The 115,343-nt window shown below is 37.7% G+C and carries 106 protein-coding genes (1 of these 106 cut by a window edge); 94 read left to right on the forward strand and 12 right to left on the reverse strand.

The window, feature by feature from the left end; all coding sequences use genetic code 11:
• Positions 1-93: 93 nt before the first annotated feature.
• Together ACQKNZ_RS03240 and ACQKNZ_RS03245 are read left to right on the forward strand one after the other, a co-directional pair.
• Positions 94-447 (forward strand): DUF5412 domain-containing protein, encoded by a 354-nt coding sequence (locus ACQKNZ_RS03240; RefSeq protein WP_342578648.1) that lies wholly within the window; start codon positions 94-96, stop codon positions 445-447.
• Positions 448-692: 245 nt separating this feature from the next.
• Positions 693-941, forward strand: a complete 249-nt coding sequence (locus tag ACQKNZ_RS03245; protein WP_427658116.1) for a hypothetical protein — start codon at positions 693-695, stop codon at positions 939-941.
• 54 nt (positions 942-995) lie between these two features.
• On the opposite strand, the gene nhaC is transcribed toward ACQKNZ_RS03245, so the two are convergent.
• Positions 996-2,381 (reverse strand): Na+/H+ antiporter NhaC, encoded by a 1,386-nt coding sequence (gene nhaC / locus ACQKNZ_RS03250; RefSeq protein WP_427658118.1) that lies wholly within the window; start codon positions 2,379-2,381, stop codon positions 996-998.
• 569 nt (positions 2,382-2,950) lie between these two features.
• Between nhaC and ACQKNZ_RS03255 the strand changes: the two genes are divergently transcribed.
• The 28 genes from ACQKNZ_RS03255 to ACQKNZ_RS03390 all read left to right on the forward strand — a co-directional run bounded on the left by ACQKNZ_RS03255 (position 2,951) and on the right by ACQKNZ_RS03390 (position 26,210).
• On the forward strand, positions 2,951-3,424 hold the full coding sequence (locus tag ACQKNZ_RS03255) for a GNAT family N-acetyltransferase (protein ID WP_151111305.1): 474 nt from the start codon (positions 2,951-2,953) through the stop codon (positions 3,422-3,424).
• Between the two features lie 436 nt (positions 3,425-3,860).
• Entirely contained in the window at positions 3,861-4,367 is a 507-nt protein-coding gene (locus tag ACQKNZ_RS03260) for a manganese efflux pump (protein WP_151111303.1), read from the forward strand.
• Positions 4,368-4,409: 42 nt separating this feature from the next.
• Positions 4,410-4,850, forward strand: a complete 441-nt coding sequence (locus tag ACQKNZ_RS03265; RefSeq protein WP_427658121.1) for a low molecular weight protein arginine phosphatase — start codon at positions 4,410-4,412, stop codon at positions 4,848-4,850.
• Positions 4,851-4,861: 11 nt separating this feature from the next.
• A complete protein-coding gene (locus ACQKNZ_RS03270) occupies positions 4,862-6,172 on the forward strand; it encodes a methyl-accepting chemotaxis protein (RefSeq protein ID WP_154311448.1) in 1,311 nt (436 codons plus the stop codon).
• Between the two features lie 118 nt (positions 6,173-6,290).
• Positions 6,291-6,728 carry a ribose 5-phosphate isomerase B gene (gene rpiB / locus ACQKNZ_RS03275; RefSeq protein WP_144540527.1) on the forward strand — a complete coding sequence of 146 codons (438 nt, stop codon included), beginning with the start codon at positions 6,291-6,293 and terminating at the stop codon, positions 6,726-6,728.
• A gap of 21 nt (positions 6,729-6,749) precedes the next feature.
• Entirely contained in the window at positions 6,750-7,295 is a 546-nt protein-coding gene (locus ACQKNZ_RS03280; protein ID WP_427658123.1) for a TIGR01440 family protein, read from the forward strand.
• A gap of 20 nt (positions 7,296-7,315) precedes the next feature.
• Positions 7,316-8,551 (forward strand): serine hydroxymethyltransferase, encoded by a 1,236-nt coding sequence (glyA, locus tag ACQKNZ_RS03285; RefSeq protein WP_427658125.1) that lies wholly within the window; start codon positions 7,316-7,318, stop codon positions 8,549-8,551.
• 255 nt (positions 8,552-8,806) lie between these two features.
• Complete coding sequence (gene upp / locus ACQKNZ_RS03290) at positions 8,807-9,436, forward strand: uracil phosphoribosyltransferase (RefSeq protein WP_144540517.1); 630 nt, start codon at positions 8,807-8,809, stop codon at positions 9,434-9,436.
• 601 nt (positions 9,437-10,037) lie between these two features.
• Positions 10,038-10,409 carry an ATP synthase subunit I gene (locus tag ACQKNZ_RS03295; protein WP_144540515.1) on the forward strand — a complete coding sequence of 124 codons (372 nt, stop codon included), beginning with the start codon at positions 10,038-10,040 and terminating at the stop codon, positions 10,407-10,409.
• 26 nt (positions 10,410-10,435) lie between these two features.
• Entirely contained in the window at positions 10,436-11,149 is a 714-nt protein-coding gene (gene atpB, locus ACQKNZ_RS03300) for a F0F1 ATP synthase subunit A (RefSeq protein ID WP_144540513.1), read from the forward strand.
• A gap of 63 nt (positions 11,150-11,212) precedes the next feature.
• Complete coding sequence (atpE, locus tag ACQKNZ_RS03305; protein ID WP_144540512.1) at positions 11,213-11,437, forward strand: F0F1 ATP synthase subunit C; 225 nt, start codon at positions 11,213-11,215, stop codon at positions 11,435-11,437.
• Positions 11,438-11,581: 144 nt separating this feature from the next.
• On the forward strand, positions 11,582-12,109 hold the full coding sequence (gene atpF / locus ACQKNZ_RS03310) for a F0F1 ATP synthase subunit B (protein ID WP_144540509.1): 528 nt from the start codon (positions 11,582-11,584) through the stop codon (positions 12,107-12,109).
• A complete protein-coding gene (locus ACQKNZ_RS03315) occupies positions 12,106-12,642 on the forward strand; it encodes a F0F1 ATP synthase subunit delta (protein ID WP_154311446.1) in 537 nt (178 codons plus the stop codon). Before atpF ends, ACQKNZ_RS03315 begins: the two co-directional genes overlap by 4 nt.
• A gap of 27 nt (positions 12,643-12,669) precedes the next feature.
• The gene (atpA, locus tag ACQKNZ_RS03320) at positions 12,670-14,178 is read left to right on the forward strand and encodes a F0F1 ATP synthase subunit alpha (protein WP_144540505.1); all 1,509 of its coding nucleotides are present in this window, start codon (positions 12,670-12,672) and stop codon (positions 14,176-14,178) included.
• 44 nt (positions 14,179-14,222) lie between these two features.
• Positions 14,223-15,086, forward strand: coding sequence for a F0F1 ATP synthase subunit gamma (locus ACQKNZ_RS03325; RefSeq protein ID WP_144540502.1), 864 nt, complete (start codon positions 14,223-14,225; stop codon positions 15,084-15,086).
• Positions 15,087-15,120: 34 nt separating this feature from the next.
• Positions 15,121-16,536, forward strand: coding sequence for a F0F1 ATP synthase subunit beta (atpD, locus tag ACQKNZ_RS03330; protein ID WP_144540500.1), 1,416 nt, complete (start codon positions 15,121-15,123; stop codon positions 16,534-16,536).
• Positions 16,537-16,560: 24 nt separating this feature from the next.
• Entirely contained in the window at positions 16,561-16,965 is a 405-nt protein-coding gene (locus ACQKNZ_RS03335; protein ID WP_144540498.1) for a F0F1 ATP synthase subunit epsilon, read from the forward strand.
• A gap of 283 nt (positions 16,966-17,248) precedes the next feature.
• Entirely contained in the window at positions 17,249-17,482 is a 234-nt protein-coding gene (locus ACQKNZ_RS03340) for a DUF1146 family protein (protein ID WP_144540496.1), read from the forward strand.
• Positions 17,483-17,809: 327 nt separating this feature from the next.
• Positions 17,810-19,105, forward strand: coding sequence for a UDP-N-acetylglucosamine 1-carboxyvinyltransferase (murA, locus tag ACQKNZ_RS03345; protein WP_144540493.1), 1,296 nt, complete (start codon positions 17,810-17,812; stop codon positions 19,103-19,105).
• 418 nt (positions 19,106-19,523) lie between these two features.
• Entirely contained in the window at positions 19,524-20,423 is a 900-nt protein-coding gene (gene spoIID / locus ACQKNZ_RS03350) for a stage II sporulation protein D (protein WP_191696650.1), read from the forward strand.
• 1 nt (position 20,424) lies between these two features.
• A complete protein-coding gene (locus ACQKNZ_RS03355; protein ID WP_313955916.1) occupies positions 20,425-21,114 on the forward strand; it encodes a M23 family metallopeptidase in 690 nt (229 codons plus the stop codon).
• A gap of 68 nt (positions 21,115-21,182) precedes the next feature.
• Positions 21,183-21,443 carry a sporulation transcriptional regulator SpoIIID gene (locus ACQKNZ_RS03360; protein WP_144540588.1) on the forward strand — a complete coding sequence of 87 codons (261 nt, stop codon included), beginning with the start codon at positions 21,183-21,185 and terminating at the stop codon, positions 21,441-21,443.
• Positions 21,444-22,235: 792 nt separating this feature from the next.
• Positions 22,236-23,228: a rod shape-determining protein gene (locus ACQKNZ_RS03365; RefSeq protein WP_151113772.1), complete on the forward strand. Its 993-nt coding sequence runs from the start codon at positions 22,236-22,238 to the stop codon at positions 23,226-23,228.
• Between the two features lie 16 nt (positions 23,229-23,244).
• On the forward strand, positions 23,245-24,084 hold the full coding sequence (locus ACQKNZ_RS03370) for a flagellar hook-basal body protein (RefSeq protein ID WP_427658132.1): 840 nt from the start codon (positions 23,245-23,247) through the stop codon (positions 24,082-24,084).
• Between the two features lie 21 nt (positions 24,085-24,105).
• Positions 24,106-24,945 carry a flagellar hook-basal body protein gene (locus ACQKNZ_RS03375; RefSeq protein WP_144540487.1) on the forward strand — a complete coding sequence of 280 codons (840 nt, stop codon included), beginning with the start codon at positions 24,106-24,108 and terminating at the stop codon, positions 24,943-24,945.
• A gap of 15 nt (positions 24,946-24,960) precedes the next feature.
• Positions 24,961-25,239 carry a DNA-directed RNA polymerase subunit beta gene (locus tag ACQKNZ_RS03380; RefSeq protein ID WP_427658134.1) on the forward strand — a complete coding sequence of 93 codons (279 nt, stop codon included), beginning with the start codon at positions 24,961-24,963 and terminating at the stop codon, positions 25,237-25,239.
• 15 nt (positions 25,240-25,254) lie between these two features.
• Positions 25,255-25,695, forward strand: coding sequence for a 3-hydroxyacyl-ACP dehydratase FabZ (gene fabZ, locus ACQKNZ_RS03385; protein WP_154311442.1), 441 nt, complete (start codon positions 25,255-25,257; stop codon positions 25,693-25,695).
• Between the two features lie 158 nt (positions 25,696-25,853).
• Positions 25,854-26,210 (forward strand): hypothetical protein, encoded by a 357-nt coding sequence (locus tag ACQKNZ_RS03390; protein ID WP_151111287.1) that lies wholly within the window; start codon positions 25,854-25,856, stop codon positions 26,208-26,210.
• A gap of 125 nt (positions 26,211-26,335) precedes the next feature.
• On the opposite strand, the gene ACQKNZ_RS03395 is transcribed toward ACQKNZ_RS03390, so the two are convergent.
• Positions 26,336-26,770, reverse strand: a complete 435-nt coding sequence (locus ACQKNZ_RS03395) for a YwpF family protein (protein ID WP_144540478.1) — start codon at positions 26,768-26,770, stop codon at positions 26,336-26,338.
• 250 nt (positions 26,771-27,020) lie between these two features.
• On the opposite strand from ACQKNZ_RS03395, the gene ACQKNZ_RS03400 reads away from it, so the two are divergent.
• Positions 27,021-27,419, forward strand: coding sequence for a single-stranded DNA-binding protein (locus ACQKNZ_RS03400; RefSeq protein ID WP_144540476.1), 399 nt, complete (start codon positions 27,021-27,023; stop codon positions 27,417-27,419).
• 88 nt (positions 27,420-27,507) lie between these two features.
• Here the strand turns inward: ACQKNZ_RS03400 and ACQKNZ_RS03405 are convergent, their stop codons facing one another.
• The 3 genes from ACQKNZ_RS03405 to ACQKNZ_RS03415 all read right to left on the reverse strand — a co-directional run bounded on the left by ACQKNZ_RS03405 (position 27,508) and on the right by ACQKNZ_RS03415 (position 32,327).
• Positions 27,508-30,219 (reverse strand): DEAD/DEAH box helicase, encoded by a 2,712-nt coding sequence (locus ACQKNZ_RS03405; protein WP_427658138.1) that lies wholly within the window; start codon positions 30,217-30,219, stop codon positions 27,508-27,510.
• Positions 30,216-31,796: a hypothetical protein gene (locus tag ACQKNZ_RS03410; protein ID WP_427658140.1), complete on the reverse strand. Its 1,581-nt coding sequence runs from the start codon at positions 31,794-31,796 to the stop codon at positions 30,216-30,218. Before ACQKNZ_RS03410 ends, ACQKNZ_RS03405 begins: the two co-directional genes overlap by 4 nt.
• Before the next feature lie 132 nt (positions 31,797-31,928).
• Positions 31,929-32,327, reverse strand: a complete 399-nt coding sequence (locus ACQKNZ_RS03415) for a helix-turn-helix domain-containing protein (protein WP_151111281.1) — start codon at positions 32,325-32,327, stop codon at positions 31,929-31,931.
• A 267-nt stretch (positions 32,328-32,594) separates the two neighbouring features.
• On the opposite strand from ACQKNZ_RS03415, the gene ACQKNZ_RS03420 reads away from it, so the two are divergent.
• From ACQKNZ_RS03420 to ACQKNZ_RS03570, 31 genes are all read left to right on the forward strand, one after another.
• Positions 32,595-32,849 (forward strand): hypothetical protein, encoded by a 255-nt coding sequence (locus ACQKNZ_RS03420; protein ID WP_427658142.1) that lies wholly within the window; start codon positions 32,595-32,597, stop codon positions 32,847-32,849.
• A 331-nt stretch (positions 32,850-33,180) separates the two neighbouring features.
• A complete protein-coding gene (locus tag ACQKNZ_RS03425) occupies positions 33,181-33,645 on the forward strand; it encodes a transcriptional regulator (protein WP_144540466.1) in 465 nt (154 codons plus the stop codon).
• Positions 33,646-33,998: 353 nt separating this feature from the next.
• Positions 33,999-34,814, forward strand: a complete 816-nt coding sequence (locus ACQKNZ_RS03430; protein ID WP_340844156.1) for a flagellin — start codon at positions 33,999-34,001, stop codon at positions 34,812-34,814.
• Positions 34,815-34,992: 178 nt separating this feature from the next.
• Positions 34,993-36,372 (forward strand): S41 family peptidase, encoded by a 1,380-nt coding sequence (locus ACQKNZ_RS03435; protein WP_427658145.1) that lies wholly within the window; start codon positions 34,993-34,995, stop codon positions 36,370-36,372.
• A 14-nt stretch (positions 36,373-36,386) separates the two neighbouring features.
• Entirely contained in the window at positions 36,387-37,064 is a 678-nt protein-coding gene (locus ACQKNZ_RS03440) for a hypothetical protein (protein WP_144540459.1), read from the forward strand.
• Entirely contained in the window at positions 37,061-38,317 is a 1,257-nt protein-coding gene (locus ACQKNZ_RS03445; RefSeq protein ID WP_191696643.1) for a hypothetical protein, read from the forward strand. The genes ACQKNZ_RS03440 and ACQKNZ_RS03445 overlap by 4 nt, the downstream gene beginning before the upstream one ends.
• A gap of 363 nt (positions 38,318-38,680) precedes the next feature.
• Positions 38,681-39,094: a DUF4262 domain-containing protein gene (locus ACQKNZ_RS03450; RefSeq protein WP_427658147.1), complete on the forward strand. Its 414-nt coding sequence runs from the start codon at positions 38,681-38,683 to the stop codon at positions 39,092-39,094.
• A gap of 247 nt (positions 39,095-39,341) precedes the next feature.
• Positions 39,342-40,256, forward strand: a complete 915-nt coding sequence (locus ACQKNZ_RS03455; RefSeq protein WP_151111272.1) for a DMT family transporter — start codon at positions 39,342-39,344, stop codon at positions 40,254-40,256.
• Positions 40,257-40,452: 196 nt separating this feature from the next.
• On the forward strand, positions 40,453-41,436 hold the full coding sequence (locus ACQKNZ_RS03460; RefSeq protein ID WP_427658149.1) for a hypothetical protein: 984 nt from the start codon (positions 40,453-40,455) through the stop codon (positions 41,434-41,436).
• Positions 41,437-41,522: 86 nt separating this feature from the next.
• Positions 41,523-42,272, forward strand: coding sequence for an RNA polymerase sigma-I factor (sigI, locus tag ACQKNZ_RS03465; RefSeq protein ID WP_191696640.1), 750 nt, complete (start codon positions 41,523-41,525; stop codon positions 42,270-42,272).
• A complete protein-coding gene (locus tag ACQKNZ_RS03470) occupies positions 42,272-43,369 on the forward strand; it encodes an anti-sigma factor domain-containing protein (RefSeq protein WP_427658152.1) in 1,098 nt (365 codons plus the stop codon). The genes sigI and ACQKNZ_RS03470 overlap by 1 nt, the downstream gene beginning before the upstream one ends.
• A gap of 575 nt (positions 43,370-43,944) precedes the next feature.
• Positions 43,945-44,901, forward strand: coding sequence for an NAD-dependent epimerase/dehydratase family protein (locus ACQKNZ_RS03475; RefSeq protein WP_191696638.1), 957 nt, complete (start codon positions 43,945-43,947; stop codon positions 44,899-44,901).
• A gap of 263 nt (positions 44,902-45,164) precedes the next feature.
• On the forward strand, positions 45,165-46,199 hold the full coding sequence (gene argC / locus ACQKNZ_RS03480) for an N-acetyl-gamma-glutamyl-phosphate reductase (RefSeq protein ID WP_427658154.1): 1,035 nt from the start codon (positions 45,165-45,167) through the stop codon (positions 46,197-46,199).
• Between the two features lie 14 nt (positions 46,200-46,213).
• Entirely contained in the window at positions 46,214-47,440 is a 1,227-nt protein-coding gene (argJ, locus tag ACQKNZ_RS03485; protein WP_427658156.1) for a bifunctional glutamate N-acetyltransferase/amino-acid acetyltransferase ArgJ, read from the forward strand.
• Entirely contained in the window at positions 47,403-48,182 is a 780-nt protein-coding gene (gene argB / locus ACQKNZ_RS03490) for an acetylglutamate kinase (protein WP_427658158.1), read from the forward strand. Before argJ ends, argB begins: the two co-directional genes overlap by 38 nt.
• Positions 48,179-49,303 (forward strand): acetylornithine transaminase, encoded by a 1,125-nt coding sequence (locus tag ACQKNZ_RS03495; RefSeq protein ID WP_427658160.1) that lies wholly within the window; start codon positions 48,179-48,181, stop codon positions 49,301-49,303. The genes argB and ACQKNZ_RS03495 overlap by 4 nt, the downstream gene beginning before the upstream one ends.
• Before the next feature lie 625 nt (positions 49,304-49,928).
• A complete protein-coding gene (locus ACQKNZ_RS03500; protein ID WP_427658162.1) occupies positions 49,929-50,084 on the forward strand; it encodes a hypothetical protein in 156 nt (51 codons plus the stop codon).
• A gap of 365 nt (positions 50,085-50,449) precedes the next feature.
• A complete protein-coding gene (locus ACQKNZ_RS03505; protein WP_427658164.1) occupies positions 50,450-52,672 on the forward strand; it encodes a hypothetical protein in 2,223 nt (740 codons plus the stop codon).
• Positions 52,673-53,298: 626 nt separating this feature from the next.
• Entirely contained in the window at positions 53,299-55,524 is a 2,226-nt protein-coding gene (locus ACQKNZ_RS03510; protein ID WP_427658166.1) for a hypothetical protein, read from the forward strand.
• Positions 55,525-55,689: 165 nt separating this feature from the next.
• Positions 55,690-57,255, forward strand: coding sequence for an ABC transporter substrate-binding protein (locus tag ACQKNZ_RS03515; protein ID WP_427658168.1), 1,566 nt, complete (start codon positions 55,690-55,692; stop codon positions 57,253-57,255).
• A 34-nt stretch (positions 57,256-57,289) separates the two neighbouring features.
• On the forward strand, positions 57,290-58,210 hold the full coding sequence (locus tag ACQKNZ_RS03520) for an ABC transporter permease (protein ID WP_144540431.1): 921 nt from the start codon (positions 57,290-57,292) through the stop codon (positions 58,208-58,210).
• A 68-nt stretch (positions 58,211-58,278) separates the two neighbouring features.
• The gene (locus tag ACQKNZ_RS03525; protein WP_427658905.1) at positions 58,279-59,121 is read left to right on the forward strand and encodes an ABC transporter permease; all 843 of its coding nucleotides are present in this window, start codon (positions 58,279-58,281) and stop codon (positions 59,119-59,121) included.
• Positions 59,122-59,144: 23 nt separating this feature from the next.
• Positions 59,145-60,038, forward strand: coding sequence for a serine hydrolase (locus ACQKNZ_RS03530; RefSeq protein ID WP_191696628.1), 894 nt, complete (start codon positions 59,145-59,147; stop codon positions 60,036-60,038).
• An 11-nt stretch (positions 60,039-60,049) separates the two neighbouring features.
• Positions 60,050-61,036 (forward strand): ABC transporter ATP-binding protein, encoded by a 987-nt coding sequence (locus ACQKNZ_RS03535; RefSeq protein WP_427658907.1) that lies wholly within the window; start codon positions 60,050-60,052, stop codon positions 61,034-61,036.
• Positions 61,033-62,025: an ABC transporter ATP-binding protein gene (locus tag ACQKNZ_RS03540; RefSeq protein ID WP_427658171.1), complete on the forward strand. Its 993-nt coding sequence runs from the start codon at positions 61,033-61,035 to the stop codon at positions 62,023-62,025. Before ACQKNZ_RS03535 ends, ACQKNZ_RS03540 begins: the two co-directional genes overlap by 4 nt.
• Positions 62,026-62,825: 800 nt before the next feature.
• A complete protein-coding gene (locus tag ACQKNZ_RS03545) occupies positions 62,826-68,126 on the forward strand; it encodes a S8 family serine peptidase (RefSeq protein ID WP_427658173.1) in 5,301 nt (1,766 codons plus the stop codon).
• A 522-nt stretch (positions 68,127-68,648) separates the two neighbouring features.
• The gene (locus ACQKNZ_RS03550) at positions 68,649-69,890 is read left to right on the forward strand and encodes an Nramp family divalent metal transporter (RefSeq protein ID WP_427658175.1); all 1,242 of its coding nucleotides are present in this window, start codon (positions 68,649-68,651) and stop codon (positions 69,888-69,890) included.
• A 16-nt stretch (positions 69,891-69,906) separates the two neighbouring features.
• Positions 69,907-70,923 (forward strand): NAD-dependent epimerase/dehydratase family protein, encoded by a 1,017-nt coding sequence (locus tag ACQKNZ_RS03555; RefSeq protein WP_427658177.1) that lies wholly within the window; start codon positions 69,907-69,909, stop codon positions 70,921-70,923.
• The gene (locus ACQKNZ_RS03560) at positions 70,924-71,994 is read left to right on the forward strand and encodes a dihydrodipicolinate synthase family protein (RefSeq protein WP_427658179.1); all 1,071 of its coding nucleotides are present in this window, start codon (positions 70,924-70,926) and stop codon (positions 71,992-71,994) included. It abuts the gene before it with no gap.
• A gap of 103 nt (positions 71,995-72,097) precedes the next feature.
• A complete protein-coding gene (locus ACQKNZ_RS03565) occupies positions 72,098-73,408 on the forward strand; it encodes a hypothetical protein (protein ID WP_151111234.1) in 1,311 nt (436 codons plus the stop codon).
• Positions 73,409-73,418: 10 nt separating this feature from the next.
• On the forward strand, positions 73,419-74,279 hold the full coding sequence (locus ACQKNZ_RS03570; protein ID WP_154311415.1) for a Gfo/Idh/MocA family oxidoreductase: 861 nt from the start codon (positions 73,419-73,421) through the stop codon (positions 74,277-74,279).
• A 119-nt stretch (positions 74,280-74,398) separates the two neighbouring features.
• Here ACQKNZ_RS03570 and ACQKNZ_RS03575 read toward each other — a convergent pair whose 3' ends face one another.
• From ACQKNZ_RS03575 to ACQKNZ_RS03585, 3 genes are all read right to left on the reverse strand, one after another.
• A complete protein-coding gene (locus tag ACQKNZ_RS03575) occupies positions 74,399-75,571 on the reverse strand; it encodes an iron-containing alcohol dehydrogenase (protein WP_144540415.1) in 1,173 nt (390 codons plus the stop codon).
• Positions 75,572-75,583: 12 nt separating this feature from the next.
• A complete protein-coding gene (locus ACQKNZ_RS03580) occupies positions 75,584-77,005 on the reverse strand; it encodes an aldehyde dehydrogenase family protein (RefSeq protein ID WP_427658182.1) in 1,422 nt (473 codons plus the stop codon).
• A 232-nt stretch (positions 77,006-77,237) separates the two neighbouring features.
• Positions 77,238-78,242 carry a LacI family DNA-binding transcriptional regulator gene (locus ACQKNZ_RS03585; RefSeq protein ID WP_144540412.1) on the reverse strand — a complete coding sequence of 335 codons (1,005 nt, stop codon included), beginning with the start codon at positions 78,240-78,242 and terminating at the stop codon, positions 77,238-77,240.
• Between the two features lie 373 nt (positions 78,243-78,615).
• Between ACQKNZ_RS03585 and ACQKNZ_RS03590 the strand changes: the two genes are divergently transcribed.
• The 9 genes from ACQKNZ_RS03590 to ACQKNZ_RS03630 are packed head-to-tail and all read left to right on the forward strand — an operon-like array spanning position 78,616 to position 86,370.
• A complete protein-coding gene (locus ACQKNZ_RS03590) occupies positions 78,616-79,392 on the forward strand; it encodes an enoyl-CoA hydratase/isomerase family protein (RefSeq protein ID WP_427658184.1) in 777 nt (258 codons plus the stop codon).
• Between the two features lie 29 nt (positions 79,393-79,421).
• Positions 79,422-80,720, forward strand: a complete 1,299-nt coding sequence (locus tag ACQKNZ_RS03595) for a GntP family permease (RefSeq protein WP_144540408.1) — start codon at positions 79,422-79,424, stop codon at positions 80,718-80,720.
• 32 nt (positions 80,721-80,752) lie between these two features.
• Entirely contained in the window at positions 80,753-81,928 is a 1,176-nt protein-coding gene (locus ACQKNZ_RS03600; RefSeq protein WP_427658186.1) for a thiolase family protein, read from the forward strand.
• A gap of 24 nt (positions 81,929-81,952) precedes the next feature.
• A complete protein-coding gene (locus tag ACQKNZ_RS03605) occupies positions 81,953-82,798 on the forward strand; it encodes a 3-hydroxyacyl-CoA dehydrogenase family protein (RefSeq protein WP_144540404.1) in 846 nt (281 codons plus the stop codon).
• The gene (locus ACQKNZ_RS03610) at positions 82,799-83,170 is read left to right on the forward strand and encodes a hypothetical protein (protein ID WP_144540402.1); all 372 of its coding nucleotides are present in this window, start codon (positions 82,799-82,801) and stop codon (positions 83,168-83,170) included.
• Entirely contained in the window at positions 83,167-83,547 is a 381-nt protein-coding gene (locus tag ACQKNZ_RS03615) for a hypothetical protein (RefSeq protein WP_144540400.1), read from the forward strand. Before ACQKNZ_RS03610 ends, ACQKNZ_RS03615 begins: the two co-directional genes overlap by 4 nt.
• 16 nt (positions 83,548-83,563) lie before the next feature.
• Positions 83,564-83,962: an acyl-CoA thioesterase gene (locus tag ACQKNZ_RS03620; protein ID WP_144540398.1), complete on the forward strand. Its 399-nt coding sequence runs from the start codon at positions 83,564-83,566 to the stop codon at positions 83,960-83,962.
• A gap of 17 nt (positions 83,963-83,979) precedes the next feature.
• Positions 83,980-84,759 carry an enoyl-CoA hydratase/isomerase family protein gene (locus ACQKNZ_RS03625; protein WP_427658190.1) on the forward strand — a complete coding sequence of 260 codons (780 nt, stop codon included), beginning with the start codon at positions 83,980-83,982 and terminating at the stop codon, positions 84,757-84,759.
• Positions 84,760-84,768: 9 nt separating this feature from the next.
• Positions 84,769-86,370, forward strand: a complete 1,602-nt coding sequence (locus ACQKNZ_RS03630; RefSeq protein WP_427658191.1) for a class I adenylate-forming enzyme family protein — start codon at positions 84,769-84,771, stop codon at positions 86,368-86,370.
• Positions 86,371-86,554: 184 nt separating this feature from the next.
• Here the strand turns inward: ACQKNZ_RS03630 and ACQKNZ_RS03635 are convergent, their stop codons facing one another.
• Positions 86,555-86,692, reverse strand: coding sequence for a hypothetical protein (locus ACQKNZ_RS03635; protein WP_427658193.1), 138 nt, complete (start codon positions 86,690-86,692; stop codon positions 86,555-86,557).
• Positions 86,693-87,793: 1,101 nt separating this feature from the next.
• Here ACQKNZ_RS03635 and ACQKNZ_RS03640 point away from each other — a divergent pair.
• From ACQKNZ_RS03640 to ACQKNZ_RS03665, 6 genes are all read left to right on the forward strand, one after another.
• Positions 87,794-88,462 (forward strand): response regulator transcription factor, encoded by a 669-nt coding sequence (locus tag ACQKNZ_RS03640; RefSeq protein WP_154311408.1) that lies wholly within the window; start codon positions 87,794-87,796, stop codon positions 88,460-88,462.
• Between the two features lie 32 nt (positions 88,463-88,494).
• Positions 88,495-89,826, forward strand: a complete 1,332-nt coding sequence (locus tag ACQKNZ_RS03645; protein ID WP_427658195.1) for a sensor histidine kinase — start codon at positions 88,495-88,497, stop codon at positions 89,824-89,826.
• A 113-nt stretch (positions 89,827-89,939) separates the two neighbouring features.
• Positions 89,940-90,851: an ABC transporter ATP-binding protein gene (locus tag ACQKNZ_RS03650; protein WP_151111210.1), complete on the forward strand. Its 912-nt coding sequence runs from the start codon at positions 89,940-89,942 to the stop codon at positions 90,849-90,851.
• Positions 90,848-91,558 (forward strand): ABC transporter permease, encoded by a 711-nt coding sequence (locus ACQKNZ_RS03655; protein WP_427658198.1) that lies wholly within the window; start codon positions 90,848-90,850, stop codon positions 91,556-91,558. The genes ACQKNZ_RS03650 and ACQKNZ_RS03655 overlap by 4 nt, the downstream gene beginning before the upstream one ends.
• Entirely contained in the window at positions 91,559-92,290 is a 732-nt protein-coding gene (locus tag ACQKNZ_RS03660) for an ABC transporter permease (protein ID WP_144540384.1), read from the forward strand.
• A gap of 53 nt (positions 92,291-92,343) precedes the next feature.
• Positions 92,344-93,570: an erythromycin esterase family protein gene (locus ACQKNZ_RS03665; protein WP_427658200.1), complete on the forward strand. Its 1,227-nt coding sequence runs from the start codon at positions 92,344-92,346 to the stop codon at positions 93,568-93,570.
• A 430-nt stretch (positions 93,571-94,000) separates the two neighbouring features.
• Here the strand turns inward: ACQKNZ_RS03665 and ACQKNZ_RS03670 are convergent, their stop codons facing one another.
• The 3 genes from ACQKNZ_RS03670 to ACQKNZ_RS03680 form a co-directional block, all read right to left on the reverse strand.
• Positions 94,001-94,453: a hypothetical protein gene (locus ACQKNZ_RS03670; protein ID WP_144540382.1), complete on the reverse strand. Its 453-nt coding sequence runs from the start codon at positions 94,451-94,453 to the stop codon at positions 94,001-94,003.
• A 55-nt stretch (positions 94,454-94,508) separates the two neighbouring features.
• Positions 94,509-94,748, reverse strand: a complete 240-nt coding sequence (locus ACQKNZ_RS03675; protein ID WP_144540380.1) for a hypothetical protein — start codon at positions 94,746-94,748, stop codon at positions 94,509-94,511.
• A gap of 163 nt (positions 94,749-94,911) precedes the next feature.
• Positions 94,912-96,477: an NlpC/P60 family protein gene (locus ACQKNZ_RS03680; RefSeq protein WP_427658203.1), complete on the reverse strand. Its 1,566-nt coding sequence runs from the start codon at positions 96,475-96,477 to the stop codon at positions 94,912-94,914.
• Between the two features lie 382 nt (positions 96,478-96,859).
• Between ACQKNZ_RS03680 and ACQKNZ_RS03685 the strand changes: the two genes are divergently transcribed.
• From ACQKNZ_RS03685 to ACQKNZ_RS03765, 17 genes are all read left to right on the forward strand, one after another.
• Positions 96,860-98,002, forward strand: coding sequence for a hypothetical protein (locus tag ACQKNZ_RS03685; protein ID WP_144540375.1), 1,143 nt, complete (start codon positions 96,860-96,862; stop codon positions 98,000-98,002).
• A gap of 127 nt (positions 98,003-98,129) precedes the next feature.
• Positions 98,130-98,810, forward strand: coding sequence for a hypothetical protein (locus ACQKNZ_RS03690; RefSeq protein ID WP_144540373.1), 681 nt, complete (start codon positions 98,130-98,132; stop codon positions 98,808-98,810).
• A gap of 147 nt (positions 98,811-98,957) precedes the next feature.
• Complete coding sequence (locus tag ACQKNZ_RS03695) at positions 98,958-99,686, forward strand: YveK family protein (RefSeq protein WP_144540371.1); 729 nt, start codon at positions 98,958-98,960, stop codon at positions 99,684-99,686.
• Position 99,687: 1 nt separating this feature from the next.
• Positions 99,688-100,398 (forward strand): CpsD/CapB family tyrosine-protein kinase, encoded by a 711-nt coding sequence (locus ACQKNZ_RS03700; protein WP_144540369.1) that lies wholly within the window; start codon positions 99,688-99,690, stop codon positions 100,396-100,398.
• 55 nt (positions 100,399-100,453) lie between these two features.
• Positions 100,454-101,221 (forward strand): tyrosine-protein phosphatase, encoded by a 768-nt coding sequence (locus ACQKNZ_RS03705; RefSeq protein ID WP_427658206.1) that lies wholly within the window; start codon positions 100,454-100,456, stop codon positions 101,219-101,221.
• Positions 101,222-101,741: 520 nt separating this feature from the next.
• Positions 101,742-103,574 (forward strand): polysaccharide biosynthesis protein, encoded by a 1,833-nt coding sequence (locus ACQKNZ_RS03710; RefSeq protein WP_427658208.1) that lies wholly within the window; start codon positions 101,742-101,744, stop codon positions 103,572-103,574.
• A 109-nt stretch (positions 103,575-103,683) separates the two neighbouring features.
• Entirely contained in the window at positions 103,684-104,799 is a 1,116-nt protein-coding gene (locus tag ACQKNZ_RS03715; RefSeq protein WP_186318241.1) for a DegT/DnrJ/EryC1/StrS family aminotransferase, read from the forward strand.
• Between the two features lie 3 nt (positions 104,800-104,802).
• Complete coding sequence (locus tag ACQKNZ_RS03720; RefSeq protein WP_225215886.1) at positions 104,803-105,438, forward strand: sugar transferase; 636 nt, start codon at positions 104,803-104,805, stop codon at positions 105,436-105,438.
• A gap of 26 nt (positions 105,439-105,464) precedes the next feature.
• Positions 105,465-106,097, forward strand: coding sequence for an acetyltransferase (locus ACQKNZ_RS03725; RefSeq protein ID WP_427658211.1), 633 nt, complete (start codon positions 105,465-105,467; stop codon positions 106,095-106,097).
• A 35-nt stretch (positions 106,098-106,132) separates the two neighbouring features.
• Positions 106,133-107,422: a phenylacetate--CoA ligase family protein gene (locus ACQKNZ_RS03730; RefSeq protein ID WP_151111186.1), complete on the forward strand. Its 1,290-nt coding sequence runs from the start codon at positions 106,133-106,135 to the stop codon at positions 107,420-107,422.
• Between the two features lie 27 nt (positions 107,423-107,449).
• Entirely contained in the window at positions 107,450-108,688 is a 1,239-nt protein-coding gene (locus tag ACQKNZ_RS03735) for a glycosyltransferase family 4 protein (protein WP_144540359.1), read from the forward strand.
• A 46-nt stretch (positions 108,689-108,734) separates the two neighbouring features.
• On the forward strand, positions 108,735-109,859 hold the full coding sequence (locus ACQKNZ_RS03740; protein ID WP_154311397.1) for a glycosyltransferase family 4 protein: 1,125 nt from the start codon (positions 108,735-108,737) through the stop codon (positions 109,857-109,859).
• A gap of 18 nt (positions 109,860-109,877) precedes the next feature.
• Positions 109,878-111,062: an O-antigen ligase family protein gene (locus tag ACQKNZ_RS03745; RefSeq protein WP_427658214.1), complete on the forward strand. Its 1,185-nt coding sequence runs from the start codon at positions 109,878-109,880 to the stop codon at positions 111,060-111,062.
• Positions 111,059-112,279, forward strand: coding sequence for a lipopolysaccharide biosynthesis protein (locus ACQKNZ_RS03750; protein ID WP_154311396.1), 1,221 nt, complete (start codon positions 111,059-111,061; stop codon positions 112,277-112,279). Before ACQKNZ_RS03745 ends, ACQKNZ_RS03750 begins: the two co-directional genes overlap by 4 nt.
• An 86-nt stretch (positions 112,280-112,365) precedes the next feature.
• Positions 112,366-113,679, forward strand: a complete 1,314-nt coding sequence (locus ACQKNZ_RS03755; RefSeq protein ID WP_144540351.1) for a nucleotide sugar dehydrogenase — start codon at positions 112,366-112,368, stop codon at positions 113,677-113,679.
• A 297-nt stretch (positions 113,680-113,976) separates the two neighbouring features.
• A complete protein-coding gene (locus ACQKNZ_RS03760; RefSeq protein ID WP_340862681.1) occupies positions 113,977-114,540 on the forward strand; it encodes an acyltransferase in 564 nt (187 codons plus the stop codon).
• 177 nt (positions 114,541-114,717) lie between these two features.
• On the forward strand, positions 114,718-115,343 hold the 5' portion of the coding sequence (locus ACQKNZ_RS03765) for a DegT/DnrJ/EryC1/StrS family aminotransferase (protein ID WP_144540347.1). Its footprint extends 502 nt past the window's final position; 626 of the gene's 1,128 nt are visible here — the first part of the coding sequence; it begins with the start codon at positions 114,718-114,720; the stop codon falls past the right edge of the window.

Consider the following 115,343-nt stretch of genomic DNA (forward strand, 5'->3'; position numbering starts at 1 on the left):
AGTTTAAATTTTTAGGTAATTAAAACGAAAAGGAGGGTGGCTTTGGAGCATAATAAATCAAATGTTGAGTATAAGAAAAAGAAACTTAATAAATTGTTAAAGATATTCATAATGATTGGTTTGTTAATTGTTGGACTTATCGGATATGGAGTTTATTGGGCTTTCTTTGATATGAATAGGTTGCCGACAGGAGAATATCTAACTGAAGAGATATCACCTGATGGAAAGTATACATTAAAAGCATATGTCATCAATGGTGGGGCAACAACATCATATTCTGTTCGTGGTGAGTTGGTATTTAATATTAAAGATAAAAAAACTAAAAATATCTATTGGAACAATCAAGAAGACACCGCCACTATTTCTTGGAAGGACAATAACACAGTAGAAATTAATGGACATACGTTAGATGTGAAAAGGGATAAATTTGATTTTAGGAATCAATAATAATTTCCTTTCTTATTCAACTAACGAGGGCTTTAGTTAACCTTGCCTTCAGTTGCAAAAACAGTAAAAGAGTTTCTTTATCTACACAATGAAGAGTATCCTGACTGGAAATGTGAGTACTTCTTTAACTAACGGGTGCTTTCGTATAAATCGTTGGGTAGCTAAGGGAACTCTTTTTTCTTCTTGAACTACGCGGCAGGTTAGCTTAAATGTCTACATAAGAATTTAATTAAGGGAAGTAAACAATGACTGATAACAATAATAGATTACTCTTCTTATATGAGAAGTCTATAAAAAAAGAATATGGTCTTATAAAATTTCAAAGTAGAATGCGAACAGCTAACTTCCCAGAACATTTAAGTGGTTTTCAAGATGAAATTATCAATCATTTAGAAATTATTAAGTTTACCGAGCAATCGAAAAATATTATAGGTAATAGAGGAATTAAAAAAACAACTACTAAAATGGACGGTCTTACCCATCTATATTTATAGTAAAAGCCTCATTACTAAAGAAAATTAGTAATGAGGCTTTAAGCTTAAAAAATACTATTTTTCTTCGATATAAGTCAGTGTTTTTCCAGTCAGTCCAAATAATATAGTCAAGATCGGACTAAGCAAGCAGAAAAATGCGAATGGTAAGTAGTCGAGTGTTGTAACAGCCAATACATTCGTAATGAAAATTCCACATACACTCCATGGTACAAGAGGGTTTACAACCGTACCAGCATCTTCCATTACGCGTGCTAAGTTTTTATTCGCTAAACCAACTTTTTTAAATTGTGCTTGGAATGCTTCTCCAGTCAATAAAATTGATAAGTACTGCTCTCCGATAAGTGTATTCACCCCAATTGCGGTAAAAGCAGTTGCTGCAATAACAGAACTAACTTTCTTTAGCGAACTTTCCACTTTCATCAGTAAGCTTTGAACTATGCCGAGTGTAAACAAAAGTCCACCCATACTTAAGGCAAGAAGAACAAGCCCAATCGTAAACATCATGCTATTAATGCCTCCCCTAGAAAGTAAGGAGTCTATTGCTTCAATACCTGTGCTAGATGTAAAACCATAAAATAGTATATTCAATACTTCACCAAAACTAATAAAGTGATGGAAATAGGAAATAAGTATAGCAACAACTGATGTTAAAGCTAAAGATAATATAGCAGGCACTTTCTTAATGGAAAGTATAACGAGTAAAACAAGGGGGATTAATGTATACCAATGAATCATACCTGTTTGGAGTAGTCCTGCTTGAAATTCATTTAGTTGCTCGAGCTCTTGAAATTCTTTGTTTGGCGATAAAATTCCATATCCAATTAGCGAAATAATGAATGCTGGGATCGTTGTCCATCCCATATTCCGAATATGTTCAAATAAATCTACCTGAACGATAGCAGATGCAAGATTTGTAGTATCTGACAGTGGAGACATTTTGTCTCCGAAAAAAGCTCCTGAAACAATGGCTCCAGCTGTAATAGCTAAAGAGATATCCATAGCGCTAGCCATTCCAATAAAAGCAACACCTATTGTAGCTACTGTTGTTAGGGAACTTCCTATCGATAAACCAACGATACAAGTTACTAGAAATACAATAGCATAAAAAAAGTGTGGCGTAATAAATTGAAAGCCTAAGTGAATAAGTGTTGGAATCGTACCACCCATCATTAAGCTACTTACTAATATACCAATAAAGAAAAAGATGAAAATTGCGCCAAGGCCCGCTTTGGCACCATCTACTAGTCCTTCTTCTAGTTTTTTGTAAGGTACTTTCTTCATAAGACCATAAGTTATAAGTAATAGAACTGCCAGTAAGATAGGCATATGAGGAACTGAATCAAATTTTATGATACAAAGCGCCATTATAGCGATAATCATAGTACTAAGTAGTGCCGCCTCCGCAAATGAGGGGGAGATTGTGGAACGAATACGAAACATTGTAAATCCTCCTAATAATAGTTTTTAGGAATGAAAAAAAACCTTCCAATCCCTATAGCTAGGGACGAAGGAAATCTCCGCGGTACCACCCTATTTGTCGAACAATTTGTATGTTCAACCACTTCATTAAAAACGAGTTTACTTGATTGTTGTAATTCATCTATCATGTTTACCTGAACTTTCACCAACCGTTCAGTCTCTTTGTGCTGGGTACATGCAGATTACTAGGACAATCACTCGTACATATTATGCTTTCGCGATTCAACGCTTTCAATCACTAAAGTAATTAGAATTTTATCATGTTTTACCGCACTGTCAAGAGGTATTATTTAAAATGTAGTGAGTTTCCTAGCTAACTGGAAAAAGGAAGTTGTTTTAGTTTTTATACTTATATGTTAATAACGGTTGTAAACTATTTTATTGTTTATCAACTGAAAATGGCTTTTTTTCTCCGACTTTTATTTTTTGGAATGGTCTATTAGCTGCCTTTGCGTATGATTTTTTGTTATCGTATTTTAAAATAGATAAAGTAATCTTATATTAAATATTAAGAGAATGGGGGAATTCAATTGAGTATTAAAGAAATAACGATAGTAAATAGAGAAAAGGTTGTTTCATTTTTTAAGGAGCATTGGGGAAGCACTGAAATGGTAATTTCAACAGGTGTTTATCAATGTGATACATTGGATGGTTTCATTTTTGAGGGAACTAATCAGATTATTGGTTTGGTTACTTATGTCATTAAAGATAATGAAATGGAGATTATTTCGTTAGATAGTCTCCAAGAAGGGAAAGGTATTGGATCTTCATTAATGAAAAGTGTTGAATACATAGCAAAGCAGAAAAAAATACAAGTAGTAAGTTTAGTAACAACAAATGATAATTTGAACGCTTTAAAATTTTATCAAAAAAGAGGTTACAGAATAACGTCTGTTATTCCTAACGGTGTAATCAAGGCACGAAGCTTAAAACCTTCAATACCTTTAATAGGACATGAAGGGATTCCATTAAATGATGAATTAATATTAAAGAAAATATTGTAGTTACATAAAAATTATTGAGGATTGCTTATTTATGGGATTTCTTCTTTGACTAACGGAGCTTTAGTAAAAAAGGGACATTGGAGAAAAATGAGCTTGTAGATTCATTTTCCTGCTCATTTTTTATATGTATTTATAAATAACCTATGCATCCATACATAAATTACTTATGATTACAGCGACAGGTGGCGACTCCAGTGGGATAAGTGAGTCAGATAAGACAACACAAACGACGCGCAAGCGGCGGTGGTCGCTTATCGCTAACCCCACGGAAAGCGTCCATCCAAAGCGGAAATCTGCCATCTATTGTCCATATTTTTACGTAAAACAATTATATAGATAGAAATATATCCTTCTTTAAAAAAGGTTGTCTATAATTTGTATTCTCTTCCCTTTTTTTGCATACATTTAATTATGCAAATAGACGGGAGAGATTTTTTTGTGGACAGAAATAATAGCAGGACTCTTAATGTCGGTCGATGTACTTATCTTATTTTCTCTTGTATCATATAGAAAACAGGTTTTGACTCTTGCGGCTTGGGTGGCATCATTACATATGCTCTTCCCCTTAATAGGATATTATGCAGGTGTTTTAGTACAAACCTACTTACAGCAGGCAAGTCCTTATTTGTCAGGGGTTCTTCTTTCGTTGGTTGGACTTCAAATGGTACTATCCAAATCACCAAAAGAAACTCCGATCATGCCCCCCTTCGTATTAGCGATAGTGGCAAGTCTAGATACCTTTTCTGTGAGTATTTCATTTGGTATGCTTCAAGTGGAAAAGCTAATCTTTATACTAAGCTCTGGATTCTTCGCATTTGTCGGCGTTATAATTGCTCAGAAGATTATATTTAAAAAGACAGTTATGAACAGAGGAATCATTATGAAGCTTGCAGGTGTAGTTCTATTAACAATGGGCCTATTAACACTTCAAAACATACAATAATATCAAAATATATTCGTAATCCATATATAATAGAGACGAGGAATGATCGCAGTGAATATTTTATTTGTTTGTACTGGTAATACATGTAGAAGTCCCATGGCAGAAGCTATTTTAAAATCTAAAAATCTAAAAAACATACAAGTTCAATCCGCAGGTATTTATGCTTCGGACGGCGAGAATATGTCCGTTAACAGCCGTAAAGTACTAGAAAGTAAAGGGGTTCCTTTTGCTCATAAGTCTTCCTCTTTACAGCCGTCTACTGTTGAGTGGGCAGATCTTATATTAACGATGACTGCTGCGCATAAGCAAGCTATTATTTATGCCTTTCCAGAAGCAATTTCTAAGGTTTATATGTATAAAGAATTTGCAACTCCGGACGATATACAGGATGTAATGGATCCTTTTGGTGGGAATGTAGGTATATATGAACAAACATTTGAAGAACTAAATGTATTAACAGAGGAACTAGTGAAGAGACTATAGGGGGAAAAGGGATGAAAGAAAAGAGAAAGAGGAACGCTTTTGGCATTCAAAAGAAAATTGTTCTATTTGTAACGGTACTTGCTTTAATTACTTACTCTACAAGTGCATTCTTTATTAATTATGTACAGCCTTATTTGCAATCCTTAGACATTAATATTGGAACAATTCAATTTGAAATTCTTACATATGCGTTAGGAATTTTTTGGTCAGGCCTTTTAGCTTATTTTTTCAGTGGACTTATTATCAAACCCTTATTTAATCTAGAAAAGGTTGCCACTCTTGCTTCAGAAGGAAAAATAGGAGTCGACGTGGAAGTACCAAACTCAAAAGATGAAATACAATCAGTTGCTATAGCTTTTCAAACGATGCTAGAAAACCTGCGAGAAATGGTTCAAAGTATCGAAAAGAATTTTGATAAAACAAACAAAAGTGTGCAAAAGCTTTCTGAGGAATCGTCAGTTGCCTCTGAACAAGCGGAGGCCATTGCCTCCACTATTGCTCAAATTTCAGAGGGAGCAGAGCAATCGGCAATAGCAGTCCAAGAAACTGCAGAGTCTGTCGAGGATGTTCGAGTGCTAGCTTCCGAGGTAAACAAGCGTGCAGAAAAATCTTCTATACATTCAAAAGAAATGATCACAGAGCTTTCGGAGACAACAGAAGTCATACAATCACTTGTCAGTGGAATCCAAAAGATTGCAACAGGAAGTGAGTCAGCTTTAGGTAATGTCCACCAGCTGGAAGAGAATGCTGGGAAGGTGGAAAGTATTATTCAATTAGTTGGGGATATAGCAGCCCAAACTAATCTACTTGCTTTAAATGCTTCTATTGAAGCTGCTCGTGCAGGTGAGCATGGTAAGGGCTTCGCTGTAGTAGCAGAGGAAGTTCGTAAGCTAGCCGATGAGAGTGCGAAGGCTGTTCAAGGAATTTCAGAACTAATATTAGCAATCCAAACGGATGTTAAAACGGTCGTACAGCAAATGACTAACCAAGTTAGCTTTGCTGTTAGTGAAGCAAAACGAGTATCTGAGACAAACGCAGCAGTCGAAGGAATGTCTATAAAAATTCATGAAATGGCTGAGTCAGTAGTCGAGATTTCATCATTAGTTGAAAAACAGCTGACTAATATTGAAAGCACTGCTCGCCAATCACAGGATGTTGCAGCTATTGCGGAGGAGACATCAGCTGGTGCTGAGGAAGTAAGAAGTGCTACAGATGAACAAGCCCGTTCTATAGAAGAAATTGATATTTTAGCAGCTGACTTGAAGCATCAATCGGAAGATTTATTCAAGGTAATCTCTCAATTTGACCGCTCTTCCAAATAATTCATATCAAAAAGGTATGTTAAAAAAACAGATACAACTCATACTATATGAGTTGTATTTTTTTGCTCAAAAAGATGTTATGATTGGGTTGAGTACTAAACAGAAAAGAGGGAACAAGATGAAAATTGCAATTTCTTCTGATCACGGAGGGAATAATCTTCGGAAAGAAATTATTCAGCAGCTTGAAGAACTCGGTCTTTCCTATAAGGACTTTGGTCCACAAACGAATGATTCTGTTGACTATCCAGATTATGCGGCACCAGTAACAGAGGGTGTAGCTAGTGGGGAATATGATCGCGGAATTTTAATTTGTGGAACAGGTATTGGGATGTCCATTGCTGCTAATAAAATGAAGGGCATTCGCTGTGCATTAGTGCATGATGTTTTTTCTGCTAAAGCTACACGATGCCATAACGACTCAAATGTTCTCGCGATGGGAGAACGAGTGATTGGTCCAGGACTTGCCAGAGAAATCGTAGCTACTTGGTTAGCTCAAGAATTTGAAGGTGGCCGTCACGAACGACGTATTGAAAAAATTTCAGCATTAGAAAAATAAGCTTGAATAGAGGGATTTCAGATGGAAGCAAAAAATTTGTGGCAACAACAAATGGAACAGCTTCTCCTGGAAGTAGAGCAGCAAATTACTTTTTCTAAGGATGATTTGTTTGTCGTTGGCTGCTCTACCTCTGAAGTCATTGGGGAAAAGATAGGAACTGCTGGCGGTTTAGAAGTGGCTGAGGTTTTATATGAACCAATTAAGGCTTTTGCTGAACGAAATAAAATCCATCTTGCCTTTCAAGGCTGTGAGCACATCAACCGTGCTCTAACGATGGAAAGAAAAACGCAGCAGCTCTATAGACTGCCAGAGGTTTCTGTTATCCCAGTAGTTCGCGCAGGGGGTTCCATGTCTGCATATGCTTACACACAGCTTGAAGAGCCTGTAGTAGTAGAAAGCGTTCAAGCCAAGGCAGGGATTGATATTGGTCAAACTATGATTGGTATGCAGCTACAACCCGTTGCTGTACCAATACGTGTATCTATCAAGAAGGTTGGAGAAGCGATTATTACCATTGCAACAACCCGTCCAAAGCTAATTGGTGGGGCAAGGGCATTTTACGGATGATATTAGAGGAGGAACTAGTAGTGGAAAAAATTCAATCACAAGATCCAGCGGTATTTGAGGCAATGTTAGCGGAGAAAAAACGTCAACAATCAAATATTGAACTAATTGCGTCAGAAAATTTTGTTTCAGAGGCTGTAATGGAAGCTCAGGGCTCTGTTCTTACAAATAAATATGCAGAGGGCTATCCGGGCAAACGTTATTACGGTGGCTGTGAGCATGTAGATGTAGTAGAAGATATTGCTCGTGATCGTTTGAAAGAAATTTTTGGGGCAGAGCATGCAAATGTACAACCACATTCTGGTTCCCAAGCGAACATGGCGGTTTATATGACTGCTCTTCAACCAGGTGACACTATTCTAGGTATGAACTTATCTCATGGTGGACATTTAACACATGGCTCTCCTGTTAACTTTAGTGGTATTCAATATAACTTTATTGAATATGGAGTAAATAAAGAAACCGAAATGATAGATTATGAGGAAGTTCGCTCAATAGCTTTAGAGAATAAGCCTAAAATGATTGTTGCTGGGGCAAGTGCTTACTCACGTACAATCGATTTCGCTAAATTCCGTGAAATTGCAGACGAGATTGGAGCTTATTTATTCGTAGATATGGCTCATATCGCAGGTCTAGTTGCCGCTGGTCTTCATCCAAATCCAGTGCCACACGCACACTTTGTAACTTCTACAACACATAAAACTTTACGTGGCCCACGTGGTGGTATGATTTTAACTACAGAAGAATTTGCGAAGAAAGTTGATAAAACAATTTTCCCTGGTATCCAAGGCGGACCGCTAATGCACGTAATCGCTGCAAAAGCAGTTGCCTTTGGAGAAGCTCTTCAACCGGAATTCAAAGAATACCAAAAGCAAGTTGTAGCTAATGCTAAAACTCTAGCAGATAGTTTAACAGAAGAAGGTCTACGTATTGTATCTGGTGGTACAGACAACCATGTAATGCTATTAGATGTATCTGCTTTAGGACTAACTGGTAAAGTAGCAGAACATGTACTAGACGAGGTTGGTATTACTGCAAACAAAAATACTATTCCTTTTGATACTTCTAGCCCATTCATCACTTCTGGAGTACGTATTGGTACACCAGCTGTAACTTCAAGAGGTTTTGCTGAGCAAGAAATGAAGGAAATCGCTTCTATTATTGCTAAACTATTAAAAAATCACGAGGATGCTTCAGTAATTGCTGAAGCAAAAGAAAGAGTGCAAGCTCTAACTGATAAATTCCCTCTATATAATTAATTGATAATAGGGAGGCTTATGACAACATCATAAGTCTCCTTTAACTATGATTAAATAGGTTGCGCATAAGATTGTTTGATTTTATCCCAAAAGCAAATATATTCCTGCTAATCGCTTGAACCAAAGGACAACCTAAGGCTGTTGTTTCTATAAATGAAATAGACGAAATATTAAGTCCCTAGGATTAGTGGTATGATGTGTATCGTTTTTGGTATAATGACAAAGATGTAAAAACAACAAAAGGAGAGATGTTAAATGGCTAAAGTATACGTATTTGATCATCCACTGATTCAACATAAACTTACATATATCCGTGATGTGAAAACTGGTACAAAAGAATTTCGTGAGCTTGTAGATGAGGTTGCTACATTGATGGCCTTTGAAATTACTCGTGACCTTCCTTTAGAGGAAGTAGAAGTAGAGACTCCTGTTCAACTTACGAAATCTAAAGTAATTGCAGGAAAGAAATTGGGACTAGTTCCAATCCTTCGTGCAGGTATTGGAATGATTGATGGCATGTTAAATCTTATTCCAGCTGCAAAAGTAGGTCACATCGGACTTTATCGTGATCCAGAAACATTGAAGCCAGTCGAATACTACGTTAAGCTTCCTGCAGATGTTGCTGATCGTGACTTTATCTTAGTAGACCCAATGTTAGCAACTGGAGGCTCTGCAATAGAAGCAGTTAACTCTCTGAAAAAACGCGGTGCAATGAGCATTAAGTTCATGTGTCTTATTGCTGCTCCAGAAGGCGTAAAAGCACTTCAAGATGCTCACCCAGATGTTGATATTTATATTGCAGCACTAGATGAGAAACTTAATGATCATGGCTATATCGTGCCTGGTCTTGGAGACGCAGGAGATCGCTTGTTTGGAACAAAGTAAAATTGAATCTTTCTAAAAGATATTCGGTTGTTTAAGCAAAGGTAGCAATCAGCTGACTTTTCCTTTTTATAAGGGCATGTCAACTTATTATACAGATGGAAGATAAGACTGTGAAAATGTGTCTAAACGGATGATAAGTTTTAAAATTAATGAATGAAATTAATTATGAAGAATAAGTTTCTACAATATTCTTTAAAATTTGTCGATAAATTGTCAATCTAATCATCTACGTGAAGTTTTTCACTGATAGCAATTGACATCAAATAGCCCCTATTGTATGCTTACTTAGGATAATCATGATAGGGGTTTCATGCGTGGAACACTTGATGTATCAACTTTCTACTAGATTCACAGTTTTTACTTATTTCAAGGAAAACGTGAGGATACTTTTATGCGTCATTTTGACGTCCGTTACAAGGGATAGCTCATTATTCAGCGATTCTCTCACAGCTTGTCGGTTCTATAATGATAGGTATTCACAAAAAGTGGATTGATCATACTTTTGGAACCACTCCAATCTTTTAGTAAATTGTCTACTGCCTGCTTTGCGCATTGACAATCCTTACTACCATTCGAAAATATGATTCAGGAGATTAGACCAATGCTAGAAATGCAACGTATTTTTACGAGGCAAAAGAAGTGCATATTTTTTTTGCTTGCGTTATGTGTGTTAGGGTGGGCATTTACGCCGTATTCTTCCATTTTTGCAGGCTTAGCAGTAGGTTCCATATTCGGTCTGTATAATTTCTGGATACTAGTACGTAGAATGGAGAAATTTGATCGTGTGATGATGGGTGAAAAAGGTCGAGCACGCTTAGGGACAAGCTTTAGATTTGCCTCTGGTATTGCTGCCGTTGCTATTGCACTTCTTTTCCCAGATGAAATTCATCTTATCAGCACGGTTATCGGATTAATGATTCCCTATGTTCTACTTATTGTGGAACGCATTTTGTTAGTTAGAAATCAGCCATGAGTATGTGAAAGAGAGGTGAAAGAATCGTGGGACACTCAAATCCAGAGTTTGTGCTTTGGGGTATGACAGGGAACTGGTCAAACATCCTTATGTTGTTTGTAACTTCTCTAGTTGTTTTCTTAATTGCATTTATTGCAACTAGAAACTTGAAGCTTAAACCAACGGGTATGCAAAACTTCATGGAGTGGATTATGGACTTCGTGAAAGGAATTATCAAAAGTAATCTCGACTGGAAAACAGGCGGTAGATTCCATATTCTAGGGATTACATTAATTATGTTTATCGCGATAGCCAATTTGCTTGGACTTCCGTTTTCAATTTCGTATGACGGAGTACTTTGGTGGAAATCACCAACTGCGGATCCAACAATTGCAATGACACTATCAGTGATGATTATCGTTTTAACTCACTATTACGGTATTAAGATGAAAGGTTTCAAACAGTACAATATTGATACCTACTTAAAACCGATGCCGGTATTATTCCCACTTAAAATTATAGAAGAATTCGCAAATACGTTGACACTTGGTCTTCGTCTTTACGGAAATATCTATGCAGGGGAAGTATTATTAGGTCTTATTGCAGGCTTAGCAACAGCGAGCTGGTTTGGCTTTGTTGGTGCAATTATCCCAGCAATGGCTTGGCAAGGATTCTCTATCTTTATCGGTGGAATCCAAGCGTTCATTTTCGTTATGTTAACAATGGTTTATATGTCACATAAAGTGTCAGCAGACCATTAATATAACTGTTTAGGAAACTAAGCAGAAAAAATAAAAACAACATTCCAAGGAGGAAATTAAACAATGGTAGGTTCAGTTGGTCTTTTAGCAGCAGCTATAGCAGTTGGTTTAGGTGCACTTGGTGCAGGTATTGGTAATGGTCTAATCGTTTCAAAAACAGTAGAAGGTATTGCTCGTCAACCAGAAGCACGTGGAGCTTTACAAACAGTTATGTTCATCGGGGTAGCGTTAGTTGAAGCCGTGCCGATTATCGCAGTAGTTATCGCGTTCATCGTATTAAACCAATAGTATGTATAAATAAAGTCAATAATGGCGGAAACTAACTCCGCCATTCTCTTTATGAATAAAACCTGAATTAGAAAATAATAAACAAAAGTTTAAACATTATATAAGTAAGATCTCTTAATAGCGTTTGAAAGGAGTGAAACAATCGTGTCTTTTGAATACCTCGCACTTGGTGCTGGTGAGACCCATAATGGGTTAAATGTTTTGGATATTGGAGCTACATTATTCTTCTTCATCTTACTGATGATCTTATTGAAGAAAGTGGCTTGGGGTCCTTTAATGGGGATTATGACACAGCGTGAAGAGTTGATCGCGAGTGAAATCGAAGCAGCAGAAACTAGCCGCCAAGAATCTCAACGTTTACTTGAAGAACAACGTGACTTACTAAAAGAAGCACGCACTGAAGCGTTAGCGATTGTAGAAAATGCGAAGAAGCAAGGGGAAGCATCACGTGAAGAAATTATCACAACTGCTCGCTCTGAAGCTGCGCGTTTAAAAGAATCTGCTATTCGTGAAATCGATACAGAAAAAGAAAGAGCGATTGCAGCGGTACGAGAAGAAGTCGTTTCACTATCAGTACTTGCAGCAGCTAAAGTTCTTGAAAAAGAAGTTTCGGAAGAAGATAACCGTGCGCTGATCGAGGCAACGATTGCGAAGGCAGGCGAAGTTAATTGAGTAATTCAACTGCAGCAAAACGCTATGCCATCGCGTTGTTCGAACTAGCACAACAAAAAAATGAACTTCAATCGGTTGAAAATGATTTACGTGAGCTTAATGTTGTATGGAAAGGCAATAAGGATTTGAAAACATTGTTTACTTCTCCTAAGCTTTCTTTAGACAAGAAAAAAGCGCTAATCCGAGAAATCTTCTCAAACGCTAATCCAATCGTTATCAATACACTACTAGTGCTTATTGATAAGAAAAGATTACATGAAGTCACTGATATTATTTCAGAGTATATGGCACTTTCCAATGAAGCACAAGGTGTTGCAGAAGCGAAGGTCTATACAACACGCGAATTAACAGAAGCAGAACGTGCAAACGTTTCATCTGTATTTGCAAAAAATGTAGGGAAACAATCTTTACGCATTCAAAACATCGTAGATCCATCAATTATTGGTGGTATCCGCGTTCAAATCGGAAACCGCATTTACGACAGCACTCTTAGCTCTAAGCTAGATCGCTTAAAACGTAACTTGATCGGTTAATATTATGAATTATGAGAGGTGACATACATGAGCATCAAAGCTGAAGAAATCAGTGTCTTGATTAAACAGCAGATTGAGAATTATGAATCTGAGATGAAAGTTAGCGACGTTGGTACGGTTATTACAATTGGTGACGGTATCGCGCGTGCTCATGGCCTCGACAACGTCATGGCTGGAGAGCTTTTAGAATTCTCAACTGGTGTGTTAGGTATGGCACAAAACTTGGAAGCGAATAACGTTGGTATCGTTATCCTTGGACCATACACAGACATCAAAGAAGGCGATGAAGTACGTCGTACAGGCCGTATTATGGAAGTTCCTGTTGGTAAAGAATTGATTGGCCGCGTAGTCAATCCACTTGGCCAACCAGTTGACGGACAAGGTCCTATCGCAACTACAAAATCTCGTCCAATCGAAAGTCCTGCACAAGGGGTTATGGCACGTAAATCTGTTCATGAACCACTTCAAACAGGTATTAAAGCGATTGACGCTCTTGTACCAATCGGGCGTGGACAACGTGAGTTAATCATCGGTGACCGCCAAACAGGTAAAACATCTGTTGCGATTGATACAATCCTTAACCAAGCAGACCAAGATATGATTTGTATCTACGTAGCAATCGGTCAAAAAGAATCGACTGTTCGTAATGTAGTAGAAACACTTCGTAAAAAAGGTGCTTTAGATTACACAATCGTTGTAACTGCATCTGCATCTGCTCCAGCTCCATTATTATACTTAGCTCCTTATGCTGGTGTAACAATGGCAGAAGAATTTATGTTCGAAGGTAAGCACGTATTAATCGTTTATGATGATTTATCTAAACAAGCTGCTGCATACCGTGAACTTTCATTACTTCTTAAACGTCCTCCAGGTCGTGAAGCATATCCAGGGGATGTATTCTACTTACACAGCCGTCTACTTGAGCGTGCTGCGAAGTTAAATGAAACATTAGGTGCAGGTTCAATCACTGCATTACCATTCGTTGAAACACAAGCTGGAGATATCTCTGCTTACATTCCAACAAACGTAATTTCTATTACGGATGGTCAAATCTTCTTACAATCTGATTTATTCTTCTCTGGTGTACGTCCAGCGATCAATGCTGGTTTATCCGTATCACGCGTAGGTGGATCAGCTCAAATTAAAGCAATGAAAAAAGTTGCCGGTACACTTCGTCTTGACTTAGCTGCATACCGTGAGCTTGAAGCATTCTCTCAATTTGGATCAGATTTAGATGCTGCAACACAAGCTAAACTTAATCGTGGTGTACGTACAGTAGAAGTATTAAAACAAGACTTGAACTCTCCTATTAAAGTAGAAAAACAAGTTATTATTTTATACGCTCTAACACGTGGCCATTTAGATGATATTCCAGTTAAAGATATTTCTCGTTTTGAGGCTGAACTTAGTAGCTGGTTAGATTCAAACCACACAAACGTTTTAGATCATATTCGCACGACAAAAGATCTTCCTTCAGAAGAGGATTTAAACAATGCAATCTCTGCATTCAAGAAAACTTTTGCTATATCTGAATAATATCTTTGTCTAAGAGAAAAAAACAATAAGGTGGTGAAATACCAGTGGCATCTTTACGCGACATTAAAAATAAAATTACGTCAACTAAGAAAACAAGTCAGATAACAAAAGCTATGCAAATGGTTTCTGCTTCTAAATTGAACCGTGCGGAGGAAAATGCGAAAGCATACGTTCCTTACATGTCTAAAATGCAAGAGGTAGTAGGCTCCATTGCTTCAGGAACAAGTGATAGTGGACATCCAATGTTAACTCATCGACCTGTAAAGAAAACTGCATATATCGTCATTACTTCTGATCGTGGTTTAGCAGGGGCATATAACAGTAATGTTATACGTGCTGTTGCGAATGCTATTACTGAACGCCATGCTTCAAAGGATGAGTATGTAATTTTTGCAATTGGACGCATGGGACGTGACTTCTTCGTAAAACGTGGTTCAAACGTAATTGGAGAAGTGATAGGGTTACCAGACCAACCTTCTTTTTCGCATGTTAAAGAAATAGCGCGCAAAGCTGTTGGTATGTTCACGGATGGTACATATGATGAACTTTATATGTACTATAACCACTTTGTAAGTGCCATCTCCAGTGAGGTAACTGAGAAAAAGGTGCTACCGCTTACGGATATTGCAGCAGAAACTACAGGCTCAACTGCTTCTTATGAATTCGAACCTTCTAGTGAGGCGATTTTAGAAGTACTTCTTCCACAATATGCGGAAAGCCTAATTTTTGGTGCATTACTCGACGGTAAAGCAAGTGAACATGCTTCTCGTATGTCTGCTATGAAATCTGCAACAGACAACGCAACTGATTTGATTAGTAACTTAACGTTAGTATATAACCGAGCACGTCAAGCTGCGATTACGCAAGAAATTACGGAAATTGTCGGCGGTGCATCGGCTCTAGAATAGGTAAAGAAAGAAAGTAAGACAGGAGGGAACAGTAGTGAACAAAGGACAAGTACTACAAGTAATGGGTCCAGTTGTTGACGTTAAGTTTGACAACGGCCACTTACCAGCTATCTATAATGCATTAACTGTAGCGATTGAACGTCCAAATGAAGCTCCTACTACATTAACTTTAGAAGTAGCTTTACACTTAGGTGATGACTCAGTTCGTACAATTGCGATGTCATCTACTGATGGACTTAAACGTGGTGCAGAGGTATTAGATGCTGGCGCAGCAATTTCTGTTCCAGTTGGTAACGTAACTTTAGGACGTGTATTCAACGTTCTTGGTGAAGTAATTGACTTAGGAGAAGAAATTTCTACTGCTGAGCGTCGTGACCCAATTCACCGTCAAGCACCAACATTTGAAAACCTTTCAACTGAAGTTGAAATTCTTGAAACAGGTATCAAAGTAGTAGACCTTTTAGCTCCATACATTAAAGGTGGTAAAATCGGTCTGTTCGGTGGTGCCGGAGTAGGGAAAACAGTTCTTATCCAAGAACTTATCAATAACATTGCTCAAGAGCATGGCGGTATCTCAGTATTCGCTGGTGTTGGAGAGCGTACGCGTGAAGGAAATGACTTATTCCACGAGATGAGCGATTCTGGCGTTATTAAGAAAACAGCAATGGTATTCGGTCAAATGAATGAGCCACCAGGAGCACGTATGCGTGTTGCACTAACTGGTCTTACAATGGCTGAATATTTCCGTGATGAACAAGGTGCAGACGTACTTTTATTCATCGATAATATCTTCCGTTTCACACAAGCAGGTTCTGAGGTATCAGCACTTTTAGGTCGTATGCCTTCAGCAGCTGGTTACCAACCAACACTTGCTACAGAAATGGGTGCACTTCAAGAGCGTATCACGTCAACTAATACAGGTTCTGTTACATCTATCCAAGCGATCTATGTACCAGCCGATGACTATACGGATCCAGCTCCTGCAACAACATTCGCTCACTTAGATGCAACAACAAACTTAGAGCGTAAATTATCTGAGATGGGTATCTATCCAGCGGTAGATCCATTAGCTTCTTCTTCTCGTGCGCTTTCTCCTGAAGTAGTAGGACAAGAGCATTACGAAGTAGCACGTCAAGTACAATATACTTTACAACGCTACAGAGAGCTTCAAGATATTATTGCGATCCTAGGTATGGATGAATTAGGAGACGAGGATAAGGTTGTAGTTAACCGTGCTCGCCGTATTCAGTTCTACCTATCTCAAAACTTCCATGTTGCTGAACAATTTACAGGTCAAAAAGGTTCTTATGTTCCTGTTAAAGAAACTGTTGAAGGCTTCAAACAGATTCTTGAAGGAAAATATGACCATTTACCAGAGGATGCATTCCGTTTAGTTGGACGTATCGAAGAAGTTGTGGAAAAAGCGAAAAGCATGGGCGTAGAAGTATAATAAATCGGACCTGGAGGTAAAAATATGAAGACAGTTTCAGTCAATATTGTCACTCCCGACGGCCCGGTATACGATTCTGAAATAGACATGATTATCGCTAAAACAGCATCGGGTGAAATCGGTATTTTACCTGGCCATATTCCAATGGTTGCACCACTTGAAATTGGTTCGGTTAAATTGAAAAAAGATGGTAAATCAGAATTTGTAGCAGTGAGTGGCGGATTTATTGAGGTTCGTCCTGAAAAGGTTACAATCTTGGCTCAATCCGCTGAAATTGCTTCAAGTATAGATTTAGCTCGTGCTCAAGAAGCGAAGAAACGTGCAGAAGAACTACTTCAAAGTAAACAAGAATCAGTTGATTTTAATCGTGCTGAACTTGCTTTGAAGAGAGCGCTTAATCGTATCAACGCTTATGAGGGTAGATTATAATTGTTTTTTTGATAAAACGGGCAGAGATTATTTCTGTCCGTTTTTTCTTTCTTGACTGTTAAGAATGTACTTGCTTTGCTAAGTGTTTTTCCTAATTTGAGGGTCTTTAAACTTTATGGTCAGATTTGGGAGCTTTGAATTTCTTGCTATAAAAAGTGGGAGATTTTACAGTAATTTGACGAGGGTATTTTTGAAACGACAAAAACATAAACATGTTAATTGTTTTGTTGAGCAGTACATCGTTCTAGGAAGGCTTTCGTTTTTAAAAACTGGAGGGAAAATAATGGGTCTTTTGACTTCAGAGCAAGCTGTTATCGCTATATTAGCTAATATCTTTTTTATCGGTATTTCTTTTTATGCATTACAAGCTCTTATGGTGGACAAATTTATTAAAAAGAATCATGTATTTCAAGCCCAGCTTTTCTTTATTTTGGTAAGTATTATGTTAGGCTCGACAGTAGCTAATTTCTTTTTAAATTTAACTTCCTGGTCTAACCAATTACAGTACTTATTTTAGTAGAAGATCCTGCATGCTCATGCAAATTATGGACAAGTTTGTATGAGCATGTAGAATCTCCTCATATTTCCTGGGAAATATGCTGTCGAATATGTTTATTACATAACATGTGGGGTAATTTATAAATATCTACACGAAAAGACTGGGTATTACGTATAATAGACTAAGAAAATTTACCAAAAGAGGACAAGAAAATAGGGTTTTCGGTGCTTGTATATAGTCGAAATACGTTGTATGATGATATTGTTTTGAAATAACAAAAAACAACACCATACATATTTCTTTTATATATTAGCTTAAGAGGATTATGAACGCGGAGGGAACTAAGTGGATAAAATTGTTGTTAAAGGCGGCCAAAGGTTAAAAGGTAACGTACGGGTCGAGGGTGCTAAAAATGCAGTATTACCTGTACTTGCAGCAGCTTTGCTCGCGACAAAAGGGAAAAATGTGATTAAAGATGTACCAACACTTGCAGATGTTTTGACGATAAATGAAGTATTAAAAAGTTTAAATACAGAAATCAAATATAGCCCAGAGCACAACGAAGTAATTATTGACTCACAGCAAAGACTATCAAGTGAAGCACAATTCGAATATGTGCGCAAAATGAGAGCGTCAATCCTTGTTATGGGTCCAATTCTTGCGCGCAATGGTTTTGCTCGAGTAGCTCTTCCTGGGGGCTGTGCTATTGGTTCAAGACCTATTGACCAACATTTAAAGGGCTTTGAAGCAATGGGTGCAGAGATTTCATTTGGTCATGGATTTGTAGAAGCGAAAACTGTTGGACGTTTAAAAGGTGCTAAAATTTATTTAGATGTACCTAGTGTGGGCGCTACAGAAAATATTATGACTGCAGCAGCTTTAGCTGAAGGAACAACGATTATCGAAAATGCTGCTAAAGAACCGGAAATCGTAGACTTAGCAAACTTTATCAATGAAATGGGCGGTAAAGTAAAAGGTGCTGGTACTGATACTATTCGTATCGAGGGAGTCGAAGAACTTCATGGCACTGAGCATCACATTATTCCAGATCGTATTGAAGCTGGTACTTTCATGGTTGCAGCAGCCATCACAAAAGGCGATGTATTAATTGAAAATGCAGTACCAGAGCATATGACAGCTCTAATATCTAAAATGCAAGAGATGGGTGTGGAAATTACTGAAGAGAACCAAGGGCTACGTGTGCGTTCTAAAGGAAACTTGAAATCAGTAGACATCAAAACTATGCCACATCCAGGTTTTCCTACAGATATGCAATCGCAAATGATGGCATTGATGATGACAGCCTATGGTACCGGTATCATTACGGAAACTGTATTTGAGAACAGATTTATGCATGTGGAAGAGTTTAGACGTATGAACGGAAACATGAAAATCGAAGGTCGCTCTGTCATGATGGATTCCCCATCTAACCTTCAAGGTGCAGAGGTAGCAGCTACAGATCTTCGTGCAGCGGCAGCTCTAATCATTGCAGGTCTAGTTGCAGAAGGCGTAACTCGTGTAACTGAACTTTACCATTTAGATCGTGGATACGTTGATTTTGACAAAAAGCTAGCAGCTTTAGGTGCAGACATCGAACGTATTGGAACAGAAAACACAGAAAAAGCAGTTCAACTCGTTTAATAATATATGTAAAGCACAATACACCTATTCGTGTATTGTGCTTTTTTTGATGTAATTTTTCACGCTGTTTTTAGGCGTTTTAAGAGTGAAAATTAACATTTTAGTATAAATGCTCATCTATAAGATTAAATAGCCTCTAAGGGGCTAAAATAGTGTATAAAGGCTACTTAAATATAAAGATTCAAATAGATTCTTATAGCATTCCATAAATTTAATAAGAATTCATGTCCATATACTATTGGTTAAATGGATGATTTCAGAAATGATAGAGTATAAACACTTTCCTATTACTCATCTGTATGACAAGAGATAGATCAAGCAGCTTTTCTATAGCTTGTCCGTCATTAGATTCTTTGTAGCTGCATATATTACCCCTATGAAACAAAACATTCTCTTAGTAATCGTATGCATCTGCCTTATGTTATTACCTTTTTTATTGATCAAAGACAGAGTGAAAGAAAAAGCTGCACCAGAAGTCGTACCGGAAACTGAAGTTGACTGTCCAATAGAAATTGAGGTGAAAGGGGTAAAGGAAAAAATTCCTCTAGAAACGTATGTATTAGGAGTAGTTGCCGCTGAAATGCCAATCACATTCCATGAAGAAGCATTGAAGGCGCAGTCTATTGCTGCTAGGACCTATGTTTTAAGAGAAACCGATTACGGAGCAAAGTCAATCGACAAGACGGTACAGAAGCAAGTGTATGTTGGTCCAGAGGAGAGAAAAAAGCGTTGGGGTGCGTCCTTTGAGGAATACGAAAAGAAGCTTCAAAAAATCGTAGCTTCTACAGAGGGAGAAATTATTATTTATAAGGATCAGTTAATCACTGCAATGTTTTTTTCAACAAGCAATGGGCAAACAGAAAGCGCGGAGAATTATAGCGGATATGCAATTCCCTATTTAGTATCAGTGCCGAGTGAAAAGGAAGAGCAATTCTCAAATAAAATGAAACAGAAATTTGAATTTACGAGTAAAGAATGGTCGGACACGTTTAAGATGAAGTGGTCTAATAATATTGGGGGTACTGTCAAAATAGCACGGACAGACTCCAATCGAGTAAAGTCAGTAGAAATGAACGGCAAAAGTTGGACAGGCAGAGAAATTAGAACTTTACTTGGATTACCCTCTACTGATTTTTCAATAGCTTTTCAAAATGATAAAGTTGTAGTGGAAACTATTGGATATGGGCACGGAGTAGGAATGAGCCAGTATGGAGCTGAGGTAATGGCTAACAATTCTGCGAAGGCTCATGATATTTTATTGCATTATTATACAGGAACCGAAATAAAAAGTTTTTCTCCATGTTTAAAATCTCCTTAATATGCCAACAATGCAATTAGAGGTGATGAAAATGAGAGAAGAACAATCTAAAAAGCCTTCTCAGAAGAAGAGTAACAGCCCGAAAAAACCTTGGTTTTGGCCACTAGTATATGCAGGTTTTTCGGTAGCATTTGTTGGAATGATTTGGGGTTATAATGTATATGTCAGCGATGATTCTGCAGAAGAATCCGAGTGGACCGATGCAAGTAATCCAGACAAAGTAACAATTGAAACGAACGCTAAAGCAGAATCTATGAAATACCCTTTCAAAGAAGCTATGCTAGATAACGTTGAAATTGTTCAGCACTACTATGATATGGAAGCAGACGAAGCGACTCGTGAGAAATCTCTACTTGTTTTTGATCAAACTTACGTAGCTAGCACAGGAGTTTCCCTAACTATGAAGAACGAGCCATTTGAAGTTGTTGCAGCATTAAGCGGAAAAGTAGAAGAAGTAAATCTTGATCCATTTGTAGGTGACGAAATCGTAATCTCTCATGCAAATGGTATGCTAACAAAATATCGCTCTGTCACTGGCATTCTAGTAAAAGCAGGAGATGTAGTGGAACAAGGACAATCCCTTGCAACTGCAGCGGAAAATGAGTGGAATCCTACTGCTGGAATCCATCTTCAATTTGAAGTATTAGAAAACGGAGTCCTTGTAAATCCGGAATCATATCTAGCATTTTAATTCATATTAGCCCTTCGCTATGCATAAAGTGGTGAAAAGTGTTCCTTTACTAACGAAAGGAAGAGTTGGTGCACGAAACGATTCGTCATAGATGCATACGTTTGGGTGAAATGGTAATTGAAACAAAGAAAACAGTTCGCGCTATTGCGAGCAAAACAGGTCATTCCAAAAGCACCGTACACAAAGACTTAACCGAAAGACTCCACCTTGTGGATCCAGTGCTGGCTAAGGAAGTCAAAGAAATCCTTGCTTACCATAAGTCAGTCAGACACCTACGAGGCGGAGAAGCTACGAAGCAAAAATGGAGGACCAAAAAGGAAGATAGGTAAGGTCGTGAAATATATTATTTCACGGCCTTTTCTTATATCCGAAATAATTCGTTGTCTGAGTAGTATGAGTAAGTCTTTACAGAATATACATAGGTCAATAAAAATAAATTAGCACTAGGAAAAGCCTATTTTAAAAGAGAGAGCACAAGATAGGAAGGGCATTCTATTCACAGGAAAAGGACACTTTAGTGGGTGAATAAAGAACAACAAACTACAAATGGGATCAGGTATTCAAATAGCGTGAAGAGTGTTTGATGTTGTGTTTGGTTGATTAGGAGGCTGCAATTCAAGTTAAAAAGGAAGATTCTTTGACTAAAAAGTTGTATTGACTCTAGAAGGTATGAAACACTGCTTGTATAACGAAGTCCAACGTTAGGATCCCTAGGGAGGGAACTATTGCTAGGAAAGCTCTTATGGACAATTAATCCCCTTACATATGGTAACTAATTGTGATACTTGAAAAAATCCGTAGCTCAGGAATAGTCTTTCAAGAACACACAAAATAATTCGTAACTATCAACTGAGATACTCCTATATCTAACAGTATTCAAACAGACAGCTTCCTTCTCAACTTCACCTCTAAAGTCACAACATAAAAATGAGCGTACTGACCTATAGAAGAATCGGGATAATAGTTTATAATTCGTCAAAAATTTCTAATTTCTTCATAATTTTTTCCAAAATACTCTTCAAAAAAACTGTTTTTATGACAAAACTATGATAAAATTAGAAGTTAGATACATTACGGAGTTTACAAACAAAAGTTATAGCAAGGAAGGGGAAACACTGGTAATGTTTGCAAAGGATATAGGAATAGATTTAGGAACAGCAAATGTATTGATTCACGTGAAGGGAAAAGGGATTGTGTTAAACGAACCTTCAGTGGTCGCTTTAGATAGAAATACGAATAAAGTACTAGCAGTCGGAGAAGAAGCTCGACAAATGCTAGGTAGAACCCCAGGAAATATAGTGGCTATTCGCCCGTTAAAAGATGGAGTAATTGCGGATTTTGATGTGACAGAAGCTATGCTTAAGCATTTCATTAATAAATTAAACGTAAAGGGATTCTTATCGAAGCCACGAATTTTAATTTGCTGTCCGACAAACATTACAAGTGTGGAGCAAAAGGCCATTCGAGAAGCTGCGGAGAAATCTGGTGGTAAAAAGGTTTATTTAGAAGAAGAACCTAAAGTTGCAGCAATCGGAGCAGGGATGGATATCTTCCAACCAAGCGGGAATATGGTTGTAGACATAGGTGGGGGCACAACTGATGTTGCTGTTCTATCTATGGGTGATATAGTTACCTCGGAGTCTATTAAGGTAGCAGGAGATGTGTTTGATAACGATATTCTTCAATATATCAAAAAAGAGTACAAGCTTCTAATCGGTGAACGAACAGCTGAGAATATAAAGATTGAGATTGGAACTGTTTTTCCAAACAGTCGTCATGAAGAGATGGATATCCGTGGGCGAGACATGGTTTCAGGTCTGCCAAGAACGATTACTATTAAATCTGATGAAATCGAACACGCGTTAAGAGAGTCTGTATCTGTCATAGTACAAGCTGCCAAAAATGTGTTAGAAAAAACACCGCCTGAGTTGTCCGCAGATATTATTGACCGTGGCGTTATTATCACTGGTGGCGGTGCGCTACTACATGGTATGGATAGTCTGTTGATGGAAGAATTAAAGGTTCCTGTGTTTATTGCGGAACAACCGATGGATTGTGTGGCTATTGGCACTGGAATTATGCTAGATAATATCGATAAAATAAGTAGAAGATAAGAGTGGAGGCTTCATCATGTTTCGTGGATTTAATACTGTAGCATCTGGGATGATTGCTCAACAGCGTAGAACCGAGCTGCTAACTAATAATATGGCTAATGCGAATACACCAGGCTTTAAGGCTGATCAGTCTACCATTCGTTCTTTTCCAGATATGCTGATGTCACGTCTAGGGCCAGCTAAAATTCCTACGGAGAATCCGATCAGTGGGAAAAAACTGTCAACTGTCGGTGGAATTAGTACAGGCGTTTATATGTCAGAAACCGTTGCTCTGCAAACACAGGGGCAGCTTCAGCAAACAGGCTTGAACACTGATATAGCTTTAATCGATGGAGTACTTCCAGTGGATGCAGAATCAGGGCAATCAGGTGCGCTATTTTTCCGTTTAGAACACCCAACTGAGGGAGAAGCATATACACGTAACGGAAACTTCACATTGGACGCTTCAGGTTTTTTAACGAATGCAAGTGGACTATATCTTTTAGATGATGCAGGCCAACGTATTCAATTGCAAAATGATGATTTCCGTGTAGGGGATAATGGCCAAGTTTTTGTGGATGACGTAGCGGTTGCTCAGCTAGGGGTTTCATATGCTGCTAATCCGGATCGTTTATTGAAGCAGGATAATGGTTTATATAGAACGGAAGATGGCACGGAGCTACCATCCGCGTATAATACTGGTGATGTGAGCTTTGCTATGCAACAGGGCTATATTGAAGGATCAAATGTAGACAGTGCGAAAACAATGACAGAGCTTATGTCAGCATATAGAACATTTGAAGCCAATCAAAAAATTCTACAAGCATACGATCAGAGCATGCAGAAAGCTGTCAACGAGGTTGGTCGTGTTAACTAATTACCAAGGAGGTGTGGTTGAATGTTACGCACAATGATAACAGCAACAAACACAATGTCCCAATTGCAAAATCAACTGGATATTATAGGGAATAATCTTTCCAATTCAAATACCCATGGATATAAGTCAAAAGAAGTAAAATTCCAAGAATTACTTTATCAGCAATTTAATAACGATAAATTAGATAAAACAGAGAGACAATCACCTGTTGGGATACGCTATGGAGTGGGAGCAGCACTTGCACAGTCTCAAATGAACTGGAAGCAAGGGAGCATCCAGTCTACTGGCAGAGATCTAGACTTTGCTTTTCAGGAGCCTAAGCAATATTTTCAAATCATTATGCCCGACGGACAAAATGGAGAAAAAACTGCATACACTCGTCAAGGAGCTTTCTATGTTTCTCCAATAGAAAATGGACAAATGATGCTTGTTAACGGAGATGGTTATCCTGTTTCCGACTCACAGGGACAGGCTATTACGATTCCTGAGGGAGCTTCTAGCTTTTCTGTAAATGAAAGAGGAGTGCTAACTGCAACATATCCTGATGGTACTACAGCACAAAGAGAGTTAGCTGTTTCCGTTTTGCAAAAGCCACAATTCATGGAACACTTGTCTGCGACATATATTGTAATGCCCGAGAATTTAGATGAGTTAGGTGCAAATGCTGAGGATGTAATGACCGACCTTCAAGGAGCAGACAGAGAAGAAATTTCCTTGAGCAATCAGGTTTTAGAAATGTCTAATGTAGATGTTTCCAAAGAAATGACCGATTTAATGACAACGCAGCGTCAGTATCAGTTTAGTGCTCGTTCTATTACAATCGCCGATCAAATGATGGGCTTGATCAATGGAATTCGCTAGTAAGGAGTTATTTTAATGACGGAAGAAGTAAAGGCTTCTAGCCGACAACAGCGTAGGTTAGAAAAAGAAGAAGTAAATAAGAAAGAAACGGTAGACAATACCAAACCAACCAAGTGGGTACAAATTCGTATGTTTCCTATATGGCTGCGTATACTAATTGTTATTGCTCTTTTTTGCATATCTGCAATAGCTGGACTAATGATTGGCTATGGGGTTATAGGTGATGGTGAGCCGAAGGATGCGCTAAAATGGGAAACGTACCAACATATAATTGATATAAAAGACGGTAAATAATTGGAGGACGATTCCATGCTAACAACGGAGCAATTACAAGCTATTTTGCCTCATCGATATCCATTTTTAATGGTTGATCGTATTCTAGAAATTGAAGAAGGTAAACGAGCAGTTGGATTAAAAAATGTAACAATTAATGAAGAATTTTTTAATGGTCACTTTCCTGGCTATCCAGTAATGCCGGGCGTTCTTATTGTGGAAGCGTTGGCTCAAGTAGGAGCAGTGGCTGTGCTTCAAATTCCCGAAAATAAAGGAAGACTTGCTTTTTTTACAGGAATTGATAACTGTCGATTTAAAAAACAGGTCAAACCAGGAGACCAGCTTAAACTGGAAGTTGAGCTTACTAAGCTCCGCGGACCAATGGGCAAAGGACATGGCATAGCTACTGTCGATGGAGAGCTTGTTTGTGAAACAGATATCCTGTTTGCATTAGGTCCAGTTGCAAACAACGACTAATAAATAGTATTATTCCACTTCTTTTAAAGTATATGCGAGTATGCTGAGCATTGAAAAAAGAGGTAATAATGCCATAGGATAGTTCCTTCTTTTCTTGGATAACCTATCGTAAGTCACGTGAAGAGTGTGATGACGATATCAAGAAAGGAGGAATTTTTATGTTGAAAAAAGTCGTTCCTACTGTGGCATTATGTTCGCTTTTACTCGTTGGATGTAATAATGATGAAGCAGTACCTTCAAACAATGAAACACCAATGGGGGAATTAAACAACGGTAATCGTGTAATTACTCCATCTCCTGATGAGAACACTGGTAATAACGGAGCTGGAACTACTAATGGTGGTATGAATGAAGGCACAAACGGTAAGAATGATATGAATGGTCTTAACGATGATCTGAACAATGGTCTTAACAATGGTGATAATAATGATTTAAATGGAAATATGGATCATTCAAACATGGATGAACGTACATTTGTAGATGAGCCAGAGGTTAATGGAAATAAAGATAAATAGTCCCTTTCTGTAACTTATGGAGCGTTTTTAAATTTGAAATGGTTGATCAAACAAAAAATAGGCAACTTCTTGTATTGTAAACAAGAAGTTGCCTATTTCTTTAGGCATTAGTCAGTATGCCTATATCAATTTTCTTTGTCTTTCTTTAAGGAAGGACGCGTTTTCATATCCTTTTCGAATTGTGTCAACAATTCTTCTCCAATTAATCCATCCTCAATAAGTTCAGCAAGTAACGATTCAGCGTATTTTCTACGTGCACGCTTTAATGTTCCGCGAAGTAACACGGAAAGATGATCTCCTATTTTCTTAACGGAGTAGGTTGCCACTTCAAAATGTGCAGGCTCATTCTCGGGGTAAGAGATAACGACCTTAGCATTAAATAATTCATTGGATGTTTTTAATTCATTAAAGAAATCCTCATGTTTTTGATCAATAAATAATTCTAAAATCCAAGAACGACTTGTATTTTCTTGATTAATTACTATGCCATCCTCTAGTAAAATCGGCATTTCATCATTATTGCGGATAAGGGACACGGATATCATTTTAAATGTTTTCATATACAATCCACCTTTTAGTAGGACTAATTAATCTTCATTATAGCATAGGGATTCTATGGAAAAAAATAAATGTGAAAATGCCAATTTCTTATTTTTGATTTCAATGAATGCGGTAAGATGAGGAATATTCTTGAAAACAAATAACATTATTTCATTTTGACCCGGAAAAACGAGCCAAAATGAAATAACTGCGCTTTGCCAACAAATTTTCAAAGGCTTATGATATGGCTAATGAAAGGGAGGTGACAGATTGAATACAGTTTCGATAATTGGAAGAATGACGAAGGCTCCACAGCTGAAGCACTTATCTGAGGGGAGAGTGCAAACAGGATTTGTTGTTGCAGTGAGTAAGGGCTATAAGAGCGAAGAAGCTAATTTCGTGCTTTGCACAATTTGGGGGAAACTAGCTGAAACCACGGTAAAGTACTGTGGAAAGGGCTCTTTAGTAGGAATCACTGGCCGCTTGAACACAAGATCTTATGAAAAAGGGGAAGGCATAAGAGTATTTGTAACAGAGGTTATTGTGGAGGATATCAGATTTTTAGCTACCAAAAGTCGCGACGAAACCGAACAAACTAGAGAGGAAAATAAGCAAGTAGAAAGTGATTTTGAATTTCCAGCAGAACAAATAAAAAAACTTCCAGTGTAAAATTTTGAATGGCCGCAACCATCCAAATGATACAAGAGAGAAAAAACCTGACCAGAATATGGCCAGGTTTTTGTTAACAAGATATCAGTTAGATTGAAAGAGTAAGCAAATCCTTTAGATCTGCATCCGACATTTCTGTAATCCATTGACTAGAGTGGATCAGTTCTTCAGACAATGCTTGCTTCTGTTCAAGAAGTTTGTCTATTTTTTCTTCAATTGTACCGATAGTTATGAACTTATGGACATGGACGAAATTAGTTTGACCGATACGATAAGCTCTGTCAGTTGCCTGGTTTTCGACTGCAGGGTTCCACCATCTATCCGCATGCAGCACGTGGCTTGCGGCAGTAAGGTTCAAACCAGTTCCACCAGCCTTTAAGGAAAGAAGGAATACAGGGAATTCCTTTGCCTGAAACGCCTCTACTAAATGGTCACGCTGATTTTTTGGCATGCTTCCTGTCAAGAAAGGAGCATCTATATCGAACAGCTCAGTCAGGCAATGCTGCAGCAAATGACCCATTCCGATATACTGTGTAAATATCAGACATTGCTCACCACGAGCAGCAATTTCTCCAGCGAGTGTCACAATACGAGCAAGCTTCTCAGAGCGTTCAAGCATATCTTCTGCATCATCAAAAGGCTCCTTCAGATAAAGGGCCGGGTGATTACATAGTTGTTTTAGCTTGCTAAGCATTTTGAGAATAAGCCCCTTTTTCTCAAAGCCGGTTAGTGTATCAAGCTTGCTAACGGTTTCTTGAATAAGGGATTCATATAACGCTGCTTGCTCGGTAGTTAAACCACAATACTCGCGTTGCTCCAATTTTTCTGGAAGGTTTAACAACAATTCTGGATCCTGCTTGGTTCTTCTTAATAAGAACGGCTGAATTTTGACCCGGAGTTTATGCTTAACCGAGTCAGAGTTATCTCGCTCAATCGGCGCGATATAATTTTCCTGGAATTTACGGAAGGAACCCAAATAACCTTTATGAATAAAGTCGAAGATAGACCAAAGCTCGGACAATCTATTTTCAACCGGTGTTCCAGTTAAAGCAATATGATGCTTGCCTGTAAGCTTGCGAATCGCACGAGATTGCTTTGTATGCATATTTTTAATGTTTTGAGCCTCATCGAGAGTTATACTAGCCCATTCTAAATCCTCTAATGCTTCAATGTCCTGCATTGCTGTACCAAAGGTTGTGATTACTACGTCAGCTTCTTTATCAATTTCTCGGGTTCGCGCTGTGCCATAATGTGTTTGGACATTTAAAGAAGGAGCAAATTTAGCCAGCTCTTTCTGCCAGTTTCCAAGCACGGAGGTTGGACAAATGATCAAAGAAGGCGTTGTTTGTTCACCGCTTTCATGGACATGAAGTAGATATGCGATTAATTGGACTGTCTTACCAAGACCCATATCATCAGCTAAGCAGGAGCCAAATTTTTCATTTCGCATAAATACAAGCCAGTCTAAGCCCAGCTGCTGATATGGTCGAAGAGTCGTCAACAGATTGGATGAGACCTCCACAGTGGGATAACCTTTTTTCTCAGACAGCTGTTCCATCAATACTTTAAGAGATTGCTGCATTTCAAATTGGAATAATGGATCCTCATCAGATTGCTCATCATCATCGATAGCTAAAGCAATTTCCTCCGGGATTTCTCGGAATAAAAGCTCCTTCACGGTCCAATTTTCATCCTCGGACTGCTTCATCAGTTCTCGAATTTGATGCATCCACGCAGCATCTATTCGGAACCACTCATTGCCTGCCTGTATATATGATCGATTTTCAGTGACCATTTTTTGAAAATCCTCAGCTGAAATTTCCTGACCGTTTAAAGAAAAACTCCAGTTAAATTGGAGGATTTCATTTAAGCCAGCGGCGGTTTTATAAGTATTGGCAGTCTTTGCAACAGTCTTAACACGCATTTTAGATTCTTTCAAGCTCTTCAGCCAAGATGGCAGAACAACCTCGAAACCAAGAGCCTGCAGTTTGATCAGGTCATCACGTAAAAAACGTCGCACTTCTTCATCGGTTAATGGAGAGGAGAAGAAGGTCGACAGTTCTACGGCATCTATCGAGGAGACTAGGGAAAAGATTTTTGCCTGAGTTTCTTCGATATAGGTGTTATATTCATTCCATTTATCAGGAAGAGCCTGCTTAATAGGCAATACTTTTTTTCGGAAGGATGGCGTCCAGTATACACTGCTTTTCTTCCCGCGAACGACTGTTTCTAATAACCAGGTGTCATCAAATTCATCCGGCTCGGACAGGCGCAATGCTACTAACAGATTTGGATGGGTCGATTGCGATTTTAGGGGCCAGCCGCCTTGATGAAAGAAAGGAATGAGGGCGGGTAGGTCCTCCATCGTAAGCCCTGCCTGAAAAAGCTTTTGCTTGATAGCATTTTCAACTAGCTGCTTTCCTTTGTCCTCTATGGGAGCAGACAACTCTAAATTGTCTTCCTGTAATTCGACTGTCTTCCAAAGATCAGGTGAATTCCAAACACTTCCTGCTTCTTTAAAGGTTTTAAGCCATTGAAGCGAGGGCTCGGTAGCACCAGAGAATGTGATGAAGGGATGAGCTTCAGATGAAAAGAGTTCAATGACTTCTACTGGAGAAGCTATTAATACGTCATCCTCAACTTGTGCGTTAAGACCAAAAAAGCTTTCTCTATGATTTAAGTAGAGCGTCTCCACCCATTTTTCGATAGGCGCATCATTACATGATAGAAGAAAGCTTCCATTTGCTGCTTGATCGATATACAAGGAAAATTCTTTTGTAATAGATAAAGGTTTATTCATAATGGCAGGTTTCCTTTCTCTATTTCTTGTTGTAAGGCACGAAGACGGCGATACTTTTCACGAATACTTTCCACATAAGCATTCCAGTAATCAATTTCGTTTGCTTTCTTCGCAACCTGTTTCATTTTCTTCCAAATACGAACAGCTTGCTTATAGCTATATCTGTTTTTTTCTTGGATAAACCTCATGGCATAATGGTGGTAAAGCGGAAGAAGGACCTCTGGTGCCTCATCCTTCACTATAGATAATCCACAGGACTCAGCATATTCAAGAGATGAGTTGGCAGATTGGTGCAATGCCATCCATTCCCTATAACGTTTTTGTTCGATTAGTAAGTTGGAGTATGATTGGATTCCATATAAACCGAATGATTGATACAGTTTTTCCAGTTCCTCCGTTTTTAAACTTACTTGGTTGAATAGCAATTCTAATCTTCTAATGAGCATGACTCGAGAAGGGTTTTGCATGACTTCATTTAAATAATAAGAAATGTGAGGTAGTAATTTTCTAGCTAGCTCGTTAACTAATTCCTTGTTGGAGGAATGAATGGCCTTTTCACAAACCTCCACCCACTCCAAGAGCTGATCCTTCTCCATATGCTCAGCAGAATCTAATAGCTCATCCATCATTGACAAGGTGAGGTAAAAGTATGGAAGTACCATATTTAACGGGATTCCGTCCTCTTCAATGGTCAGCTCTTGAAGATATTTGACTTCCTGCATTCGTGCTGCTTTATCTGTTACTAAAGCTTCCCAGCAGGCTAAATATACGTGCTTCCGATAACGAACAAGGCCTTCCTCTTCAAAGTAAAAGGACCGTGCGTTTTCCATCATTTGATCGAAAAAGGGGTCCGCTGCAAACATTTTAGGCTTTGCAGCAAGCTGGGACAGGCTATCATCAATATCCTCTATATAATCATTTAAAAACTGGTAAACGCGATTACGCATATTAGTATCGTTGTATTCAATTAAATAAGGCCATGCGCGTGTTAGTATGGCCAGATTGACATATACATCAAAGATAGGTTGCCACTCACGTTCAAATGGTCGAGATTTGCGAACCTGGGCCTTCAAGTCGTGAATAGCAAATTCTAAAAGATAAAAGCTTGTTGGCGGATAGCTGGAGATAAACTTTCTAAAAAAGTTATCCACTAGCATATCCCAGCTTTTGGGACTACGTTCATCTCGAAGTAGAGATAGCTGTAGGTGGTCTATGTTAGCTTTCCACTCCGAGATCCAAGTGGATAGGGAGTTGTTTTGTTGATATAAATAAAAAACCGCTGCGACGATATGTCTACATGGCTTCTGCATTTGGCAAGGGCAATGGATCAGGTCAACCATTGGCAAGTATCGTACCTCGATGTTAGTTACATCTCTAACCACAAAATCAATTCGATTGTCCTTTAGTGAATAATTTGCAATTGAAACCGCGCCATTACGCACAAAAAAGGTCGCTCTTCGAACAAGCTCCTCATCTTCCGTAACAGTAGGGTTAAGTTTCTCTTCAATCGTCCGCATGGACGCATCTATATATTGGTTATAATGATTGGCTAATTTTTGATACGAAGTTAGGTTCAAACAAATCTCTCCTAATGAAAAAAGGCTTTCCTTCCATTATACGTTTAATCCTGCTCGAATAAAAGCCAGAGGAGTGTAAAAGTGATTCACGAAAATAAAAAGCCTTACCTATGCTGATCATAAGTAAGGATTTTAATCTTTTTTTAATAAGCCTTTTATGTATCGTTTAAGTTCCTTTTCCTCTTTGGAAACTGATTTAATATCCATTACAAGAAGACGAAACTCTTTATAGGATGCAAGTGGGGTAACATATTCCTCCTGAAATGCTTCTATATACTTTGATCGACTTTCACGCGCCTCCAAGCCAGGATTCTTACTTTTAGAAGGCTTATCCTCCAGCATATTTAGAAAATCGTCATTCGAGATCGCATACACCTCTTTAATTTTCATAAGTAAGTCAATGGGAATGGCTAAGTCACCCTTTTCGTATTTAGACAAAACTGAATGGTCAATGCCTATTCTTCTCGCTGCTTCCATTTGAGTAATATCTAATTGTTCTCGATAAGCACGGAGATGCTCGTAAAATGCCATATAATTACCTCCTTTACAATGCAACAAGAATATCGAAAAGATAGGATTAAACTGTAATAATCGCCAAATTGGAGATATTTATTAAAAGAGCGGATAAATATAGTATATAAAGCTTATAGGACAATTTACATAAGAAAGGAGTGGGGAGTAGTAGAAAGAATTCAATTGCATATACCTTTTTTATTAGAATCTCTGGACATTTATTCGAAAAATGGATTCAATCATGTCAAGGTAATAGGAGTAAAGGCGCGGAACATAAAATACATTGTGGAAAGTCCTATAAACAATTTAAAGCACATACCGTTAATCGTTTCAGAGTACTACAGTATATACGATCTACAGCTTGATTTTGAAAAAAATATGCTTCAATTTTATATTAAAAGCGTGAGAGAAGCATCGAAGGAAGAGATCCTGCAAAGGGTGTTTGAAGCTATTTTAATTGAATACAGTCCTAAAAAATACGGTTTCTTTACAAGTCCAAGAGAAAAAGGAAGAGCAGAAAGTGCATTGCAAATTAAATAGAAATATTTTAATGGCGAATGCATATTGCGTTCGCTTTTTTGATTTTAAGAAAGTATATTCTCTTTTTTGATTATTTGTCTATCTTGAAGGGTATTTCCTCATAAGAAAAAAATAGAAAGCTCGACTATAGAACCGGAACTTGGCTCCCTCTCCTATAGTGGAAATTAACTATCATTTATTCTAAGATTCGCTGTTTTAAATTTGAATAGAGAAGCCTATACCTACAAGGATATGAATGCGTTTTTTTGGATAAATACACTACACGAAAAATGTAGAATATGATATACTGATATAAATCAGAAAATTCAAAAAGGACAGGAGGGGATATGGAATGTTACTTGTACAATTAATGAAGCCTTTTTATACTCAGCTCGAGGGAGATAGGATAAAGCTTGTTTTTGCCTATCAATACTTTTCCTTGCGCAAGGACGACGAGCTATTTGATTTTATTCCTGTAGAAGGAAAAGAGATAATAGTCAACGCTAACTCGTTACAAGTCGAAAACCTGTCCGAGGTATTTGTCTTTCAAAAAGGAAACCGATTTATACGACTTCCTTTATACCAACTCCTACTAGTCTCTGATATTCATGTGCATTTACAAACAATTATTAATTCAAACAATAATGTAGAAGAATCTAGCTCGATGCTATTGGAAGGAACAAAAGAGATTATTAAACAATTGGAAAAAGAGAATTTTGAACGTATGATAGATTATGCATTACTTCATAAAGACGCAGCACTATTCAAAGAACTACAACAATATAAAGACACATACGGAGGACACCATGTGGACTAATTTTTCAACATAAAAAACACCTTACGAAAAGATTATTTCGAAGGTGTTTTTTATATGAACAAAAAGTTAAAAGGAAGTAAAATAGTAAAGGAAAAAGATAAACGCACTTGAGCCGAGCACCCCAAACAAAATATCCTCCCAACTGAAACCAAATTTAGTCATTTTCATGCCTACCCTCACCTCTTTTCTGTTTAATAGATAAGTCGGAATTAAGTCTATAAAGGTTACAGCTAATATATTACAGGTGCCAGGCACCTGTAATATATTAGCTGTAATAAAAAAAAATTTATCTATTGATATTTTTGTGGGATGAGTCGATATAAAGGTTAAATAGATGGGGTGGGGGTGGAGAGATGCTAGGCAAGTGGAATGCGACTGGTTTGAATATTCTTCGTAATATGAATAACCAATGGGCGATTGCTAATCGGTCGATGGAACGTCTATCTTCTGGCTATCGTATTAACCGTGCAGCGGATGATCCTGCGGGTTTAGCGATTTCTGAAAAGATGCGAGCTCAGATTAGAGGCCTTGGGCAGGCAGCACGTAATATTCAGGATGGTATATCATTGTTGCAGACGGCGGAAGGTGCACTAAATGAAACGCACGCTATTTTGCAACGGATGAGGGAATTGGGTGTGCAGGCGGCTAATGATACGCTGACGGACAATGACCGTGATTTGCTTAATATCGAGTTTGAGGAATTGAAGAAAGAAGTAAATCGAATTTCTAAGGATACTAATTTCAATACAAAGACATTATTGGATGGCACTCAAACCTCCATCAAAATTCAGGCAGGTGCAAACTCAGGGCAATCTATCGAGCTTAACATTGGGAATATGTCTGGTGATAGCATAGGGTTAAAAGATCTCTCGATATCAACAAGAGAGAAAGCAGATGCTGCGATAGCTGGCATGGATGAAGCCATTAAGCAGGTGTCTCGAGAGCGTTCCAAAATGGGTGCCTATACTAATAGGCTGGAGCACGCTTATAATAACGCAGTTAATATGGAAGAGAACTTAACAGCTGCTGAATCTCGCATAAGAGATGCGGATATAGCTAAAGAGATGATGACACTCGCTAAAGCAAATATTTTAATGCAGGCCGGTCAATATGTTTTAAGCTTGCATATGCAGCAGGCTCAATCCGTACTACAGCTACTAAAAAGTTAACTCATTCTAACAATCGTGAATTGAAATTTTCACGGTTGTTTTATTTTGCTGAGTAGTTAAATGCATTTATGTTGTAATAAAATTGAATTTTTATATTGCCAAATATATAAACTTTTTAGCATTTCATATTTTTTTAAGTTAAGATAGGTTTATAGCATATGGGAAGTGGGAATTAGTTATGAAGAAAGTCTCTGGATTAACTACATTTTTATTAATAATAGGACTGCTGTTTGCTCCTATTTTAACATTGGCTGCCCCTATTGATGAGGTCAGGCAAGTAATAGAAGAAAATTATAAAGGGGAGCTTCCAACCAATTTAATGGAACTAAGCTCTATTGATGCTATCATCGAGCAGCTCGACCCTTACTCAACCTATTTTACAAAGGAAGAGTTTAAGAGATATACAGACTCTATTAATAATACAACAACAGGTATTGGGGTTGTTATAGAAGAACACGAGATGGGTATCCAAGTAGTGAGCACATTCGAAGGAACTGCAGCAATGGAAGCTGGAATTGAATCAGGAGATATTATTATATCTATAGACGGGACATCGACTGAGAAAATGTCTGTGCAGCAGGCTTCTACCCTGATCACAGGAAAGGCTGATACAAAGGTTAACATAGAAGTTTTGAAATCAACGGACCAAAAGAAAACATACATATTAACGAGAAAAAACTTTAGTGTCCCGGTAGTTACACACAAGCTTTTAAATGAGGGAGTAGGTTATATTGGTGTCAATTCCTTTTCTGAGGATGGTGCATCCCTGGTAATTTCGGCAAAGGAGGAGCTAGCGAGGAAAGGTGCAACCTCCTATATTTTAGACCTTCGTAACAATGGCGGAGGTTTTGTTAAAACCGCAGAGGAGCTAATTGGTTTATTTCCGAACAGTCCATACGCGTATATGCTTATGATGAAGAATCAGGTTGGTCTTGTTGAATCTATTTCGCAAAAGGCATTGTTTCCAAAGGATACAAAGGTGCTTGTGAATGGATATAGCGCGAGTGCATCTGAAATGACGGCAGCAGCGCTCTTGGACCAGAAGTCAGCCAAGCTTTATGGTCAAAAGACTTATGGGAAAGGCTCCATGCAATCGTTCTATCAGTTAACGGACGGCTCATATTTGAAGCTGACAATCGCGGAGTTTGCAGGTCCTAAAGGCAGCTCTGTGAATAAAACCGGAGTGAAGCCTCAAGTAGTTACTGAAGAAGGTATGGAGCTAGAAAAAGCACATTTAGACGCAATTCTTGAAAATTATCAAACATATAAGAAAATGCCGGCCATAAAAAACGTGATGACCAATAAACAGTTTACTATTACATTTTCTAAAACGATTCAACTGAATGACAAAGAGAGAGTTGAATTGATTAAATTGGGTGAGACAGAGGGAACTCCAGTCACAATAGAGCAAAAGTCAGCAAAACAATTAAAAGTCATACCAAAAGCAGCATTAGAAAGAGGAGCAGCATACCTCCTACTCATCCACCCAACCTTCCAGTCAAACAAAGACACTAAGATGGAAAAAGGTGCATATGTCGAGGTGACTGTTCAACCATAAAGGGGGAACACCTAGTGTTTTTTGAATTTAGATTTTGGAAATATCTTTTTCATCAACAAGAATTAGCAATGTCATTAAAGGATTCGACCATGCGCGACTTTAAAGGACGCGTATGGTTCGTTGTATTATGCGGGGTGCTTCTGTTTGCCCTTCGAGACGTTTGGGGAATGCATACAGAAGGACTTACCTCCCTATTTGCAAAAGGATTTGGAGAAACATATGTGATTGCTAGAATCGTTTCCCTTATAGGAGCTATTCTTTGGTCGCTTATTTATATCGCATTTTATTTTTTCGGGATTTCATACATACTTCATAAACTAACGAACGTGGACTTAGCAAAGATTGCTGTATTACAGCTTTTTGTAGTGAGTCTGCTGTTAATGGAAAAAGCATTTGTTTTTATTTTATATTCATTAGTTGGATATACAACAGACTTTTCGGTCCTATCATTTGGTCCGATGGCAGCCTTATTTTTAAGCAATAAGTTTTTTATATACTTTTTTAATGAATTAAGCCTAGTTACAGGTTTAATTGTTGCTCTTCAATATCAGTTTCTACGTATCTACACAGACTTGTCGGGTCGTAATCTAATAATTATTTTAATAGCAATCCCGGTAGTGCTGGCTTTGCTAGTTGCAGGGTTCGAGATCCTTCCTATTGAAAAATGGATAGAAGGGGGGCAAGCAGCATGAACAAGTGGCTAGTAATCGGAATTTCTATCATTGTATCTACCTTTGTTGCGGCTAATGCAATTCTACTGTTCTCGGATAAGAGTGAAATTGCGAGATCGTATTATTTAAAGGATCACGAGAGAGTGAACACGAATACATATGCTAAAGAATTAGAGAAAGAATCCGTTGTTGTACCTACAGATGAAATAACCGTGACAGTCGATGCTGAACAAGTAAGTAACATCATGGTAAAAGAAGGAGAAGAAATAGCAGCAGATTCGGAGCTTGCACAATTAAAGCAAGACTCCGCTGAAGAGCAACGAGCGATTTGGGAAACAGAAATACAGGCTTATATGCAGGAGCAAAGCCAGCTGCAACAAATTATTGGAAACCTTGAGTCGGAGAAATCTAGCTCCCAGGGCAGTTACTCTGATACAGACACAACTACTAGCAATGAAGGCAACGACGTCACAGATGTGAATGTGCAAGTGGATGTTCAGCTTAAACAAGACGGAAGCTATGCCCAAGCTATTGCCGCAGCAGAGCAAAAGCTAGCTGATATAGAGCGCCAAATGCAAATCATTAACGCACAGCTCAGTCAGGAGACAGGAGCAGTCTCAGTCCTTAGCCCAATTGCAGGAACCATTGCATCTGTTGAAAATCTAGACGGTAAATACAATATAAACATCTATTCACAGGAGAAGTCGCTACTTACCTTCGTTCCTGAAAAGGAATGGCATGAGTTAGAAAAGGATCAGCCAGTTCGAAACTACTCCTCACATAGTGAAACTGTGGTAGAAGGTGGCATTATAACGAAAAATCAAGTCCCGACTAACAGTTCTCCATGGCTGTCGGCCTACAAGCAATTCGACTCAAAAGCTGAGGAGCCACTATATGGGGTCATGATCCAACCAACTGGAGAGCCGGTAAATCTGCCATTTGCCGCAAATATGAACTCCGTTATTACAACTGCTCAAACAGACAATGCAGTAAAAATAAAATCTGATTGGCTGTTAAACCCTTCAAAGGAAAAAGCAGAGCTCTACATATTAACTGAAGAAGGAAAAATTGCCCGAACAAAAGTAACCATACCCTTCTATCTAGATAACTTTGCTATTCTTTCGGGACTTGAAAGTGGAATGATTGTCCTAGAAAAGGAGCCAAAAACAGATAAGGCACCAGCATTCCTACCATTTCCATTAGAATCACCATCCTGGAACAGTATAAAAGCAGTCAGCTGGAAAGATTATCTTAAATACCTAACGTACAAATAACTATATAGCAGTTAACTAAACAATTAAGAGGATATGATGTTCATTAGGGCATATATTCTCTTTTTTGTATTTTACAGTGTTTTAAAATGGTAGCTCGAAATAGGAAAACAAGGGCGGTCAATTGTAATAAGGAATATATTCAATCTAGTTGTACGCTTTCCACTGAGGGAGCGTTAAGTCATCACAACAGTCGCTTTCGCATCGTGTTCATGACACACACTTAACTAAAAAGAAAGCTCGAACATCTTGAGTGTTTAATTCGTCTTATAAATACTAAAGAATTACACGTTTTAAAGAAAGTTGCATATTTGCTAGAAAATATGTAAGCGAAGCTTAGCTGAATAAAGATTTGGAGGAAATCACTTGGAAAATGAGGAATGGGAAAAGCAAATGATAGAAGAATACGGCTGGTATATGGATATTATTTACGCTGAAGAATATGACCAAATTCACTCTAATTATCATACTCATGGAGTGAAAGAGAATTTTAATCATATTGATTTTCAAATCGTACTTAATATTGACCCAGAGGTTGCGAATGGTATTTTCTTAAATTTAATAGAGGACATCCGAAATGGGAAAATATTTGAAGAAAACAAAAAATACTCCGACATCATAGAGGGCTATAGAGTGGAATTTAAACAGTATAGAGAAATGGGACGGGATGTGTTAAGAGTCCTTTTGCCTGATGAAGGTGGAGTGTTGCCAACTGAAGAGAACTGTCACGAATTTTATAAAAGTCAGCTAGATGATTATGATTTTGACAGCGATGTTTAATATGGAAGAACGATAAAAAGATATGGGAAGCGGGAAAATTTGGTGTTAAAAACACTTATCAAAGGTAGTCATTAATAAATGAATTAGATAATAGAGAGGGCATAACATATTGTTTTATAGTTATGTCTTTTCTTATTTTGTTCCGGCTGGCGAAAACCCGAATACATAGAGGATGATTCTCTTAACATATTACCATTATTTCGATATACTAAGGTTTAACCTAAATGAAAGCAAGGCGAATAACTATATGAACCAGTGGAAAATATACGGTATGCTCGTATTTGTAATGTTAATATGGGGAGTTAATCTACCAATGCTAAAGTATTTAATAGCAGAGGTTTCACCGGTAACCCTCACTGCCTTCCGTATTTTGACAGCTGGTATAACAGTATTTCTAATTTTATGGAAAATGAAATTAATCCGAAAGCCGTCTAAACAGGAATGGAAGTATATAGCGATTGGGTCACTGACGAACGTAGTGGGCCATCATTATTTTTTAAACATGGGGCTATCGATTACAAGTGGCACGCATGGTGGATTGATTCTTGGGACAGGACCGATGCTAACAGCTATAGCGGGGGCATTTATCTTAAGATACTTTCCTTCTAAAATACAATGGCTTGGAGTTATTTTTGGGACAATCGGAGTAAGTCTCTCAGTGGCTGGGGGCAGTGATATTGGTAGTTCCGGTCTAGGAGATTTCTTTGTATTTCTTGCTATAATCGCACAGGTAATGAGTTATATGGTCATCAGCAAGGCCGCTAGAACATTGGATCCTAGACTGCTGACAGCTTATATGCTAGTAATTGGTTCGCTAATTCTAATCATAATTAGCTTTATCCAAGAGCCGAATGCGATCACTCAATTTGCAGAAATGGATTTAAAGTTCTGGGCAATTTTCTTCGCCTCTGCAATCTTCAGTACTGCAATTGGTCATATGCTATACAATTATGCAGTCGGCAAAGCAGGAGCAACCAAATCCGCCATTTTTATGAACCTGAACACCGTATTCTCGCTAATCTTCTCTGTCATTTTCTTAGGAGAAGTACTAGGGTGGAATCACCTTGCTAGCCTAATATTCATCATAGCCGGAGTAATCCTTGGCTCAGGAGCAGCAGAAGATCTATGGAAAAAGCATAAAACCAAAAAAGTAGCTACCTGAGGGTAGCTGCTTTTTGATTACAGCTTTATGTCAGGTGCCTGGCACCCGTAATGTAGTAGTAACAATATTACAAGTGCCAGGCACCTGTAACAAAACAAAAAAGTTTTTAAATCGACCCCCATAAAAAATGTTCATCGTTCGAATAACTAGGTGTCCGCATAAGAAACGCTGGGCAAATTCTATTCGAGGTGATCAAATGCAGAAATGGAAGAAGACTGGAGTAGCTGTATTAGTAGCTACTTTGACAGTATCAGGTGCAGGTTATGCGTGGGCTAGTGGAAATTATGACACGGTCAGCATCAATGATGTATACAAAAACACAAACGAATCAACAGAAGCAACTCAAACAACGACAACACCAGAAACAACAAAAGCAGCCGCAGAATCAACAACTACTACTGCAACACCAGCAACAAATTTGGATATTCCAGTGGAAGTGTCGACGGAAAAGCTAGTTGGATTGATGAAGGCTTACGAAAATGCTGGCAGCACAGAAGCAAAAGCAGCAATCTTAAACGTGATTAATCGAGTTATTGCAGAGTATGAAACTACTCAAAAAGATATCTATAAAGAGAAAGCGCCAGAGCTTACGGCTGCAATCGATCGATTAATCGTGTTGTTCAAAACTTATCAGCAAGCTCCTAGTGCAGACACAAAAGCAGCAATTATCACACAAGTTAAAGCAGTGATTACTGAGCTTCAAAATTATTTAAATAAACAAGAAGAGCCTAAAGAAGACAAACCTGTCATTGTCCCTCCGGTAAACGATAAACCTAACAAAGACAAGGAACAGGACAAAGCAGAAAAAGAAAAGAAAAAAGCTGAGCTAGAAAAGAAAAAAGCAGAAGAAAAAGCAGCTAAGGAAGCAGCAAAAGCAGAAGCTGAGGCAAAAAGAGCAGCAGAAAAAGCTGCAAAAGAAGCAAAACGCGAAGCTGAAAAAGCAGCGAAGCAAGCGGAAATAGAAGCAGCGAAAAAAGCAAAAGCAGCAGAAATTGCAGCAAAAAAAGCACTACAGGAACAAAAAGTGACTGATAAAAAAGCAGAAAAGCAACATAAGCATCCACATGGGAAAGACGACAAACAACATAATCATAATCATGGCCCAAATCACAACCATGACAAGCACAACAAACATGATAATAACAACAACCAACACAACGACAAAAATGATAGAAATTAATCATATTTCATAATACCGCTTTTCATTTCCCGAATAGACAGCTACAATACAAGTTTATACGGAGCTTATGAGAACGGAGGGTATGTATGCTTTTGTCCATTATTCAGGGCCTATTCAAAACAAAACAGAATAAAAGAAAGCTAGGTTCAGGGACAATAGCTGGCGAAGAGGAGGCAATCAATGACCTCCTTTTAGCCAATACCTCCTTTATAAAGAAGACAGCAGCATATATTTGTAAGCGACCAATCGATGAGCAGGATGAAGAATATAGTATCGCGCTTAATGGCTTTCACGAAGCAGTACTTGCTTACAACCCAAAAGAAAATGCATCACTACAAACACTTGCTCATCTAATCATTAAAAGGCGGCTCGTTGACTTTATTCGAAAAGAAGCTGCCCGTAAGGAAAAGGTGCTCTTACTCCATACTGGGGCATCTGACGAAAGCGTAGACGAGCAACATTTTATATGGAATGAGCAATCGATTGAATCATATACGGAAGAACAATTGACGGAGGCTAGGAGAGAGGAACTGATTCGATACGGAGAGCTGCTTGCGGAATATAATTTATCCTTTAATGAATTAACCGTGGCTGCACCAAAGCATAAGGATGCAAGGAAGACTGCCTTTTTAGTGGCACAAATTATCTCCGAATCAGAGGAACTCTATCAATCCTTTATCAAGCACAAACGGCTTCCGCTCAAAGATATCGAAGCACTGGTTGATGTATCACGCAAAACATTAGAACGGCATCGCAAATACATGATTGCTGTAATATTGTTGCTAAACAGTGACTTCGTTTATATAAAAGATTATGTGAAAGGAGAAATCATATGATGCGCACGTATAGAGGCGTTGTCTGCGAAAAGAAAGACACCTACTATGTCTTTCTTACAGGCGAAGGCGAATTTCTGCGTGGTACCCCATTGGTTGATGACCCAGTGATTGGTGCCGAGGTAGAATTTCAAGTGCTAGAAGCAAGTGCTCCATTTTTACTGACACAAATAAAGCCAAAGATTCTAGCACCAGTGCTTGTAGCGGCAGTTGTTCTCATTTTCTTTGTCGCATCATTGATTCCTCAGCAAAACAGTGCTTATGCGTATGTACAACTTGAAGGGGAAAGGGCTGTCGAAATCGGTGTAGATGAGGAAGGGAAGGTATTTTCTCTCCGTTCCTTAGATGACGACACCCCCCTCGACGTTACAGGGTGGGAGGATCTAACGCTAGCTGCTGTCTTAGTCCACGCAGTGAAGCATGTAGGAGCCAAACAGGATGAACTTGTAATCACCACAGTGTATGAGAAAGAAGCTAACCCAGAAGTGAAATCTCAGGTAGAACAAGCGGTGAAGGAAGTACAGGCTGTACAAACAGAGCAAAAAGTGGATGTGAAGGAAAGCTCTACAGAGGAACGTAAAAGAGCGAACGAAGAAAAAACCTCCATTCAAAAGTACAAACAAAAAGAACAAAAGCCAGTGAAAGAAAACAAAACCGGCAAAGAACAACCAAGCAACACCAGTGTAGATAAACCAAGCAACACAAATGTAGAGCAACCAAATAACTCAGTCGAAAAACCAGTCGTTCCATCTCATGCTCCAGCTGCTACTGACAAGCGGGAGAAGGAGAAAAAGGAACAACCGAACAAAGATGTAAAAGAACAAAAAAATAAATCTCATAATCCCGAAAACAAACCGAACCCTAACCAGTCGAAAGAAAAGCAAGAATATCAAAACAAACATGAACAACCCCAGTCTAATAAACATGATCAGCCAAAAGGCAAGAATCAGAACAACCGAAATAATAATTCGCAAAATAACAAGCCAGACGGCAAGAACGACAATAATAATGGCAATAAAGGTAACAATAATAAAGACACCCATCATGGTAACCAAAAAGATAATAATAATGCGAACAAACAACAACATGAGCATAGATAAAGAAGAAGACCAAGAAATTTTTCTTGGTCTTCTTCTCTTTTTATGACAATGATTGATTATTACAGGTGCCTGGCACCTGTAATAATCGTTTTGTGATAATAATAAGATGTTTTTCATATATATCCATGATGGTTTGGCAAAAATAGAATAGGCTTGAGCTATATTCTCCTTGAACATAAGACATTATGTTCAAGGAGATTTTTGTTGGAAAAATTATGGATTTGACCATTGTTTTAAAGGTTAATAAAAATATTTTTCCTAAAAAGGTAATATACTTTGAATTTGAACATATATTAATTCTAGTCCAAACGATATAGGATATTTTTCATGAGCATCATTTTTTAGATTGAATTAAGTGCTTGAGGATATAATTCGAACTTTTTCGTTAGAAAGAGAGACAAATTCATGTTTTAACAAAATATATTTAAGAAAGATATTAGAGAAAGAAAGCTGAAATCTTCTTACATGAAAGGAGCGACTGTTAAAAAGTATGTAATTATAACAACAACAACAATAGAAAAATACTTTCATCAAAAATATGTTTGGGGGGAATGGTACACATGAGGAGAACTGGGATGAAAGTGCTCATAACAGGGGGCTATGGTTTTATTGGATCACATGTAGCAGAAAGATTTTTTAATGAGGGCCATGAAGTGTTCATTATTGATAATTTGTCCTCTGGAAAAAAAGAAAATGTTACCTTTAAACATGAGCATTACCGAGTGTCGGTGATAGATTCTAGCTGTGAACAAGTTTTTCAAGCGTATAACTTTGATATAGTCGTTCATTTAGCCGCCCAAGTTAGCGTAGCCAAATCCATAATAAATCCAAGGCTAGATACAGAGATTAATACAGTAGGCCTAGTGAATATGCTATCTTTATCGCAAAAGTATAACGTCAAGAAGTTTATTTTTGCCTCCTCTGCAGCAGTTTATGGAATGAACGAGAAAATTCCTCTAACAGAAGACATCCCATGTAGTCCTATCTCTCCGTATGGCATAAGCAAATGGATTGGGGAATCCTATTGTCAAAAATGGAAGGAACTATACGGGTTAGATAGTGTCGTACTTCGATTTTCAAATGTGTATGGACCACGCCAAAGTAATGAAGGAGAGGGCGGAGTAGTATCTATATTTTTAGACAGGCTATTAAAAGAAAAACCTCTAGAAGTATTTGGTGATGGGGAGCAAACTAGAGATTTTATCTATGTAGCAGATGTAGCAGATGCTATATATAAAGCTTCCTATTCTAACCTAACCGGAATTTATAATCTCTCCACCCAAAGTGAGTGTAATTTAAAGAATCTCATAAAACTAATGGCAAATATACACGGGGATCTTCAAGTTACCTATTCAACAGCCAAACAAGGCGACATTTATAAATCCAATCTAAGCAACCAAAAGTTGAGAGAAACTCTTAACTGGAGCCCTGCCTTTGGAATGGAAAAAGGTATAGAACAAACTTATAACTGGCTAGTGGAAACAATAACAGAAAAAGAAGAACGAACAATCCTAAACCCAGTCTTAATATAAGATGAGTTCAATGTGAGTGTGATGTTACAGGTGCCTGGCACCCGTAACATCCAAAAAAACGAAAACTAACAAAGAAAATCTGATCGGAGCTGTACAAACAGCTACTTTGATCGGATTTTCTTTTTACTACGCTATATTACAGGTGCCAGGCACCTGTAATAAAGCACCTATTATAAAATACATCAAAAAACAAATAAAAATACAGTTGACTTTATAATTATGCATAGTTATAATATTTTTAACAAATGGTAAGAGGTGGGTATATGAAGGTAGGAATTATAGGAGCTACGGGCTACGGTGGACTTGAGTTAATACGGCTTTTACATAATCATCCTGAAGTGCAAGGTATTGATCTATTTTCTTCATCGGAAGAGGGTATGCAATTTTCGCATAAATATTCATTTTTAATGAATATTTATGACCAGCCATTATTAAAAATCGAGACTGATAGATTAGCAGAGTATGATGTATTGTTCACGAGCACTCCCTCAGGGGTTTCCTCTGAGCTATTGCCAGCACTGATTGGAACGAAGCCAAAGCTAATCGACCTATCCGGTGACTTTCGTCTGAAGGATCTTCCTACATACGAGCAGTGGTACAAAAAGGCTCCAGCTCCGGCTGATGCAGTCAAAAAAAGTGTATATGGCTTAACGGAATGGAATACTCCTGCTATCGCCAAAGCACAGCTCATTGCTAACCCGGGATGTTACCCAACTGCCGTCCTGCTTTCCTTGCTACCGCTTATCAAAGAAAACCTGATCGACGCTAGACATCTCGTCATTGATGCTAAAAGTGGTATCTCTGGAGCAGGCAACAAGCCGAGCCAGATGACACATTACAGTGAGACAAACGAAAATACAGCAATATACAAGCTTCACGAGCACCAGCATATTCCGGAAATCGAACAGGCAATTCAAATGTTTGCGAAACAGTCGACGCCAATCACCTTCACGACACATCTTGTTCCGATGACAAGAGGAATTCTCGCAACGAGCTATGCACCAGTGAACGAACGAGTCACAGAAGCAGATCTAGTGAACACGTTACAGGAAACATACGCAAACCAACCATTTGTCCGAATAATAAAAGACACGAATAAATTCGGCACAAACCAGGTATACGGCTCCAACTATTGCGATATTCATGTGAAGATAGACCCGCGTACGAACCGAGCAACTATTGTTTCAGTTATCGACAACCTAGTAAAGGGTGCTGCAGGGCAGGCAGTTCAAAATATGAATGTCCAATTTAATCTTAAACAAACAACGGGCCTCTCGCTCGTACCATTATTCATTTAAAAGGAGGAAACCATATGTTAACGGAAACGATGACGATGAAGCGCATTACGTACAAAAACATCGCTTCACCAAAAGGTTTCAAGGCGACCGGCATCCACTGCGGCGTTAAGCACAAGAAAAAAGACTTAGCTCTACTGACAAGTGAAGTGCCCGCAAGTGTTGCCGGGGTTTTCTCCACAAATGCAGTTCAAGGAGCTCCACTTGTCGTAACGAAGGAAGTTGTTTACACCACACAAAAAATGCAGGCGCTAATCGTGAGCTCTGGCATTGCGAACTCCTGTACAGGAAAGCAGGGCTTAATAGACGCCTATACAATGCAGGAAAAAACAGCAGAAAAGCTTGGTATCGCGCCAGGATTAGTCGGCGTTGCCTCAACAGGAGTCATCGGTGAAATGATGAAAATGGAGCCAGTCCTATCGGGAATAAAAAAACTGGAGCCAACCGACGAGTTAGAAGGAGCCATCAACTTCTCCCAAGCAATCATGACAACCGACACCGTTACTAAGGATACTTCCTATAAAACAGTAATCGATGGCAAGGAAGTCATTATCGCAGGAACTGCCAAGGGCTCCGGTATGATCGAGCCAAACATGGCAACAATGTTCGCCTTCATAACAACCGATGCCAACATCGAATCAAACCATTTGCAGTCAGCATTAAAATCCATTACTGATGTGACCTTCAATGCAATCACTGTGGACGGCGACACGTCCACGAATGACATGGTAGTAGTGATGGCAAATGGCTTAGCAGAAAACAATCCATTGACTCCATTACATCCAGACTGGGATAACTTTGTGCAAACACTCCATACCGTTTCATTGGATTTAGCTAAAATGATTGCAAAAGACGGCGAAGGAGCAACAAAGCTCATTGAAGTTGAGGTGAAAGGGGCTCTTAGCGATGAAGAGGCACGAAAAATTGCCAAGACTGTCGTAGGCTCACCACTTGTGAAAACTGCTGTTTTTGGTAGCGATGCAAACTGGGGGCGGGTTATATGTGCGGTCGGCTATAGCGGCGCAACCATAGATCCGAACGCCATTAAAATTTCTATTGGACCAACGCCGGTTGTAGAGAACGGAGAACCCGTCTTATTTTCCGAGGAAGAGACGATGCTGTATTTGAAGCAGGCTGAAGTAAAATTTTTAATAGAGCTCAACCAAGGGGATGGCCAAGGAACTGCATGGGGGTGTGATTTGACTTATGACTACGTCCAAATCAATGCAACCTATCGTTCCTAATCGCATCGTCATCAAGCTCGGTGGCAGTATGCTCGAGGGATTGAACGAAGAATTCTTTGCAAACTTTAAAAAGCTACAAGCCGAGGGCCATGAAATAATTATTGTCCACGGTGGTGGCCCGGCTATCAATAAATCGCTAGCTGATCATGGAGTAACATCCACTACCATCAATGGCTTCCGCGTAACATCTGAGGAAGCGGTAGATATCGTACAATGTACACTAGTCGGTAAAGTCAATCCATCTCTAGTGCTCCAGTTAAACCAAAACGGAATTGCAGCACTAGGCATGAGCGGATATGACGGTAATTTATTGGAATGCGACTTCTTGGACAAGGAGATTTACGGCTTTGTTGGGGAAATAAAAAAGGTGAACACTGCCATCCTAGAAATACTGCTCGTCAACGGCATCACACCAGTCATTTCCTGTATAGGATGCCTACCAGATAGCACTCCGCTCAATATAAACGCTGACACAGTCGCAAGCAAAATAGCTCTGGCAATAAAAGCAGAATGTCTGCTGCTAGTAACAGATACACCAGGTATTAAGATAAATGGAGAAATCCAAGAGGTTGTCCAAACATCCTCTATCAAGAAATGGATCGAATCCGAAGACATATATGGTGGCATGATACCAAAAGTGAATGCAGCCATGGATTGCCTAATGGAAGGGATCTCATCTGTGAAAATTGTAGATGAGCAGCTACACGGCACAACCATTGTGCAACAGGAGGTTTACGCATGAGTTCTTTATTTCCAAACTACGTCCGACGACCTGTCCATTTAATAGAAGGAAAGGGCACAATCGTCAAGGACGACCAGGGTAAAAGCTACTTGGATTTCACTAGCGGAATCGCCGTACTAAGTCTAGGGCATGCGCATCCCGCCATTGTAAAAGCACTCCAAGAGCAAAGCGAAAAGCTATGGCATACATCTAATTTATTCGAAAGTCCAAAGCAGGAACAGCTTGCAAATTCTTTAATAGAAGAAACTCATTTTGCCCATGCTTTTTTCTGCAATAGTGGAGCAGAGGCAAACGAAGCGGCTATAAAGCTTGCACGTAAGCATACAGACAAGCACGTCATCATCACCTTCGAAAACTCCTTCCACGGTAGAACGTTCGGAGCAATGTCCGCTACTGGTCAGGAAAAGGTGCGACAAGGATTTGGCCCGGTACTGGAAACCTTCCGTACTGTTCCCTTCAATGATGTAGAGAAACTAGAAGCAGCAATTGATGACGAGGTCGGTGCTATCATGCTGGAGGTTATCCAAGGAGAAGGCGGTGTCAACAAAGTAACGCCTGAATTTGCCGAATCCATAGCTACTATTTGCGAATCAAAGGGCATTTTACTAATTGTCGACGAGGTTCAAACTGGTATCAGCCGAACGGGCACACGCTACGCTTACGAGCAAACCGTCTTAAAGCCAGATATTATGACACTCGCTAAAGGACTTGGCGGTGGCTTTCCCATTGGTTCCATGCTAGGAACAAGTAAGCTGGGAGAAACATTCAGTCCAGGAACACACGGTACCACATTCGGGGGCAACCCACTTGCAGTCACTGTGGCGCAGGCTGTATTAGAAAACGTCTTTGTCTCAGACTTTCTAGACGAGGTCAATAAAAAATCCGAATACTTCGTGCATAAACTAAACGAGGCACTCCCATCCTATAAGGTAGTTGGTGCCGGCTTATTACTAGGACTTGTCTGTGAAGACGAAGCGGTACAATTCATAACCGAAGCTGAAAAGGCAGGACTTCTATTAGTAGGAGCAGGACCAAACGTCATTCGCCTATTGCCGCCACTAACTGTTACTCGTGATGAAATAGATCAAGCAGTAGACATACTGCGTACAATCTTAAACTAAATAAACTTGAATTAAAGCGCTCAGCGAATCGCTATTCACAAAACATGAACCCCTCTCTATTAGATGAGGGTTCTTTTTGTTTTTCATTAACCAAAGATTTAATGGCTACATTCGAGCCAGTCGAAACTGTTTTTCTGCTTCCGGTGGAATTTAAGTTCGCAATTAGCTTGAACCACTAAACTAAACTCTAGTGGTTTTTATTTACTATAGAAGAAACTCAATATGACACTAGTGTTACAGGTGCCTGGCACTTGTAATAATTAGCAGATTTCAAGGAAAACATTATATAAATATAGAGAAATCTCTTTGAAACTTTCCATATAGCTAAATCATTATTCCTATTATAAATAGACTAGTGTTTCAAGTTTTTTACAGGAGTTTTACACTCGGAAAGAATATATTACAAAGAAAAGCAGACTTCCATTAGGTTTATTAGGTAATATAATGGTCCAATGAAACTAGGTTGCTGGAGTCATATAAATACCATGCTAATATAAGAAATTTTAATTAAACCTCTTAGTAAAGGAGGAGGAAATGAAAAATATTTCTAAAATATAGGAAAAAAAGAGAAAAAGCACCGACCCAAATTCTTGAGTCGGTGCTAAATTTGAAAATCAATTTGAATATGTCGGATAAAATAAGAAAAGAAGCATCCGAAGTTCAGATGCTTCTTTTCTTGAGCGATAAAACGAAGGAAGTAGAAGGCTGCACACTAATGAATGTACAAACAAGTTTACGGCGTTACACATCTATAAGTAACCTTCTATACTGTACATCATAACATATATTTGGAAAAATGCACGCCTTTTTCTAAAAAATATAAAATAATTTTTTTAATCAGACTTATCCTAATAAAAGTAAAATCATATAAATCTATTAAACTTAAGAGTATTAAGAAAATTTTCTAAAAAAGACTAGCCTAATTGGTAATATTACTGTATTATGGAAAGTGTAATGTAGTCACTGGTGCTTTCATAACATCATTCTTTAAAAAAACTGGTAAACTTTCTAGTTTATTGGTTGATTTTAGTATAAGAGTTGGGTATACTCATATATTGTTAGGGTGATGATAATGGACGCGATCAGGCGACCGCTTTTACACACTAAAAAAAATGCAACACACAAGCGAAGGGAGATCACAAGTTTATGAAGAAAAAAGCTATCAAAATTGCAGCTTCAACTGCAGTAGCAGCTTCAGCATTCGTTGCAGCAGCACCAGCACAACAAGCTGACGCAGCAACAAACGTAAACCAATTATTAACAGACGCACAAAATGCAGGTACAGTATTAAAATGGGCTATCTCAGTAGAAGGTTCTGCTGATTACAAGACACAACCATTTACACAATACAACGCTGCTAAAAAAGCAATTGCAGCAGCAGAATCAGCTGCAAAAAAACTTTCTGCATCTGAAAAATTAAGCGCAGACGCTAAACTTGTAGAACCAAAATTACAAGTAAAACGCGCTCAAGCTTACATTGATGCAATCACTTCAAGTGAAAAAATTAAAGCGGACACTGCTGCATTAGATGCTGCTATCAAATCTAATGACATCGAAAAAGTAGAAACTGCTTACCACAAAGCAACTGGTGAATACCGTAAACAAGCTGCTCTATTAGACCGCGTTTATGGACAATCAACTCGTGACGGTATCCGTAACGAAGTTAAACCTGCTATCGAAAAATTAGTTGCTGACGTGAAAAACGAAGTAACTGTTAATATGCTTGCAAAAGCAGCAGCAGCTGACGTTAAAGCAGGTAAAACTGCAGATGCGTCTAAGAAAATTGCTGAAGCACAAGCAATTCTTGATGCTAATGTACTTAAATGGGAAACTGCTTTACAAAAATCAGTTGATGATGTAACTACAGCTCTTCCATTAGCTATCTCAACAGTTAGCTATGTAGACAACAAAACTCTTGTTGTAACATTAACTAAACCAGTTGTTGCTGTTTCTGAGTCAGAAGTAGTTTTAGATAATGGTGCTGTTGTAACAAAAACGGCATTATCTTCAGACAAAAAGACTTTAACTTTAACAACTACTGCTTTAAGTGCAGCTACAAAGTATTCTGTAACTTACAAAAATTCTACAGTTTCTTTTGATACGCCAGCAGCTCCAATTGGAAATGTTGATGTTAATCAAACTGCATTACATGCAGAAGTAGGTCAATCATTGGCTATTTCTTCTTCATTCAAAACATCACAAGGTACAACTCATAACGGACCAGTTAAAGTAACATTAACTGATGCAGTTAATTATGAGTTAGCGACTGTAAACGGTGCAGCTGTAGCAGCTGGTACTGAAATCTTTTATCCAGTAAACGGCCAATTAGTAGTAACTGTTAAAGCAAAAACTGCAGCTGCTGCAACTGGTGGTAAAGTGAAATTTGAATCTTTAACTGGAGTGGCTGGAAGTGTTATTGAAACAAAAACTTCTGGTTCATTAAACTTCTATACAGTACCTGCGGCTAAAACTTTAGCAAAAGATGTTACAGGAACTGTTAAATATGTAGATCTTGCTAACAACTACTTTGTTACTGAAGATAATGAAAAAATTCTATTATCTGCTACTGGAAACGTATACCAAGATACTAACAATGCAGTTATTACTTTAGACGCTTTAAAAGCTAAATTATCTAAAGGTGATGTAGTTACTGGTTCTTATGTTAAAACTGGTGGTTCTACACTTCAATTAGTTCTTGATAAAGTTGCTGGTGTAGATTTCTCAGTAGATCAAGAATACTTAGGAAATACTACAGCATTCCGTGTTGAAGGTAACACTGTTACTTTAACTGGTACTGGTGAAGCTGGTAAATTAGTATCAATTTACAATCCATCATTATTAAAACCTGTAGCACAAACTACAGTAAAATCTAATGGTACTTGGTCAGTTGCTCTAAATGTTGATCCAACTGCTCCGGTAACATTCCAAGCTCGTCAAGCTGCTATTGTAAATGAAATAACTCCTGACTATGCAGTAGGACTTGTAGGATTAAGTGACGAATTAGTAGTAGTTGCTGGTAAATTTGATGCAACTGCAGCACCTGCAGTTGCTGGAGATAATTCATCTCTATCTGGTAAACTAGTTAAATTCACAGCTACTAAAGCTGAAGATCAAAACAATGTTAAAGTTTCTAAAGCACAAATCACAGTACTTGATGGTGACTTAACTAGAGCAACTTATGTTGATGGAGTTAATAATACTTCAATCACTAAAACTGCAACTGGTTTTGATATTACATTTGGTCAACCTTCAACTATCTCTGGTGGAGATGGAAAATTAACTGGTCCAGTAACAGTTAATGCTGTAACTGGTGTAACTAATGAATATGGTCTAAAAGTTAACGTAACTAACACTATCGCTGGTTACTAATTAACAAATATATAAATTCCAAAAAGCTATTTCTAAGTTTATCTTAGAAATAGCTTTTTTATGTTTGCCAGGAATGTAAAGAAAAAAGTACGAGGCTATGTAGACAAAAGTAAGAATTAATCTAGAGAAGAGGTATCCAAACTTATAAGAATCTAAGTGCTTTCGAGACAAAACATAGGTTAGAAGAATATGGATCTCATAATAGGCTGGGTATTATTAGTAGGGTATGTATAGAAAAAAATAGACAGTAAATCACAGTAAGGACTTAATTAATAAAACGATTTAAATGCTCGAGCATTTACATAACAGAGAATTTATCTCTATAAAGAATAGGTGTAGTACCCATTACACTCAATTTTTCAGAAGCAAAGTGTATTACTTTGTAATTGAACTTCCAGAATTGATTTTACTAAGTTTTTATACACATACTTTAATAGAATATGAGACAATTTTGATTTTTCCAACCTAATAATTTTCTTGTCTACCTTAATGATTTTAAAAAATATTTTATTTGTTAAATAAAGATTATGAAATATCTGTATTTGAAGTTATAATTAAATTAGTAGATTGTTAATTATATATAACTAGATAATTTAAAATATCTAGTTATTAAGGAGAGAACTGGAATGGAAAACAAAGCAAAGAAACTTACAATAGCTACCGCTATCGCAGCATCTTCAATTGTAGCAATCGCACCTACTCAAGCAAATGCAGCAGACAACATCGATCAATTAATGACAAACGTTCAAAATTCAAGTACTGTCTTGAAATGGGCAATTTCCATAGAAGGTTCAGCTGATGGGGTAACTCAGCCCTGGAGTCAATACAATGGAGCGAAAGATGCTATTTCTAAGGCAGAGACTGCATTGAAAAAACTAAGTTTTTCTGATCAATTAAAGTATGATGCTAGATTGACAGAAGCTAAAACTCAATTAAAAAGAGCTCAAGGATACTTAGATGCAATAACGGCAAGCACCAAAATCAAGGAAAAAACAAACGCACTTTCTTCAGCATCTGCAGCAAATAACTTAGATTTAGTGGAAAAATCTTATCATGAAATGACTGCTGAGTTTCGTAAGCAGACAATTTTGTTAGATCGTGTGTATGGGCAATCTACACGTGATAAGATTCGAAGTGTGGTGAAGGGCCCTGCTGAAAAGTTAATTAATGATTTGAAGAATGATGTAACTGTTCATATGTTAACAAAAGGCGCGATGGAAGATATTAGAACATCTAGACAAGCAGAAGCATCTCGAAAAATATATGAAGCTCAAGCAATACTAGATGCTAACAATCTTAAGTGGGAGAGCACCCTTCAAAGAAGCTTAACAACTGTAGCTACTTCCTTGCCTGTAGAAATAACATCTATTACGAGAATCGATAATACAACACTTAGTTTAAAATTAAATAGAGCAGTGTCCTCAGTAAAAGTTTCAGAATTTACTGTAGATAATTCTTTGACAATCACAAATGCGACATTAAGTAATGATGGATTAACAGTGACATTAACTACTTCTGCACAAACTCCAAGTGTCAAATACTCTTTAAAATATAAAGGAAGTTCAGTAAGTTTCATTGTGCCAGGTTCTATTGTTCCTATTCAAATGGGTAATTCTACAGCACAGCATAGAGATACTTCAGAAGTGCTTGCTCTAAGTGGTACTTTCAGTGGTTACGGGTATAGCACAGTAAGAGTTGATATTCCAACTGGTGTAAAAGTATTAACAATCAATGGTATAGAAAATAATATTACTGGGGCTAAAAATGTAAATGTGGTGCCGGATAAAAACGGTACAGTTACGGTTACTTTCACTGCAAGCAATGTGAATACTCCAGTATTAGATAAAGTAATTACCTTTAATAGACTGGAAAATAATAGAGTTGCAGATACACAGACCTCTCCAACATTAAATTTTTACGCACCTGCTAAAACAGGGACTATTTCTAATAAAAATGTTCATTATGTTGACTTTTATAATAATTATTTTGTAACTTCAGATGGTTTAAAATATGTATTAAAAGGAAACTCAGATACTTATAAGAATGAAGGGGTCGCTGTTTCTTTAGATACATTTAAAGCAGCATTGAATATTGATGATACTATTACTGGAACATATCAAACAGCTTCATCATCTTCTTTCAATATCTCAGTGAATCATTACTCAGTGCCATTACTAATGGATACTCAATTTAGTTATAAAAATTCTTATGGATACCGTATGGTAGGGAATCAACTCGAATTCTCAGGAACGGGCCAACCTAACTATGAAGTATTCTTCTTTAAGAATACAGGAGCATATCTTGGTAAAGTGAAAATGGGCTCTGCAGGAACCTGGAAGTACAAAACTGCCATTGAGCAAAATGCTATCAATGATATCTACATGGTTCAACAGCCTGCTGGAAAAGTAACTCCTGCTTTTAATAGTGGAACAGTTTTTAGAGTTATTGAAGGACCTTTCAATCTACAATCGGTAGGTGAGGGGAAAACAGAGGATGGAGATATCACGAATGAAGAAATAGAGTTCACTATTGCTCCAATCTCTCGTTCCAATGCATTTGTTTATAGAGATAATGCGATAATTACTCAATCTGCATATATCACATTAAAAGACGAAGATGGCACAACCGTGCAATATACTAATAATAAAGCGGGTAACCTATTCACTAAAACAACTAATGGATTCAAAGTGAAATTTGGTCCAACATTGGATGAGAAGCTAGCTGGGGAGATACTACAGGTAGGTTCAGAACCTGGGCTGTCAGGTACTTTAGAAGTAATAGCTGTTGAAGGTGTAAATAACGCCTATAATAATATAAACCTAGTTTCCAAATTACTAATAACTAAATATTAATTATCTTTAATCCTCCAAAGAAAATTTTTCTTTGGAGGATTTTTATGTCCCAGTGTTAATTACTTTTTTACACTTGGACATATCTATATACCTCCATGAATATATTGTTGATAATACAAATTTCCGATATGGACAAGTTGCCATAGGAAAATGGGGGGAAGAAAAATGGGGAGAAAGCGGTTGGGATTTATCAGCTTGTTTATTGTACTTGCACTTGTTCTGTCTGGCTGTAATTGGTGGAAGCAATCGGATTCCAAGGGAGGTTCGGGGGAGGTAGTTGTTGGTTTGGTGTCGGAGCCAGATTCTGTTGATATTCATCGAACATCGTCGACAGGAGAGGCGAATACTCCTTTGTATGATACCTTACTGAAGCTTGATGATGAGGGGAATATTGTTCCAAATCTAATCACTGATTATGAGATTGTAGGAGATGGGAAAGAGGTAATCTTTAATCTTAAAGAGGGAGAGAAGTTCCATTCGGGGAAGCCAGTCAATGCAGAGGCAGTTAAACTTTCCTTCGAAAGATTAGTGGAATCGTCTCCTTTTAGTACAAATGCTGGGGACATAGATAGCATAGATGTGCTTAGCGAATATTCTTTTAAGATCACATGGAAGAATCAGTTTGCACCATTTTTTATTAATGCGACCACTTCCTTTTTGGCACCGATAGACGTTTCTGTTTTAGATGAAAAGGGAGAAGGGTTTGAGAAAAATCCTAGTGGTTCAGGTCCTTTAAAGCTAAGTAAAATCAATCGCGGAGACTCCTTGGTGTATGAGCCGTATAAGGATTTTGATTGGAATGATGGTGGTCCAGGATTTGATAGCGTGAAATTTAGATTTATACCGGATGAAGAGACTAGGATTTTAGAGTTTAAGAAAGGTAATGTGGATGTTTTATTGAATGTGCCTTACCAATATATTGAGGATTTAGAGAAGGATTCAGAAGTGACAATTGAACGAGTACCAGGAGATGTTTTAAGTTATTTAGGCTGGAACAATAAACTCCCTATTTTCCAAGATAAAAAGGTTAGACAAGCTATTGCAATGGCAATTGATAGAGATTCTATTATAGATAATACATTAAATGGTGAAGCAAAAGCAGTATTTGGACCATTACCGAAAGCTGCATTTGGCTATAGCGAGAAAATTGAAACGATGGCCCACGAGAAATATACAAGAGACACAGAGCAGGCGAAGAAGCTATTAGCGGAAGCGGGCTGGAAAGAGTCGAACAATGATGGAGTGGCTATGAAGGATGGCAAGCCGTTTGCAGTAGATTTATGGGTAGACGATGATCCAGTCAATCAACGATCGGCTCAGGTTATACAAAATCAACTAATGGAGATTGGTATTAAAATAAACATCTCTGTGAAGGAATCCGCAACTATTATTGAGCAAACACCTAAGGGAGCACATCAAATGTTGCTATGGAGCTTTGGATGGCCGGATGCGGACGTGCTGAACTTCTTGTTATTCGGGAAAGAAAAATCGAAGCGACTTCATTATGAAAATGAAGAAATTTATAGCATTTTGGACAAGGCTGCGATTGAAATGGATCAGGATGCAAGATTAAAGCTATATGAAGAGGCGATGGAAATGCTAGTGGAGGAATCTCCATTTGTACCGCTTTATGTGAAAGAAAATATTACAGCAGTTCGTAATTTTGAAAGCTTTAAGATTCATCCAATCGAGGGCACGATCCAATGGCAGGATGTAAAAGTAAAGGAATAGAAGAAACTTACTCTGTACAAAAGGAGGCGTTTACTTGTCATCCTATCTATTCAAAAGAATCACTACAATGCTTATTACCATTATTGGAGTCTCCATTTTAGTGTTTATGATTATTCATTTAATCCCAGGTAATCCAGTCAATCATATACTAGGTGACTATGCGACAGAGGAGTCTATTCAAGAATTAGAATCTAGATTAGGACTTGATAGGCCAATAACCGTTCAATATGTCTCCTATATGGCGAATGCTATTCAAGGAGATTTGGGAACTTCTTTTATCACTGGATATACGGTCGTTGAAGAGATTATGAATCGAATACCAGTGACTGCCCAATTAGCATTCTATAGTATCTTATTTGGTTCGTTTTTAGGGATAGGCATAGGAGTATTAGCAGCAGTCAAAAAGAACACCATTTACGATCAGCTAGCAATGACTTTGGCTCTTATTGGTATTTCTGCACCGGGTTTTTGGATTGCTTTGTTTTTAATCCTGTTATTTTCTTATCAATTAAGTATTTTTCCAATCTCAGGGTATAGCGGGTTTTATTCGCTTATCCTTCCTTCTATCACTTTAGGTTTGGGTACCGCGGGAAGTATTGCAAGAATGACACGCTCCAGTATGCTAGACGTGATTAAACAGGATTATATACGAACTGCTCGAGCTAAAGGAGCAGGCGCGTATCGGTTAATCTTTCAACATTGTTTGCAAAATGCTGTCATACCGGTTATTACATTAATCGGTATGCAGTTCGGTTATTTGATGGCAGGAGCAGTAGTTACTGAGACTGTATATGCACTGCCAGGCCTCGGCAGTCTAATCGTTTCAGCAATATCTACCCGAGATATTCCAACTGTTCAAGGATTATTGTTATTTATGGGCTCTATTATTATACTTGTTAACTTTGTAGTTGATTTGCTTTATACCAAATTAGATCCTCGTATTCAATACGAATAAAGAGTCGTGTGAGGGGAGAGAGAAAGCTGAAATCAGTAGAAAATTCGACTATTTTAACAGCAGAATCTATTCATAGGAAATCTTCTTTAGCTATTTTTATTCAAAAAATGACGAATAACAAAGGGGCCGTCATTGGCTCCCTCATCTTACTATTTTTCATCATCACTTCAGCGTTTGCTCCATGGTTTGCAACTTATCCTGTAAATGAAATGAACTTTGAGGATAGCCTAAAGGGGCCAAGCGTAGAGCATTGGCTAGGGACAGATGAATTTGGCAGAGATATTTGGACACGCATTCTCTACGGAGGAAGAGTTTCCTTATTGATGGGGTTATTTGCAGTAGTTGTTTCAGGGACGATCGGTGTCATTTTAGGGGTTGTGGCTGGATACTATAGAAAATTAGATATGTATATCATGCAATTTATAGATATTCTAATGGTTTTTCCATCCTTACTGATGGCGATTGCAATAGTTGCAGTTTTAGGGGTAGGTCTAACGAATGCAATGATCGCAGTCGCTATATCGGCTGTTCCCTCCTTTGTAAGAGTAGTCAGGGGAGCAGTTTTAACAATAAGAGAGACGGAATATGTGGAGGCTGCTAGAGCGTTAGGGCTACGGAACTTCAAAATAATATTCAAGCATATACTACCGAATGTCACCTCACCAATCATCATATTAGCTACTTTGGAATTTGGAAGTGCCATCCTCTCCGCCGCATCCTTGAGCTTTTTAGGACTAGGAGCACAACCACCTAATCCAGAGTGGGGAGCGCTAGTCTATGTAGGAAAATCATTTTTAAGTCAAGCATGGTGGATGACCTTGTTTCCCGGACTAGCAATAATGCTAGTAGTACTAGGCTTTAACCTGCTAGGTGACGGTCTAAGAGATGCATTAGATCCAAAATCAAAATAATAATCAAACAAGGAGTGACTCAGGTGAGCTTACAGAAAATAATAGAGTCTTATGTGACGAATATTGAAGCTGACTTTGGAATTTATATTAAGCATCTACAAACAAATGAGGAAGTAAATATACAGGGAGACAAGCTATTTCAAACGGCAAGCGTGATGAAGCTTCCAGTTTTAGCAACCTTATATGAAAAAGCGTATAAAGGTGAGATTAATCTTCAACAACGAATACAGCTGACTGAACAAGACTATGTGCCAGGCTCTGGGGTATTTCAGGAAATGGAGTATGGCATAAAGCCAACGATTAAGGATTTAGCTACGATGATGATCATCGTAAGTGATAATCTTGCCACAGATAAATTATTAAAAATTCTTGGTGGGGTTAACCCAGTGAAAGAAACAATGGACAGATTAGGACTTAATAACATTTATATTAAGCATTCTATTTGGGAGCTTCTAAGCTTAAGTGTAGGAATACCGTATCAGCCATACAGCTCTGAACTTTTTGATGAAATCATTAGACGCTTGAAGGAACAGGAAATAGATTGGGAAAGTGTCGTGTATCAGCACAATAAAGAGAGCAATGTGAGTTCAGCAAAGGATATGTCTCTTTTACTAGAATTGTTCGCAAAAGGAGAGTTTGTCTCTACTAAATGTTCAAGAGAGATAATAGATATATTGCATAGACAGCACTACCAGCAACGCATTGGAGGGCTTCTGCCGCGCAATACGCCTGTAGCCAATAAAACTGGTAGTCTTGGAGCTATGTACAATGATGCAGGAGTTGTTTACTTACCTGAAGATAAAGGTCAGTATGTCATTTGTGTCTTCTCTAATGGACATTCCTTAGAATATGAGGGGGACGAGCCCATTGCTCAAATTTCCAAAATAGCATATGAATATTTCTTGGATGGGAGGTAGATTCATTGACTATCTCACTAGATTTGCTAACAGTGGAGCATGTAAATATATCTTTCAAAAATGATAAATCGCTAAATATACCAGCAGTAAGAGACTTGTCATTTCATATTCAGCAAGGGGAAACAGTTGGCTTAGTTGGAGAATCGGGCTGTGGAAAAAGTGTAACAGCACTTTCATTGATGCAGCTAGTGGAGAAAAATACGAGCTCTATTGAAGGAAACATTGTCTTTGAAGGAGAAAATCTAAATACATTTTCAGAAAAAGAGATGCAGGAGGTTCGTGGAAATAAAATCTCGATGATATTTCAAGAGCCTATGACATCCTTGAATCCAGTCCATAAAATAGGCAAGCAAATTAGTGAGGTTCTTTTTCTACATGGGTTTGCCACGAAAGCTAACAGCAAGGAAAAAACAATTGAGATTCTAAGAAAGGTAGGGATTCCTCGAGCAGAAAGCATTATAGATGAATATCCCCATCAGCTTTCGGGAGGTATGAGACAAAGGGTGATGATCGCTATGGCAATGGCATGTAACCCTAAACTCCTTATCGCGGACGAGCCTACCACTGCCTTAGATGTAACAATTCAAGCACAAATACTAGATTTGATGAAAAACTTGCAGCAGCAATATCATACGGCAATCTTACTCATAACGCATGATTTAGGAGTAATATCAGAAATGGCCGATCGGGTCATAGTCATGTATTATGGACAAATTGTAGAGCAAGCAGATGTTAGAACGATTTTCAAGAATCCAAAGCATCCCTATACAATTGGTTTGTTGAATTCTGTTCCAAATATCTATAGTGAGAGTAATGATCGACTCACTCCTATTGAGGGAAATGTCCCAAATATAGGGGCAATAAAGGAAGGCTGTCCGTTTCGTTTTAGATGTCAGCAAGTACATGCAAAATGTCATGAGCATAACCCCTCCTTATTTAAGCTCGATTCTCAGTTAGTACGTTGCTGGTTATACGAGGAGCAGGGGGTGAAAGCTTGAATAACCCTCTATTAGAAGTTGAAAACCTAAAAACTCACTTCCCTATTAAAAAGCGTTTTCTAAAAAAAGAAAAGCAATTTGTAAAAGCCGTAGACGGACTCAATTTTTACGTAAACAAAGGAGAAACACTAGGGATAGTAGGAGAGAGCGGCTGCGGAAAATCCACAATGGGCAGAAGTATTCTTCGTCTTATAGAACCTACTGAAGGTAGGATTACCTTTCAAGGCAAGGAAATAACCTCATTAAATGATAAGGACTTAAGAAAAATGAGAGGCGAAATGCAAATAGTATTTCAGGATCCCTATGCCTCCCTTAATCCTAAAATGACAGTTGGTGCTATATTAGGCGAGGCACTACAGACTCATGGTATCGCCCAAGAATTGAAGGAAAGAACAGAAAAAGTTCAAGAGCTATTGGTGAATGTAGGGCTAAGTCCGATTCACATCGACCGCTACCCACATGAATTTAGTGGGGGACAAAGGCAGCGTATTGGTATTGCGAGGGCTATCGCTGTAAATCCCTCTTTAATAATTGCAGACGAACCAGTATCTGCTCTAGATGTATCGGTTCAGGCACAAATTCTCAATCTATTTCAAGACTTAAAGGAGTCTCTAGGACTTACTTATATATTCATCGCTCATGACCTTAGTGTCGTCAAGCATGTCAGCGATAGAATAGGAGTTATGTATTTAGGAAAAATAGTAGAGCTATCTGATAAGAAAGGGTTATTTCAAAATCCACTACACCCTTATACTCAAGCACTCATGTCTGCCGTACCCTCATTAGATCCTGATATAAAAAAGGAAAGAATTATCCTAACTGGTGACGTACCAAGCCCCTCCAACCCACCAAGTGGCTGCACCTTTCATACAAGATGTCCATTTAAACAAGATGTATGTGAATCTGTCATTCCACAAGAAATCAATGTTGTTGAAGGAAGGTATGTCAGCTGTCACAAGTATGATGATCAATATAGTAAGCAATTTTAATAGTCCCCCCTGTTCTCAGAATAGAGAACAGGGGATATTGCTTTTCAAGACTTTATTTACCGATTGAAGTAACTTGAGCAAGCAGTCCATTTCTTTATTTTTTCGTTCTCCTCTCCAAATTAAACCCGAACCTCTTCTCTCTATTGATTAAAGCGACAGGTGGCGACTCCTGTGGGATGAGTGAGACAGATAAGACATCACAAAACGACGCGACAGCGACGGTGATGGCTTATCGCTCACCCTTCGGAAAGCGCCCACTTAAAGCGGAAATCAAACATACTTTGCCTCTTTTTTAAAGAGTAAGTAAATAAGTTAGTTACAAAATTATCCCTTCCCCGAACACTATTCACTAGATTGATTGAAGCGACAGGTGGCGACTCCTGTGGGATGAGTGAGATGATAAGCCATCACAAACGACGCGACAGCAACGGTGATGGCTTATCGCTCCCCCCCACGGAAAGCGCCCACCTAAAGCGGAAATCAATTACTTTATTAATTGTAAAGTATCTAAATATCATTATTTACTCTTCATTTATTCGTGTTCTTTAACATAAATGCTACAAGAATTATAAGAAAGCAGAAACTCATATTTAAAATTTTCCAAACATAGATAGCTAATTTTTCACATTCTAAATCATACAAATAGGGACTAGCACATAGATTAGAAAAGTATCAAATTATAAGTTTGTTACTTCATCTCATAGGAAGGATGCGATCCTCATATTACGACATTAGCTAATGGAAGGTGCAAAATCACACTTTTAAAAGTGAAAAACATTTGTGCTAAAGGGGGATATTAAATGAAGAAAAACCTAGTTAATAAGTTTTTTAGAGTATTTTTGGTACTAGCTATGGTCTTGACGATGTTCAGTCCGATGATAACCGCATCGGCAAACGGTGCGACAAAGCAGTTTAAACCAAATACTACTAGTGAAAGCACAATGCAGTTAAAATCAGCAATCGCTGAGCAAACAAGTTTGGGGAACGGTGGACCGAAGCTTCACAAAGACTTACAGAAACTATCGGGTAATCAGGAAGTTGCAGTTATCATACATCTATCCGAGAAACCTGTTGCTCTTGAAAAAGGTATTAGTGAACTAAAGGGAAAATCACTCTCTGCTTCTCAAGAAAATAGTATAAGAAATAAGGTAAAAGCTCAACAAACAGCAGTAAAAAAAGAAATTAGCATTAAAAAGATTACTATGAAGCAAGGATATACATTCGATACTGTTTTGAACGGTTTTGCAGCGGTTGTCAAAGCGGATGACCTTCCAAAACTATTAGATGTTAAAGGCGTGACACTAGTGGAGCCTGATGCAATCGTTTACGCATCAGAAGAACCACAAAAAACGAAGCCTGTTAAATCTACTGTCACTAAAAAAGAAGATAAATTAGATGCAAAGATGAATACAAGTATTTCATTCCTGGGCATTGAAAGACTATGGAATGAGGGAATAGAAGGGCAAGGGATTAAGGTTGCAGTATTGGATACAGGTATTGATGCAGATCATCCAGAATTTGCAGGTATCTATAAGGGTGGTAAGAATTTCATCCCTAATTCATCTACCTATACTAGAGCTCGTGCAGATAATGACGCATCGGAAACTTCACCGGCAGAACGTCCTGCAGGAACTCCAGAATTTAATGCGAAAGGAGATGCATTCTATACTTCTCATGGTACGCATGTAGCGGGTACAATCGCAGCAATAGGCGCGAATGAATACGGCATTAAAGGGATTGCTCCAAAAGTAGACCTTTACGCTTACCGCGTACTAGGTGCTTACGGCAGTGGATCTTCCTCTGGTATTGTAAAAGCCATAGATACGGCAGTAATAGAAGGAATGGATGTTATTAACCTTTCACTTGGTGGAGGAGCTAACTCAGAAACGGATAGCGGATCCTTTGCAATCAATAATGCGATGATGGCTGGCACTATTTCTGTCATTGCAACAGGTAATTCAGGTCCAAATCGTGGGACAATGGGTACTCCTGCGACATCCCGTTTAGGAATTGCTGTTGGTAACACTACTAATCCTGAAGTCATGCATAACGGAAAAGTAAATGTTACGGTTGGCGAATATAAACTTACGAAACAATTACAATTGATGGGAACTACTTTTGGTACGGATGTTTCCACTCAGCTTCAAGGCGAATTTGACTTAGTCGCTGTTCCTGGTAACGGTGAAGCTAAGGATTATAACGGGCTTGATGTACAAGGAAAAGTTGTAGTGGTTTCTCGTGGTGCGATCGCTTTTGTAGATAAAATTGCACATGCAAAGACAAATGGTGCAGCAGCAGCCATTATTCATAACTTTGCTGGAGGCTCAAATGCACCAAATGCCTCTGGAACATTCTTAGGAGATTCATTTGAATTTATCCCAACGTTTGATATGTCTCAAACTGACGGGGATGCTATTCGTGCAGCATTAGTAAATGGCGCAGGGAAGGTTTCATTCGGGGACTTTGGCTCTGCACAAACTACTGGAGATGAAGTAAATAGCTCTAGCTCACGTGGACCTTCTACACCAAATTTTGATATTAAGCCAGATGTAAGTGCACCTGGAACTAATATTATGTCAGCAATTCCTATGTATAAAGCAGATTTCCCAGATGTAGTATATGGAGAAGCGTATGACCGCAAAACGGGAACGTCCATGGCTACGCCACATATCGCAGGGATTGCGGCGCTTGTTAAACAAGCAAATCCAACATGGAATGCTTTCGATGTAAAGGTTGCTCTTTCAAATACGGCTAAAATCTTGAACACTACTAACTATGATGTGTTCGCTCAAGGTGCTGGTCGAGTAGACGCATATAGTGCTGCTCATCCGAATGTACTTGCCTATGCAATCGATCAAGCTGTTTTAGATGCAAGTGGAGAAATCGTTGAAAACTTGAAAGGAACTGTAACTTTCGGTCCGCAGTCTTTGAAGGATAAAAACATTTCTGTCACAAAACAAATTAGAGTAAAAGATTTAAAGGGTCAAGGTGGAAATTATAATGTAACAGTTGATGTGACCAAAAAGTTTGGTGATGCCAAAGTGACTGTTGATAAGCCTTCATTTACATTGGCTGGAGAGCAGGTATTAAATGTTACATTGACTGCTTCTAAAGCAACAGCTCCAAATGGCTCTGAAATTCTAGGTTATATCCGTATTAACGGTGGAGGTTCAGAGGTTTCATTGCCATTCGCCGCAGACTTCTCTGGAGTGACTGCTACAGAAATTAGAAATATGGCCATATCAGGAACTGATCTATCCTTTAATGGAGATGGTGTGAAGGATTCAGCCGAGCTTACATTTACATTGACTGGGAACGTGACAACGAACTATATCGAGCTTTGGGATATCATGGATCCTGAAGGTGGAGAATATGGTGATGGTTACATTGGTTATTTACATGCAGGTTCTTCACTTGCAGCAGGCTCATGGAGACTACCGGTTGATGGAGAGTATCAACCATGGAGTGGTGCACCTGCAACAACAATTCCAGATGGTCTTTATACAATTGACTTTAATGCTATTGCTGCATCAGGAGCTGTAAGTGCTTATGTTGGTCCTGTCGTTGTAAAAACAACAAAACCTGAAATCACGGGCTCTGTGAAGGATGGAGTGGCAACAGGGAAAGTAACAGACAAATATATAACGTATAACGAAGAATTATATTTGTATGGACTAGAATATGATTTGAATGAAAAACTAAAAGCTTCATATATTGCAACTGTTAACGGGGTGCCAGCGGAACCTGTGAAATTTAATTTGTCACAGGACGGAGCATTTACGTTCCCAGTAACAGCTGAGACTGATTCTATTAAGGTTGTTGTGAACGATGCAGCAGGTAATGTAGGGGAAGCATTGATATATGAAAGCGAAGATCCAGAACCAGAGCCAGTCGTAACACTTTCTGTTAACCCGACTGAACTTACTTTAGAAACTGGAAAAACAGCTAAGCTTTCTGTTACGGAAACTTCAACGCCAGCTGAAGGTGCACCGACAACTAAAGATGTTACTGAAGCAGCTACTTACGCTGTAGCGGACGAAAGTGTTGTAAAAGTTTCTAAAGGATTAGTAACTGCAGTAGGTAAGGGATCCTCAACGATCATTATTACTCATGGTAAAAATACATTGACTGTCAATGTGACTGTAAAAGATTCCGTTGTTATAGTACCTGGAGTGAAGCTAGTTGCAAACAAAACACAAGTTGACTTGGAGCCTAAAAAAGAAGCACAGCTAACTATTAAAGAGGTAACAACAACATCGGATGGTAAAACAAAAACACAGGATGTAACGAAAGCTGCCACTTACAAAGTAGCAGACAGTAAAGTTGCATCAGTAAAAAATGGTTTAATCACTGCTAAAAATGCAGGAAGTACAACAATTACTGTTAAATATGGCAAAAGCGAATTGACGGTTAATGTGAATGTTATAGAACCAGTCGTAACATTGACTGCTAACAAAACTGAGCTTGCTTTGGAGCCAGGAAAAGAAGCACAGCTTACGATTAAAGAAGTAACAACTGGAGCAGACGGAAAAACAAAACAGGTTGATGTAACGAAGGCTGCAACATACAAAGTAGCAGATAGTAAAGTAGTTTCTGCAAAGAATGGTTTAGTAATAGCGAAAAAAGCAGGTAGCACAACAATCACTGTTAAATACGGTAAAAATGAATTAACTGTAAATGTAACTGTTACAGAACCAGGAGTAACGTTAACTTCAAACAAAACACAGGTAGACCTGGAGCCAGGTAAGGAAGCGCAGCTGGTTATTAAAGAAGTAACAACAGGCGCTGACGGAAAAACAAAACAAGTTGATGTAACAAAATCTGCAACCTATAAAGTAGCAAATAGCAAAGTGGCTTCCGTGAGCAATGGTTTAATCACAGCGAAAAGTGCAGGTGACACAACAATCACAGTTAAATACGGTAAAAATGAATTAACAGTAAATGTGACTGTTACAGAACCAATCGTTACACTTACTACTAATACAACAGAAGTGAATCTGGAGCCAGGCAAAGAATCACAGCTGAAAATTAAAGAAGTAACAACTTCAGGTGGTAAAACAAAAGAGACAGACGTAACTAGCTTTGCAACGTATAAAGTAGCAAATAACAAGGTTGCAACTGTAAGTGGCGGGCTAGTAAAAGCTAAGGGTGTCGGTAATACAACTATTACGGTTAAATACGGTAAAAATGAATTGATTGTAAATGTAACGGTTACAGAACCGGAAGTAACATTAAGCATAGACAAAACGGAAATCAGCCTTGAACCAGGAAAAGAAACGAAACTGAAAGTGAAGGAAGTAACAACAACAGCAGATGGAAAAACAACTGAAAAAGATGTCACTGCAAACGCATCTTATAAAGTAGCAGATGGTAAAGTTGCCTCTGTAAGCAGTGGTTTAGTAAGGGCAAAAGCTGCCGGAAATACAACGATTACTGTTAAATATGGCAAAAACGAATTAACGGTAAGCGTGACGGTCGCAGAACCAGAAGTTACACTAAGCGTAGACAGCAGCCAAATCAATTTGGAGCCAGGAAAAGAAGCGCAACTGACCGTTAAAGAAGTAACAACAACAGCAGATGGAAAAACAACAGAAAGAAATATTACGACGTCCGCAAGCTATAAAGTAGCAGATAGTAAAGTGGCTTCTGTAACAAGTGGATTAGTAAGAGCAAAAGCTACAGGTGACACAATTATCACGGTTAAATACGGTAAAAATGAGCTAACAGTAAATGTTTCTGTTTCAGCTCCAGAAGTGACAATAACTGCAGATCAAACACAAATTGACTTGAAGCCTGGAAAAGAGAAACAACTGAGAATTACAGAAGTAACGACAACAGCAGATGGAAAAACAACAGAAAGAGATATTACGATAGCAGCTTCGTATAAAGTAGAAAATACTAAAGTAGCATCTGTTAGCAATGGTTTAGTGAGAGCAAAAAGCCTAGGAGAAACAATCATTACCGTTAAATATGGCAAGAAGGAAATTACAATAGCTGTTACCGTTTCAGATATAGGGAAATCCGGGAACGACGTAATAGAGAATGAGTTACATGCCACTGAACTTCCTTTACCTTTGACAGAAGTAACACTTGCTAACTAATAAAAGATGAAAAGAAGTAGCCAGATTCTGGCTACTTCTTTTTTGGGAGCAGAAAATGCAGCTTTTTATAGACAGATTTCTTATTTATGACCGTTCGCGGAGATTTATGACCGGATAGAATTTTTTATGACCGGATAGTTCGACTTTATGACCGGATAGCCCAATTTTATGACCGTTCACCATTTTTCTATATTTTTAAGGTTTTAAAAGTTTGAAAGAAGTAGCCAGTGAGAAATCATCTGGCTACTTCTTATTTTGGATCAGAAAATGCAGCTTTTTATAGAGAAATTTCTTATTTATGACCGTTCGCGGAGATTTATGACCGGATAGAAAATTTTATGACCGGATAGCCCAATTTTATGACCGTTCACCATTTTTATGGTTTTAAATAAGACGTAGCCAATGAGAAAGTGGCTACTTCTTTCTGATTAACAGTCCTATTAACGTCATGTCATTATATAGAATTATAAGATACTATAAAGTTATATATTTCAGAAAAGTCAATTAAAGGGAGGGTTAAAAATGAATGAGGGTGCAAAAATTGGGGTTGCTAATAACACCAAGGTCGGTAGAAAGAGTATTTTTAGTTATTTGGGTCCGGCATTAATTACCTCTGCGTTAGTTTTAGGGCCGGGGAGTGTGACTTTGTCCTCGAAGATTGGGGCTATTTATGGCTCGCAGCTAGTATGGACATTGATTTTAGCAGTTGTATTGATGATGGTGTATACGGAAATGAGTACGCGAATTGGAATTGCTGCGAAAGCTAGCTTCATAGGGGTTATGAAGGAGAAATGGGGATTTTGGTCCGGGCTGCTTATTGGGATTGGCGCATTTTTGGTTACGGCTTCGTTCCAGGCGGGGAATGCTATTGGAACTGGTCTTGCTATTTCCACGGTGACTAATATGAAGCCGACTGTTTGGATCATCGTATTTACGCTTATTTCTATTGGGCTATTGTTTGCAAAGCAGTTCTATCAAATTCTTGAGAAGCTTATGCTTGTTTTGGTAGTTGTGATGCTATTGGCATTCCTTATTACAGTCATTTTAGTGAAGCCATCGATCGTTGAAATTTTTCAAGGGTTTATTCCTGTGATTCCTGATGGAAGTATGGGATTGATTATTGCCTTATTTGCAACAAGCTTTTCCATAGTTGGTGCATTGTATCAATCGTACTTGGTTAAAGAAAAGGGTTGGACTCTTACAGACGCAGCCAGCGGAAAGAAGGAGTCTTTCTTAGGTATTTTCCTGCTTGGATTTATTTCTTTTTTAATCATGATCACAGCTGCCACTATCTTAAAACCACAGGGCCTAGTCGTGAATAATGCAACGGAAATGGGCTTGGCATTAGAGCCTTTATTCGGTAGCTGGTCAACTTTCGTATTTATGCTTGGGTTGTTTGGTGCTTCGTTTTCCTCGCTTATGGGAAATGCGACGATTGGCGGTTCGTTGCTGGCAGATGGATTTGGGCTAGGAAGTAACCTTTCTAATATGAAAGTAAAGCTTCTCATTATTTTAGTGATTTTGTTTGGTTCGGTTATTGGAATTGTATTTGGTTCCGCACCGCTCAATTTAATCGTCTTTGCTCAGGCGGTGACGATCTTTGTTGTTCCGTTTATCGCAATCGCAATTTTAGTTGTGGCGAATGACAAGCGAGTGATGGGCGAGTTGAAAAACAAATGGCTAAGCAATGTATTAGGAATCATTGGTTTGCTTGTGTTGATTTATCTGGCATATAACAACGTACAAAATATCTTTTTTACTTAATAGAATGGAGGACAATATGAAAACAGTAGAAGAATTAGAGAACCTGATGACGCAGCCATCTGCTGCATTGATAGATGACTTAGTGAAGCTAGAAGGAAATATTATGGTTTTGGGTATCGGCGGGAAGATGGGCCCGACGCTTGCGATAATGGCAAAGCGAGCGATTGATGCGGCAGGCTTGGATAAGAAGGTGATTGGGGTTTCCAGATTTTCGAATGGCACGCTGAAAGATGAGCTAGAGTCCGCAGGTGTTGAAACGATTGCCTGTGATTTGTTAGATGAGGATGAGCTAAAAAAGTTACCGGTAGAAAAAAATATCATTTATATGGCTGGGAATAAATTCGGGACGACTGGTAACGAGCATTTCACATGGGCGATGAATACGTATTTACCAGGTAGAGTAGCAGAACATTTTAAAGGCTCAAATATTGTGGCATTCTCTACGGGAAATGTTTATCCATTAGTTCCTGTTTATGCAAGCGGCTGCGATGAGAATCATCCTGTGGCTCCAGTCGGTGAGTATGGTCAATCGTCCTTAGGGAGAGAGCGCGTGTTTACTTATTTCTCACAAAGAGACAATACACCACTTGCTATATTCCGATTGAATTATGCAATTGATATGCGCTACGGGGTTTTATTGGAAATTGCCAAGTCCGTCTTTAATGAAACACCGCTTGACCTTTCCATGGGGCATGTCAATGTGATCTGGCAGGGAGATGCAAATGAGTATGCGATTCGTTCACTTCTTCATGCGAGCTCGCCTCCGACAATCATCAATGTGACAGGTCCAGAGACGCTTTCAGTTCGCTGGCTGGCAAAAGAGTTTGGGCGCTTGTTCGATAAGAACCCTGTGTTTGTTGGGGAGGAGCAAGAAAATGCATTACTCAACAATGCGAGTAAAGCTCATCAGCTATTTGGTTATCCACGCGTTTCTATTAGAGAAATGATTGAATGGATAGCTGACTGGGTGGCTAATGATGGAGAGACCATTAATAAGCCGACCCACTTCCAGGAGAGGAAGGGTGAATTTTAAATGGCACTAACTGACGAGCTGAAGCAGCATTTACACGATGGAGCTTTCATACCTGCTCATCCACTGGCAATCACACAGGATAAACAGCTAGATGAAGAGGCTCAGCGCCGATTAACTCGATATTATATCGAGGCAGGTGTTGGAGGAGTGGCGGTTGGTGTCCATACGACGCAATTTGAAATTCGTGATCCACAATTTAATTTGTATGAAACGGTATTGAAGCTTGCGATGGAGGAAATCGAAAAGGCAAAAATTGATCGACCATTCCTCAAAATTGCAGGAGCTTGTGGGAAAACAGAGCAGGCAATAGAAGAGGCAAATACTGCTAAAAATCTTGGCTATGATATGGTATTATTAAGTAACGGCGGATTAAATGAATATTCAGAAAATGAATTGATTGAGCGCACAATGTCAGTGTCAGATATCATCCCAGTTTTCGGATTTTATCTGCAGCCAGCTGTAGGAGGACGTGTATTTAGCTACGATTTTTGGGAGCAGTTCGCAGCTATCGACAATGTGTTCGGTATTAAGATGGCACCATTTGACCGTTATTTGACGTTAGATGTTATTCGTGCGGTAAACGCCTCTCCTAGAAGAGATGAAATTGCACTGTACACAGGTAATGACGACAATATAGTGACTGACCTATTTACAGAGTACGAAGCAGAAGTGAATGGTCAGAAAGCATCGAAACAAATTGTCGGTGGCTTGCTCGGTCATTGGTCTGTCTGGACACATAAGGCAGTAGAGCTTTTTGAACAAATAAAAGAAGCGAGAGCAAATGAACAAATTGATAAAAAGTGGTTCTTCATCGCTCAACAAGTGACGGATGCTAATGCAGCATTCTTTGATTCTAAGCATGATTTTAAGGGGAGCATTGCTGGCATCAATGAAGTGCTCAGAAGACAGGGGCTTATGAAGGGAAATTGGTGCCTGATGGACCATGAAGTGCTAAGTGATGGGCAGCTAGAGGAAATAGACCGTGTTTATGCTGCTTATCCAGAGCTGAATGATGATTCTTTTGTAAAAGAGTTTTTGGAAAAGGAAAGCGCAGTGCCTAGACTCTCTTGAAATATATGTCTAGGTAAGGAAGAGGATATCGCAGGAAAAGAAACAGCATTCTACAGACACATCAAAAGGTGTGTCTTTCTTCTATTCCAAGGGGGTGGGTTTTGTGGAAACTAGTATTAGAGTAGGTGTTATAGGGCCACAGTGGATTCGAGAAACAATGGTGAGATGCTTTGGACTTTTTCCGAATATCCAACCGATTTTTAGTTTATCGGATGAAATAGTAGATGCTAGGCAATTAACAACGGAGCTTATCGATCATGTAGATTGTTTGTTTTATTCGGGAAGAATTCCATATTTAGTTTCGAAGGATGAAATCCCTATAGAGGTTCCAGCTTTTTATATACCTTTGAAGGGAGCAGGACTTTATCAAGCACTTTATAAGCTGAAGAGCAAAAAGAGTCTATCGAATATTAGTCTAGATGGTATTCAGAACAATTACATGGAAATAGTGAAAAATAATTTAGAAGAAACGTTTACCTATCAAAGCTTTCAAGAAATCGTCTATATGGAAAACAAAGAAGATGTAGTAACCTTCCATGAAAAGAATGTGTTGGACAACCCCGATACAGTAGTGATTACTAGCTTAAAGCTAGTAAGTGAACAGCTGACAAGTATGAATATTGTAAATGAGTGGCTGAAGCCAACAGATCAGGATATTATTGTGGCAATCGAGCGAATGCTGCTTGCGACTAATCAACGAAAGCAAAAGGAAATGCAAATTATTATAGGTAGGATCTTTATAGAAAGTTCCGGGGATGTCCATGAATTTATGACGGAGCAGCAGGTACATAAACGAAGTCATGCTATTCACCGTATGCTGCTTCAATTTGCAGAGCAAATAAACGGGTATCTCGTTGCACTCAGCAGCAGTGAGTATATATTCGTTACCAATCGAGGCATTTTTGAAAGAATTACAGAGGGTTACAAATACTTGCCAATTGTCGATGAGATGAAGAAAAAGCTAGAGGTATCTCTATCAATTGGTGTAGGTTTTGGCTTCTCAGCTTTAGAGGCTGGCTCGCATGCCAGGGTTGCTCTCATTCAGGCACAGGAAAACGGAGGGGGCTGCTGCTTCATCGTCCGTGAAGATCGCAGTGTTTTCGGTCCAATTGATTTAATCGTACCAATGAAATACCCACTCACAGTGACCGATCAGTTACTGATCAGTAAAGCAGAATTTGTTGGCATGAGTGCTGCAAATATAGAAAAAACGATGGCTGTTATCAAGCGAAAACAAAAGAATGAATTCACAGCACATGAATTAGCAACTATCCTTAGCATCACACCAAGAAGTGCACATCGAATCATTCAATCCTGGTTAGACGCTGAGCTGATCAAAATCATAGGGATGGAGAAAATTTCAAGGCGAGGCAGACCGAGACAGGTATTTGCAATTATTATGAACGAGGAATAGGAGGAGCTCTATGAAAATAGGATTAATAGGTCTAGACACCTCTCACAGTGAAATATTCACGAGATTATTAAATGACCTGGACGATACGTACCACGTGAAAGGTGCTAAAATCACCCATGCCATTCCGACCTTCTCAGAGGATTTACCAATCAGCTCCAACAGATTCCCTGATTACTACCAAATTGTTATAAAAAAATACGGAGTAGCAGAGGTAGAGACAGTCGAGGAAATAATGAATGAAGTAGACGCAATCATAATTGGAACAGTTGACGGAAGAAACCATCTGGACTGGTTCAAACAGGTTGTGACCTATCGTAAGCCAGTTTTCATCGATAAGCCAGTCGTCATGAGCAGTGAGGAAATGGCTGAGGTCATGGGCCTGAGTAAAAAAAATGGAACACCGGTCATGAGCTCATCCGCTTTACGTTTTTCTGAATCAGTCATGGCTGTTAATAGGAAAGGGAATTGGAGTAGCGGCTATTTCTACGGTCCTACCCCAATGCAGGAGCAAATGCCCGGCTACTTTTGGTATGGCATTCATTTAGTAGAAATGGCTGTCACGCTTTTTGGAACAGGCGTTGAAAAAGTACAGGTCGAGTACAAGTACGATTGTCATCAGGTTCATCTGACATATAAGGATGGTCGACATCTCTTAATTCGCGGAGAATCAGAATGGCATGGCCGATTCGGAGCGGTACTTCATTCTGCAGACGATGTTCAGACGTTAAAGCTTTGGGAAGAAGAGAAACCCTTTTACGCAGGACTCGTTGAGCATATTGTAGAATTTTTTGAAACTGGGAAGGGGGCAGTTTCTTTAGAAGAAACAGCTGCGATTGTTAGGATTATTGAAGAGATTAATAAGGGGTTATAAGAGGGGGGTACCATTGAGCTAGGGCTTGAATGGTACTATTTTTATGGGGCTGAGACGTTATAGCTTCCAAACAAAAAGCCCTATGCCTCCAACTGGCACAGGGATTAACTCAAAGCAGTTTACTCCACAATCTTCCCATCAAAAGCAGCTTGATAGATCGCAGAAATTTCTTCATGTCCTAGCTCCATCGGACTTCGAGCTAATATACGCTTCTGTTTCAATGCATCCTCAGTTAAACTTTCCAAGGCACTTTCTGGAATGTCGAAGCCTTGTAAGTTAGAAGGGATTCCAACATCTTCTACTAATCTTTTTAACTCAGCGACACATTTATAGGATGCTTCCTCCTGTGATAGATTAGCAGAGCTGAAGCCCATTACATCGTATATGTCCTTCATGCGTTTTTCGCAGCTTTTACGTATGTATCCCATGACGTAAGGGAGAAGCACAGCATTGGAATCTCCGTGTGCGATATGGAACTGCCCGCCAAGCGGGTAAGCGAGTGCATGTACTCCAGCAACTCCTGCATTGAAGAAGGCAAGGCCAGCTAAATAGCTGCCGTAGCTCATATCTGTACGAGCTTGTTTATCATCACCATTCGATACAGCAGTGCGAATAGAATTGCTGATCAACCGAATTGCCTGTAGCGCTAATGCATCCGACACAGGACTTGCATTCTTAGAGATATACGCCTCAACGGCATGTGTCAGTGCATCTACTCCCGTTGCAGCAGTTACCTTCGGAGGCAAGGAAATTGTTAATGCTGGATCTACAATTGCCACGTCCGCCAATAAATAATCATGCGTCACCACGTCTTTTGTAGTTTCCAAGGACAACACCGAGATGTTTGTAACCTCTGATCCAGTACCAGAAGTGGTAGGGATTAAAATAGTTGGTAAACCTTTATGGGTAATATGCTTCGTTCCAGTTAGGTTCAAATAATCTGCCACATTACCATCATGAGAAGCTAGCACTCCTGCAAGCTTGGATAAATCCAAAGCACTACCACCACCGACGCCAATTACCATATCAAAGGCATGTTCACGTGTATAGGAAACAAGTTTTTCGCCGATTGCTAGAGGTGGCTCTGGCACTACATCTGTATATATTTGAACGTTGTAGCCAGCATTCTCTAGTGGCTCCGAGACTTTATTAGTCAATCTGATATCCTTTAAAAAAGGATCTGTGACGATTAATATTTTCTTCACTTCAAAGCGTTTCACTTCAGCTAGAAGATGGGAAAGTGAATCCCATCCTGTATAGCTGATTGGTGTAAACGTAATTTTTTCTGACATATTGCACACTCCTTACTGATTATTCCATACAACAAGCTTTGTTTCAGTCATTTCATGGATTGCATATTTTATGCCTTCCTTGCCAGTTCCGCTGTCCTTCACACCACCATATGGCATTTGGTCTACACGATAGGTAGGAATGTCATTAATCATTACGCCGCCAACCTCTAAAAGCTTCGAGGCTTTAAATGCAGTTTGAATATCGTTAGTAAAAATCCCAGCCTGTAGTCCGAAGTCCGAGTGGTTGATGGCTTCAATTCCCTCTTCAATAGAAGATATGCGACTCACCCCAACAATCGGTGCGAAAACCTCCTGACAGGAAACCTTTGAGATAGCATTTACATTTTTAAAAATAGTAGGTTGAAACACATCGTTTTCAATCTTACCGCCAGTGATGATTTCAGCACCATGCTCTACAGCTTCCTCGACCCATTCCAAAGCTCGCTCCGATTCGCTAGCAGCAATCATTGCAGAAATGTCAGTTGACTCATCGAATGGACTACCGACAACAAGCTTCTTCGTCATCTCACTAAATTGCTCGATAAACTCATCGAAAATCTCATCCATTACATACGTACGTTGTAACGAAATACAAACCTGCCCCTGGTTAGAGAAGGCACCCATCACACATTTCGGTACAATTTTAGATAAATCTACATTTTTATCGATGATTAAACCTGCGTTAGACCCAAGCTCAAGCGCCACCTTTTTTAAGCCTGCCTTATTACGAATGCCCTTACCTACTGCAGGACTACCAGTGAAAGTAATCATCTTCACCTTGTCGCTTTCAACTAAAGCATCGCCAACCTCGCGACCGCTACCAGTCACTACATTAAAAGCACCTTTTGGAAGTGCCGTTTGCTCGATCAATTCTGCTAAAAATAAAGCAGAAAGAGGAGTCTGTGAAGCAGGCTTCAATACAATCGTATTTCCTGCTGCAATAGCAGGTCCGACTTTATGTGCTACTAGATTTTGTGGGAAGTTAAAGGGAGTAATTGCTCCGATTACACCGATAGGCTCCTCGATTGTATAGCCAAATCGATCAGCGCCATTTTTTGCAGCATCCATCGGAATCATTTCTCCAGTTAAACGCTTAGCTTCCTCTGCAGCAAATTTATACGTTTCAATCGTCCGATCGATTTCTCCATACGCATATTTCAAAGGCTTTGAAGCCTCTAAGGAAATAATCTTTGCAGCTTCCTCACGATGAATTATAAATAGCTGTGTAATCTGTTCCAAAATAGCAGAGCGTTCGAATGCTGTTAAAGCAGCCATTTTCTCACGTGCACCGTACGCCACTTCAATTGCTTCATCCACTTCCTCACGAGTTGCCTGAGGTATTTTCGCTATAAGCTCTTTCGTATGAGGGGAGTACAGCTCCGCATATTTCTCTGAAGATTTCCATTCACCATTTACAAAATATTTTCTTTCCATTTGAATCATCCTTTCGTTGTGTGAGAGCCATACAAAGCTCTGGGTAACAATATATTACCACTTGCTCGTCTTAATTTCTTATGATAGGACTGATAGCAACTTTATATGATGAATTTTATCCTGTCTGGGATTGTACAAATTTTAATTAAAGATTTACAATGTTTACGTATTCATAACTTCATAAAAAGAAATGTATACGCATTCATTTTACTATAAAATAAAAACAAACTCTTTAAGTTTGTTTTACTTTTTGAGATGTGGTGCTTCTTGGAAATATCTTAACAGGTTCTGTTATTTTAACGCAACTATTATTTTTGTTTTCAATCATATCTATTAGTTTTTGTATTGCTAGGTGACCCAAATTCCTACCTGAAATGCTGCCTACCGTAGTGAGTTGAATAGAACCATGAGAGCTAAGATCTACATTGTCAATTCCAATGATGCTAACATCCTTTGGCACCTCTAAACCCATACTAATAGCATTATCCATTACATTAAGAGCGAGAGAATCACTGCCAGCACAAATTGCAGAAGGAGGATTTTTTAGGTTCATCAATTGGTGGAAGGATGCCGAAATATCGGTACTTGTTGTATCAGTGTTAAATATATATTCTGGTTTTAAGCCAATTCGCTCATCTTTTAATGCTTGACTGAATCCTTGGAAACGATGATAGAAGGTGCTAAAATTTTGTGGGCCTCCAACCCAGGCGATTAGTTCATGTCCTTGGTCAATCATATGTTTTGCAGACAAATAACCAGCCTCATAATTATCAATTTCTACAAAGTACTCATTGTTTTGATGCTTGCGATTATAGGTGATAAAGGGAACATTCATCCGCTTCAATTTTTCAAAAATAGGATCGTCATTTAAAATACAGGAGAGAATGATTCCATCCACCTTATGTTCCAAAGCAATCGTATATGCGTCATTTAGTTTATGATCGTTTACAAACTGTACTTGAATTCGATAATCCATCTGACTTGCATAATTGACAATAGCGGTCGTAGTATCCACAAAAAATGGATTATGCAATGGACCAGATAATAGAGCGATCGTTCTGGATTTGTTTTGAACTAAAGAACGTGCCTGAGCATTTGGAATGTAATTTAAATCGTTGATTGCTCTCTGAACTTTTTCAAGTGTTGGCTTCTTAACTAAATCAGGAGTATTAAGGACACGAGAAACCGTAGCCTGCGACACTCCTGCTAGTTTAGCCACATCTTTAGATGATACCAATGGGATTACCTCCAAATAGAATATTTTCTTATTCTGAGTAAATTATACAATCATTATCTATTTTTCTCACTATTTTATCTTAAAATCCATTAGACAGAGATTTGAAAAAATATAAAATGGTTGGTAGGAATTTTTTTTAGTTTACGATGATATAATATAAAAATTCAGAATATGTTGACAACAGACAAAAGAGAAAGTATATTTATTCGTGCAAACGTAAAAGTAAAAATGTAAACGTATTCATTTATTAAAAATAACATAGAAAGGACCAAAAGTGATAGGTAAAATTTTAGATTAAACTGTTTTTACTTGGTGGATGTTTAAAGTAAGACTGCGTTTTTAGTAGCAAGAAAATTAAAAAGAAGGTGATATAGTGAGCGAACTAGTTAAAGTTACTGTAAGTGACAAAGTTGCCATCATAACTATTGATAACCCTCCTGTAAATGTATTAAGCAGTAAGGTAGCACAGGGGTTGTTAGAGACATTTAGACGGATGGAGGAAGATAAAGATATAAGGGCCATTGTATTAACTGGGGCAGGACAAAAGGCATTTATGGCAGGGGCAGATATTAAAGAATTTCCTACTTGGCTTGGTCGAAATGACATGGTGGAGCATGTCGAACTGAATCATCAAGTCTTTCAATATATTGAGAGATTGGTGAAGCCTACCATTGCTATGCTGAACGGTCTCACGTTGGGGGGAGGCTGTGAACTAGCGTTAAGCTGCGACTTTAGAATAGCAGAGGAGCATGTGAAGATTGGTTTACCAGAGATTAATCTAGGGATTTTCCCCGGTGGAGGAGGAACTCAAAGATTACCAAAGCTAATAGGAATTTCGAAAGCGAAAGAGTTAATGTTCTTTGGAGATAGCATTAGTGCTGATGAAGCATTATCAATAGGCTTAGTGAATAAGGTGACAACATCAGGAACTGGTATGGCAGTTGCATTGGAATGGGCAACGAAGCTTGCAGAGAAATCGTTAAACTCTATTAAAAATATAAAAGAATCTATGGAGTGTGGCTATGAAATTTCTTTTGCTGCGGGAATCCAAAAGGAAACCGAACTTTTTTGTAAAACTTTTCATCATGTTGACGCCTATGAAGGAATAAATGCTTTTATAGAAAAGAGAAAGCCAGTCTTTAAGAATTAAAAAATTGGATTAGGATAGGGAGATGTAGGATGAGTGTATTTATGTTGTTGATTGGTTTAGCGATTCTAATCTATATGACCGTAAAGGGTATAAATATTATTATCAGTGCGGTTACAGCAAGTGCATTTGTTGCATTAACTTCTGGACAAGACATTATTGAAGCTATGACAGGTACGTATATGCAGGGCTTTACTGGTTACTTTGCTACGTACTTTTTATTGTTCCTGCTAGGGGCAATTTTTGGAAAGGTTATGGCAGAAACAGGAGCTGCAGAGGCCATTGCTGAATGGGTTATGAAAATTATTGGACCTAAAGGTGCTGTCATGGCAGTCGTGTTAGCCTGTGCCATCATGACCTATGGAGGGGTATCTTTATTTGTAGTAGGCTTTGCTGTTTATCCGCTTGCAGTTTCTTTGTTTAGAAATGCAAATTTACCAAGAAGATTTATACCAGCTGCATTAGTTTTCGGTTCTGTTACTTTTACAATGTTCTTGCCTGGATCACCTGAAATTCAAAACATTATGCCAACAGAATTTTTTGGAACAACTCCTTATTCAGGTTTTTGGATTGGTATGATTGCATCTGCATTTAACTTTATATTAGGCACTTTTTTCCTTCATTTACTGATTAGAAATGCAGTTAAAAGAGGAGAAAAATTTGAAAAATACGACTCAGATATTGAGACCGACGAAGAAAATAAAAAGAAATTACCCCATATCGTGGTTGCATTGTTACCGATAATTGTAGTAGTAGGTGGAATGGTTACGTATTCACAATTATTTAATGCCAATACTGCTGCCATTTTAGCACTTTTAGGTGCGATTATCGTTGCATGTCTGACTATGTTCAAATTCATCACTGGCTTTTGGGATGTTTTAGGAAAAGGCTCCAACGATGCAATAGTAGCTATCTGTAATACAAGTGCTGTTATCGCATTCGGTAAGGTCGCAGCTTTGACTACAGGATTCACACAAATTGTTGAAACCGTATTAGAAATCCCTGGTCCACCACTGTTAAGTATGGCAATTTGTATCAATCTTATAGCTGGATTAACAGGTTCTGCATCTGGTGGTTTAGGAATTTCACTTCCTATTTTAGCTCCAATTTATTTAAATATGGGCGTAGATCCAGGTGCATTACACAGAGTATCCGTAATGTCATCTGATGGCTTGGCATCGTTACCACACAACGGTTATATTGTTACGACTATTCGTAATATTAGTCATGAAACCTTTAAACGGGCATATCCTGCGGTAGCTCTGATGGCCGTAGTGCTCACAATGTGTGCAACTGCATTAGCTGTAATCTTATTTACTATTTTCACATAAATGCTAGTTTACTAACAAAATGAGGTGACCTGATGGAAAAAGTATATATAGTATCTGCACAAAGAACAGCTGTAGGAAGATTTGGGGGAAGTTTAAAACAATTTAGCTCTTCAGAATTATGCGCAGAAGTGATAAAAGCAATGGTCAAGGATTTGAAAGTCCCATTAGAGAAAATAGATGAAATCATTATTGGCAATGTTTATCAAGCTGGAGGGAAAGCCAACCCGGCGAGGCAAGCTGCCTTAAAGGGTGGCTTGCCTACTTCCATTCCAGCAATGACTATCAACAAGCAATGTGCCTCTGGTATGCGTTCTGTTTCCTTAGCCTATCAGCAAATAAAGGCCGGAGATGGGAATCTAATCATTGCCGGTGGAACAGAAAGTATGAGCAATGTTCCTTATATATCGAAGGAGAGTAGATGGGGAAAGAAATTAGGGGCCATTCAGCTAGAAGATAGTTTGCTACATGATGGATTAGTTTGCTCAAGTGAAAACTATCATATGGGAGTAACTGCCGAAAATGTGGCGGAACAATATAATATTTCTCGTCAACAACAGGATGAGTATGCTTTACGTAGTCAAACAAAAGCAGCTAAGGCAATTGTTAATGGTGTATTTGAAAAGGAAATTGTACCAATTGTAACAAAAAAAGAAGAATTCAAAGTGGATGAACATCCACGGGCTACAACAATAGATGCATTACAGAATCTATCAGCTGCATTTAAGGAAGATGGGACTGTCACAGCAGGAAATGCATCTGGGTTAAATGATGGTGCCTCTGTGATACTTATTGCTTCGGAGAGATTGGTTATAGAATATGGGTTAACTCCTTTAGCAGAGATAATTTCTGTTGCTTCTGCTGGGGTAGACCCAAGGGTGATGGGAATTGGACCAGTTCCAGCAACAAGGCTTGCACTAGAAAAAGCAGGCATGGAAATAGAGGATATAGATCTTATCGAGCTAAATGAAGCTTTCGCAGCACAAGCACTTGCTGTGATAGAGGAACTAAATATTAACGAAAGTATTGTCAATGTAAATGGCGGCGCCATAGCACTAGGACATCCAGTAGGAAGCTCGGGATCTAGAATTATAGTTTCATTAGTACATGAATTAATCAGAAGTAACAAAAAATATGGTCTGGCAACATTATGTATCGGTGGTGGTCAGGGTGCATCGGTAATAGTAAAAAACGTCCAATTCCAAGATTAATATATAGAAATGAGGCGAAGCAACATGGAAAAGAAAGTAATGATAGTGGGGGCAGGTCTGATGGGTAGTGGAATTGCCCAGATTTTTGCATTAGCAGGTTTGCCAGTAGTATTAACAGACCGCTCAGAGGAAGATTTAACAAGAGGGAAAAATTTTATAAATAAAAGCATTCAATCAATGTTAAAAAGAGAAAAGTATACCCCTACGGATGAACAAAGAATTAATGATTCTATACTTTTTTCAACTAATATTCAAGATGGAAAAGATGTGGATTTAGTTATTGAAGCAGTTCCTGAAAGATTAGACTTAAAGCAACAGGTGTTTAGGCAACTCGATGAGATCGTTCAACCTAATGCTATATTAGCAAGCAACACGTCATCATTATCCATTGCGGCAATTGGTTCTGTAACAAATCGCCCAGAAAAAGTAGTAGGTATGCATTTTTTTAGCCCAGTACCAATTATGAAACTATTAGAAATTATTACCTCAATAGAAACTTCAGAAGATACCCTTGTAAGGGTGAGGGAATACGGAAACCTTATCAATAAAGAAACGGTCATTGCTCAGGATTATCCTGGATTCATCGTCAATCGAATTTTACTACCAATGATGAATGAGGCATCATTTCTAGTAATGGAGGGTACAGATCCGGAGGAGGTAGATCGAGGTCTGAAGTTAGGGGCAAACCATCCTATCGGACCTTTACGCTTGGCAGATGAATGTGGATTAGACACAACACTGTATGCACTGGAAAGCCTGTATGAGGGCTTCGGAGATTCCAAGTATCGTCCATGTCCATTACTCAAGAGAATGGTGGAAGCCGGAAAGCTCGGGAAGAAATCAGGTAAAGGTTTTTATGACTATAACTAGATGGAAAAACAAACAGGTCAACTAAAAATAACAGAAAACCATCTTTTACTCCCTATGATTTGGGAAGGAAATTTAAATATTCATTCCAATATGCCTTTAATGGAAAATTCTCGTTTCAAAAGTGTTATTTTACATGGTGACACAATCTTTACTCTAGCAATATCATTGATAGAAAAGCAGGAAATCCCTTTTACTAAAATTCATGAATTTACTAGTTACTATAAAAAAAGTATCACAGTGGGTGACGAAATTTATGTAGTTTACAGACTAAGAGGCGAAGTATTAAGGTTCTCTGTGTATAAAAAAGAAGATGAGCTAGTCATGGAAGGATCTTTAATCTATTTCTGTGAAGAAAGGATGTTAGAGATTTGAATTTTATTAATCAAGTCAAAACACCTATTCATCGAACTATATACAAAACAGATGTAGAACTTTTTCAAATGATGCTAAACGAGCAAAAATCAAATCTAAAATATTATATAGACAACCGTCAGCTTGTGATGGTCGCGATTGGAATTTTAAACAGGACATTCAACTTGGAAGATTATCTAGTAGCAGTTGTAGGACAAAATTGGAGATTTAGAAAAGGCGTAAAAGTTGGAGAAACTATCTCAGTAGATTATCAAATTTGTGAAAATAATACCCTCACTAAAAAAAGTTGTATCTATGATATTCATATCGAGGTTCTTGCAGATGATCATCCAGTGGCAGAAGGAATCTGGTCGATTATGTTGAACAGTAAATTATAGGAAGGGAGATATTGTAATGTATCAAACAATTGTAGAACCACGAGTTTCTGAAACGGATGGCGTAGGGCATATTAATAACACCACAGTACCTGTCTGGCTTGAAGGTGGTAGAAACAAACTTTTCTCTTTGTTCATGCCAGACCTTAGCTTTAGTAATTGGAAAATGATTATCCTAAAAACAACTGTAGAGTACAAGGCACAAATCTACTTTGGTACTAGCGTAGAAATAAAATGCTGGGTAAAACGCATCGGCAACACTAGTCTAGAACTATATGAAGAAATATGGCAAGGAAATAAGCTAACTGTTCAAGCAAATACGATATACGTTAACTATAATGTCCAAGAGAACAAAAGTGAGATTATCCCCGATCATATAAGAGAAGAACTGGAGAGGCATTTGTATATTGAACAATAGATTAAAGGAGGGATCAAATGGGAACGAAAGTTATATATAAAGTGGAAAATAATATTGCGAGAATTACACTTAATCGCCCGGAAGCCTTGAATGCATTAGATAATGATATGGTTGCAGATCTTATTCATTATCTAAATCAAACTAAAAAAGATGATGAAGTGCGTGTCATTATAATAGAGGGGTTGGGAAAGGCATTTTGTGCAGGGGATGACCTAGTTGATATGGGAACAGAAAAAAATCCAAATCCTACGGACAAATTAACAGAGTACTCGGATGGATATCCTGCAGTAGTTTTAGCTATGAAAAACTTAGAGAAGCCGATTATAGTGAAGGCACATAAATACGCATTAGGAGCCGGTTTTGAAATTGCGTTGGCAGCAGACTTTATCATTGCTTCGAATGAGACTAAGTTTGGACTGCCTTTCGTTTTAAGAGGGATATCTGCAGGTACATATCTTTTGCAAAAACGTATAGGATATCATCGAGCTGCACGTTATCTCTTTTTAGGAGAAATGTTCGGAACAAATGAGGCAAGTGAGTGGGGACTACTGTATAAGCAAGTGGAACAAGATAAACTGGAGGAAGTGGTTGAGGACTTGGCAATTCATTTAACTAGTAGTGCTACAAGAACAATTGGCCTAATGAAAAAGGCAATGCACAATAGCGATGGGATGACGATAGAAAATGCATTCCAAGTACAGACTTATTCAACACTAGCCTCTTATTATACAGTCGATTATGCAGAGGGCAAGCAGGCCTTTATTGAAAAACGTTCTTCAAATTTTAAAGGAAAGTGAGGGATTATTATGCATTTAGCTCTACAAAATAAGCCAATCCATTCGTATATTGAACAGCATGCTCAAACAACTCCTGAGAAAACAGCGATTAACTTTTATGGAAGGCAAATATCATATGGGGAACTCTGGGGTTCGATTAAACGTGTAGCAAGCTTTCTGACTGACAAGGGTATTCAAAAAGGGGATACCGTCGCTCTTTTCCTTCAAAATTGTCCGCAGTACGTGATTGCTTTTTTTGCTATTCAAAAAATAGGGGCAATAGTAGGACCATGTAATCCCATGTTCAAAGAGTGGGAGCTAAAATATCAGCTTAATGACTTGGAAGCCAAAGCTATATTTACTACTCCAGATTTATATGAAGTTTTTCAAAAAATAGAGAGTGAAACGAAAGTAGAAAGTAAAATAGTAACTAACTATAAGGATTATTTGCCAGAAAACCCTTACCCGGCATTTCCAGAAAAAGTGCTCGAAAACCGATGGGAGGACACCTATGACTGGATGACAATATTGCAGAATGACCAGTACAGCAATGATATTAATACAAACATTAATATGGCAGAAGATGTTAGTCTGATCATTTATACATCTGGTACTACCGGTTCTCCAAAGGGAGCAATGCTTACATTTCAAAACTCAGAATTCCAAGCAGCTTGTGTAGCCAAGAACTTTGGATTCACTAAAGAAGATACCTATATTAGTGTTATGCCAATCTTTCATATAGCAGGGAAATTGGTCGGTCTACTAAGTGCAATGGAAGTAGGAGCGTCAGTTGTGCTGCTTACACGCTTCGATCCAAAGGGAATGCTCCAGGCATTCCAGCAATATAACGCTACGGTATTATATACGACTACCCCTATGAACATACAAATGATGAGAGAACCTTCTATCCAAAATATTGATTTTAGTAAACTTAAAATAGATATAGTAACTAGCTTTGGTGTTCAATTGTCTCAAGAGATATCAGATGAATGGAAATCTATAACTGGTAAGCCGCTAATGGAATTTGCTTATGGCATGAGTGAAACTCATACTGGCAATACGATGACTCCACAAGGTGACATTCGATATGGCTCAGTTGGAAAGCCTACATTTGATACTGACGTGAAAGTGGTAGATTTTGAAAATTATCATTTAGAAATGGCCATTGGGGAACAAGGAATGATTCTTGTAAAGGGACCAAGTGTCTTCAAAGGCTATAAAGGAAGAAACGAGGAGACACAAAAATCTTTTTTTCACGATTACTTTGTAACAGGTGATATTGGGAAGTTTGATGAAGACGGTTTTCTCTATTTTCTTGGAAGAGTAAAAGAAATGATAAAATGCTCCGGCTACAGTGTATATCCAGAGGAAGTAGAAAAAATGCTTTCACAACATGAAAAAATTAACCAAGTAGCAGTAATTGGCATTCCCGATCCAATAAGAGGAGAGTCAGTCAAGGCCTTTGTTGTCCTAGAAGAAGGATCAATCGCAACAGAAAATGAAATTATTGAATGGGCAAAAGAAAGAATGTCCGCCTACAAATATCCACGAGAAGTAGAATTTATAGAGGAACTTCCAAAAACAAGCTCTGGCAAAATATTGAGGCGAATGTTAAAAAAGGAAACAGTTTAACCTTATTAGAGAGCTGGGTATGATAAAAAACTCTTTATCTTTAATTAGGTAGAGAGTTTTTTAATAACTGGAGTAAAGGGCGTGTAGAAAATATTAAAGGACCATAGTCAGGCCCTGGTTTTATGCATGTTATGATATTGATGATGGTACTTTGGCTGCTTTATTGTAGTTATCAAATTTTTCTTTACTTAATATGGCCTTGCTTATTTATTAACTGCCCCACATGAACCATCCTGCCACCGGCTATAACCTTTGGAGCAACAAATGCAGTATTAATCTTGTTTAAGCTATTTTTATCTAAAGCTAAAGGTGTATTTGTCACTTATTTTTCCTGCAACCCTAAAAAGTACTTGTGGAACGACACATCATTGAAAGCTGAACCCCATCCAAACGCTCTAGCTGGTTTCGGTGTTTGTTTAATTATTAATCTTAGAAAAAACTATTATAGGAATATGCATTCTATTAAATACAATAATAGGATTATTTGTATTGTCTTAGAATCATTCATGATATAATGTCTGCATTGTTAGAATTTTGAAATGAGTTTCTAAATCTTAGTGACCATTGCAAGTGCTAAAAAAGACTGTGCCGTATAACCCGCTTTCACGATAACCTGTGGGCTGTTTACGACAATCCCGGGCTAGTTTACGACAATCCAAGCCTAGTTTACGACAATAGGTCGCTACTTTACTACAATCAAGCGTTACTTTACGACAATCGGCATCCTGCTCCACTCCGCGAGCAAGATTTACGACAATCCCGGCTCAGTTTACGACAATAGGTCGCTAGTTTACGACAATAGCTCACTACTTTACTACAATCCAGCGTTACTTTACGACAATCGGCATCCTGCTCCACTCCACGAGCAAGATTTACGACAATCCAAGGCTAGTTTACGACAATAGGTCGCTACTTTACTACAATCATGCGTTACTTTACGACAATCGGCATCCTGCTCCACTCCGCGAGTAAGGTTTATGACAATCCGAGGCTAGTTTACGACAATAGCTCGCTACTTTACTACAATCCAGCGTTACTTTACGACAATCGGCATCCTGCTCCACTCCGCGAGTAAGATTTACGACAATCCAGGGCTAGTTTACGACAATAGGTCGCTAGTTTACTACAATCCAGCATTACTTTACGACAATCGCCATCCTGCTCCACTCCGCGAGCAAGATTTATGACAATCCCTCGACCGCTCTATATATTTAGCGAGCTATTGGAGTCTTTTGGCCATTTGAATTGCGAGAGAGATTTTTCATGGAACACCAGTTAACTATACAAGGTTGGAACAAAACTCTCTGCCTTAACTGAGGTAGAGAGTTTTTTTGAAGGGGTATGGTCTTAAACGACTCTAATTTCTTAGAAGCATGTAGCGATTCAGCTAACAAATCACAATCCCAATAACAGGAGGACAAACATGGTACACATTCTTTACATAGAAGATGAAGTGGATATAGGAAACTGGGTGAGAAAGGATTTAACAGAAAGAGGGTATGAGGTGACATGGCTGAAATCTGGACAGGATGCTGAAAAGTATATTTCAAGTGTGGATATGGCAATTTTGGATGTGATGATTCCAGGGTTAGATGGCTTTTCAATTGGGAGGCGTATTAAAAAAGAAAAGGGAGACCTGCCTATTTTAATGCTCTCTGCGAGGACTGCGGTGGAGGATAAAATAGAAGGACTAAATTTTGCAGATGATTATTTAACAAAACCGTTTCATCCGGATGAGCTTGCAGCTCGTGTCGAAGTATTGCTACGGAGATACCAAAAGAATGACGATATATTAAAGCTTCAGCATCTGATGATCTATACAAAGGACATGAGAATAGTAGACGGTGAAAAAGAGGAGGAAATCCAATTAACCGGCAAGCAATATCATCTTTTGCAGTACTTCGTTCGTCATTTGAATCAAATATTAACAAAGGAACAGCTGTATGAGGGAGTGTGGGGAGAGCGTTATATCGAAGGAGATAAGACGTTGATGGTTCATATTCGTTATTTACGAGAGAGAATTGAAAGGGACCCAGCAAAACCATCAATTATTGAAACCATTCGCGGAATTGGGTATAGGGTAAAAATATGAAGAGCTTTTTCCGGTCCTTACTAGCGAAGTATATGTTTCTGATTCTATTAGCAATGTCTATTGTTCAAGTTTCCTATTTAATTATTGCTTTATTTGTATTTGGTGTTTCTAGTAACACGCAGGGTGACACTTTAAACAACCATACTATAGAGGAAGGTGACGTAGAAGGAAAATGGCATCAAGAAGCAAATGGTATGCAAATTGTGACTTCTGAAACAATAGAAGAGCATTTTACTAAGTGGAAGCAACAACATCCAAAAGCATCAATGTTCTGGGTGGATGGTCAAGGGACGCTCGCTAATCAAGTGAACGTAAAAGAGCAGTTGCCTGCCGAGTGGTCGGCAGTATATACAGCAAAATTTATAAAACAGCACTATGGAGGGGACCCATTTACAGTTATTGCGTTCGTTGGACAAGATGAAATGAATGGTTTCGTTGTACTGGAGATGCCTAGGTCAGAGTTTGATCCACCTCTTAAAAATATTTATGATGAATATGGACTTATTTTTGTATCTGGTGTTATTTTTATTATTTTTCTGTTTTTATTAGTATCCTTTCTATTCTTTAGGAGTATTAGAAAACGGTTATTGCAATTGCAAGAGGCAATGGAAATACGGGATGTGGACGGGCTACCGATTGAGATTACGGTGAAAAAGAAGGACGAAATTGGACAGCTTGAAAAAACGTTCAATCAAATGGTATTTGAGCTAAGGGAAAGTAAACAGAGCGAGCAGAAAGAGGAACAGCTACGTCGGGAGCTAATCGCTAATCTTTCTCATGATCTGCGTACACCTTTAACAAAGGTAAGGGCTCAAACTTATTCCATTGCTAAAGAAGTTTTATCGGAGGAAGGTCAAAAAGCGATAGAATCCTTGGAAGCCTCTGTTGTAAATATTGACAGACTGATTGAAAACTTGATGTCATACACGTTACTAATGGCTAGTAAATATAAATTTGAAACAAAGGATATTGATGTTATTCGTTATGTACGTGAATGTTTAGCTTTATGGTACCCTGTCTTTGAAAAGGAAGAGTTTAAATTTGAAGTCAATTTGACTCCGTTCGAACAAAATAAGTGGAAAATCGACCCTATTTGGTTAGGAAGTATAATAGATAATTTATTGCAAAACGTGCTTCGCCATGCAAAAAGCGGAGGATATATTTGTGTTAAAACCGAATCTACAAATCTATACGATGCTATTGTAATTTCAGACAAAGGAAACGGGATGAAAAATGAATCCGATGAAGCAGGTGCAGGAATAGGCTTGTCTATTGTTGATATGATGGTAAAGGGTATGAAGCTAGATTGGGATATTGAGTCAAGTGAAGTGGGAACAACTATTAAAATAAAGAAATACAAATAATGGTGTATTTGAAGGGGCATCCTTTCAAATACACTTTTTTTAAACAAAATTTAAACTTGCCCCTTACCTAGTTTTAATATTCTATCTCTAAGATAGAAAATGAGGTGAGGGAAATGGAATATGTAGTGCAGACAAACAATTTATCCAAACGTTTTGGTAAGGAAAATGCCGTAGTAGGATTGGATATGAAAATACGTAAAGGAGAAATATACGGATTTTTAGGGCCTAATGGAGCAGGAAAGACAACAACCATCCGAATGCTTTTAGGTTTGATGAAATCAACATCCGGTACGATTCAAATCTTTGAAAAGGATTTAAAAAGAGAAAGAATAGACATTTTAAAAAGAGTGGGCTCCCTAGTAGAGAATCCATCCTACTATCCCCATTTAACTGCTTATGAAAATTTAGAGGCATTAAGAAAGATTTTAGGTGTTCCAAAAACAAGAATTCATGAGGTGTTAGAAATTGTTCGGTTATCCGAAGTAGCGAATAAAAAGGTAAAAGGATTTTCACTAGGAATGAAACAACGATTAGGTATTGCAGCTTCCCTATTAAACAATCCGGAGTTACTAATCTTAGATGAGCCGACCAACGGGCTAGACCCATCCGGTATTATTGAAATCCGTAATTTAATTAAACAGTTGCCCGCCGAAACAGGTATGACCATCTTGATCTCCAGTCACTTATTATCGGAAATCGATCAAATGGCGACAACAGTCGGAATAGTTACGAAAGGAAAAATGATCTACCAGGATTCCATCGAAGCTTTGCGCAAGTACGCACAGCAGAAGATTCTATTAAAGGTTAGTGATAGTGAGCAAGCGTGGCGCTCACTATTAGGAAATGGAATAAAAGCTGAGTGGCAGGATGGCATCATTTTATTGTCGGAGCATTCAAATGAAGGAGTGGCAAAAGCAGTATTTACGCTCGTTCAAGGGGGCTATTCAATTTACCGTGTAGAAGAGGAAAAAAGATCACTGGAAGATACTTTCCTTCAAATGACTACTGAGGAGAAGGTAGTATGATTGGGAAACTTTTACTGGCTGATTTTTTGAAATTAAAACGTAAAGGATTATGGTTTCTAGCGTTTTTAGGCCCTTTCGGAGTTATTGCCTTGCAGATGGTTAACTATGGAGTCAGAAAAGATTACTTATTACAGCAGAGTGAGGATGATTGGGGATATTATTTTATGAATGTACATTCTTTTACCCCTCTTGCACTTGTATTAGGAATTGCCATATTAACTTCTTTTATAGCGAGTATAGAAAATGAAACAAATGCTTGGAAGCAACTGATTTCGTTGCCTGTTTCCAAAATGGGTGTGTATTTATCGAAATTTACTGTACTTGCAAGCTTACTATTTGTGTCTTCTCTTCTAGTATTAGTGTTTTCACTTTGTTATGGAGTTTTACTAAAATTAGGAAATGATATTCCTTACTTGGAGTTATTGAAATATAGCTTCTATCCTTATTTTGCAGCCTTGCCAATACTTGCGTTGCAACTCTGGATTGCATCCGTGAGCCAAAACCAAGGGATTCCGATTACGACCGGGGTCTTAGGTGTAATTTTTGCCTTTTCCGCTTTTGTTTTACCTGATTGGATGATATGGAAGTGGCCATCTTTAATGAACGAATGGGATGAGCCGTTGATCAATGTGCTGCTTGGGATTGGAGTAGGTATTGTATTGTATATCGTTGGAATGCTCGACTTTATGAGAAGGGATGTGAAATAAATGATCTCAATTCTACAATCAGAATGGTTTAAGTTTCGACATTCAAAGGTTTTATTCATTATCTTAACCGTTCCGCTTATAGGAATTTTTCTTGGATTAACAAGCAGGTTTTCAAATGAAGATATGGAGATTAATGAATGGTATTTATCATTACTGTCCATGAATTTAACCTATGCTTTACTATTTTTACCCTTGATAACAGGAGTTTTAGCAAGTGCCATTTGCAGATATGAACATCAGGCAGGTGGCTGGAAACAGCTTCTAGCATTACCTGTAACGCGGGGAAGAGTATTTACGGCGAAGTATTTATTGTTGATGCTGCTTGTATTGGTTGTACAAATATTATTTTTTGCTGCTCTATACATAGTAGGAATGATAAAAGGCTTCACCGATCCTTTCCCAATGGGGATAGTGTGGAAATGTTTGGTTGGGGGATGGGTAGCGACATTGCCATTAGTTGCTCTGCAGTTATGGATGTCTATACTATTCAAGAGCTTTGCAGCGCCTTTTGCTGTTAACGTTATCCTGACATTGCCTACAATACTTGTTGTAAACTCAGAGCGTTTAGGTTCTTTCTATCCTTGGGCACAGCCTTTTTTGATGATGTATATCGGTGGTGAGACTGGTGATACATTTTTCGTTCCTTGGGATCAGTTATTAACCGTTGTAGGCGGAAGCTTTATATTATTTTTTGTCGGTGGATATTTATATTTTCAAAGGAAAGCAATTTAAGAAGGAAGTTTAAGGGGATGATGAAAATTAATAATAAGAGTTTTATATTATGTTTGGTAATTTTTATTTCTGTTTTATTGATCGGGTGCAATGGCGAAGCAGTTGACGATGCAGAATCATACATTACCCAAGTGGAGGATATTGACATCCCAGATAATGTGAAGTTAATCGGCTTAGGGGAGGCAACACATGGGAACATTGAATTTCAAAAACTGAAAAAAGATGTATTTGAGGTGTTAATAAAAAATGAAAATGTCCGTGTATTTGTCTTAGAGGGTGATTTCGGAGGTGGACAGCAAATAAATCAATTCATTTTAAATGGAAATGGCACAGCTGAAGAGGCAGTAAACACGCTAGACTATAGTATTTATAAAACGGAGCAAATGGTCAATCTTGTACAATGGATGCATGATTATAACGCGACAGCGAGCGAGGAAGAGAAGGTTTATTTTTATGGTAATGACATGCAACGCTATGACTATAGTAAAAAAGGCGTGCTCGAATACTACAAAGCCATAAACCCAGATTTGTTCAAAAATTATGACTCAAAGTTGGAGCTCGTCACCAATGAGAAAATGCGTGAGTTAACGAAGGAGCAATTGCACGATATCAATGAAACAGTTGAAAATATCATTTTAGACTTACAATCAAATAAAGCAGCTTATGTAGAACAATCTTCCGAGGAATCCCATGTCTTTGCCCTACAAAATGCGCAAATTTTGAAGCAGCGTACGCAATTGTTTTTGAATGAAGGAGAATACACGCAGCTTCGCGATCAATATTTAACGGACAACTTACAATGGATTATTGATTATGAAGCAGCACGAGGAAACGAAAAAGTATTTATCAATGGTCATAATGGACATATTGAAAAAACATCAGCATCTTTAGCTGGCTATAAGTCGATGGGAAATTATTTAGATGAACGATACGGTGAAGAGTATTTTGCAATAGGTAGCGACTTTATCAAAAGTAAGTTTCAATCGAAAAATGGTAGTGGGGAACGAAAGAATTTTACAGTGAAGAATCACAATGATTTAGTGGATGCCTTCAGTGAGGTGGAATCAAATACTTTCTTTGTGGATTTTGAAAATGCGAGTGAGTCAGATGAGTTATCGGATATAATTTCTTCGGAGCAAAAGATGGCTAATATCGGGGATGACTTTCGTATGTGGTACAAGTTTTTAAAGATGTTTTATACGATTGAAATGACACCGAATGAATCATATGATGGTATGATTATCGTAAAGGAAGCAACACCGACTAGTGTAAAAGAATAAAAAATAAACGAATCCATTTTGATATTTAGTTATCTAAATGGATTCGTTTTGTTTATTATAAAATATTGGTATATGGGAGTGTATAGCTATGACTAGGGCTTGTTTTTTGTTATTAAAACTGAGCTCATTTCAAAATAGCACTTTACTAATAAAATACGAACATTTATCTCTTTGTTGATTGCAGCGACAGGCGACGCCAGTGGAATGAGTGAGACAGATAAGCCAACACAAACGATGCGCTAGCAGCGGTGAGGGCTTACCTTACCGCTCATGCCACGGAAAGCGTCCGCTGAGAGTGGAAATTGTGATTTTTCATTCATGTTTTCAATATAAGTAGGATAACTTAACTCGGCATTTCGTAATATGCAATAGCATCATTGAAAAGGTAGCATATTTATTATACGCGACGGTCGAAAGTGTAAAACAATCTTTATTCAACGACAACTGAGAAAGCATAGTTTCCGTCTCCTTGCTTCCAATCAGCTGTTATATAGTAGACATATACTCCTTTTTCCTTTGGAGCTACGATTGAATTATCTTTCATTTGAATAGCATTTACATTTTCTTCATCGATCCATTGCTCCACTATTAGTGATTCATCGATGGGGTCTTTTCTAAAATCAATTTTAATTTCTTCTCCTGGAGAAACAGATGTGGGCGTATGTTTTTTTGCCATATCTAACGGACTGGTATAAACCATATCAACACACTTGGCTGATATCGGTCCGTTCCAACAATAAGAACCCTGTGTGGTAGAAATTTTTGTTTTTCCAACTGTTACAGTTGGAGAAGGAGGCTCTGAACGAAAAGGCTCAAAAACAAAAAATCCAATAATAATTAGACCGATGATACTTACTGTTAAAATCCTTCTAATGATTATCACCCCTTTATCTACAATAGACGTAGAGATTCGGAATGTGTTACATAAAATGGTAGAACTATATTTTTATCGAAGGTTTAGTGCGTGTTATAAAACTCTTCACCTTATATACACCCCATAGCACAAAAGTTACGGTTAAGGCGGAAATAGTATATTGTAGGTAGCTCGCCAATTCTAAACCATTTGTTGTTGAGTAAGAATTTGGATTATAAAGCAGTGTTAAAATAACTCCCTGTATTAAATCAGCTACTCCAACTGAGATAAGTACAATGATGAAAATACTAATTATTTTTTTCATTATTCTTCCTCCTATCTATCATACTTACTGATTTTACACGTAAAAAGTTTCAACATTATTCCTGATCGCGCAAATTCGGCTTCTTTAAATAGCTTAGGAATTCAAATTAAAAAAACTGCTGCCTTAGCCGCAGCAGTTTAACTAAATTTTTTCCTCCATCTAATCAGTCCAAATATCTACGCGCACCTGCATAATTCGTCTTAAACGTCCCAACATTCATCGACTCAATTTTTACCTTAGAGGAGGAGCTAGGGGCATGGAGCATTTTACCTTCTCCGATGTAAAGACCCACGTGATATACCTTTCCTTTTCCTCGATTACCTGCAAAAAACACTAAATCTCCTGGTTGAAGGTTAGCCTTTGACACAGCTTTCCCTTTTGTTGCCTGAACAAAGGAGTCTCTTGGAATGATGATTCCGTGATTTTTGTAGACGGAGTAGACGATGCCTGAACAATCATATCCAAAGGAGGAGGTGCCACCCCAGAGATATGGGAGGTCTAGGAACATTTTGGCACTATTTACGATATCCTTTTGATTTGGTTTAGGGATAGATTGGTAGTTTTTAAATAATTTCGCGTCTTTTTTTTGCATGTACTTCACGCCGTTTTGTGGAGTTTGCACGTGTAGCCAATCGCCTTCTTCCTTGATGACTGGAAGGATAGTAGAGTAGCTGAGAGTGATGTATTTATTTTTTTTTACAGTATCGCTATAAAGCATGGTGCTTTTTGCATTTACTACTGCAATGGAGCAATCTGAATAATCCTTAGTTGATTCTATTATATGTGATTTTGGCACCCAGCCCGGATAGCCTTCCTTTTGGTTAGGAACATATTGGTCCTTTACAGCTATTTTGACCCAGTTGCCACTAGTTTTCAAAATGGTCACTTCATCTCCAAACAATGCTTGGGTGTCGACTCTAGTAACCAACCACCATTTTTCCTTTAGACTCATATTTTTTGTCCATTTATGAATGTCTACAGGAGCCGTTATAGACGGTCTATCTACAGTACGATAAGCGTTTGGCAGCTTCCAAAGTGTAGTGACCTGAACATTTACTTTCACTATTTTTTTATTGCTTGGTTTCTCACAGGACTTAGTAGGAGGAGTAGGAGGGGTGGGGGTCTTACGTAAATCTGGCTGAAGGCTACGTGCTAACCAAACAGCAAAGTCTCCTCTTGTTACATTTTCTAATGGTCTAAAAGTATTGTCGGAAGAGGTGCTAATGATATTGTGAAATTGCAGTGTTTTTATATCCTCCGTCACCCAATATTCCGATAGTACATCTTTAAAAGTCTTCGGAACAGTTCCAGTCAATCCAAATGCTCGAACAAGAAAAACCGCAGCTTCTCCTCTAGAAAACGGCTGCTCTCTATTAAATGCACCTTCTTCATCGAGGCTCATAATCCCCTTTTCTACTACAGCTGCAATGATTGGATAGCTAGCGTGATCTGAATCTAGATCCGTCACTATTACTTCAAATGGTTTAGTAGTATCAAGGTCAAGTGCTTCGACGAATAATTCAGCAGCCTCTAAGCGAGTCATATCCTTATTTATACCAAAATTACTAGCCGAATTTGCAACAATAATACCTTTTGCAACTAAGAAATCAAAGGCGGCTTTGTCTGGATGGGTATCCACAATATCCTTATATAGTGCAGCGGCTGATGCGGTAGTGTAAGAGGACAATAGCAGAACAAACAAGGCGACAATCATGATGATTTTCTTCAAATTCTTGCTCCTTTCCTATTAACAACTATATAACCGAATGGTTGTTTATAAATATATTATATGGTTTAAAATGGAAAAATAAAATGCTATTTTATCCCTAAAAAATTAAATTAATAAAATATTATGACTTTAATATACTACTAATTACTAAAAATTAATTTTATAGTTATGAATATATTGAAGGATAAATATCCTAAAAAAGGAATTTGTAAAATAGATATAATTTACCATAGTTAATTAAATTATCCATATAAATGGTACGAAAATTGTGAATTTATGGGGTTTTTGTTTGAAATTTGTCGAAACGGAGAGTACTATGAAGCTGTTGAAATATATTGGTCATTCTCAACATACTTTACTATTAGATAAGAGGAGGAGTAATATGACAAGGATTTGGAAACAAACGGCAGCAGCAGTATTGTTAACATCTTCAGTTCTATCATTTTCATCCGTGGCTTATGGGAACACATCAAATGTAAATCGATCCATTGAGGCAACAAAAGCTGAATTGAATCGAAGTACGACACATTATGTTTACCCGGCGTTGGAAGACAAATTGGTATCAAGTAACTCACTTAATTCATCGTTAAATAGTGCAAAGAAGAACTACCAACAAACTAGAAATCTGATAGCTTCGTCTACCTATTCTTCTTCACAAAAGCAATCATATCTAAGAGAGTTAGATGCACTGTACGATGAGAAAGTATCAAAAGGAATGGTTCCATATATTGATGCATATAATTACGCGACAAAATATCTTGTACCTATTATGAATAATATTAACAATGCTCAATCTAGGAATGATTTTGCAACAGTTGAAAAAGAATATCATAAATTATCCTATCAGCTAAAAGGTAGAACAGCTATCTTATATAGATTTTCAGGTAAGGCAGCTCGAGATTTATTACTTGAACAGTACAAAAAGCCAGCTGATGCTAAGCGCGCTGAGCTAATGGTTCCTGTAACTATTTATATGAAAACTGTTAAAATTAACGATTTCTTAGCTGCGGGTAAACTTATAGAAGCCCAAGCTGCCTACAATGAAATTAATGTTCTTTTAAGCAGTCTACCATCTTCCACGAACAATCCGTTTATAGCGGCATTATTAGAGGAGGTAGCTAAAGCTAAAAAAGCAATTGATAATGCAGCTAATCCGCTACAACAAGAGATTCTTAACTCTAAAATTGCTAACTTAGTCACAACATTAAATGCAGCTCAAAGTAATATTGCTACGTTAGAATCAACTGGATTAAACGCTGTAACTGTGACAGTTAAGGCTGATGCAAAACCAGAGGATGTAGCGAATTATTTAGAGCAAGAACTTTTTAATAATGTGGTTAGTCAATTGGGAGTAACTCATGTTAATGGTTTCACTCCTCTTTCACCAGAGGGACTGGCTTACGTTAAAGCACAGGTTCCTGGAGCTGACTCATTGGGAGATGTAAAAGGAAAAACAATTTCACTTCCTTTAACAGTAAACAATGGCGTGCCGATGAATGTGGATTTTACCATTACATTTAAATAAGTTACTAATCTATTAGGCCCACCACATATAAAAAGTGGTGGGTTTTTATACATAATGTTGGCACATTATATACTATTAGAATATTTATCATGCTAAACTAAGGTTACTTTTCGGGAGGGATATATCAATGAAGAAGTTGAAGATTTTTGCTATTATTGTCCTTGTTTTAATTATCGCAGGGGGCAGTTACTTACTGTATATGTTTAAATTTAAGGAATATGATGTTGCAGATGACGAAGTAAAAGAAATTGTAGAAAAAGAACCGTATAAAGTAGAACTGCCAGGTGGAGCTATTATTTCTATGGATGAAAATGGTGAAGTGATAGAAGAAGAGGGAACAAGTGGAGAAACTACAGGGAACAATGCTGTCGATGGAAACGGAGAGAGCTCCAATAATGTAACTGGAAATGATGGTGCTGATAATTCTTCAGGGACAAGCTCTGGTTCCTCCAATGAAACTACGGTTGCTGCGATTAAAGAAAAATATACACCTGCTTTAGAAGGATTAGAGGATCAAGCAGATACGAAAGTAAATGCCTTGATTGTTAAAGCTAAAAAGGAATACGTAGACAAACAAGCAAATGGTGAAAAAATTAATGTTGGATATTTTTATAACAAATATATGGCTGCTGCAAAGGATTTGGAAGGAAACACAGACAAAGTGTTTGATGCAGTTTTGAATGCAGTAGAAAAAGACTTAGCAGCAAACGGCTTTAATAAGACTGAAGCTAAAGCAATGGAAGAAGAGTATGAAGCAAAAAAGAAAGCTCGACGAGATAGTATATTGAAAAAGGCTTTAGGAAATTAAATTATTGAATAAATATTCATTTAGTTTGCATAAGGATAGTAAGGATTGTTATCAGTAGTTTTAATAAGTTTGTCTATGATAGAATAATATAAACTTTTTAGCATTGTCTAATTTAGTAATAAAAGATAGAAGGAGTTATCAATTTGAATGGAAGAAACAATAACACTTCAAGATATTTTTAAAACACTTAAAAAGCGATTATCATTAATTATAATATTGACAATAATTGCACTAGCTATCAGTGCGGTAGTGAGCTATTTTGTTATAACTCCTATTTACCAATCGTCAACACAGATCTTAATAAATCAAGAGAAAACAGAGGTAAATACGTTTAGTTCACAGGATATAGAAACCAATCTTCAACTTATTAATACATATAATGTGATTATTAAAAGTCCAGCGATTTTATCATTAGTAATTGATGAGTTGGATTTAAATACTACACCTGCTGCCTTGACCAATAAAATTACAGTAAATAATGCAGAGGATTCGCAAGTAGTCAATATTACGGTTCAAGATCCTGATCCTCAAAGAGCGGTGGATATTGCTAACAAAACTGCTCAGGTTTTTCAAGCGCAAATAAAGACTCTGATGCAAGTAGATAATGTTAGTGTTCTAACTCCAGCTGTTCTTGGAGATAATCCTTCACCTGTTAAGCCAGATCCAATGTTAAACATGGCAATAGCAGCAGTAATTGGTCTGATGCTTGGAGTAGGACTTGCTTTTCTATTAGAATATTTAGATACGACTGTAAAAACAGAAGAAGATATAGAAGAATTATTAAACCTGCCTGTGTTAGGTTTAATCAGTAATATTTCAGAAAAAGATCTTCAAGACACCAAACTAGAAGTAATCGATAGACGAAAGAGGTTGTGAAATGCCAACTAACAAAAAGAAAAATAAACCATTATTGACTGCAGCTAGAAAGCTGATCACATCATCTAATCCTAAGGCAATTGTTTCAGAACAATTTAGAACGCTAAGAACAAATATCAACTTCTCAATGCCAGACAAGGAAATAAAATCTATGTTATTTACTTCTGCCTCCCCTAGTGAGGGCAAATCCACAGTGGCTGCAAATAGTGCTGTGGTATTTGCACAGGAAGGAAAGAGAGTGCTCCTGATTGACGGTGATATGCGAAAGCCAACAGTGCATTATACTTTTCATCTAACCAACACTTTAGGTCTTTCTAATTTGCTTACGCGCCAAGCCCTTTTAGAGGAAGTTATTAAGCATGATGATGTACAAAATTTAGATATAATTACATGTGGCCCAATTCCTCCGAACCCAGCTGAATTGCTTGGTTCTAAGACGATGGAAAAGGTATTGGAAGACTTGAAAGAAAAATACGATATGATTATTTTTGATGCTCCTCCTGTATTATCAGTGACCGATGCACAAATATTATCTAATTTATGTGATGGTACAGTTATCGTGTTAAGTGCAGGAAATACAGAAAAGGATGCATTATTGAAGGCTAAAGAAGCATTAATTTCTTCTAAGGCAAATATTTTGGGGGCGGTTTTAAATAACTATGTCCTTCAAAAAGATCATTACTACTATCAATATTATGGATCTGAAGAGTGATTGGGAACCATCCTAATCACTCGTTTTTCTATTTAAATTGAATGGAGGTTATATTATGGTAGATATCCACGCACATATTCTTCCGGGAGTTGATGATGGTCCTGAAACGTTGGTAGAATCGCTTGGCCTTGTATATCAAGCGGTAAAAGAAGGTATTACAGATATTATTGTGACCCCTCATGCATATCATCCACAATATAATGTGCTGAAGGAAGCTGTAGTAGAAAAATACAATAATATCAAAGAGGAAATAGCTAAAGAAAATTTGCAAATAAAATTGCACCTAGGGCAAGAAATAAGAATTGGGGATTCTATCGTAGAACAACTGAGAGAAGGGAGTGCTTTAACATTAGCTGGTTCAAAATATGTTTTGTTAGAGCTACCATCATCGAATGTGCCCAATTATACGATAGCTATCATTCAAGAAATATTAAGCATGGGAAAAGTACCGGTCATTGCACATCCCGAAAGAAATAAAGCTATTGCAGAAAAACCGAGTAGATTACTTAAGCTTATAAATCATGGTGCTATCTCTCAAATTACAGCAGGTAGCTTAGCAGGACACTTCGGTAAAAGTATACAGAAAACCTCTATACAGCTAATAGATTGTAATTTAGTCCATACGTATGGTTCCGATGTGCATAGCAAAAAAACAAGACCATTCTTATATGATGCAGGACTATGCTATCTAGAAAAGCAAAAAAAGCTAGATACTGTAGATATTTTTCTAGAAAACAATGCAAGAATTGTAGAAAATAAAGAAGTTATTCTTTTAGAACCAACGGAACCCACTCCTAAGAAATGGTGGAGCTTTATCGGATAACAATAACTATTCTTTTATCATTTTTTTAATAAGAATTAAAGACATACATGAGAGACAAATAAGCCATCACCCTCGCACAACAAAAGCGAGGGTGATGGCTTATTACTTTGCCTAATGAATTTCTATATTTGTTTGTTCTCTTAAAGGAAATCTATTCTTAAAAACACTTATTAGCATACCCTTTTTCAAGGAAAATAAACTATAGGGTAAGCTAAAACCTTTAAAATAAATTTAGAATCAAATGAACTATTCTGTAAATATAATTGTAAAATAATTGATTTTTATCATAAATAACGGTAAATAATAACAGTTAAAAAGGAATAAAAAGGAAAGTAATGAGGATATGTAAGATAAAATTAAAAGGACAAAATACCCACATAACAGTTATATTTCAATTGCATTACAATAAAATTACAACAAATTTATATCCAAAGTGCTATAATTATGTGCAGTGAGAATAGAAATTATACATAGGTAAAAGAAATAGCTTACATAGGTAAAAGAATAGGAGAGTGACACGATGTCATTAAAGCGAAGAATGTCGATGCTGATATTAGTCGATTCATGTATAGTGTTATTTTCAATATACATCGGCTATTTTCTACTGCATCCAATCGATAATCCATTTACGGATGTATTATTATTGATTAGTTCGCTTACGATATTTGTAGCGCATCACAGCTTTGCAATGTATTACGGACTGTATCGGAAGGTATGGGAATATGCATCCGTGAAAGAATTATTGTCGATATTTAAGGCAGTAACTTTCTCCATACTAACAGTCGCTCTTATCCAAGTAATCGTAACGGGAGACGTACTTGTTAGAGCATTATTCGTTACATGGATGTTGCATATGCTACTAATTGGTGGGACAAGATTATCTTGGAGAGTGATAAGAGACACCTTCATAAGTGGGCAAAATTTAAAAGGCTCTAAAAAAAGGACACTTATTATTGGCGCAGGTGCAGCTGGGACAATGATTGCTCGACAATTATTGAAGAATGCGAACTCGCCGCTTAAGCCAATTGCTTTTTTAGATGATGATATAACTAAAAAGGGATTGGATATCTTTAACATGAGAGTGTTAGGAGGAACCGACATAATTGAGGATGTAGTCTTGGATCAGAACATTGAGCACATTATTATTGCTATTCCTTCAATGGAAAAGACGCGTCGTGCAATGCTTTTACAGCTATGCTTAGATACTGGAGTTCGTACGCAAACAATGCCTCTTATAGAAGACTTACTAACAGGGAAAGTATCAATCAATGAAATAAGAGATGTGAGAATTGAGGACTTACTTGGTCGCGACGAAGTAGAACTTGACCTTGAAACAATTTCATCTAAACTAACTAACAAAACTATTCTCATTACTGGAGCGGGCGGCTCCATTGGTTCAGAGATTTGTAGACAAGTAGCCAGATTCAATCCAAAGGCAATTATTCTACTCGGTCACGGAGAAAATTCTATCTATACTATAGACATGGAATTGCGACAAAAGGTTTCCATGATTACAAAAATAATTCCGATAATCGCAGATGTTCAAGATCGTGGACGTATTTTCGACATTGTATCGGAGTATAAACCTGATGTAATTTATCACGCAGCTGCACATAAGCATGTTCCATTGATGGAACACAATCCAATGGAAGCCGTAAAAAACAATATTTTCGGCACAAAAAATATTGCTGAGGCAGCAGATGTGTTCGGAGTGGAATACTTCGTTATGATTTCTACTGATAAAGCAGTTAATCCACCGAATATTATGGGTGCTACCAAACGTTTCGCAGAGATGGTTGTGCAAAATCTTGCTAAAGAGAGTAAGACGAAATTTGCAGCGGTTCGCTTTGGTAATGTTCTTGGATCTCGTGGTAGTGTAGTGCCACTCTTTAAAAAACAAATTGCTGTAGGCGGACCAATAACTGTCACAGACCCAGAAATGACGAGGTATTTCATGACAATACCCGAAGCTTCTAGACTTGTTCTTCAGGCGGGGAGCTTAGCTAGCGGGGGAGAAGTATTTGTTCTAGATATGGGCGAGCCGGTTAAAATTGTTGACCTAGCTAAAAATTTAATCAAGCTCTCTGGCTATAGAGAAGATGAAATAGGTATAGAGTTTTCAGGTATTAGACCGGGAGAAAAATTGTATGAAGAGCTCTTAAGCGAAAATGAGATTCAAAGCAGATTTATCTTTCCAAAAATTCATATTGGAAAGGCAAATCCAATCAGTCAGTCTGAATTGAAATATGTGATGGAGAAGCTTCCTCATATGAACAATGCAACACTTAAAGAAACGTTAATAGGATTAGCGAATCATAAGTTTGTCGACTCCCCTATTAAGGAACACGTTTAAAAGATAAATCTTTATAAATTTGAGAAAACATTATGTTTGGAAATAAGGTTAGATGTATGAATGTTGAAAACCTATCCAGATGCTATTTAAATAGGAAGGAAGTCAAATAATGAATGAAAGAATTTTCCTTTCGTCTCCTCATATGAGTGAGGAAGGATATGAAATGCAATATGTGAAAGAAGCATTTGATACTAACTGGATTGCTCCATTAGGAGAAAATGTAAATAATTTTGAAAAAGAACTTGCTGCAAAGGTGGGCTCGAAATCAGCAGCAGCTCTATCATCTGGAACAGCCGCGATCCATCTGGCGCTAAAGGCTGCGGGAGTAGGGGAAGGGGACATTGTATTTTGTCCGACACTAACATTTTCTGCTACTGCTAATCCTATTATCTATCAAAATGCAATACCTGTTTTTATAGATAGTGATCATGAAACGTGGAATATGTGTCCAAAAGCGTTGGAAGAGGCTTTTGCTAAGTATCCTAATGTTAAAGCTGTTATAGTGGTTCATTTATATGGTTTATCTGCCGATATGGACAAAATAGTAGCGCTTTGCAATAAGCATAATGTTGCTTTAATAGAGGATGCAGCAGAATCGTTAGGAACATATTATAAAGGGCAGCATACAGGGACCTTTGGTGACTATGGTATTTTTTCTTTTAATGGAAATAAAATCATCACTACTTCAGGTGGTGGAATGCTCGTATCTAACAATGAAGAGAGAATTGAAAAAGCAAGATTCTGGGCTACCCAATCTAGAGATCAAGCTAGACATTATCAACATAGTGAGCTCGGTTACAATTATCGAATGAGCAACGTGGTTGCTGGAATTGGTAGAGGGCAGCTTAAGGTCTTGGATAAGAGAGTGGAAAAGAAAAATTACATATTTAATTTTTACAAACAAGAGCTCAGCGGTCTAGATGGTATAGAATTTATGCCTAGTAATGAATGGGACAAGCCTAACTACTGGTTAAGCGCCTTAACTTTAAATGGACATGTTAGACCGATTGATGTTATGCAAGCCCTAGAAAACGAAAATATTGAATCTAGACCAGTATGGAAGCCAATGCATTTGCAACCGTTCTTTGAAAAATATGACTATATCGGTAGTGATGTTTCGGAAAATCTATTTAATAATGGAGTTTGCTTGCCATCTGATTCGAAAATAACAGATTCAGAACTAGAGAGAGTTACTAAGACTATAAAGAGGATTTGGGAGGCATAACTCATGAGGCAAAAAGATGGGATTTACAAAAAGCTCATTAAAAGACCATTAGATTTTATCGTTTCCCTTACGATGCTTATCATCCTTAGTCCTCTACTGCTAGTCGTTGCGATTCTCGTTAGAAACAAATTAGGGAGTCCGATTTTATTTAAACAAAATAGACCTGGTTTACATGAAAAGGTTTTTACAATGTATAAATTTCGAACAATGACAGAGGAGAGAGATGAACATGGAGAGCTGTTACCCGACCATGTAAGGCTTACTCGCTTCGGGAAATTCCTCCGTTCTACTTCCATAGATGAACTACCAGAGCTTTTAAATATATTAAAAGGAGATATGTCCTTTATTGGTCCACGACCTTTATTGGTTGAGTATCTTAATTTATATAATGAAGAGCAAAGAAAAAGACATAATGTTCGTCCAGGTTTGTCTGGTCTTGCCCAAGTAAGTGGTCGAAATTCACTTAGCTGGGAAGACAAATTCAATTTAGATGTTAAATATGTAAAGAATATATCTTTTCTAGAGGATCTTAAGATTATATTTATGACAATTAAAAAAGTGTTTGTAAAAGAAGGCATCAACTTCGACAATACTAAAACAAATAATCGATTTCAAGGAACTGGAAGTAATCAAAAGTGAACCAAATTTGAACTCGAGGGTGACATATGAAAAAGCTTTTTATAATAGGTAGTGGTGGTTTTAGTAAGCAGGTTATAGAAATTGTAGAAAAGCTAAACGTAAACGAAGAAAGATATAAACTCTTAGGCTTAATAGATGATAATGAAAATCTCGTTGGAAGCAATATAATGGGCTATGAGATCCTTGGTACAACCGATTATTTGAAAGAATACTCAGAGCAAAATGAAGTATTTGGTGTGATAGCAATAGCTAATTGTAACGTCCGAAAGCTCCTAGTTAAAAAATTAACATCCGTTAACTGGCTAAACTTAATCCATCCAGACGCTATAGTAAGTAACTATATTCAACTGGGAAAGGGTAATATTGTTTGCGCTGGTGTGGTTATTAATCCTGATTGCTATATTGAAGATCATTGTCATATCAATATAGGAACAACCATGGGACATGATATACAAATGGAGAGTTTTGTCACAGTCATGCCTGGCAGTCGAATCTCCGGTAATGTTACTCTAAAGGATTGCTCAATGATTGGGACTGGTTCTACTATTTTGCAGGGCTTGACTATCGAGGAAAACGTAAGTATTGGTGCTGGTGCAGTAGTCACAAAAAATACAAGTGCTAATGGTCTGTATAAGGGTTTACCAGCTAAGAGATTTTAGATAAATAGAAGGCGATTAAATGAAGGGTGATTATAATGGTAAGAAAGACTCTTAGAGGAACTGTGTTTTGGGGAATGGATGCATTAAAAGGTAAGACAATCAAACAGAACTATAATGATATTAAACAAATAATGGAAAGTAATACTTCGAATCTTAAACAGCTTCAGTCAATTTGCAATCATGCGTATGATACTGTCCCTTTTTACAATCCATTAAAGTCATCCAATTTCAGTGATTTACCTGTTGTAACAAAAAACCATTATAAAGAAATGTATACATCTTTTCAATCTCAAAAACATTTGAATAATGTATATCATCAAATGTCTACTAGTGGTTCCACTGGAACTCCTTTTACGGTAAATCAAGACAGAGCAAAGCGTGAGAGAACGATGGCAGAGGTAATCTATTTCAATGAAATAGAAGGACAGACACTTGGTCAAAAATATATGTACTTTAAAGCTTGGCCAGAAAAGAAAACTACAATTGAAAAGCTTAAACAAAATTTAGTTCCTATAGACATATTGCGATTAGATGAAGAGGCATTAGAAAGTATTCGAAGAACATTACAGAACGATAAGCATATTAATAGCTGCTTGGCCTATGCTTCTTCCTATGAAATTCTAAGTAATTATATATATGAAAAAGGCGATACACCGGATATGTATAATTTAAAGGTTATCTTTTCTAGTTCCTCGTTATTAAAAGAAGAAACGAGAGAAAAGCTAGAGAAGATTTTTGGTTGTCCTATTATCGACAGATATTCCAATCAAGAAAATGGGATTTTAGCCCAGACAAAATCTAATGATAGAGTGTTTAGGGTAAATAGAGCAAGCTACTTTATTGAATTATTAAAGTTAGATAGTGATGAACCGGTAAACCCTGGAGAACTAGGGCGGATAGTTGTCACAGATTTATATAACCATGCGATGCCTATTATTCGATATGATACAGGAGATTTAGCTATATCAGATGATTTGGATCGTCATAATATTTCTACCTTGAGAAGTATTCAAGGAAGACGAATCGATATGGTGTATGATGCACAAGGAAATGTTTTAACGCCACATACTATAAGCGTACATATGAAACGATATAAAAAATTAAAACAATGGCAATTTATTCAAGAGGATAAAACGTATTATATTTTAAAGGTCAATGGAGCAGAGGGCATTTATGCGGAAAATGATTTTATAGATTCGTTTAAAGGAATTTTAGGTGAGGATGCCCGTATTGATGTGAAGTTTGTAAATGAGATCCCTGTTTTAGCTTCAGGTAAGTTTAAGAATACTATATGTAATTATAAAGTGCCGGAGAAAGTAAAATAATTACATCAAACAGAAGAGGATATGACAATGCAGAAAAAAACAGTATGGATTTTCAATCATTATGCTCATGGTACATACTTCAATAAGGGTGGGCGACATTATTGGTTTGCCAAAAATCTTATTAAAAAAGGTTATGAGCCCACTATTTTTTGTGCAAGCACTAGACATAATAGTGATTCTCAGATATCGATAACGAACGGAACTTACGAGTTAAAGTCTGTAGAGAAAATACCTTATGTTTTTGTGAAAACTACCAAATACAAAAATGGTATAGAACGACTACAAAATATGTGGAATTTCTACAAAAACCTTTTTCCCACTACAAAGGAATATAGTAAAAAGTATGGTAAACCGGATATAATCATTGCTTCTAGTGTACATCCACTAACTCTATTAGCAGGTATTAAGATAGCTAAAAAATTTAATGTTCCCTGCATTTGTGAGATTAGAGATTTATGGCCCGAGACAATTGTCCAATACGGAACTCTTAAAAAGAATAGTTTTGTGGCAAAGCTTTTGTACAAGGGTGAAAAATGGTTATATAAGAAGGCGGACAAGCTTATCTTTACTATTCCAGGAGGAAAGGATTATGTGGAAGAAATCGGACTCGACTCATCTAAAGTAAGATACATAAACAATGGTGTGGATTTAGAAGAGTATAATAAAAACAAAAACGAGTTCATTTACTCTGACGACAATCTTGATAATCCTTCTACTTTCAAAGTTCTTTATACGGGTAGCATGGGCGTAGCTAATGAATTAACCTATTTAGTAAAAGCAGCAGAGGAAATCCAAAATAAAGGAATAGACGATATTCAATTTATCTTATTTGGCCATGGCAGCCAAAGAGAAAAGCTTGAAGAATATGTAGCTAGTAAAGGGTTAACTAATATTGTTTTTAAAGGTAAGGTCGATAAAAAGCTAATTCCTAATATTTTAAGTAAATCTAATTTAAATATATTCACTGGTAAGCATATTCCTTTATATAAGTATGGCTTAAGCTTGAATAAGCTCTTTGATTATATGGCGTCTGGAAAGCCTACGTTGTCCAATATGGAAAATGGCTATGATATATTAACAAAGCAAAACTGTGGGAAAACTGTAAAAGGTGGCTCAGTGGACGCTTTAGTACAAGGTATTTTAGAGTTTTACCATATGGATAAGCAAGAATACAATCAATACTGTCAAAACTCTTTATCAACTATACAGAATTATGACTTTAAAACGCTAACTGATAAATTAGAGAGCATTATTATAGAAAGTTAATCGATTTTTACATACTAGTGAAAGTAACCAATGGGGTGGAGTAAATATGAAGGTTTTACATATAAATTCATATTACGGAGGCGGAATGCTATATAAAAATATATACGATCGCCAAGTAAGAAATGGCATCCCTATTGATGTTTATGTCCCAACCCCTTTTACTACGGACTTATCTCATTTACAGTTAGGGGAATATACAACCGTTAGAAAAAATCATTATAAATTTGATCGTTATTTGTTTTATGTGAAGCATAAAAAAATTTATAAGGATTTAGTAAAAAATTTCAATGTGCAGGATTATTCACTAGTGCATGCACATACTCTCTTTTCTAATGGTTATATTGCTTTGCAGACAAAGAAAAAATTTGGCATCCCTTATGTAGTAGCTGTAAGAAATACAGACGTAAATCAATTTTTTAAGCGAAGAGTTTTTTTACGTAGTTTGGGTATTGAAATATTAAAGGAAGCAGAGTCTATTATTTTTCTTTCCGATTCTTATAAAAATATTGTTGTAGAAACTTATGTTGCTGAGAAAGACAAAAAAGAAATCCTAGAAAAGTCTATCATTATTCCTAACGGGATTGATGAATTTTGGTTCAATAATTTAGGAAATCCTAAAACACTATCTCAGCCTAAAAGTATTAATATAATTTTTATAGGAGCAGTAAACAATAACAAGAATATACTGACCTCTGCTAGAGCGCTTGAGATGTTACAGGGTAGGGGCTACAAAGTTAAGTTCACTGTTGTGGGGAAGATAAGCAATGAACAAGTTTATGAAGAGCTGATGAAGTTTTCTTTCGTAAATTATTTAAAGCCTCAGTCAAAAGAGAGTCTTTTAGAAATATATCGTTCTCATGATATTTTTGTTATGCCATCTTTAACAGAAACTTTTGGACTCGTATATCCAGAAGCCATGAGTCAAGGTTTGCCACTGATTTACTCAAAGGGACAAGGATTTGATGGTCAATTTGAAGAGGGGAAAGTTGGATATCATGTTGATTCTCTTGATCCTACTATGATAGCGGACCGAATAATAGACATTATGAAAAATTATGAGGATATATCAAAAAATTGCTTGGCGCTAGTAGACAATTTTAATTGGGATAGATTGCTGACTCAATATGATGATGTATACGCTAGAGCATTGCAGAATGAATCCAAAAGATAAGAGGAATGTGAATAATTTATGGTGAAAAATAAATCAGATGATCAAAAAATAAGCATAGCAATAATGGCATCCTTTATAGTTCTTACTATACAATATTTTCTTCTGATTTATTTTAATCTTATTGGGACTGCAGCGGGCTCAGGAGTACAACTGATATCGAAAGTACTAGTAGGTGTTTTGTTTTTGTATGCCTTACCTGCAGTGCTAAAAAGAATCTTAGGGAAATTTATAGGAGTATATTTTGTAGCTATTCTCATCTTTCTTTTAAATTATTTATTTTTCCCTCAAAATCATTTCTATTTAAAGCAGTTAATATTCCCGTTATTTGGAATGTGCTTGCCGGCGTTTATATATACGATGAGCTTAAGAGATTTTGAGATTTTTAAGAAAGTGATGATCAAGTCAAGCTATATAGTATTCTTTTTTGGAGCATTATTGGGTCTCATAATAGTTTCTGGAAATGCAACTGCCGGTTCCTATAGTATGGCTCTTTCCTATTATATGCTACTGCCAGCAATTCTATTTTTAGATAGTCTGATAGATAAATATTCCAACAAGGCTCTTCTTTTTTCTTTAATATCTATTTTTGTTATTCTAGCCCTTGGTTCAAGGGGGGCGCTATTATGTATTGTTGTATTTATTGCGTTAAAAATGATTCGTTTGATCTTTCAGATTTCCTATTCTAAAGTCTTTTATAACCTTTTAGTAGTGGTCAGTCTAGTTTTCTTAAGCCTCAATTTAGATAAATTATTTAATATGCTATATGAAATATTAAATAAATACGACATTAATAGTAGAAGCATAAAACTATTTTTGAGCGGTGAAGTACATCTAAGCGGTAGAGATTACATATATGAAAATCTAATAAAGGCTGTTATGAACAACCCCTTCCTAGGACTCGGACTAGGGGCGGATCGGCGGATTATTGGTAAAGAGGGAGGATATGCACATAATTTCTTTCTCGAGATGGTTGTTAACTTTGGTGTAATAGCTGGAGGTATAGCAATCCTTATCATCTTGTTTTTATTAGTAAGAAGTCTATTAACAAAAAATCTAAATAACTATTTTTTAATAATCATTTGGATTGGTTTAGGGTTTGTCCATTTAATGATAAGTAGTTCCTATATTACGGATATTAAGTTTTGGATTTTATTAGGTTTACTTATCAAACTAAATTTAGAAAACGGTGAGAGATTAACATGAAAAACAAGAAATTTCTCGTGGATTCCCTATTAAATATTATATCAGCTGCTCTACCATTACTTATCCTACAGCTTGTATCCTATCCTCTAATCGCAAAAGCTTTAGGAGGAGAAGAATACGGGCTAATAATAACACTAATCAGTGTGTTTACGGTTGTGAGTTTTCCATTAGGTAATGTATTGAACAATATACGTTTATTGAAGGATAATGAATACAAGGAAAAAAACGAAGAAGGAGATTTTAATCCTTTACTGGTAGGTTCTTCTTTTGTAAGTATTCTTCTAATTATTGCTATTTCCTTCTACATAGACTCCAGTTTAACCCTTCTGGATTATCTATTATTAAGTCTGATAACTGTTGCATCAATTTGGAAGGAGTATTTAGTAGTAACTTTCCGATTAGTTTTGAATTATAAAGGGATTCTTTTAAATAATATCTATATGAGTGTCGGTTACCTAATAGGTTCCATCATATTTTTATATTTTGAAAGCTGGCAGATTATCTATTTCACCGGACTGCTATTTAGCTTGATCTATATTTTTCGTCACACAAGCTTACATAAGGAAAAGTTTAAATTATCTGCTCTATATAAGGACACTGCTTCAAAAGGTGTATTATTGTATATAGCCAATCTATTGAAAAATGTTCTTTCATATGCTGACAAATTAATCTTACTTCCTTTGCTAGGACCTGTTAGTGTAGCTATTTATTATAGCTCCACTATTCTGGGGAAAATTATTTCGATGATGATTAACCCAGTTAACTCTGTCATTTTAAGCTATTTAGTTAAGGTAGATAATATTAGTTTGAAAAAAGTAATAAAAATGTTTAGCATCTCTTGTGTATTAGGTGCAGTCGGCTATCTTGCAACTGTTTGGATAAGCCCATACTTCTTAGGTTTTTTCTATAACGACTGGGCAAAAGAGTCGCTAGAGTTGGTTTATATTACTACAGCTACTGCTATTATAAGTGTGCTATCTACAGTAGTTCAGCCATTCAATCTTCGTTTTAACAAAATTAGCTGGCAAATTTACATGAGCGGACTTCATTTAGTCGTTTACGTTTCGGCAGCCTATTATTTTTACAAGATAGGTGGATTGAAAGGATTTACATTTGGTGTTCTTGTAGCAGCAGTTTTTAAGCTAATTATGCAGTTAAGTGTTTTTATGCTTAATTATCGAAGAAGCAAAACAGTTAAAAGTTCCAAAGGTGGTTAAGTCCAACCTAAAGGACTTCCAAAATTGGTACTAAATAAATTTACATAAACAAATAAAAAACGGTAGAAGAAAGTAGGACATAGAAGATGAAAAGAAAATTATTAGACAAGATTGAAAACAAACAAATTACAGTAGGTGTAATAGGGCTAGGATATGTTGGACTTCCATTAGCTGTTGAAAAAGCGAAGGCGGGCTTTAAAACAATAGGCTTTGATGTTCAACAAGAAAAAGTGGATATGGTCAATAAAGGACAAAATTATATTGGAGATGTAGTTGAGACAGAATTATCTAGTATAGTTGAATCTGGCTTGCTATCAGCTACCACCGATTTTAGTCATATAAAAGATGTCGATTTCATTGCTATTTGCGTTCCGACTCCTTTAGATGAATATCAACAACCAGACGTAAGCTATCTGGAAAGCTCTTCAAAAGAAATAGCTAAGTATCTTACAAAAGAAACGATGGTTGTTCTTGAGTCAACAACTTACCCTGGAACAACAGAGGAATTAATTAAACCAATTTTAGAAAATGGTTCTGGCTTAGTTTGTGGAACTGATTTTTACTTAGGATTCTCTCCAGAGCGTGTAGACCCAGGTAATTTAGTTTACAAAACAAACAATACACCGAAAGTAGTTGGTGCAATTGGAGAAGAAGCTACAGAGGTTATTGCAGAAATGTATCGTGCAGTTTTAAAAGGAGAAGTAATTACTGTTTCCTCTCCGGCAATTGCAGAAATGGAAAAAATTCTTGAAAATACATATAGAAATGTTAACATTGGGCTTATAAATGAGCTTGCGATGTTAAGTAATAAAATGGGGATTAATCTATGGGAAGTTATTGATGCAGCTAAATCTAAGCCTTATGGTTTCCAAGCGTTTTATCCAGGTCCAGGGTTAGGTGGTCATTGTATCCCTCTTGACCCATACTATTTGTCATGGAAAGCTCGTGAATTTGGTTTCCACACATCAATGATTGAATCTTCGATGATGGTTAATGATCGTATGCCTGAGTATTGTGCAGAAAGAGCAAGTAAAATCTTGAACAGAGATAGAAAACCTATGAATGGATCTAGAATTTTAGTGCTAGGTGTTGCTTATAAGCAAGATATTGAAGATTTTAGAGAAAGTCCGGCTATTCGAGTAATTGAGGAGTTAGAGAAAGAAGGAGCAGACGTAGTTTACTTTGACCCATTTGTTCCTGAATATCGCGAAAATGGTGAAGTGAAAAAAGGTGAACCTGAGTTAACTGCTGAATTACTAGGTAATGCAGATCTAGTAATCATAACAACAGCTCACACAACTGTAGACTATGACTTTGTTCAAAAACATTCTAAAGTGATTTTTGATACGAAGAATGCTATGAAATCTATCACTAATAGAGAAAATGTAGAATTATTATAGTTAATTTTATTTCATAAATAGCAGTTTACCAATCAAACACGAACATCTCTTCTTTGTTGATTGGGCGGCGACTCTGGGGAGATGAGTGAGCCAGATAAGCCATCACAACGCGCGCGGTGATGGCTTATCGATCACTCCGCCGAAAGCGGCCGACAAGAACGTCAATTATATTATAAGAAGAAAAGCATGTATATATCATAGTGCCTTCTTGATTGTTCGTGTTTTTCATAAAAACAGGAATTATGAAAATGATTCAATTTTAAAAGATAACTGTATTTACGATATGGAGGCCTGAACATGAATTTCTATGTACATCCGAGTAGTTACGTAGACGAAGGTGTTATAATCGGTGAGGACACAAAAATTTGGCATTTTAGTCATATTCAAAAAGGCGCAAAAATTGGTGAAAAATGTTCTTTAGGTCAAAACGTCAATATTTCTAACAATGTCCAAATAGGTAATGGAGTGAAGATCCAAAATAATGTTTCCATTTACGAGGGTGTAGAGTTAGAGGATTACGTATTTTGCGGACCATCGATGGTTTTTACAAATGATTTGACTCCTAGAAGTAAGTATCCTAAGGGAGCAGAAGGATACAAAAGAACGTTAGTTAAATACGGTGCTTCGATTGGGGCAAATGCAACTATCGTGTGTGGTAATACGATTGGTCGTTGGGCAATGATTGCTTCAGGAGCTGTAGTAACCAAAGATGTACCTGATTATGCTTTAATGACAGGAATACCTGCCAAACAAAAAGGTTGGGTTTGTGAATGTGGGCATGTACTGAAAAATGAGTTAAAATGCAGCGAATGTGAAAGAGAGTATAATCTTTCTAACGGGGTTCTAACAGAAGGTAAATAAAATATAGTTAAATATTTAGGCGACCAATTTTAAGTGTGTGGAGTGATAAGTTACCCTGCTGAATTTGTCGCCTGTAGTTTTAACTAGCCAGATGACGATGGATATTTTATGATGATAAAATAATCCCTACCAAATTCACTAAAGTAACGACTATTAAGTATAGAAAGCTGGGCTATCATGGAATTTAGAGATTTAAAAACTCAATATCAAACATATAAAGATGAAATTGATACAGCAATTCAGAAAGTGATTAGTAATGCAAACTTTATAGGTGGCAATGAAGTAAAAGAACTAGAACTACAATTATCAAAGTATACAGGAGCCAAACATACTATTACATGTGCTAATGGAACAGAGGCATTATCTCTTGTTTTAATGGCCTGGGGTATTAAAGAGGGAGATGCAGTATTTTTACCTGATTTTACTTTCTTTTCAACAGGTGAAGTAGTTTCATTTGTTGGAGCTACTCCCATTTTTGTTGATGTAGATAGAAACACCTTTAATATTGATACGAAAAAACTAGAACAGGCAATCATTAAAACAATGGAAGAAGGAAAACTATCTCCAAAGGTTATCATTCCTGTAGATCTATTTGGACTTCCAGCTAATTATCCAGAGATCTTAAAAATTGCTCAAAAGTATAATCTTTTAGTTTTGGAAGATGGTGCTCAGGGCTTTGGTGGAAGCATTGATGGAAAAAGAGCTTGCAGCTTTGGTGATGCGGCAACTACTTCCTTCTTTCCAGCTAAACCATTAGGAGGCTATGGAGATGGAGGAGCTATCTTTACTGATGACGACAATTT

This window comes from Psychrobacillus sp. NPDC093200 (assembly GCF_050280345.1).
GTDB lineage: Bacteria > Bacillota > Bacilli > Bacillales_A > Planococcaceae > Psychrobacillus > Psychrobacillus faecigallinarum.

What these genes read in the sequence shown, in the direction of transcription:
- ACQKNZ_RS03600 (WP_427658186.1), top strand. Translation starts at nt 80,753, where the DNA reads ATGGAAAAAGTATATATAGTATCTGCACAAAGAACAGCTGTAGGAAGA.
- ACQKNZ_RS03515 (WP_427658168.1), top strand. Translation starts at nt 55,690, where the DNA reads ATGGGGAGAAAGCGGTTGGGATTTATCAGCTTGTTTATTGTACTTGCA.
- ACQKNZ_RS03555 (WP_427658177.1), top strand. Translation starts at nt 69,907, where the DNA reads ATGAAAACAGTAGAAGAATTAGAGAACCTGATGACGCAGCCATCTGCT.
- ACQKNZ_RS03700 (WP_144540369.1), top strand. Translation starts at nt 99,688, where the DNA reads ATGCCAACTAACAAAAAGAAAAATAAACCATTATTGACTGCAGCTAGA.
- ACQKNZ_RS03355 (WP_313955916.1), top strand. Translation starts at nt 20,425, where the DNA reads ATGCCAACAATGCAATTAGAGGTGATGAAAATGAGAGAAGAACAATCT.
- ACQKNZ_RS03435 (WP_427658145.1), top strand. Translation starts at nt 34,993, where the DNA reads ATGAAGAAAGTCTCTGGATTAACTACATTTTTATTAATAATAGGACTG.
- ACQKNZ_RS03735 (WP_144540359.1), top strand. Translation starts at nt 107,450, where the DNA reads ATGCAGAAAAAAACAGTATGGATTTTCAATCATTATGCTCATGGTACA.
- ACQKNZ_RS03265 (WP_427658121.1), top strand. Translation starts at nt 4,410, where the DNA reads ATGATCGCAGTGAATATTTTATTTGTTTGTACTGGTAATACATGTAGA.
- ACQKNZ_RS03510 (WP_427658166.1), top strand. Translation starts at nt 53,299, where the DNA reads ATGGAAAACAAAGCAAAGAAACTTACAATAGCTACCGCTATCGCAGCA.
- ACQKNZ_RS03425 (WP_144540466.1), top strand. Translation starts at nt 33,181, where the DNA reads ATGTTACTTGTACAATTAATGAAGCCTTTTTATACTCAGCTCGAGGGA.
- ACQKNZ_RS03685 (WP_144540375.1), top strand. Translation starts at nt 96,860, where the DNA reads ATGACAAGGATTTGGAAACAAACGGCAGCAGCAGTATTGTTAACATCT.
- ACQKNZ_RS03475 (WP_191696638.1), top strand. Translation starts at nt 43,945, where the DNA reads ATGAAAGTGCTCATAACAGGGGGCTATGGTTTTATTGGATCACATGTA.
- ACQKNZ_RS03405 (WP_427658138.1), bottom strand. Translation starts at nt 30,219, where the DNA reads ATGAATAAACCTTTATCTATTACAAAAGAATTTTCCTTGTATATCGAT.
- ACQKNZ_RS03395 (WP_144540478.1), bottom strand. Translation starts at nt 26,770, where the DNA reads ATGAAAACATTTAAAATGATATCCGTGTCCCTTATCCGCAATAATGAT.
- ACQKNZ_RS03380 (WP_427658134.1), top strand. Translation starts at nt 24,961, where the DNA reads ATGACGGAAGAAGTAAAGGCTTCTAGCCGACAACAGCGTAGGTTAGAA.
- ACQKNZ_RS03495 (WP_427658160.1), top strand. Translation starts at nt 48,179, where the DNA reads ATGAGTTCTTTATTTCCAAACTACGTCCGACGACCTGTCCATTTAATA.
- ACQKNZ_RS03575 (WP_144540415.1), bottom strand. Translation starts at nt 75,571, where the DNA reads ATGTCAGAAAAAATTACGTTTACACCAATCAGCTATACAGGATGGGAT.
- ACQKNZ_RS03245 (WP_427658116.1), top strand. Translation starts at nt 693, where the DNA reads ATGACTGATAACAATAATAGATTACTCTTCTTATATGAGAAGTCTATA.
- ACQKNZ_RS03430 (WP_340844156.1), top strand. Translation starts at nt 33,999, where the DNA reads ATGCTAGGCAAGTGGAATGCGACTGGTTTGAATATTCTTCGTAATATG.
- ACQKNZ_RS03620 (WP_144540398.1), top strand. Translation starts at nt 83,564, where the DNA reads ATGTATCAAACAATTGTAGAACCACGAGTTTCTGAAACGGATGGCGTA.
- ACQKNZ_RS03745 (WP_427658214.1), top strand. Translation starts at nt 109,878, where the DNA reads ATGGTGAAAAATAAATCAGATGATCAAAAAATAAGCATAGCAATAATG.
- ACQKNZ_RS03625 (WP_427658190.1), top strand. Translation starts at nt 83,980, where the DNA reads ATGGGAACGAAAGTTATATATAAAGTGGAAAATAATATTGCGAGAATT.
- ACQKNZ_RS03280 (WP_427658123.1), top strand. Translation starts at nt 6,750, where the DNA reads ATGGAAGCAAAAAATTTGTGGCAACAACAAATGGAACAGCTTCTCCTG.
- argC (WP_427658154.1), top strand. Translation starts at nt 45,165, where the DNA reads ATGAAGGTAGGAATTATAGGAGCTACGGGCTACGGTGGACTTGAGTTA.
- nhaC (WP_427658118.1), bottom strand. Translation starts at nt 2,381, where the DNA reads ATGTTTCGTATTCGTTCCACAATCTCCCCCTCATTTGCGGAGGCGGCA.
- ACQKNZ_RS03610 (WP_144540402.1), top strand. Translation starts at nt 82,799, where the DNA reads ATGGAAAAACAAACAGGTCAACTAAAAATAACAGAAAACCATCTTTTA.
- rpiB (WP_144540527.1), top strand. Translation starts at nt 6,291, where the DNA reads ATGAAAATTGCAATTTCTTCTGATCACGGAGGGAATAATCTTCGGAAA.
- ACQKNZ_RS03340 (WP_144540496.1), top strand. Translation starts at nt 17,249, where the DNA reads ATGGGTCTTTTGACTTCAGAGCAAGCTGTTATCGCTATATTAGCTAAT.
- fabZ (WP_154311442.1), top strand. Translation starts at nt 25,255, where the DNA reads ATGCTAACAACGGAGCAATTACAAGCTATTTTGCCTCATCGATATCCA.
- ACQKNZ_RS03545 (WP_427658173.1), top strand. Translation starts at nt 62,826, where the DNA reads ATGAAGAAAAACCTAGTTAATAAGTTTTTTAGAGTATTTTTGGTACTA.
- ACQKNZ_RS03720 (WP_225215886.1), top strand. Translation starts at nt 104,803, where the DNA reads ATGAGGCAAAAAGATGGGATTTACAAAAAGCTCATTAAAAGACCATTA.
- ACQKNZ_RS03675 (WP_144540380.1), bottom strand. Translation starts at nt 94,748, where the DNA reads ATGAAAAAAATAATTAGTATTTTCATCATTGTACTTATCTCAGTTGGA.
- ACQKNZ_RS03640 (WP_154311408.1), top strand. Translation starts at nt 87,794, where the DNA reads ATGGTACACATTCTTTACATAGAAGATGAAGTGGATATAGGAAACTGG.
- ACQKNZ_RS03695 (WP_144540371.1), top strand. Translation starts at nt 98,958, where the DNA reads ATGGAAGAAACAATAACACTTCAAGATATTTTTAAAACACTTAAAAAG.
- ACQKNZ_RS03760 (WP_340862681.1), top strand. Translation starts at nt 113,977, where the DNA reads ATGAATTTCTATGTACATCCGAGTAGTTACGTAGACGAAGGTGTTATA.
- atpA (WP_144540505.1), top strand. Translation starts at nt 12,670, where the DNA reads ATGAGCATCAAAGCTGAAGAAATCAGTGTCTTGATTAAACAGCAGATT.
- ACQKNZ_RS03715 (WP_186318241.1), top strand. Translation starts at nt 103,684, where the DNA reads ATGAATGAAAGAATTTTCCTTTCGTCTCCTCATATGAGTGAGGAAGGA.
- ACQKNZ_RS03445 (WP_191696643.1), top strand. Translation starts at nt 37,061, where the DNA reads ATGAACAAGTGGCTAGTAATCGGAATTTCTATCATTGTATCTACCTTT.
- ACQKNZ_RS03560 (WP_427658179.1), top strand. Translation starts at nt 70,924, where the DNA reads ATGGCACTAACTGACGAGCTGAAGCAGCATTTACACGATGGAGCTTTC.
- ACQKNZ_RS03550 (WP_427658175.1), top strand. Translation starts at nt 68,649, where the DNA reads ATGAATGAGGGTGCAAAAATTGGGGTTGCTAATAACACCAAGGTCGGT.
- ACQKNZ_RS03725 (WP_427658211.1), top strand. Translation starts at nt 105,465, where the DNA reads ATGAAAAAGCTTTTTATAATAGGTAGTGGTGGTTTTAGTAAGCAGGTT.
- ACQKNZ_RS03605 (WP_144540404.1), top strand. Translation starts at nt 81,953, where the DNA reads ATGGAAAAGAAAGTAATGATAGTGGGGGCAGGTCTGATGGGTAGTGGA.
- ACQKNZ_RS03580 (WP_427658182.1), bottom strand. Translation starts at nt 77,005, where the DNA reads ATGGAAAGAAAATATTTTGTAAATGGTGAATGGAAATCTTCAGAGAAA.
- spoIID (WP_191696650.1), top strand. Translation starts at nt 19,524, where the DNA reads ATGTTATTACCTTTTTTATTGATCAAAGACAGAGTGAAAGAAAAAGCT.
- ACQKNZ_RS03415 (WP_151111281.1), bottom strand. Translation starts at nt 32,327, where the DNA reads ATGGCATTTTACGAGCATCTCCGTGCTTATCGAGAACAATTAGATATT.
- ACQKNZ_RS03470 (WP_427658152.1), top strand. Translation starts at nt 42,272, where the DNA reads ATGCGCACGTATAGAGGCGTTGTCTGCGAAAAGAAAGACACCTACTAT.
- argJ (WP_427658156.1), top strand. Translation starts at nt 46,214, where the DNA reads ATGTTAACGGAAACGATGACGATGAAGCGCATTACGTACAAAAACATC.
- ACQKNZ_RS03690 (WP_144540373.1), top strand. Translation starts at nt 98,130, where the DNA reads ATGAAGAAGTTGAAGATTTTTGCTATTATTGTCCTTGTTTTAATTATC.
- ACQKNZ_RS03270 (WP_154311448.1), top strand. Translation starts at nt 4,862, where the DNA reads ATGAAAGAAAAGAGAAAGAGGAACGCTTTTGGCATTCAAAAGAAAATT.
- ACQKNZ_RS03755 (WP_144540351.1), top strand. Translation starts at nt 112,366, where the DNA reads ATGAAAAGAAAATTATTAGACAAGATTGAAAACAAACAAATTACAGTA.
- ACQKNZ_RS03375 (WP_144540487.1), top strand. Translation starts at nt 24,106, where the DNA reads ATGTTACGCACAATGATAACAGCAACAAACACAATGTCCCAATTGCAA.
- ACQKNZ_RS03710 (WP_427658208.1), top strand. Translation starts at nt 101,742, where the DNA reads ATGTCATTAAAGCGAAGAATGTCGATGCTGATATTAGTCGATTCATGT.
- atpE (WP_144540512.1), top strand. Translation starts at nt 11,213, where the DNA reads ATGGTAGGTTCAGTTGGTCTTTTAGCAGCAGCTATAGCAGTTGGTTTA.
- ACQKNZ_RS03645 (WP_427658195.1), top strand. Translation starts at nt 88,495, where the DNA reads ATGTTTCTGATTCTATTAGCAATGTCTATTGTTCAAGTTTCCTATTTA.
- ACQKNZ_RS03595 (WP_144540408.1), top strand. Translation starts at nt 79,422, where the DNA reads ATGAGTGTATTTATGTTGTTGATTGGTTTAGCGATTCTAATCTATATG.
- upp (WP_144540517.1), top strand. Translation starts at nt 8,807, where the DNA reads ATGGCTAAAGTATACGTATTTGATCATCCACTGATTCAACATAAACTT.
- ACQKNZ_RS03750 (WP_154311396.1), top strand. Translation starts at nt 111,059, where the DNA reads ATGAAAAACAAGAAATTTCTCGTGGATTCCCTATTAAATATTATATCA.
- ACQKNZ_RS03730 (WP_151111186.1), top strand. Translation starts at nt 106,133, where the DNA reads ATGGTAAGAAAGACTCTTAGAGGAACTGTGTTTTGGGGAATGGATGCA.
- ACQKNZ_RS03570 (WP_154311415.1), top strand. Translation starts at nt 73,419, where the DNA reads ATGAAAATAGGATTAATAGGTCTAGACACCTCTCACAGTGAAATATTC.
- ACQKNZ_RS03630 (WP_427658191.1), top strand. Translation starts at nt 84,769, where the DNA reads ATGCATTTAGCTCTACAAAATAAGCCAATCCATTCGTATATTGAACAG.
- ACQKNZ_RS03390 (WP_151111287.1), top strand. Translation starts at nt 25,854, where the DNA reads ATGTTGAAAAAAGTCGTTCCTACTGTGGCATTATGTTCGCTTTTACTC.
- ACQKNZ_RS03650 (WP_151111210.1), top strand. Translation starts at nt 89,940, where the DNA reads ATGGAATATGTAGTGCAGACAAACAATTTATCCAAACGTTTTGGTAAG.
- sigI (WP_191696640.1), top strand. Translation starts at nt 41,523, where the DNA reads ATGCTTTTGTCCATTATTCAGGGCCTATTCAAAACAAAACAGAATAAA.
- ACQKNZ_RS03455 (WP_151111272.1), top strand. Translation starts at nt 39,342, where the DNA reads ATGAACCAGTGGAAAATATACGGTATGCTCGTATTTGTAATGTTAATA.
- ACQKNZ_RS03295 (WP_144540515.1), top strand. Translation starts at nt 10,038, where the DNA reads ATGCTAGAAATGCAACGTATTTTTACGAGGCAAAAGAAGTGCATATTT.
- ACQKNZ_RS03705 (WP_427658206.1), top strand. Translation starts at nt 100,454, where the DNA reads ATGGTAGATATCCACGCACATATTCTTCCGGGAGTTGATGATGGTCCT.
- ACQKNZ_RS03460 (WP_427658149.1), top strand. Translation starts at nt 40,453, where the DNA reads ATGCAGAAATGGAAGAAGACTGGAGTAGCTGTATTAGTAGCTACTTTG.
- ACQKNZ_RS03655 (WP_427658198.1), top strand. Translation starts at nt 90,848, where the DNA reads ATGATTGGGAAACTTTTACTGGCTGATTTTTTGAAATTAAAACGTAAA.
- ACQKNZ_RS03365 (WP_151113772.1), top strand. Translation starts at nt 22,236, where the DNA reads ATGTTTGCAAAGGATATAGGAATAGATTTAGGAACAGCAAATGTATTG.
- ACQKNZ_RS03505 (WP_427658164.1), top strand. Translation starts at nt 50,450, where the DNA reads ATGAAGAAAAAAGCTATCAAAATTGCAGCTTCAACTGCAGTAGCAGCT.
- argB (WP_427658158.1), top strand. Translation starts at nt 47,403, where the DNA reads ATGACTACGTCCAAATCAATGCAACCTATCGTTCCTAATCGCATCGTC.
- ACQKNZ_RS03740 (WP_154311397.1), top strand. Translation starts at nt 108,735, where the DNA reads ATGAAGGTTTTACATATAAATTCATATTACGGAGGCGGAATGCTATAT.
- ACQKNZ_RS03500 (WP_427658162.1), top strand. Translation starts at nt 49,929, where the DNA reads ATGTCGGATAAAATAAGAAAAGAAGCATCCGAAGTTCAGATGCTTCTT.
- ACQKNZ_RS03370 (WP_427658132.1), top strand. Translation starts at nt 23,245, where the DNA reads ATGTTTCGTGGATTTAATACTGTAGCATCTGGGATGATTGCTCAACAG.
- ACQKNZ_RS03660 (WP_144540384.1), top strand. Translation starts at nt 91,559, where the DNA reads ATGATCTCAATTCTACAATCAGAATGGTTTAAGTTTCGACATTCAAAG.
- ACQKNZ_RS03335 (WP_144540498.1), top strand. Translation starts at nt 16,561, where the DNA reads ATGAAGACAGTTTCAGTCAATATTGTCACTCCCGACGGCCCGGTATAC.